This window comes from Amycolatopsis sp. NPDC104587 (genome assembly GCF_055583645.1).
The window spans coordinates 36,673-137,166 of record NZ_JBVJNO010000021.1 but is presented as its reverse complement, the minus strand read 5'-3'; the positions used below and the strand labels follow the sequence as shown (position 1 = coordinate 137,166).

General features: G+C 71.8%; 109 protein-coding genes and 2 pseudogenes. 58 read left to right on the top strand and 53 right to left on the bottom strand.

The window, feature by feature from the left end:
- Positions 1-91: 91 nt before the first annotated feature.
- Positions 92-580, bottom strand: coding sequence for a GNAT family N-acetyltransferase (locus ACZ61C_RS44225; RefSeq protein WP_465313958.1), 489 nt, complete (start codon positions 578-580; stop codon positions 92-94).
- An 18-nt stretch (positions 581-598) separates the two neighbouring features.
- Between ACZ61C_RS44225 and ACZ61C_RS44220 the strand changes: the two genes are divergently transcribed.
- The 3 genes from ACZ61C_RS44220 (at position 599) to ACZ61C_RS44210 (ending at position 3,208) form a co-directional block, all read left to right on the top strand.
- Positions 599-1,162, top strand: coding sequence for a helix-turn-helix domain-containing protein (locus ACZ61C_RS44220; protein ID WP_465313957.1), 564 nt, complete (start codon positions 599-601; stop codon positions 1,160-1,162).
- Positions 1,163-1,427: 265 nt separating this feature from the next.
- Complete coding sequence (locus tag ACZ61C_RS44215) at positions 1,428-2,333, top strand: EF-Tu C-terminal domain-related protein (protein ID WP_465313956.1); 906 nt, start codon at positions 1,428-1,430, stop codon at positions 2,331-2,333.
- A gap of 473 nt (positions 2,334-2,806) precedes the next feature.
- Positions 2,807-3,208: a hypothetical protein gene (locus tag ACZ61C_RS44210; RefSeq protein ID WP_465313955.1), complete on the top strand. Its 402-nt coding sequence runs from the start codon at positions 2,807-2,809 to the stop codon at positions 3,206-3,208.
- 3 nt (positions 3,209-3,211) lie between these two features.
- Here the strand turns inward: ACZ61C_RS44210 and ACZ61C_RS44205 are convergent, their stop codons facing one another.
- Positions 3,212-3,427, bottom strand: a complete 216-nt coding sequence (locus ACZ61C_RS44205; RefSeq protein ID WP_465313954.1) for a hypothetical protein — start codon at positions 3,425-3,427, stop codon at positions 3,212-3,214.
- A 140-nt stretch (positions 3,428-3,567) separates the two neighbouring features.
- Between ACZ61C_RS44205 and ACZ61C_RS44200 the strand changes: the two genes are divergently transcribed.
- The 3 genes from ACZ61C_RS44200 to ACZ61C_RS44190 are packed head-to-tail and all read left to right on the top strand — an operon-like array spanning position 3,568 to position 5,915.
- Positions 3,568-4,467: an acetaldehyde dehydrogenase (acetylating) gene (locus tag ACZ61C_RS44200; RefSeq protein WP_465313953.1), complete on the top strand. Its 900-nt coding sequence runs from the start codon at positions 3,568-3,570 to the stop codon at positions 4,465-4,467.
- Entirely contained in the window at positions 4,464-5,489 is a 1,026-nt protein-coding gene (gene dmpG / locus ACZ61C_RS44195; RefSeq protein ID WP_465313952.1) for a 4-hydroxy-2-oxovalerate aldolase, read from the top strand. The genes ACZ61C_RS44200 and dmpG overlap by 4 nt, the downstream gene beginning before the upstream one ends.
- Positions 5,490-5,522: 33 nt before the next feature.
- Complete coding sequence (locus tag ACZ61C_RS44190; protein ID WP_465313951.1) at positions 5,523-5,915, top strand: RDD family protein; 393 nt, start codon at positions 5,523-5,525, stop codon at positions 5,913-5,915.
- A gap of 62 nt (positions 5,916-5,977) precedes the next feature.
- On the opposite strand, the gene ACZ61C_RS44185 is transcribed toward ACZ61C_RS44190, so the two are convergent.
- Positions 5,978-7,498 carry an FAD-dependent monooxygenase gene (locus ACZ61C_RS44185; protein WP_465313950.1) on the bottom strand — a complete coding sequence of 507 codons (1,521 nt, stop codon included), beginning with the start codon at positions 7,496-7,498 and terminating at the stop codon, positions 5,978-5,980.
- Between the two features lie 65 nt (positions 7,499-7,563).
- Between ACZ61C_RS44185 and ACZ61C_RS44180 the strand changes: the two genes are divergently transcribed.
- The gene (locus ACZ61C_RS44180; protein WP_465313949.1) at positions 7,564-8,196 is read left to right on the top strand and encodes a TetR/AcrR family transcriptional regulator; all 633 of its coding nucleotides are present in this window, start codon (positions 7,564-7,566) and stop codon (positions 8,194-8,196) included.
- On the opposite strand, the gene ACZ61C_RS44175 is transcribed toward ACZ61C_RS44180, so the two are convergent.
- Genes ACZ61C_RS44175 through ACZ61C_RS44165 form a run of 3 tightly spaced genes read right to left on the bottom strand, consistent with a single transcriptional unit; the run spans position 8,188 to position 10,580 of the window.
- Positions 8,188-9,108 (bottom strand): NADP-dependent oxidoreductase, encoded by a 921-nt coding sequence (locus ACZ61C_RS44175; protein WP_465313948.1) that lies wholly within the window; start codon positions 9,106-9,108, stop codon positions 8,188-8,190. The genes ACZ61C_RS44180 and ACZ61C_RS44175 overlap by 9 nt on opposite strands.
- A gap of 39 nt (positions 9,109-9,147) precedes the next feature.
- The gene (locus ACZ61C_RS44170; protein ID WP_465313947.1) at positions 9,148-9,819 is read right to left on the bottom strand and encodes an HD domain-containing protein; all 672 of its coding nucleotides are present in this window, start codon (positions 9,817-9,819) and stop codon (positions 9,148-9,150) included.
- Positions 9,820-9,869: 50 nt separating this feature from the next.
- On the bottom strand, positions 9,870-10,580 hold the full coding sequence (locus tag ACZ61C_RS44165) for a methyltransferase domain-containing protein (protein ID WP_465313946.1): 711 nt from the start codon (positions 10,578-10,580) through the stop codon (positions 9,870-9,872).
- 127 nt (positions 10,581-10,707) lie between these two features.
- On the opposite strand from ACZ61C_RS44165, the gene ACZ61C_RS44160 reads away from it, so the two are divergent.
- The 3 genes from ACZ61C_RS44160 to ACZ61C_RS44150 are packed head-to-tail and all read left to right on the top strand — an operon-like array spanning position 10,708 to position 13,250.
- Entirely contained in the window at positions 10,708-11,697 is a 990-nt protein-coding gene (locus ACZ61C_RS44160) for an ABC transporter substrate-binding protein (RefSeq protein WP_465313945.1), read from the top strand.
- A gap of 33 nt (positions 11,698-11,730) precedes the next feature.
- Positions 11,731-12,462 carry an ABC transporter permease gene (locus ACZ61C_RS44155; protein WP_465313944.1) on the top strand — a complete coding sequence of 244 codons (732 nt, stop codon included), beginning with the start codon at positions 11,731-11,733 and terminating at the stop codon, positions 12,460-12,462.
- Positions 12,459-13,250: an ABC transporter permease gene (locus ACZ61C_RS44150; protein ID WP_465313943.1), complete on the top strand. Its 792-nt coding sequence runs from the start codon at positions 12,459-12,461 to the stop codon at positions 13,248-13,250. The genes ACZ61C_RS44155 and ACZ61C_RS44150 overlap by 4 nt, the downstream gene beginning before the upstream one ends.
- 62 nt (positions 13,251-13,312) lie before the next feature.
- On the opposite strand, the gene ACZ61C_RS44145 is transcribed toward ACZ61C_RS44150, so the two are convergent.
- Positions 13,313-14,200: a LysR family transcriptional regulator ArgP gene (locus ACZ61C_RS44145; RefSeq protein WP_465313942.1), complete on the bottom strand. Its 888-nt coding sequence runs from the start codon at positions 14,198-14,200 to the stop codon at positions 13,313-13,315.
- Positions 14,201-14,266: 66 nt separating this feature from the next.
- Here ACZ61C_RS44145 and ACZ61C_RS44140 point away from each other — a divergent pair, with 66 nt between their 5' ends.
- A complete protein-coding gene (locus ACZ61C_RS44140) occupies positions 14,267-14,869 on the top strand; it encodes a LysE/ArgO family amino acid transporter (protein WP_465313941.1) in 603 nt (200 codons plus the stop codon).
- Between the two features lies 1 nt (position 14,870).
- Here the strand turns inward: ACZ61C_RS44140 and ACZ61C_RS44135 are convergent, their stop codons facing one another.
- The 7 genes from ACZ61C_RS44135 to ACZ61C_RS44105 form a co-directional block, all read right to left on the bottom strand.
- The gene (locus tag ACZ61C_RS44135) at positions 14,871-15,359 is read right to left on the bottom strand and encodes a methylated-DNA--[protein]-cysteine S-methyltransferase (RefSeq protein WP_465313940.1); all 489 of its coding nucleotides are present in this window, start codon (positions 15,357-15,359) and stop codon (positions 14,871-14,873) included.
- A complete protein-coding gene (locus ACZ61C_RS44130) occupies positions 15,359-15,736 on the bottom strand; it encodes a hypothetical protein (protein ID WP_465313939.1) in 378 nt (125 codons plus the stop codon). Before ACZ61C_RS44130 ends, ACZ61C_RS44135 begins: the two co-directional genes overlap by 1 nt.
- Positions 15,733-16,446 carry a 2OG-Fe(II) oxygenase gene (locus tag ACZ61C_RS44125; RefSeq protein ID WP_465313938.1) on the bottom strand — a complete coding sequence of 238 codons (714 nt, stop codon included), beginning with the start codon at positions 16,444-16,446 and terminating at the stop codon, positions 15,733-15,735. The genes ACZ61C_RS44130 and ACZ61C_RS44125 overlap by 4 nt, the downstream gene beginning before the upstream one ends.
- A gap of 606 nt (positions 16,447-17,052) precedes the next feature.
- Positions 17,053-17,646: a methylated-DNA--[protein]-cysteine S-methyltransferase gene (locus ACZ61C_RS44120; RefSeq protein ID WP_465313937.1), complete on the bottom strand. Its 594-nt coding sequence runs from the start codon at positions 17,644-17,646 to the stop codon at positions 17,053-17,055.
- Entirely contained in the window at positions 17,643-18,125 is a 483-nt protein-coding gene (locus tag ACZ61C_RS44115) for an RNA polymerase sigma factor (RefSeq protein ID WP_465313936.1), read from the bottom strand. The genes ACZ61C_RS44120 and ACZ61C_RS44115 overlap by 4 nt, the downstream gene beginning before the upstream one ends.
- Before the next feature lie 13 nt (positions 18,126-18,138).
- Positions 18,139-18,936 (bottom strand): putative protein N(5)-glutamine methyltransferase, encoded by a 798-nt coding sequence (locus ACZ61C_RS44110; protein ID WP_465313935.1) that lies wholly within the window; start codon positions 18,934-18,936, stop codon positions 18,139-18,141.
- Between the two features lie 12 nt (positions 18,937-18,948).
- Positions 18,949-19,443 (bottom strand): L,D-transpeptidase, encoded by a 495-nt coding sequence (locus tag ACZ61C_RS44105; RefSeq protein ID WP_465313934.1) that lies wholly within the window; start codon positions 19,441-19,443, stop codon positions 18,949-18,951.
- Between the two features lie 140 nt (positions 19,444-19,583).
- Here ACZ61C_RS44105 and ACZ61C_RS44100 point away from each other — a divergent pair, with 140 nt between their 5' ends.
- Genes ACZ61C_RS44100 through ACZ61C_RS44085 form a run of 4 tightly spaced genes read left to right on the top strand, consistent with a single transcriptional unit; the run spans position 19,584 to position 22,102 of the window.
- The gene (locus ACZ61C_RS44100) at positions 19,584-20,306 is read left to right on the top strand and encodes a transglycosylase SLT domain-containing protein (protein WP_465313933.1); all 723 of its coding nucleotides are present in this window, start codon (positions 19,584-19,586) and stop codon (positions 20,304-20,306) included.
- A gap of 1 nt (position 20,307) precedes the next feature.
- A complete protein-coding gene (locus ACZ61C_RS44095) occupies positions 20,308-21,339 on the top strand; it encodes a CHAP domain-containing protein (RefSeq protein WP_465313932.1) in 1,032 nt (343 codons plus the stop codon).
- Positions 21,336-21,602, top strand: a complete 267-nt coding sequence (locus ACZ61C_RS44090; RefSeq protein WP_465313931.1) for a YbaB/EbfC family DNA-binding protein — start codon at positions 21,336-21,338, stop codon at positions 21,600-21,602. Before ACZ61C_RS44095 ends, ACZ61C_RS44090 begins: the two co-directional genes overlap by 4 nt.
- A complete protein-coding gene (locus ACZ61C_RS44085; RefSeq protein ID WP_465313930.1) occupies positions 21,599-22,102 on the top strand; it encodes a hypothetical protein in 504 nt (167 codons plus the stop codon). The genes ACZ61C_RS44090 and ACZ61C_RS44085 overlap by 4 nt, the downstream gene beginning before the upstream one ends.
- Before the next feature lie 9 nt (positions 22,103-22,111).
- Here the strand turns inward: ACZ61C_RS44085 and ACZ61C_RS44080 are convergent, their stop codons facing one another.
- The gene (locus ACZ61C_RS44080) at positions 22,112-22,885 is read right to left on the bottom strand and encodes an ESX secretion-associated protein EspG (protein ID WP_465313929.1); all 774 of its coding nucleotides are present in this window, start codon (positions 22,883-22,885) and stop codon (positions 22,112-22,114) included.
- A gap of 48 nt (positions 22,886-22,933) precedes the next feature.
- Here ACZ61C_RS44080 and ACZ61C_RS44075 point away from each other — a divergent pair, with 48 nt between their 5' ends.
- Positions 22,934-23,722 (top strand): helix-turn-helix transcriptional regulator, encoded by a 789-nt coding sequence (locus ACZ61C_RS44075; RefSeq protein WP_465313928.1) that lies wholly within the window; start codon positions 22,934-22,936, stop codon positions 23,720-23,722.
- Here ACZ61C_RS44075 and ACZ61C_RS44070 read toward each other — a convergent pair.
- Genes ACZ61C_RS44070 through ACZ61C_RS44050 form a run of 5 tightly spaced genes read right to left on the bottom strand, consistent with a single transcriptional unit; the run spans position 23,634 to position 26,837 of the window.
- Positions 23,634-24,236 (bottom strand): hypothetical protein, encoded by a 603-nt coding sequence (locus ACZ61C_RS44070; protein WP_465313927.1) that lies wholly within the window; start codon positions 24,234-24,236, stop codon positions 23,634-23,636. The genes ACZ61C_RS44075 and ACZ61C_RS44070 overlap by 89 nt on opposite strands.
- The gene (locus tag ACZ61C_RS44065) at positions 24,233-24,925 is read right to left on the bottom strand and encodes a hypothetical protein (protein ID WP_465313926.1); all 693 of its coding nucleotides are present in this window, start codon (positions 24,923-24,925) and stop codon (positions 24,233-24,235) included. The genes ACZ61C_RS44070 and ACZ61C_RS44065 overlap by 4 nt, the downstream gene beginning before the upstream one ends.
- Positions 24,918-25,205: a hypothetical protein gene (locus tag ACZ61C_RS44060; protein WP_465313925.1), complete on the bottom strand. Its 288-nt coding sequence runs from the start codon at positions 25,203-25,205 to the stop codon at positions 24,918-24,920. The genes ACZ61C_RS44065 and ACZ61C_RS44060 overlap by 8 nt, the downstream gene beginning before the upstream one ends.
- Positions 25,202-26,368: a PPE domain-containing protein gene (locus ACZ61C_RS44055; RefSeq protein ID WP_465313924.1), complete on the bottom strand. Its 1,167-nt coding sequence runs from the start codon at positions 26,366-26,368 to the stop codon at positions 25,202-25,204. The genes ACZ61C_RS44060 and ACZ61C_RS44055 overlap by 4 nt, the downstream gene beginning before the upstream one ends.
- Positions 26,361-26,837, bottom strand: coding sequence for a hypothetical protein (locus ACZ61C_RS44050; protein ID WP_465313923.1), 477 nt, complete (start codon positions 26,835-26,837; stop codon positions 26,361-26,363). Before ACZ61C_RS44050 ends, ACZ61C_RS44055 begins: the two co-directional genes overlap by 8 nt.
- A 125-nt stretch (positions 26,838-26,962) precedes the next feature.
- On the opposite strand from ACZ61C_RS44050, the gene ACZ61C_RS44045 reads away from it, so the two are divergent.
- Entirely contained in the window at positions 26,963-27,520 is a 558-nt protein-coding gene (locus tag ACZ61C_RS44045) for a copper resistance CopC family protein (RefSeq protein WP_465313922.1), read from the top strand.
- Between the two features lies 1 nt (position 27,521).
- On the opposite strand, the gene ACZ61C_RS44040 is transcribed toward ACZ61C_RS44045, so the two are convergent.
- A complete protein-coding gene (locus ACZ61C_RS44040; protein WP_465313921.1) occupies positions 27,522-28,898 on the bottom strand; it encodes an APC family permease in 1,377 nt (458 codons plus the stop codon).
- A gap of 172 nt (positions 28,899-29,070) precedes the next feature.
- Between ACZ61C_RS44040 and ACZ61C_RS44035 the strand changes: the two genes are divergently transcribed.
- From ACZ61C_RS44035 to ACZ61C_RS44015, 5 genes are all read left to right on the top strand, one after another.
- The gene (locus ACZ61C_RS44035; protein WP_465313920.1) at positions 29,071-29,565 is read left to right on the top strand and encodes an Lrp/AsnC family transcriptional regulator; all 495 of its coding nucleotides are present in this window, start codon (positions 29,071-29,073) and stop codon (positions 29,563-29,565) included.
- Between the two features lie 117 nt (positions 29,566-29,682).
- Positions 29,683-31,074: an aspartate aminotransferase family protein gene (locus ACZ61C_RS44030; RefSeq protein ID WP_465313919.1), complete on the top strand. Its 1,392-nt coding sequence runs from the start codon at positions 29,683-29,685 to the stop codon at positions 31,072-31,074.
- A 215-nt stretch (positions 31,075-31,289) separates the two neighbouring features.
- On the top strand, positions 31,290-32,498 hold the full coding sequence (locus ACZ61C_RS44025) for a cytochrome P450 (RefSeq protein WP_465313918.1): 1,209 nt from the start codon (positions 31,290-31,292) through the stop codon (positions 32,496-32,498).
- 33 nt (positions 32,499-32,531) lie between these two features.
- Entirely contained in the window at positions 32,532-32,921 is a 390-nt protein-coding gene (locus ACZ61C_RS44020; RefSeq protein ID WP_395922494.1) for a hypothetical protein, read from the top strand.
- Between the two features lie 3 nt (positions 32,922-32,924).
- On the top strand, positions 32,925-33,566 hold the full coding sequence (locus ACZ61C_RS44015; RefSeq protein ID WP_465313917.1) for a response regulator transcription factor: 642 nt from the start codon (positions 32,925-32,927) through the stop codon (positions 33,564-33,566).
- Positions 33,567-33,756: 190 nt separating this feature from the next.
- Here ACZ61C_RS44015 and ACZ61C_RS44010 read toward each other — a convergent pair whose 3' ends face one another.
- The 4 genes from ACZ61C_RS44010 to ACZ61C_RS43995 form a co-directional block, all read right to left on the bottom strand.
- Positions 33,757-34,218 carry a GNAT family N-acetyltransferase gene (locus tag ACZ61C_RS44010; RefSeq protein WP_465313916.1) on the bottom strand — a complete coding sequence of 154 codons (462 nt, stop codon included), beginning with the start codon at positions 34,216-34,218 and terminating at the stop codon, positions 33,757-33,759.
- A 67-nt stretch (positions 34,219-34,285) separates the two neighbouring features.
- The gene (locus ACZ61C_RS44005) at positions 34,286-35,434 is read right to left on the bottom strand and encodes a S53 family peptidase (protein ID WP_465313915.1); all 1,149 of its coding nucleotides are present in this window, start codon (positions 35,432-35,434) and stop codon (positions 34,286-34,288) included.
- Positions 35,435-35,448: 14 nt separating this feature from the next.
- A complete protein-coding gene (locus tag ACZ61C_RS44000) occupies positions 35,449-37,560 on the bottom strand; it encodes a hypothetical protein (protein WP_465313914.1) in 2,112 nt (703 codons plus the stop codon).
- 112 nt (positions 37,561-37,672) lie between these two features.
- On the bottom strand, positions 37,673-38,398 hold the full coding sequence (locus ACZ61C_RS43995) for a FadR/GntR family transcriptional regulator (RefSeq protein ID WP_465313913.1): 726 nt from the start codon (positions 38,396-38,398) through the stop codon (positions 37,673-37,675).
- 142 nt (positions 38,399-38,540) lie between these two features.
- Between ACZ61C_RS43995 and ACZ61C_RS43990 the strand changes: the two are divergent.
- Both ACZ61C_RS43990 and ACZ61C_RS43985 read left to right on the top strand, forming a co-directional pair.
- Positions 38,541-40,139, top strand: a pseudogene (locus ACZ61C_RS43990) (ABC transporter substrate-binding protein).
- Between the two features lie 12 nt (positions 40,140-40,151).
- On the top strand, positions 40,152-41,396 hold the full coding sequence (locus tag ACZ61C_RS43985) for a LamG-like jellyroll fold domain-containing protein (protein WP_465313912.1): 1,245 nt from the start codon (positions 40,152-40,154) through the stop codon (positions 41,394-41,396).
- Here ACZ61C_RS43985 and ACZ61C_RS43980 read toward each other — a convergent pair.
- A complete protein-coding gene (locus ACZ61C_RS43980) occupies positions 41,302-42,225 on the bottom strand; it encodes a DMT family transporter (RefSeq protein ID WP_465313911.1) in 924 nt (307 codons plus the stop codon). The genes ACZ61C_RS43985 and ACZ61C_RS43980 overlap by 95 nt on opposite strands.
- 72 nt (positions 42,226-42,297) lie before the next feature.
- Between ACZ61C_RS43980 and ACZ61C_RS43975 the strand changes: the two genes are divergently transcribed.
- A complete protein-coding gene (locus tag ACZ61C_RS43975; protein ID WP_465313910.1) occupies positions 42,298-43,197 on the top strand; it encodes a LysR family transcriptional regulator in 900 nt (299 codons plus the stop codon).
- Positions 43,198-43,201: 4 nt separating this feature from the next.
- On the opposite strand, the gene ACZ61C_RS43970 is transcribed toward ACZ61C_RS43975, so the two are convergent.
- The 4 genes from ACZ61C_RS43970 to ACZ61C_RS43955 form a co-directional block, all read right to left on the bottom strand.
- Complete coding sequence (locus tag ACZ61C_RS43970) at positions 43,202-43,534, bottom strand: hypothetical protein (RefSeq protein WP_465313909.1); 333 nt, start codon at positions 43,532-43,534, stop codon at positions 43,202-43,204.
- A 68-nt stretch (positions 43,535-43,602) separates the two neighbouring features.
- Entirely contained in the window at positions 43,603-44,967 is a 1,365-nt protein-coding gene (locus tag ACZ61C_RS43965; RefSeq protein ID WP_465313908.1) for a protein kinase domain-containing protein, read from the bottom strand.
- 97 nt (positions 44,968-45,064) lie between these two features.
- Entirely contained in the window at positions 45,065-45,526 is a 462-nt protein-coding gene (locus ACZ61C_RS43960) for an HNH endonuclease (protein WP_465313907.1), read from the bottom strand.
- Positions 45,527-45,643: 117 nt separating this feature from the next.
- The gene (locus tag ACZ61C_RS43955) at positions 45,644-46,582 is read right to left on the bottom strand and encodes a CE1 family esterase (protein ID WP_465313906.1); all 939 of its coding nucleotides are present in this window, start codon (positions 46,580-46,582) and stop codon (positions 45,644-45,646) included.
- 267 nt (positions 46,583-46,849) lie between these two features.
- Here ACZ61C_RS43955 and htpG point away from each other — a divergent pair, with 267 nt between their 5' ends.
- From htpG to ACZ61C_RS43940, 3 genes are all read left to right on the top strand, one after another.
- On the top strand, positions 46,850-48,745 hold the full coding sequence (htpG, locus tag ACZ61C_RS43950) for a molecular chaperone HtpG (RefSeq protein WP_465313905.1): 1,896 nt from the start codon (positions 46,850-46,852) through the stop codon (positions 48,743-48,745).
- A gap of 172 nt (positions 48,746-48,917) precedes the next feature.
- A complete protein-coding gene (locus ACZ61C_RS43945; RefSeq protein ID WP_465313904.1) occupies positions 48,918-49,562 on the top strand; it encodes a phosphoribosyltransferase in 645 nt (214 codons plus the stop codon).
- Positions 49,563-49,682: 120 nt separating this feature from the next.
- Positions 49,683-50,117 (top strand): DUF6292 family protein, encoded by a 435-nt coding sequence (locus ACZ61C_RS43940; RefSeq protein ID WP_465313903.1) that lies wholly within the window; start codon positions 49,683-49,685, stop codon positions 50,115-50,117.
- Positions 50,118-50,282: 165 nt separating this feature from the next.
- Here ACZ61C_RS43940 and ACZ61C_RS43935 read toward each other — a convergent pair whose 3' ends face one another.
- Positions 50,283-50,690: a hypothetical protein gene (locus tag ACZ61C_RS43935; RefSeq protein ID WP_465313902.1), complete on the bottom strand. Its 408-nt coding sequence runs from the start codon at positions 50,688-50,690 to the stop codon at positions 50,283-50,285.
- Positions 50,691-50,982: 292 nt separating this feature from the next.
- Between ACZ61C_RS43935 and ACZ61C_RS43930 the strand changes: the two genes are divergently transcribed.
- Positions 50,983-52,110, top strand: coding sequence for an FUSC family protein (locus tag ACZ61C_RS43930; RefSeq protein ID WP_465313901.1), 1,128 nt, complete (start codon positions 50,983-50,985; stop codon positions 52,108-52,110).
- Positions 52,111-52,128: 18 nt separating this feature from the next.
- On the opposite strand, the gene ACZ61C_RS43925 is transcribed toward ACZ61C_RS43930, so the two are convergent.
- Entirely contained in the window at positions 52,129-52,734 is a 606-nt protein-coding gene (locus tag ACZ61C_RS43925; protein WP_465313900.1) for a flavodoxin family protein, read from the bottom strand.
- A 131-nt stretch (positions 52,735-52,865) separates the two neighbouring features.
- Here ACZ61C_RS43925 and ACZ61C_RS43920 point away from each other — a divergent pair, with 131 nt between their 5' ends.
- Together ACZ61C_RS43920 and ACZ61C_RS43915 are read left to right on the top strand one after the other, a co-directional pair.
- Positions 52,866-54,056, top strand: coding sequence for a zinc-dependent alcohol dehydrogenase (locus tag ACZ61C_RS43920; RefSeq protein WP_465313899.1), 1,191 nt, complete (start codon positions 52,866-52,868; stop codon positions 54,054-54,056).
- Between the two features lie 36 nt (positions 54,057-54,092).
- Entirely contained in the window at positions 54,093-55,685 is a 1,593-nt protein-coding gene (locus tag ACZ61C_RS43915) for a phytoene desaturase family protein (protein ID WP_465313898.1), read from the top strand.
- Here the strand turns inward: ACZ61C_RS43915 and ACZ61C_RS43910 are convergent.
- A complete protein-coding gene (locus ACZ61C_RS43910; RefSeq protein WP_465313897.1) occupies positions 55,676-56,131 on the bottom strand; it encodes an SRPBCC family protein in 456 nt (151 codons plus the stop codon). The genes ACZ61C_RS43915 and ACZ61C_RS43910 overlap by 10 nt on opposite strands.
- A 136-nt stretch (positions 56,132-56,267) precedes the next feature.
- On the opposite strand from ACZ61C_RS43910, the gene ACZ61C_RS43905 reads away from it, so the two are divergent.
- On the top strand, positions 56,268-56,648 hold the full coding sequence (locus tag ACZ61C_RS43905) for a VOC family protein (protein ID WP_465313896.1): 381 nt from the start codon (positions 56,268-56,270) through the stop codon (positions 56,646-56,648).
- A gap of 4 nt (positions 56,649-56,652) precedes the next feature.
- On the opposite strand, the gene ACZ61C_RS43900 is transcribed toward ACZ61C_RS43905, so the two are convergent.
- Both ACZ61C_RS43900 and ACZ61C_RS43895 read right to left on the bottom strand, forming a co-directional pair.
- Positions 56,653-56,988 carry a hypothetical protein gene (locus tag ACZ61C_RS43900; protein WP_465313895.1) on the bottom strand — a complete coding sequence of 112 codons (336 nt, stop codon included), beginning with the start codon at positions 56,986-56,988 and terminating at the stop codon, positions 56,653-56,655.
- Positions 56,989-57,121: 133 nt separating this feature from the next.
- On the bottom strand, positions 57,122-58,135 hold the full coding sequence (locus ACZ61C_RS43895; RefSeq protein ID WP_465313894.1) for a DNA topoisomerase IB: 1,014 nt from the start codon (positions 58,133-58,135) through the stop codon (positions 57,122-57,124).
- A gap of 348 nt (positions 58,136-58,483) precedes the next feature.
- Between ACZ61C_RS43895 and ACZ61C_RS43890 the strand changes: the two genes are divergently transcribed.
- The 5 genes and pseudogenes from ACZ61C_RS43890 to ACZ61C_RS43870 all read left to right on the top strand — a co-directional run bounded on the left by ACZ61C_RS43890 (position 58,484) and on the right by ACZ61C_RS43870 (position 61,111).
- The gene (locus tag ACZ61C_RS43890) at positions 58,484-58,843 is read left to right on the top strand and encodes a chemotaxis protein CheB (protein WP_465313893.1); all 360 of its coding nucleotides are present in this window, start codon (positions 58,484-58,486) and stop codon (positions 58,841-58,843) included.
- Positions 58,844-58,896: 53 nt separating this feature from the next.
- Positions 58,897-59,610 carry an ATP-binding protein gene (locus ACZ61C_RS43885; RefSeq protein WP_465313892.1) on the top strand — a complete coding sequence of 238 codons (714 nt, stop codon included), beginning with the start codon at positions 58,897-58,899 and terminating at the stop codon, positions 59,608-59,610.
- A pseudogene (locus ACZ61C_RS43880) lies at positions 59,607-59,696 on the top strand (hypothetical protein); the annotation flags it as partial. The gene ACZ61C_RS43885 and the pseudogene ACZ61C_RS43880, both read left to right, overlap by 4 nt.
- Before the next feature lie 448 nt (positions 59,697-60,144).
- Positions 60,145-60,801, top strand: a complete 657-nt coding sequence (locus tag ACZ61C_RS43875; protein ID WP_465313891.1) for a PAS domain-containing protein — start codon at positions 60,145-60,147, stop codon at positions 60,799-60,801.
- Positions 60,725-61,111 carry an STAS domain-containing protein gene (locus ACZ61C_RS43870; RefSeq protein WP_465313890.1) on the top strand — a complete coding sequence of 129 codons (387 nt, stop codon included), beginning with the start codon at positions 60,725-60,727 and terminating at the stop codon, positions 61,109-61,111. The genes ACZ61C_RS43875 and ACZ61C_RS43870 overlap by 77 nt, the downstream gene beginning before the upstream one ends.
- Here ACZ61C_RS43870 and ACZ61C_RS43865 read toward each other — a convergent pair.
- On the bottom strand, positions 61,108-62,202 hold the full coding sequence (locus ACZ61C_RS43865; RefSeq protein ID WP_465313889.1) for a carboxylate-amine ligase: 1,095 nt from the start codon (positions 62,200-62,202) through the stop codon (positions 61,108-61,110). The genes ACZ61C_RS43870 and ACZ61C_RS43865 overlap by 4 nt on opposite strands.
- Before the next feature lie 125 nt (positions 62,203-62,327).
- Between ACZ61C_RS43865 and ACZ61C_RS43860 the strand changes: the two genes are divergently transcribed.
- Positions 62,328-63,515 carry a M20 family metallopeptidase gene (locus ACZ61C_RS43860; protein WP_465313888.1) on the top strand — a complete coding sequence of 396 codons (1,188 nt, stop codon included), beginning with the start codon at positions 62,328-62,330 and terminating at the stop codon, positions 63,513-63,515.
- 18 nt (positions 63,516-63,533) lie between these two features.
- On the opposite strand, the gene ACZ61C_RS43855 is transcribed toward ACZ61C_RS43860, so the two are convergent.
- From ACZ61C_RS43855 to ACZ61C_RS43830, 6 genes are all read right to left on the bottom strand, one after another.
- Positions 63,534-64,430 (bottom strand): TauD/TfdA dioxygenase family protein, encoded by an 897-nt coding sequence (locus ACZ61C_RS43855; protein ID WP_465313887.1) that lies wholly within the window; start codon positions 64,428-64,430, stop codon positions 63,534-63,536.
- Positions 64,427-65,740 (bottom strand): LLM class flavin-dependent oxidoreductase, encoded by a 1,314-nt coding sequence (locus ACZ61C_RS43850; RefSeq protein WP_465313886.1) that lies wholly within the window; start codon positions 65,738-65,740, stop codon positions 64,427-64,429. The genes ACZ61C_RS43855 and ACZ61C_RS43850 overlap by 4 nt, the downstream gene beginning before the upstream one ends.
- Positions 65,737-66,579, bottom strand: a complete 843-nt coding sequence (locus tag ACZ61C_RS43845; RefSeq protein WP_465313885.1) for an ABC transporter permease — start codon at positions 66,577-66,579, stop codon at positions 65,737-65,739. The genes ACZ61C_RS43850 and ACZ61C_RS43845 overlap by 4 nt, the downstream gene beginning before the upstream one ends.
- Positions 66,576-67,349, bottom strand: a complete 774-nt coding sequence (locus tag ACZ61C_RS43840; RefSeq protein WP_465313884.1) for an ABC transporter ATP-binding protein — start codon at positions 67,347-67,349, stop codon at positions 66,576-66,578. The genes ACZ61C_RS43845 and ACZ61C_RS43840 overlap by 4 nt, the downstream gene beginning before the upstream one ends.
- Entirely contained in the window at positions 67,346-68,365 is a 1,020-nt protein-coding gene (locus tag ACZ61C_RS43835; protein WP_465313883.1) for an ABC transporter substrate-binding protein, read from the bottom strand. The genes ACZ61C_RS43840 and ACZ61C_RS43835 overlap by 4 nt, the downstream gene beginning before the upstream one ends.
- A gap of 101 nt (positions 68,366-68,466) precedes the next feature.
- Positions 68,467-69,663, bottom strand: a complete 1,197-nt coding sequence (locus ACZ61C_RS43830) for an ROK family protein (RefSeq protein ID WP_465313882.1) — start codon at positions 69,661-69,663, stop codon at positions 68,467-68,469.
- An 89-nt stretch (positions 69,664-69,752) separates the two neighbouring features.
- Here ACZ61C_RS43830 and ACZ61C_RS43825 point away from each other — a divergent pair, with 89 nt between their 5' ends.
- The 5 genes from ACZ61C_RS43825 to ACZ61C_RS43805 all read left to right on the top strand — a co-directional run bounded on the left by ACZ61C_RS43825 (position 69,753) and on the right by ACZ61C_RS43805 (position 76,066).
- Entirely contained in the window at positions 69,753-70,088 is a 336-nt protein-coding gene (locus ACZ61C_RS43825) for an ArsR/SmtB family transcription factor (RefSeq protein WP_465313881.1), read from the top strand.
- A 1-nt stretch (position 70,089) separates the two neighbouring features.
- On the top strand, positions 70,090-70,569 hold the full coding sequence (locus tag ACZ61C_RS43820; RefSeq protein WP_465313880.1) for an SRPBCC family protein: 480 nt from the start codon (positions 70,090-70,092) through the stop codon (positions 70,567-70,569).
- Positions 70,570-70,652: 83 nt separating this feature from the next.
- Positions 70,653-73,658 (top strand): ATP-binding protein, encoded by a 3,006-nt coding sequence (locus ACZ61C_RS43815; protein ID WP_465313879.1) that lies wholly within the window; start codon positions 70,653-70,655, stop codon positions 73,656-73,658.
- 31 nt (positions 73,659-73,689) lie between these two features.
- Positions 73,690-74,922, top strand: coding sequence for an FAD-dependent monooxygenase (locus ACZ61C_RS43810; protein WP_465313878.1), 1,233 nt, complete (start codon positions 73,690-73,692; stop codon positions 74,920-74,922).
- A gap of 85 nt (positions 74,923-75,007) precedes the next feature.
- A complete protein-coding gene (locus ACZ61C_RS43805) occupies positions 75,008-76,066 on the top strand; it encodes a hypothetical protein (protein WP_465313877.1) in 1,059 nt (352 codons plus the stop codon).
- Between the two features lie 82 nt (positions 76,067-76,148).
- Here the strand turns inward: ACZ61C_RS43805 and ACZ61C_RS43800 are convergent, their stop codons facing one another.
- Positions 76,149-76,583: a DUF5655 domain-containing protein gene (locus ACZ61C_RS43800; protein WP_465313876.1), complete on the bottom strand. Its 435-nt coding sequence runs from the start codon at positions 76,581-76,583 to the stop codon at positions 76,149-76,151.
- Positions 76,580-77,056 (bottom strand): MarR family winged helix-turn-helix transcriptional regulator, encoded by a 477-nt coding sequence (locus ACZ61C_RS43795; protein ID WP_465313875.1) that lies wholly within the window; start codon positions 77,054-77,056, stop codon positions 76,580-76,582. Before ACZ61C_RS43795 ends, ACZ61C_RS43800 begins: the two co-directional genes overlap by 4 nt.
- 219 nt (positions 77,057-77,275) lie before the next feature.
- Between ACZ61C_RS43795 and ACZ61C_RS43790 the strand changes: the two genes are divergently transcribed.
- Positions 77,276-77,932: a DUF4142 domain-containing protein gene (locus tag ACZ61C_RS43790; protein ID WP_465313874.1), complete on the top strand. Its 657-nt coding sequence runs from the start codon at positions 77,276-77,278 to the stop codon at positions 77,930-77,932.
- Here the strand turns inward: ACZ61C_RS43790 and ACZ61C_RS43785 are convergent.
- On the bottom strand, positions 77,902-78,474 hold the full coding sequence (locus ACZ61C_RS43785; protein ID WP_465313873.1) for a TetR/AcrR family transcriptional regulator: 573 nt from the start codon (positions 78,472-78,474) through the stop codon (positions 77,902-77,904). The genes ACZ61C_RS43790 and ACZ61C_RS43785 overlap by 31 nt on opposite strands.
- Positions 78,475-78,566: 92 nt before the next feature.
- On the opposite strand from ACZ61C_RS43785, the gene ACZ61C_RS43780 reads away from it, so the two are divergent.
- Positions 78,567-79,721, top strand: coding sequence for an FAD-dependent oxidoreductase (locus tag ACZ61C_RS43780; protein ID WP_465313872.1), 1,155 nt, complete (start codon positions 78,567-78,569; stop codon positions 79,719-79,721).
- A 15-nt stretch (positions 79,722-79,736) separates the two neighbouring features.
- Here ACZ61C_RS43780 and ACZ61C_RS43775 read toward each other — a convergent pair whose 3' ends face one another.
- Positions 79,737-81,539 carry a sigma-54-dependent Fis family transcriptional regulator gene (locus tag ACZ61C_RS43775; RefSeq protein WP_465313871.1) on the bottom strand — a complete coding sequence of 601 codons (1,803 nt, stop codon included), beginning with the start codon at positions 81,537-81,539 and terminating at the stop codon, positions 79,737-79,739.
- Between the two features lie 169 nt (positions 81,540-81,708).
- On the opposite strand from ACZ61C_RS43775, the gene ACZ61C_RS43770 reads away from it, so the two are divergent.
- The 10 genes from ACZ61C_RS43770 to ACZ61C_RS43725 all read left to right on the top strand — a co-directional run bounded on the left by ACZ61C_RS43770 (position 81,709) and on the right by ACZ61C_RS43725 (position 91,193).
- Positions 81,709-81,957, top strand: coding sequence for a hypothetical protein (locus ACZ61C_RS43770; protein ID WP_465313870.1), 249 nt, complete (start codon positions 81,709-81,711; stop codon positions 81,955-81,957).
- A 105-nt stretch (positions 81,958-82,062) separates the two neighbouring features.
- Positions 82,063-83,715 carry a ferritin family protein gene (locus ACZ61C_RS43765; protein WP_465313869.1) on the top strand — a complete coding sequence of 551 codons (1,653 nt, stop codon included), beginning with the start codon at positions 82,063-82,065 and terminating at the stop codon, positions 83,713-83,715.
- An 85-nt stretch (positions 83,716-83,800) separates the two neighbouring features.
- A complete protein-coding gene (locus tag ACZ61C_RS43760) occupies positions 83,801-84,838 on the top strand; it encodes an FAD-binding oxidoreductase (RefSeq protein WP_465313868.1) in 1,038 nt (345 codons plus the stop codon).
- 6 nt (positions 84,839-84,844) lie between these two features.
- Positions 84,845-86,014 carry a ferritin family protein gene (locus tag ACZ61C_RS43755; protein WP_465313867.1) on the top strand — a complete coding sequence of 390 codons (1,170 nt, stop codon included), beginning with the start codon at positions 84,845-84,847 and terminating at the stop codon, positions 86,012-86,014.
- Positions 86,011-86,382: a propane 2-monooxygenase effector subunit MimD gene (mimD, locus tag ACZ61C_RS43750; RefSeq protein ID WP_465313866.1), complete on the top strand. Its 372-nt coding sequence runs from the start codon at positions 86,011-86,013 to the stop codon at positions 86,380-86,382. The genes ACZ61C_RS43755 and mimD overlap by 4 nt, the downstream gene beginning before the upstream one ends.
- 48 nt (positions 86,383-86,430) lie before the next feature.
- On the top strand, positions 86,431-87,468 hold the full coding sequence (locus ACZ61C_RS43745; protein ID WP_465313865.1) for an amidohydrolase family protein: 1,038 nt from the start codon (positions 86,431-86,433) through the stop codon (positions 87,466-87,468).
- Entirely contained in the window at positions 87,465-88,175 is a 711-nt protein-coding gene (locus tag ACZ61C_RS43740) for an iron-sulfur cluster assembly protein (protein WP_465313864.1), read from the top strand. Before ACZ61C_RS43745 ends, ACZ61C_RS43740 begins: the two co-directional genes overlap by 4 nt.
- Entirely contained in the window at positions 88,172-89,197 is a 1,026-nt protein-coding gene (locus ACZ61C_RS43735) for an NAD(P)-dependent alcohol dehydrogenase (RefSeq protein ID WP_465313863.1), read from the top strand. Before ACZ61C_RS43740 ends, ACZ61C_RS43735 begins: the two co-directional genes overlap by 4 nt.
- Positions 89,198-89,207: 10 nt before the next feature.
- Positions 89,208-90,899 carry a chaperonin GroEL gene (groL, locus tag ACZ61C_RS43730; protein ID WP_465313862.1) on the top strand — a complete coding sequence of 564 codons (1,692 nt, stop codon included), beginning with the start codon at positions 89,208-89,210 and terminating at the stop codon, positions 90,897-90,899.
- A gap of 66 nt (positions 90,900-90,965) precedes the next feature.
- On the top strand, positions 90,966-91,193 hold the full coding sequence (locus ACZ61C_RS43725; protein WP_465313861.1) for a hypothetical protein: 228 nt from the start codon (positions 90,966-90,968) through the stop codon (positions 91,191-91,193).
- A gap of 3 nt (positions 91,194-91,196) precedes the next feature.
- Here the strand turns inward: ACZ61C_RS43725 and ACZ61C_RS43720 are convergent, their stop codons facing one another.
- From ACZ61C_RS43720 to rox, 3 genes are all read right to left on the bottom strand, one after another.
- Complete coding sequence (locus ACZ61C_RS43720) at positions 91,197-91,796, bottom strand: hypothetical protein (RefSeq protein WP_465313860.1); 600 nt, start codon at positions 91,794-91,796, stop codon at positions 91,197-91,199.
- Positions 91,797-91,878: 82 nt separating this feature from the next.
- On the bottom strand, positions 91,879-94,038 hold the full coding sequence (gene helR, locus ACZ61C_RS43715) for an RNA polymerase recycling motor ATPase HelR (protein ID WP_465313963.1): 2,160 nt from the start codon (positions 94,036-94,038) through the stop codon (positions 91,879-91,881).
- Between the two features lie 28 nt (positions 94,039-94,066).
- The gene (gene rox / locus ACZ61C_RS43710) at positions 94,067-95,512 is read right to left on the bottom strand and encodes a rifampin monooxygenase (protein WP_465313859.1); all 1,446 of its coding nucleotides are present in this window, start codon (positions 95,510-95,512) and stop codon (positions 94,067-94,069) included.
- A 255-nt stretch (positions 95,513-95,767) separates the two neighbouring features.
- On the opposite strand from rox, the gene ACZ61C_RS43705 reads away from it, so the two are divergent.
- Together ACZ61C_RS43705 and ACZ61C_RS43700 are read left to right on the top strand one after the other, a co-directional pair.
- A complete protein-coding gene (locus ACZ61C_RS43705; RefSeq protein WP_465313858.1) occupies positions 95,768-96,421 on the top strand; it encodes a GNAT family N-acetyltransferase in 654 nt (217 codons plus the stop codon).
- Entirely contained in the window at positions 96,303-96,863 is a 561-nt protein-coding gene (locus ACZ61C_RS43700) for an LmrA/YxaF family transcription factor (protein WP_465313962.1), read from the top strand. The genes ACZ61C_RS43705 and ACZ61C_RS43700 overlap by 119 nt, the downstream gene beginning before the upstream one ends.
- 6 nt (positions 96,864-96,869) lie before the next feature.
- On the opposite strand, the gene ACZ61C_RS43695 is transcribed toward ACZ61C_RS43700, so the two are convergent.
- From ACZ61C_RS43695 to ACZ61C_RS43680, 4 genes are read right to left on the bottom strand one after another with little or no spacing between them, the layout of a single operon-like run.
- Positions 96,870-97,409, bottom strand: a complete 540-nt coding sequence (locus ACZ61C_RS43695) for an RNA polymerase sigma factor (protein WP_465313857.1) — start codon at positions 97,407-97,409, stop codon at positions 96,870-96,872.
- A 38-nt stretch (positions 97,410-97,447) separates the two neighbouring features.
- Positions 97,448-98,230 (bottom strand): SDR family NAD(P)-dependent oxidoreductase, encoded by a 783-nt coding sequence (locus ACZ61C_RS43690; protein ID WP_465313856.1) that lies wholly within the window; start codon positions 98,228-98,230, stop codon positions 97,448-97,450.
- Between the two features lie 18 nt (positions 98,231-98,248).
- On the bottom strand, positions 98,249-99,235 hold the full coding sequence (locus tag ACZ61C_RS43685) for a glutathione S-transferase family protein (RefSeq protein ID WP_465313855.1): 987 nt from the start codon (positions 99,233-99,235) through the stop codon (positions 98,249-98,251).
- Between the two features lie 8 nt (positions 99,236-99,243).
- Positions 99,244-99,711 (bottom strand): MarR family winged helix-turn-helix transcriptional regulator, encoded by a 468-nt coding sequence (locus ACZ61C_RS43680; protein WP_465313854.1) that lies wholly within the window; start codon positions 99,709-99,711, stop codon positions 99,244-99,246.
- 107 nt (positions 99,712-99,818) lie between these two features.
- On the opposite strand from ACZ61C_RS43680, the gene ACZ61C_RS43675 reads away from it, so the two are divergent.
- Positions 99,819-100,376 (top strand): YceI family protein, encoded by a 558-nt coding sequence (locus ACZ61C_RS43675; protein ID WP_465313853.1) that lies wholly within the window; start codon positions 99,819-99,821, stop codon positions 100,374-100,376.
- The last annotated feature ends 118 nt before the right edge of the window (positions 100,377-100,494 follow it).

Sequence of the window (100,494 nt, the reverse complement as noted above, 5' to 3'; positions counted from 1 at the left end):
GATCACCGCCCACGCCTTCTCCGTCAACTCACCCCGACCAACCACGCCGCAATTCAACCGGACCGCAGCTAGATCACTTACAGGACACTCCCTAGCCGAGCTCGCGCTGCATCAGGACGGTGTCGAGCCAGCGGCCGTGCTTGAACCCGACGCGGCGCAGCACACCGGCGTCGGTGAACCCGGCCGCGCGGTGCAGGTTCCGGGACGCGGGGCTGCCGGAGTCGACGACCACGGCGATCGCCTGCCGCGCCCCGGCTTCACCGCAGTGCTTCAGCAGCTCGTCGAGCAGGCGCCGGCCGTGTCCGCGGCCGGTGGCGCCGGGCGCGAGGTAGATCGTCGTCTCCACCGAGAACCGGTACGCCGGTTTCGGCCGCCACGGCGTGGCCAGCGCGTACCCCAGGACGTCGGTTCCGTTCGCCAGCACGAGGAACGGCAGCTCGCTCGCCCGGATCTTCGCGCGCCACTGCGCCGGGGTCGGCGGGGTGGTCTCGAAGGTGACGACCGAGTCGGTGACGTACGGCGCGAAGACCGCCGCGATGCCCTCGGCGTCGGCCTCGGTCACCGCCTCTATAGTGGACATGACCTGTATTATAGAGGAATGATCGATCCTGGTGCCCTCGGCCGCCGCCTGCGCGACCTGCGCGCCGACCGGGCGCTGGCGCTGAGCGCCCTGGCGAAGGCGGCCGGGGTCAGTGTCAGCATGTTGTCGGCCATCGAACGCGGTGAGAAGACGCCGACGGTCGTGGTGCTGTCGCGGATCGCGGACGGCCTCGGGCTGTCGCTTTCGCGGCTGCTGGCCGACCTCGAGACGGACCGGGTGATCCTCCGTCGCGCGGCCGCGCAGGAGCACGTCGCCGAGCCGGGCGGCTGGCACCGCACGGTGCTGACGCCGGTAGTCCCCGGCGTCAACTTCGAATGGATCCGCACGACGCTGCCGCCGCGCGTCGACGCGGGCACGTTTCCCGCGTACGCCCCGGGTTCCCACGAGTTCGTCGCGGTCGCGGCGGGCACGTTGCACCTCGGTGTGGGATCGGACGAGTACGTGCTGCACGCGGGCGATTCGGTCTACTTCCCCGCCGACGTAACGCATTCCTACGTCAACCGCGGTGACGACCCGTGCGAGTACCACGTCGCCGCGCTCGTGATGCGGCCGCGCTCCTAGCAAAACCCGGTGCCACGGCGGCCGCCGCCGTGGCACTCTTTCCGGCATGTTCCCCGTGTCCGATCGCGCGACGCTCGCAGGCCTGTCCCTGCCGAGCGCCCGTTCGGCACGGCTGTTCCCGGTTGTGTCCACCGGCGCTCGCAGCTGACCCTTCCCCGATTCCCCCTGTCCTGCCGCGGAACCGCCGGGGGAGGGTCGACGCGCTCGCCCGGTTTCCGCGCATCCACCTGTCAGCACAGGGAAAAGTCATGACCAGCAGCAGTACGTGCGGACCAAGCCGCACCTCAACATCGGCACGATGGGCCACGTCGACCACGGCAAGACCACGCTCACCGCGGCCATCACCAAGGTGCTCGCCGAGCAGGGCGGCGCCAACCACTACGTCGCCTTCGACCGCATCGACCGCGCGCCGGAGGAGATCGAGCGCGGTATCACGATCACCATCGCCCACGTCGACCTGGTCGAGCTCGAGGTCCGGGAGCTGCTGACCCGCTACGGGTTCGACGGTGACCGGGTCCCGGTGGTCCGCGTGTCCGGGCTGCGCGCGCTGGCGGGCGACCCGGTGTGGACCCAGCGGGTCCTCGACCTGCTCGCGGCCGTCGACGAGCACGTGCCGGTCCCGCCACGCCGGCTCGACCTGCCGTTCCTGATGCCGATCGAGAACGTCCTGACGATCACCGGCCGCGGCACGGTCGTGACCGGCGCGGTCGAGCAGGGCGTGCTGTCGGCCGGCGACGCGGTCGAGGTGGTCGGCCTCGGCCCGGCGGTGTCCACTGTGGCCACCGGGATGGAGACGTTCGGCAAGCCGATGGACCGAGCCGAGGCGGGCGACAACGCGGCGGTGCTGCTGCGCGGAGTGAAGCGCGGCGAGGTCCGGCGCTGCCAGGTGGTCTGCCTGCCGGGCACCATCCGGCCCCACACGCGTTTCCGCGCGGAGGTCCACGTGCTGTCGACGGCGGAAGGCGGCCGCCGCACGCCGTTCGCGGCGAACTACCGGCCGCAGTTCCACTTCCGCACCAGTGACGTGGTCGGCGTGGTGGGGCTGGCGCCCGCGGCGTCGCTGACGGTGGAGCTGGCGCTGCCGGTGCCGATGAGCCCGGGTCTGGGTTTCGCGATGCGCGAAGGCCGCCTGACGGTGGCGGCTGGGACCGTCACCGAGGTGCTGGACTGAAGAGCGGGCCCGTCCCCGGGTCGGGGCGGGCCCGCTCCGGTTTTGCCGTTCGCCGGTTTTGCGCGCCCGGCGCTGCTAGCGTCCCGAAGGTGCGAATGTGGTGGTGTGGTCCGGTTCTGGCGGTCGCCTTGGTGGCGACGGCCTGCACGGGCGCGCGGTCGGGCAGCGGCCAGGTGGTACCGCCGACCACAACCACGCCGATCACGACCACCGCACCGGCCACAACGGACTCAGCCACAACGGACTCCCCGGTGGCGACGACACCCGGGACGACCCAGACCCGCGCGCACACCCCCACGGCGACGACGAAGAAGCCGACCACTCCGCGCCGGAGCACCACGACCCGCCGTCGTCCCCGCTGAGCCGCGCTTCCGAGTTGCGATCCGAGGACGATGCGCGCGAACCGGTAATTCCCGGCGTACGCCCGGCGACTGAACCATGGTCGGACAGTGAGATGTCACCGAGGTGCGCTGATGAAAACGTCGTGGTTGGGAGTGCTGCTCGTCGCGGGTGTGGTGACGGCGGCGTGCGGTGCGACCCCGCCGGCTTCCCGTGCCCCGGTCGTTCCGGTCACCACCGAGTCGGTGCTGACGATCGAGCCGACGCCGGTCGTGACCGTCACCGAGACGCAGCCGCCTAGCACCCCGGCCACCACGGTGGCGCCCGCCCCGGCCGCCACGAAGAAGGCGCCGGTCCGCAAGACACCGAACCGGAAGCCGCCCCGGTACGGCTACCAGTGCCGGGACGGCGACGAGGTGAAGTACGAAGTCTGCGCCGAGCACAAGGCGTGGATCGACGGGCAGCTCGAGTTCACCGGCTGCCTCGACAGCGGCGGCACCTGGGACGAGGCGACCCAGCGCTGCCGGCGTCCCTGACGGTCAGCGGCCCCGCAGGTCCGGCCGCGCCAGCCCAACCCCGGCCAGCGCCATCAACACCACCGCCAGCACCGCCACGACCACGGCCAGCACCGGCACGTTCGCCGCCGTCGTCAACGTGATGATGCTCGACACCAGCAGGAGCACTCCCGCCGCCAGGCTGAGCCAGCACAGCGGGGCCGTCCTCGGGATGACGTGCCAGTGGTTTCGCTCGGCCATCGGACCTCCTCGGTCGGTACGCGTCCAAGCTGCCCCGATCCCGAGTCGATCAAACCGGCGGGAGGCATGCGGTCACCGACGTTCCGCTGGTCGGAACACCCCGCTGTCCCGACACCCGGCCGCGGTGCGACGGTCGGGGCATGGCTCCCGTGAAGGCGGCGATCGTCGGCCCCGGCAACATCGGCACCGATTTGCTGGCGAAGCTGCGACGCAGTGAGGTACTCGAAGTCGGTTACGTGGTCGGGGTGGTCGAGTCCGACGGGCTCGACCGCGCCCGTGCGCAGGGGATCGCGGCGTCCGCCGAGGGGGTCGACTGGCTGTTGCGCCAGGACCCCCTGCCGGAGCTGGTGTTCGAGGCGACGTCGGCGAAGGCCCACGCCGCGAACGCGCCGCGGTACGCCGAAGCCGGCATCCAGGCCATCGACCTGACCCCGGCGCACCTCGGCCCGATGGTGTGCCCGCCGGTGAACCTCGGCGCGCACCTCGACGCGCCCAACGTTTCGATGATCACCTGCGGCGGCCAGGCCACCATTCCCATGGTGCACGCGGTTTCCCGGGTGACGCCGGTGCCGTACGCGGAGATCGTCGCCTCGGTGGCTTCGCGCGGCGCGGGCCCCGGAACCCGCGCGAACATCGACGAGTTCACGCGCACGACGTCCGGTGCCGTCGCCGAGATCGGGGGTGCCGATCGCGGCAAGGCGATCATCATCCTCAACCCGGTGGAACCGCCGATGATCATGCGGGACACGGTGTTCTGCGCGATCGGGCTCGACGCCGACCGCGACGCGATCACCGCGTCGATCCACGAAATGGCGGACGAAGTCAGAAAGTACGTGCCCGGCTACTCGCTCCGCGCCGATCCGCAGTTCGACGACGCGCGCGAGGAATGGGACGGCCACGCGCGGGTCGGGATCTTCCTCGAGGTCCGCGGCAACGGCGACTACCTGCCCGAATACGCCGGGAACCTCGACATCATGACCGCCGCGGCCGCCCGTGTCGGCGAGCTGATGGCCCGCGCCAAGCAGGAGGTGCCGGCATGACCCGCCCGGAGCTGAAGCACGACGTCCGGATCGTCGACACGACCCTGCGCGACGGCAGCCACGCGATGGCGCACCGCTTCACCGAGCAGCAGGTGCGCGACACGGTGCGCGCGCTCGACCGCGCCGGCGTCGAGGTGATCGAGGTGACCCACGGCGACGGCCTCGGCGGTTCGTCGTTCACCTACGGGTTCTCCGCCGTCGACGAGCTGAAGCTGATCGCCGCGGCGCGCGAAGAAGCGAAGCAGGCGAAGATCGCCGTGCTGCTCGTGCCGGGAATCGGCACCGCCGAAGACCTCCGGCGCGCGTTCGACGCGGGCGCGGAGATGGTCCGCGTGGCGACCCACTGCACGGAGGCCGACGTCTCGCCGCAGCACTTCGGGCTCGCGCGGGAGCTGGGGATGGAGACGGCCGGGTTCCTCATGATGGCGCACCGGACGCCGCCGGAGGACCTCGCGAAACAGGCCCGGATCATGGTCGACGCGGGCTGCCAGGCAGCGTACGTGACGGACTCCGCCGGCGCGCTGCTGATGCACGAAGCCCGCGCGCGGTTCGAAGCGCTGGTCGCCGAAGTCGGTGACACGGCGTGGGTCGGCTACCACGGCCACCAGAACCTGAGCCTCGGCGTCGCGAACTCCGTGCTCGCCCACGAAGCCGGCGTCCGCTACATCGACGGGTCGCTCTGCGCGCTCGGCGCGGGGGCCGGGAACTCGCCGACCGAAGTCCTCGCGGCGGTGTTCGACCGGCTGGAGATCTCGACCGGCCTCGACGTCGGCACGTTGCTCGACGCGGCCGAGGAGGTCGTCCGCCCGTACCTGCAGCGCTGGCCGAAGATGGACCGCAACGCGATCGTGCAGGGCTGGGCCGGGGTCTACTCGAGCTTCCTGCTGCACGCCGAGCGCGCGGCCGAGCGCTACGGCGTCCCGGCGCAGGCGATCCTCCGCCGCTGCGGCGAGCTCGCGTTGGTCGGCGGCCAGGAGGACATGATCATCGACGTCGCCGTGCAGCTGGCCGCACAGGGATGACAACCGTTCGCGGGGTTCGCGCGTGAAGCAGGCATGGACACAAAACCGCGGGCCGACGAAGACCTCTCGCTGTCGGTCGTACGCCGCCGCGGCCACGGCGAGCCCGCCCGGTGGCAGCAGATGTGGGCGATCGTGCTCGACCTCGCGCTGCACCTCACGGCGGCCCTCGTGGTCGCCTCGCGGCTGGGCTTCCCGTTCCTGCTCACGGCGATCGCGACGTACGCGGTGGTGTCGTTCGCCCACCGGGTCCTGCTGCAGTGGTGGTGGGGCGCCACGCTCGGCCGGGCGCTCTTCGGCCTGCGCTGCGTGGTCGAGCCGATCGGCGAAAAGGCGACGTTCGAGCTGCTGGTCAAGGAGTGGCTGTTCACCTCCTACGTGCTGGTGGTCTTCGCCGTGCTCCCCGTGGTTGACGCGATCCCGCGCTGAATCACTGCGAGCACGGAGGCGCCGACGGTGTTGTCGGCGCCTCCGCGCCCCTCGGAGGGAAGTCAGGCGGGCTCGCCGAACCACCGGTGCAGCGCGTCCGCCAGTCCCGCGGTCGTGCCGTCCTCCCGAGCCCAGGCGATGTGCCCGTCCGGCCGGACCAGCACCCCGGTGAGGGACGGCTCGCTCTCGCACTTCACGCTCAGCACCCGGACGCGCCCGGCCCACGCGGAAGCCGTGTCACGGACGTCGGCGCTTTCGGCGAGGTCCAGCAGGAGCGCCTGGCCGTCCTGGAGGTGCTCGCCGAGCCGGGTGCCGTCGGCGAACGCGAAGTCGGGCGCCCCGCGGCCGGTGAGGTCGTGCTCGCCCTCGATCGGGTAGCGGTGCAGCACGCCGGAGAGCTTCTTCGCCAGGTACGTCGCGCCGTCGTCGGTGTGCAGGAGATCGGTGACGACCTGGCGCAGCGCCCGGGTCCGGGTGTCGGTGCGCATCAGCGCGACCTGCGCCCGGGTCCACTCCAGCACCCACTCGCCGATGGGGTGCCGCTCGGTGGTGTAGCTGTCGAGCAGGCCGTCGGGCACCCAGCCGCGGATCGTCGCGGCGAGCTTCCAGCCGAGGTTGACGGCGTCCCCGACACCGAGGTTGAGCCCTTGCCCGCCGAACGGCGAGTGGACGTGCGCCGCGTCGCCGGCCAGCAGGACGCGGCCCTGGCGGTAGGTCGCCGCCTGGCGGGCGTTGTCGGTGAAGCGGGTCGCGCTGTGCACCTTCGTCACCCGGACGTCCGCGCCGGACACCCGCCGGAAGCTTTCTTCCAGCTCCTGCGCGGTGATCGGCGCGTCGCGGTCGGCGGGCGGGCCGTCGAACTCGACGGTGAGGATCCGCCCCGGCATCGGCCCGTGGACGTAGAGGCCGCCGGTGCCGTGCTGCCAGCCGCCGGGCAGCCCGTCGGCGCCGGTGAGCTCGACCATCGCCTGCCGTCCGGTGATGGCGGGGTCGGTGCCCGGGAACGCGAAGCCGGCCTGCTTGCGGACGAAGCTGCGACCCCCGTCGCAGCCGACGAGCCAGCCCGCGCGTACCTCTTCGTCCCCGATCCGGACGGTCACACCCTCGTCGTCGGCGTCGAAGCCGGTCACCTCGGCGCCGCGCCGGACCTCGACCCCCAGCTCCTTCGCGCGTTCGCCGAGGATCGCCTCGACGGCCTGCTGCTGGATCACGACGACCCGGGCCGCGGGCCCGACGTCGCGGAAGTCGGGGTCGTCGAAGTGGACCCCGCCCGCGCCGACCATGATCCCGGCGAAGTGCCCGACGGGCATCGCGGGCTTCGGCCCGTCCCCGCCCCCGCCGCGCGACTTGAGGAACTCCTGGATCCGTTCGAAGTTCTGCCGCACGTTCTCGTCGAGCGCGGGCAGCATGCCGCGGCGGTAGAACGCCTCGGCCGTCGGCAGGTTGATCGACCCCGCCTTGATCGTCTGGTCCGGTTCGGGCAGCCGTTCGACCACGAGCACGTCGACGCCGTGGAGCCGCAGTTCGCAGGCGAGCATCAGCCCGACCGGTCCGCCCCCGGAGATCACCACATCCCTGTTCATGGCTCCGATGATGCCGACAAACTTTTACCGAGTCAAACTTTATGATCAGTCTATACTCTCGGCTCATGGCGGACGACGGACTGCGCGAACGGAAAAAACGGGCCACCCGCCAGCTGATCGCGGACGTGGCGACGGGTCTGTTCATCCACCGCGGCTTCGACGAGGTGACGGTCGCGGAGGTCGCCGAAGCGGCCGGCGTCTCGAAGATGACCGTGTTCAACTACTTCCCGCGCAAGGAAGACCTGTTCCTCGACCGCCACGCCGACCGCCTGGCCGACCTCGTGGCGGCCGTGACTTCCCGCCCTGCGGGCACCTCGGTCGTGGCCGCGCTGCGAAACCACCAGCAGGAGCTGCTGGCCGCCGGGCACCCGCTGTCGGGCGCCATCGCCGGCGGCCCCGGGTTCTGGTGGGTGCTCACCTCGAGCCCGGCCTTGACGGCGCGCTGGTACGAGCAGGAGCGCGAGATCGCCGACGCGCTGGCGGAGGTGTTCAAGAAGGAGACCGGGGACGCCTTCCGCTCCCGGATGGTCGCCGGCCTGGTGACCACGGCGATCACGACGATCTTCACGCACGCGATGAGCCGCATCATGGCCGGCGACGAGCCGGAGGTCGTCCGGAAGGAGCAGGTCGGGTTCATCAACCAGGCCTTCGACCTGGCCGAGAACGGGGTCGGCGGCTTCCCGGCGGAGTCAGTCTGACAACACCTGGATGATCGTCTTGCCGGGAGTGCGGCGGCGACGGGTGAACGCGTCGGCCGTTTCGGCGAGCGGGCGCACGTCGCCGACGAGGGGCCGCAGGCGACCGTCCCGCACCCGCTGGGCGAGGTCCGCCAGCCGCGCGCGGTCGGGCTCGACGACGAAGAAGACGGTGCGCCCGTCCTTGGGCCGCACGGAGGTCGGCTCCGCGATGGTCACGACGGTGCCGCCCGGGCGCACCAGCGCGGCGGAGCGCTCGAGCACGTCACCGCCGATGACGTCCAGGACCACGTCGACCTCGCCGATCCCGGACCAGGGATCGGCGGTCAGGTCGGCGAAGGAGTGGGCGCCGAGCTCCAGCACGACGTCGCGGTCGGCGGCCCGGCCGGTGCCGACGACCCGGGCGCCGAGCTCGCGCGCGAGCTGGACGGCGATCGAGCCGACCCCGCCGGCCGCGCCGTGGATCAGGACGGTCTGCCCGGTCGTGAGCCCGGCGTGGTCGACCAGGGCCTGCCACGCCGTCAGCCCCGAGACCGGCAGCGCCGCGGCGACGGCGTAGTCGATGTCGGCGGGCAGCGGCGCGAGGTTGCGGGCCTCCACGGCGGTGTACTCGGCGAGGGAGCCGTCGCGGGCCCAGTCGCCGAGGCCGAACACCCGCTGGCCGATGGTGAGACCGGTGGTGCCGTACCCGAGTTCGACGACCACTCCGGCCAGCTCGTGCCCGGGCACGCTCGGCGTCCGGTCGTGGCCCGCGCGGTCGGTCCAGGTGGCGGGCCAGCCGAGTTCGCCGGGCGTGAAGCCGGCGGCGTGGACCTGCACGACGACGTCGTTCTCGGCGGCGTGCGGGTGCGGCAGATCGGTCAGGGTGAGCCCGCCGACACCGGCGTCACGGTCTCGTGCGGTGATGGCTTGCATGGTGGTCCTTTCGGGATGGTCTTCACCGGGCCGGGCGCGTCAGCTCGGCCAGGCGGAGCCGAGGATGCGTTCGACGGTGGTGGTGCGGCGGAACCCGGGGACGAAGTGCTCGAGGACGTCGGCGTTGACGGTGCCGTTGGCCGTCTCCGGGCGGTTCTTCAGGCCGTCGAGGTAGGTGCCGAGGAACGCGTTCTTGAAGTCGCCGCGGGGGTGTGCGGCGACGATTTCGGCCACCTGTGCGGTGTCCATTCCGTCCAGTCCGAAGCCGAGGATGTCGGTCAGCACCCCGAAATGCGTGGTGGCGATCTCCGGCCCCATGCGGCCGGGAACGCCCGGGGTCGTGTGCAGCGCGATGGCCGTCCAGACGGTTTCGGCGGCCGCGGCGGAGAAGCCGTGGTCGAGCAGGAACTTGCGCCCGTGGTCGGCGCCGTCGACCTCGAACCGCTGTTCCGCCGCCGAAAACGGCGTCAGGAGACCGGAGTCGTGGAACATCGCGGCGAGGTACAGCAGCTCGGGATCGGGTGCCACCTCGAGCCGGCGCGCGTGGAGCCGGCTGAAGAAGTAGACCCGCCGGGAGTGGTGGTAGAGGAGAGGGCTGGTCGTGGCCTGGACGAGCCGGGTCGCCTCGGCGACGGCCGCGGTCTCGGGAACTTCCACTCCCGCGATGATCTCGGACATGACGTCAGCGCTTTCGTTGGTGGTCTCCGCCATCAGCCAAGTTAGTCGCGAGTTGGGTTACGGTCAATGCGTGTAACGGAACATCACTCGGGGGTGGCCCGGCTGATCGTCATCATGGCGTCGCCGCCGCGCTGGAACTCGTAGTCCACGGGCCGGACGGCCGTGTGCAGCCCGGCCGCCGCCAGCTCGGCGCGGACCGGCGCCAGCTCCGGGTTCTCGGCCAGGCCCATCGGCACCAGGGGGAACACACGGACCTCGCGGCCGATCCTCGCCAGCTCGCGCAGGCTGGCCACGTGGAACGCGCGGTCGAGCCGGTCGGCGTAGCTGAACAGCAGGTGGGAACTCAGGACCAGGTCGAACTCCCCGTCCGGGAACGGCAGTGCGGGCAGCGCGGCCCGGAGGTAGTTCTCCGGGTGCGCGGCGCGGTCGGCCTCGAACAGCTCCACCGAGCGGGTCCGCGACTCCAGATAATGGCCCGGGTCGCGGAAGTACGTCCACACGTACTCGTCCGGGTTGGCCTGGTGGTAGGCGTACCCGCGGCGCAGGCTCTCGAGCGCGGCCTCCCGGACCTGCTCGACCGGGCGCTCGTAAACCGGGTCGCACGCCAGCGTCGTCCCGCCGGCCGCGTTGACCTCCGCGGTCAGGCTGGCCGCGCCGCCGGGGCAGTCAAGGATCCGCCCGGCGAGGTCGGCGTCGGTGAGGGCGAACATCCGGCGGTATTCATCGAGCGAACGCGAGCTGACGAGCACCGCGCCGATCCGGTTCTCGGGGCGCAGTTCGTCCGGTTTGGTCATCGTTGTCTCCCCACGCAATCCGGTGAGAGGACTTCCCCCACCTGCCCGTCACTTATTTTCCCCTTGCCGCCCAGTTGGACGACAATGAACCGGTAGTCTCCCTTCCCGTCATCGAGGGAGGGGTCCCATGAACACATTCCGGCGGTGGATCACCGCCGCAGCCGTCGTTTCCGCGGTCGCCGCGCTGGGCGGATGCGGCCTGCTCGGCGGGTCGGACGACAACGCCGGCAGCAACAACAAGGTCGAGAAGGCCACCGTCAAGGTCGGCATCATCCCGCAGCTGATCGACATCGCCGGCTTCGAGCGGGCACGCAGCGCGGGTTACTTCGGCGCCGAAGGCCTGCAGGTCGAGCTGGTCACCATCAAGAGCGCCACTGAGGCGGTGCCCAAGCTCAAGACGGGGGAGCTGGACTTCGCCTTCGGCAACTGGACGTCGTTCATCGCGGCCCAGTCCGAGGGGACGGTCGACCTGCGGACGGTCGCGGACGGCCTGCAGGCCAAGCCGGGGATGACCGCGCTGGTCGCGATGCCGCAGTCGCCGATCAGCTCGCCGAAGGACCTGCCGGGCAAGTCGGTCGGCGTCAACGCGCTGGTCGGCAACGTGACGCTCACCAGCAAGGCGGTCATCAAGGCCGCCGGGGTCGACCCCGGCGGCGTCCAGTTCAAGGTCATCCCGACCGCGAACGCGCTCAACGCCCTGCAGACCGGGCAGATCGACGTCATGTCGCTGCAGGAGCCGAACCTGACCATGGCCAAGCAGCAGCTCGGCGCCAAGGTGGTGGTCGACCGGGCGACCGGGCCGGTCGCGGACTTCTCGATCAGCGGCTACGTCGCGCCGGCGGACTTCGTCAAGAACGACCCGAAGACGACCGCCGCGTTCGCCCGCGCGATGGCCAAGGGGCAGGGCGACCTGGCCGACGAGCCGACGGTCCGGAAGACCCTGCAGGACTACGCCAAGATCGAGCCGGGTGTCGCGAACGCGGCCGGCGTCGGTGTCTTCCCGGCCGCGGTCGACCAGGCCCGGCTGCAGAAGGTCGCCGACCTGATGCTGACCTACGGTGACCTCAAGCAGAAGTTCGACGTCGGTCCGATGATCTACCAGGCGCCGGCGTCGTAGGTCATGCGCCGGTTCCTCCGCCGTCTCGCCGGGGTGGCTGTGCTCCTCCTCGCGTGGGAGGGGTTCAGCCGCTCCGGCGTGATCGCGCGGGAGTACTTCCCGCCGCCGTCCGAAGTCGTCGTCGCGCTGGTCCGGATGCTCGGCGAGCGCGAGTTCCAGCTCGACCTGGTCGCGACGCTCCTCGCGTGGCTGATCGCGCTGGGCGTCGCGGTGCTGGTCGCGGTCCCCGGCGGCCTGCTGCTCGGCAGCATTCCGGTGGTGCGCACGGCGGCGGGCGCGGTGATCGAGTTCCTGCGCCCGATCCCGGCGATCATGTGGTGGCCGCTGTTTTACATCATCCTCGCGGACGGACCGGGAACGAAGATCACGCTCGCGGCGTACGCGGCGATATGGCCGATCGTGTTCAACATCGTCTACGCGCTCGGCGAGGTCGAGCAAGGCTACATCGAAACGGCGCGAACCTTCGGCCTCGGCCGGCTGTCGGTGCTCCTGTGGGTCAAGCTGCCTGACGTGGTGCCGTTCGCGATCACGAGCCTGCGCATCGCGTCGACGTTCGCGTTGCTGGTGGTGGTTTCGACAGAGCTGGTGTTCGGTGGCGACCGTGGTATCGGGGTCTACCTCATCCGGTACGGAGAGGAGAGCGGCCACTTGGACGTCGTGCTGGCGGGGGCGGTGCTCGCCGGACTCGTCGGATACCTGAGCAACAGCGCGTTCGCTGCGCTGCAACGGAAGTTCGTCGTGTGGGCGCCGGGGGAGCCGCGATGAGGGGTGTCCTCCAGCGGTGGGCGGTGTTCGTCATCGGTGTGGTCGTGTGGCAGGCCCTGACCGCGTACTTCGACGACGCGTACTTCCCGACCCCGGTCGAGATAGCCGGGAAGATGCACGAACTGTGGTTCGCCGGCCCGCCGAGCCACCTGTTCCTGACCAAGCCGGCGATCGAGAACATCATGCCCAGCCTGGGCCGCCTCCTGACCGGCTGGCTCATCGGCAGCGCGGCGGGCGTGGTTCTCGGTCTGGTGCTGGGCCGCTCCCGAGCGGGCCTCGACTACGCGGACGCGGTGATCAACTTCGGCCGAGCGCTCCCGGCGCCGGCGCTCCTGCCGGTGTTCCTCGTGCTGTTCAAGATCGGCACCCCGGTCCAGCTGGCCACGATAGTCTTCGGCGTGGTGTGGCCGGTGCTGCTGAACACAGTCCAGGGCGCGCAGTCGGTGGACCCGATCATGGTCGACACGGCCAGGGCGTTCGGAACCCGACGGCTACGGCTGCTGTTCGTGGTGATCCTCCCGGCGTCGCTCCCCAAGATCTTCTCGGGCATGCGGATCGCGCTCGGGCTGTCGCTGGTGCTGATGGTGATCTCGGAGCTGGTCGGCGCCACGAACGGGATCGGTTATCAGTTCCTGTTCGCCAGCCAGAGCTTCGATCTGTCGGCTGTGTGGGCTTGGATCGTGTTGGTGGGGGTTCTGGGGAACGTTCTGAACTGGCTGTTCCTGGTGGTCGAGAGACGAGCGCTGGGCCGCCATGTCGCAGCGAACTTGGTGGAGGTGCAGGCCTGACCGGCGTCGACATCGGCTTGATGTGGTCGCTCGGCCGGGCGGGGCGGCCGAGTTGCGGCTACTCAGCGGAGTGCGGTCTTCGCGCCTTGGGCTACTGCCTGTGCCACTGCTGCGAGGGCCGGGGAATCCAGCTTCCACTGCTGCCAGTGCAGGGGGACGTCCAAGGGACGGTCCGGCGCCAGGTCGACCAGGACGTCTCCGCGGGAGGCCGCCTGGATTTCTGGGACCATTCCCCAGCCCAGGCCGGCTGTTACCGCGTCGGTGAAGGACTCTGAGGCTGGGACGTAGTGGCGGACCAGGGTGAAGTTTCGGCGGCGGGTCAGGGCTCGGAGGAAGCGGTCCTGGAGGTCGTCCTTGCGGTCGAACACGATCACCGGTGCGGTGGGGAGGGCGGAGGGGAGCGGGGCTGAGGAGAGCCGGCGCTGGATGAAGGCTGGTGATGCCATTGCCCGGTAGCGCATGCGGCCGAGGCGGTGGGAGGTGCAGCCTTGGACTGGCTGGGGAGCCGCCGTTACTGCGGCCATCACCAGGCCTTCGCGCAGGAGCGCTGCTGTGTGGTCCTGGTCCTCGCGTTGCAAGTCGTAGCTGAGGGACAGGGACTCCGGGACTTGGGAGAGGGCCGGAAGGAACCATGTTGCCAAGGAGTCGGCGTTTACCGCGATGGTGAGCGTGCGGACGGCTGACGAGCCCAGGCCCAGCTCGGAGAGCGCGTCCTGTTCCAGCTGGGCCAGGGACCGCGCGTAGCGGACTACCACCTTGCCGGATTCGGTCAGGCGTACTGGCTTGGTCCGGAGCAGGAGGACCCGGCCGGTGCGCTGCTCCAGGGCCTTTACCCGCTGGCTGACCGCGGACGGCGTGACGTGCAGGACCGCCGCCGCCGCGTCGAAGCTTTGCTCGTCCACTACGGCCAGGAGCGTTCTGACCTGGTCCAGGGGGAGGTCCGACATCATGAGCGCTAATGTTACGTAAGAATCTTTAGCTGGAGTAACGCGGCCGGACGGTCATACCGTGGAGGCGTGCTCCCTCTGCTCGTCGCCGGGTTCGGAACCGGCCTCTCGCTCATCGTCGCCATCGGCTCTCAGAACGCCTTCCTGCTGCAGCAGGGTCTGCGTGGGGGAGCCGTGACGCCGCTCGTGGTGATCTGCGCCGTGTCCGATCTGGTGCTCATCGGGCTGGGGGTCAGTGGGATCGGGGCCGTCCTGGGCCGGTGGCCGACCGCCATCGGGGTCATCGCTGTCGGGGGTGGGCTGTTCCTCCTTGCCTATGGGGCCCTTGCCGCGCGGCGGGCGTTCCGGCCTTCGGTGATGACCGTGGGTGAGGAACGGACGCCGCTGCGGAAGGCGGTGCTTGCCTGTGTTGCCTTTACCTGGCTCAACCCGCACGTCTACCTCGACACCGTGCTGCTGCTCGGCTCGATCGCCGTTGCTCACGGCGATGGGCGGTGGGTCTTCGGTGTCGGGGCCGGCATTGCCAGTGCCGTGTGGTTCAGTGCGCTGGGCTTCGGCGCGAAGCGGTTGGCCGGCGTGTTTGCCAAGCCGGTGGCGTGGCGTGTGCTGGACGTCCTCATCGCCGTGACCATGACCGGCCTCGGTGCGACGATGCTGCTGAGCCACGTCTAGCTCACCAGAGCTGGCCGCGCTCCGACGCCGGTGGGCGTTCCAGTTCCAGGAGGAACTCCTTGCGCTTCAGGCCGCCTGCGTAGCCGGTCAGCTTGCCGTTCTTGCCGACGACGCGGTGGCAAGCCACGAGGATGCTCAGCGGGTTGCGGCCCACCGCCGCGCCGACTTCGTGCGGCAGACCGCCTACGGCTTGCGCGAGTTCGCCGTACGTGGCGGTGTGGCCGTAGGGGATCTTCGCGATCTCGGCCCACACCGCGCGGTCGAAGGCGGGGCCGTCGGCGCGCGTCGGGATGTCGAACTCGGTGCGCTGGCCGGCGAAGTACTCCTTCAGCTGGTGGACCGCTTCCGGGAAGGCCGTGTCGTCCTGCTCGCCGAACGTCGACCGGTCGGGGCGCGTCCAGTGGTGCGGGAAGTACAGGCCGGTGACGACCTCGCCGTCTCCGACGAGGGTCAGGGGGCCGATCGGTGAGTCGACGATCTTGTGTTTCATCAGTCCTCCCAAGTGCTGCCGTCGGCCCGTGCGCCGCGTACGCCGGGCATGCGAAAATCTGCCAAGGTTGCGGTGACGACCGTCCGATGTGGACTCCAGGACGTCGACATCCGCAACCGTTGTGCCATCCCGGCCCAGCCGGCCGGTGTTGCGCCGACCACCCAAATGTCCGGTTCCGGTGCTGCGAAGCGGCGGGCTTGGCGCAGCCAGGAAGCCGCCGTCTCCGGCCACGTCACTGTGGCCAGGACCAGGCCGCCCCAGGCCGTGGCGATGCGTGCCCCGTCGGCCCGCGACACTGGATCGGCCGCGGTGCCCAGGACGATGTGCCGGGCCCGGCCGATGAGGCGGACCATCGCCTCGAGCTCCGCGTCGGTCATGTCGCGTCGTGGAAGACGAGGCCGAGCGTGTGCCGTCGGCCTGAGCGGACTGCCGAGATGCCGTGGCGGACCGGGGACGCCGACCAGCCTCGGGCTGAGCGAACTGGGCGGTCGCGGGTGGTGAACACGAGGCCGTGTCCCTGGGGGATGAGTGTCGCGGTGCCGCGTGACTGAGCGCGTGGTCGTTGCTCGACCAGCAGGAACTCGCCTCCGGTGTGGTCGGTGCCCGGGTTGTTGAGGTTGATCACGACCTGGAGCGGGAACACCTTGTCGCCGTACAGGTCGCGGTGCAGTGCGTTCCAGCCGCCCGTTTCGTAGCGCAGCAGGATCGGTGTCGGCCGCCGCTGGCCGGCGGCGTGGCAGATGTCCAGCCATTCGTCCAAGGTGGACGGCCATTCCGCGTCGCGACCGAGGCGGGCGTGCCAATCCTGGGCGATCGGCAGCAGCCGGGGGTAGAGCGCCTGGCGGAGGCGCTGCACCGGCTCCGGGAACGGTGCGGCGAAGTAGTGGTAGTCGCCGTTGTCGCCGAAGCGGTGGCGCCGCAGGTTCACGGTGGCGCGGAAGTGCTCCGGCTCGTCCCACATCGCGACGAGCTCGGCGCACTCGGCCGGGGTCAGGAGCTGCGGCAGCAACGCGCAGCCGTAGTCGTCGACTTCGGCGGCCACGGCGTTCCAGTCGGCCGCCGCGACCCGCTTCTCGAATGTGCTCATACCTGGTAGACGCGCCGGGTGGGGAAAACGTGAGATCGGCGGGGAGGGCGATTTGGTTCTGGTGTGGACGCGGGTGAGAACGGGGGAGTGGCGGCTCGGCAGGGCGAGGCAGCCGGGGCGCGAGGGGGCCAGTGCCGGGCGTTGCTGGTGGATGGACGAGCGGTCCCGGTGCCAGGTGGGGCGGCTGGGCGAGTGGTCCGGTGCCGGTGGGCAAGGCGGGCGGACCTGCTGTCCTGGCCAGGCGGCTGTTGTAGCGGCGGCCGCGAGGATGAGTGCTGCGGAGGGTGGTGGTGCGGAGGGGGGCTGTTGGGGCGACGATGAGTGCGCTGCGGAGGGGCGGTGGTGAGGACGAGTGTGCTGTGGGCGCGGGGATGTGCGCGCTGCGGACGGCGGCGCCGAGGAGAGAGTGTGCTGTGGGGGTGAGGATGTGCGCGCTGCGGAGGGTGGTGCGTCGCTGGGGCCGGCGGGGCGTACTGGGCCCCGGCGACGCCCAGTCAGCCGCCGCTCCCCGCCGGAGGGGAAGAGAGACGGGACGGCTGCTCCACCTTCGACCCCGCTGACTCGGGCCGAAGGTGGAGTAGCCGAAGACCGGCGCCTAGCAGCGGCTCAGGCCGCCTCCAAGGTCAACAGCACTCGCTTGGCCTCTTCACCACCTGCGTACTGGCCGTACGAACCGTCGGAACGGACCACTCGGTGGCAGGGCACCACCACTGGCAATGGGTTGAGCGCGCACGCCGTGCCCACGGCGCGGACCGCCTTGGGGCTGCCTGCCGCCGCTGCTACCTGGGCGTAGCTCTCCGTGTGGCCGTACGCGATCTCCGGGAGGTGCTCCAGGACCGAGAGGCGGAACCCTCGGGCCAGGCGGAAGTCGAGCGGGACGTCGAACGACTGGCGGCCGCCCGTGAAGTACTCGTCCAGCTGTCTGGTCACCGTGTCGAGGCGGGCTGGGGCTCGGAGGATGCGGGGGCTGATGCTCTCGGCCAGCGCCGCCAGCACCGCCTCGTGGTCCTGGCGGTCGAAGGCCACCTTGACCAGGCCGCGCTCGGTTGCGGCCAGCAGCAGGGGGCCGACCGGGCTGTCCAGGGTGCGGTAGGCGAGGTCGAGCAGGCCTTCGCGCTCGGCGGCCGCGGTCAGGCGCTCGTGCATGCGGTTCGGGTTGAGCTCGTACTCCACCGGAAGCGAGGCGAAGATGTCGGTCATGAGTGCGCTCCTTCCAAGTTCACGGGATAGGTGGCCCGCAGGGCCTTGACGCCGTCGGCGGCCGCGCGGCGGGCGGCCTCCGTGGTGCCGCCGAGGATCTCGGCGATTTCGCGGTACGGCAGCCCGCCCAGGTAGTGGTAGGCGACGGCGGCGCGCTGCTTGTCCGGCAGCCGGGCCAGCGCCGCCCACAGGTCGCCGTCCCACGTCGGCTCGCGGCCCGGGCGGTCCGGGACCTCGCCGACCGGGACCGGGGCGCGCGCGTGCGCCCGCGTGACGTCGATGGCCTTGCGGTGCGCGATCGTGACGAGCCACGCCTGGACGTTCGCGTCGGCGGGCAGCTCGGGGTACGCCTTCAGCGCCGACAAGAAGGTCTCCGACCAGGCGTCTTCGGCGTCTGCGGGGCCCAGCACGGCCCGGCAGACCCGGAAGACCATCGGTCCGTGCTCGGCCACGATCTGCTCGAACGGTTTCACGATCACACCTGGTAGACGCTCACGGCGCCGAAACGTGAGATCTCGGCTGGGTGATGCGGGACCCGGTGACCACGGTGGCGCCCAGCTCCTCGGACTCGTGCACCCGCGGCGCCAGGCCGGCCTCGGCGAAGAGCGCCGCCAGCACCGGCGCCTGCCGCTCACTCGCCTCGACCAGCACGGTCCCGCCGGGAGCCAGCCAGTCCGGCGCCCCGGTGGCGACGCGGCGGGCGAGGTCGAGGCCGTCCGCGCCGCCGTCCAGCGCGACGCGGGGTTCGTGCAGCCGGGCCTCGGGCGGCATCGTCGCGACGGCCTCCGACGGGACATACGGGACGTTCGCCAGCAGCACGTCGACCCGGCCGCGCAGCGACGACGGCAGCGCGTCGTAGAGATCGCCCTGGTGGACGTGGAAATCCGGAAGGTTCACGCGGGCGCACTCGACGGCCGCGCGCTCGACGTCGGCGGCGTGCAGCTCAAGCGGCCGCAGCACCGCGGCGAACGCAGCGCCGAGCGCGCCCGAACCGCAGCACAGGTCCAGCACGACGGGGTCGGGCGGGGCGAGCGACACGGCGACGTCGACGAGGAACTCCGTCCGGTGCCGCGGCACGAACACGCCGGGCCGCACGGTGATCCGCAAGCCGTGGAACTCCGCCCAGCCGAGCAGCTGCTCCAGCGGCAGGCCGGCGACGCGGCGCTCGACCAGCGACTCGAGCTCGGCGGAGGACGCGGCCGCGGTGACGAGGAGCTCGGCCTCGTCCTCGGCGAACACACAACCGGCGGCACGCAGCCGCGCGACGACGTCGGAAAGGGAAGTGGTCAAGGTCCGCTGAGTTTATACGACCTGCACCGCGTCGCCGACGTTCAACCCGTCGAAGAACGCGGCCGCGTCGGCGTCGTCCAGGTGGACACAACCGTGCGACGGCGCGTCCAGCGGACCCTCGTGGAAGGCGATGCCGCCGGCCGCGAAGAACACCGAGTAGGGCATGTTCGTGCCGTAGATGCTGCTGGTGTGCTCGCGGTCCTTCCACGCGACGCGGAACGACCCCGCGGGGGTCGCCTGGTCGGGCGGCCCGAACCCGGCGGGGACCGGGCCGCGCACGACCTGGCCGTCCCGCAGCAGCCAGGCGAGCCGCTGGGTCAGGCTCACGCACGCGCCGGTGGTGACGGCGCAGGGTGGCACGGGTGGGGGAGCCGTCGTGGTCGGCGTGGTCGTCTTCGTCAGTGGCGCCGGCTCGGCGATCGGGCTCGGCGTGGTCGTCCGCGGCGGCGAACACGCCGCCGTGACCAGCATCAACCCCAGCAGGGTCGCTACCCCGGTGCTGCGCATCCGTCTTTCCCCTCGTCGCGGGTCCTCCCGGGATCAGTACGGCTGACCGGCCCCGAAGGTTGAGCCGCGTGTGCAGCGGGGTTGTCCCTGCGTGCAGCGCGGCTACCGCGGCGGGTACCCGGACGGTCAAGGTCGAACCCATGACCAAGCTGAGCGCCGAGCAGATCGCCCGGCACGCCTACGACGCCGGGTTCCGCGGCCAGGGCCTGACCACGGCGGTCGCGGTCGCGCTGGCCGAGTCCGGCGGCCGGACGACCGCGCACAACGCCACGCCGCCGGACAACTCCTACGGCCTGTGGCAGATCAACATGCTGGGTGCGCTCGGCCCGGACCGGCGCCACCAGTACCACCTCAAGTCGAACGACGCGCTGTTCAACGCGGACACGAACGCCCGGGTCGCGAAGGACATCTCGAGTGACGGCCACGACTTCACGCCCTGGTCGACGTACACGAACGGCGCCTACAAGGACCACCTCACCGCCGCGCGCAAGGCCGCCCAGGACGTCACGAAGCACCACGGCGAGCCCCACGCGCAGTCCGGCGCATCCCATGGCAAGCCGCTGCGCGTCGACGACACCGTCCTGCACTCCTACGTGAAGCGGACCCGGCACGTCGCCGACACGCTGGGCGCCACGACCGGGCAGCTGCGCGACGTGCGGGAGATCGGCCACGAGAGCTTCGGCAAGATCGGCAAGGAGTCCGGGTTCGCCGACGCGCTCGCCGGCTTCGGCCTGGCGCTGCAGAAGCAGGTCAAGGGCGTCGGCGCGCACGCCGACGGGCTCGCTTCGGCCGCGCAGAAGGCCGCGAAGTCCTATCGCGACCACGAGACGGCGACCGCCGCCGCGCTGAACGGACGGAACTGACATGGACACCGCCGCGCTCGCGCGCTCCTTCGCGAAGGACCTCATCGCGCACCGCAACAAGCTCGCCGGGAAGGCCGAGGACGCCGTCCGCGCCGAGTTCGCCCTGCACCAGGTGGCGGGCGCGCTGGACGCCCAGCACGACGCCTACCACAAGGAAAGCGCCACGGTGCTCGGCCAGTGGCACGGCCACGGCGCCGACGGCTTCGAACACACCAGCGCCAAGCTCACGAAGGAGCTGAAGGTCACCGGTGCCGCCGGGGCCGCGGCGGAGAAGCTCGTCGCGCACGTGGCGTCCACTGTGGACAGCGGGCACACGGCGGTGCAGCGGCTGGTCGACGAGTACACCGCCAAGGCGAAGCAGATCCTCGACGCCGGCGCGACGACCGGGACGCAGGCCGCGCTCATGCGGGCCGTCGGCCACGCCGCGGACCTCGCGCCGCAGTACACGCGCCAGTCCGCGTCGACACTGCGGCACGTCGACGCCGAGCTCAAGGCGGCGGCGAAGAAGCTGAACGAGCTCCGGAAGGACCTGACCCACGACGGCGTCGCTGACAAGACGGCGCCCGCGCACGCGACTCATCCCGGCAAGTCGACCCATTCCAGCAAGGCGTCCGGGCGTGGGAAGGACGTCGTCCACGCCGCGCGCACGCAGCTGGGCGTCCGCGAGAACCCGCCGGGCAGCAACCGGAACCCGTACGGCCCGACCGCCGCGTGGTGCTCGTCGTTCGCCACCGCGATGTGGCGCAAGGCCGGGGTGAAGATCCCGATCCTGCCGTTCAGCGGGGACGTCTACCACTGGGGCCAGGAGAACGGGCACGCATACGGCAAGAACTCGCTGCACCAGGCGCGCCCGGGTGACGTGCTGATCTTCGGCACCGGGCCGCAGAACACGTCGACGAGCACGCACATCGGCATCGTCGAGAAGGTCGAGGGGAACCAGGTCACGATGATCGAGGGCAACTCCGGGGACGCCGTCCGCCGGAACACGCACACGCTCTCGGCGTCGACGTTCTACGGAGGGGTCCACCCGTGATCACCGGAAAAGCCGCCGACCGGACGGTCGCCGTGGAGGTCGCGCCCGGTGGGGCGCTGCGGGAGCTGACGCTGGAGGCGTCGGCGCTGCGGCTGGAGCCGGACGAGCTCGCCCGCCGCATCCTGCTGCTGACGGCGGCCGCGTCGGCTCGCGCCACCGCGTCGCTGTGGCACACCGTCGACGACGGGCTCGAAGGCCTCGGCCTGCCCGCGCCGGGAGAAGCCGCGGAAGAGACGACGCCGGAAAGCTGGCGGGCGCAATGAACGGCGAGCGGACGGCGGTGGAGCTGGCCGACGACGCCTTCGCGGCGCCGGACCCGGGGTACGGGGCGCGGCTGGCGGCGATTCGCGCGAGTGCGGCCGGGGACGGCGTTTCGGTGCTGGTCGATCTGCACGGCGCGCTGGTCGACCTGCGGTTCGACCGGTGGGCGCTGAACCGGGCGCCCGGGGAGCTGGCCGGGGTGATCCGGCGGCTGGCGGAGCAGGCGGCGGGTGATGCGCTGCGGCAGGGGCGGGAGCTGCTCGGCGACTTGCTGCCGGAAGAGGAGTCCGGCGGGATGGCGGGGCCTGCGATCCGGCCGCGCGAGCAGGACGAGCCCGACCCGGCTCAAGCCTCGGGAACCGAGATTCGGCCGCGCGAGCAGGACCAGCCCGGTCCGGCTCAAGCCTCGGGACCGGAGATCCGGCCCCGACGACAGTCCGGGCCCACGATCCGGTCACGCGAGCCCGACGACTCCTTCACCCCCGTGACCTGGGCGACCTGACCGGTCCGCTCACCGCACGTCGTCGACCAGACGGCCGATCCGGTCGGCCAACCACGCGCCGTCGGCGGGGGTGAGCGTCACCCACGGCTCGCCGCCGACGTCCTCCGGGGTCACCGCGTACCGCCCCGCCGCCGTGTCGAACCAGGCCACGACCGGGGTGCGGCCCGCCGGGCCCGTCGCGGCGAGCTGGCCCGCCGCGTAGCGCTCGGCCGTGACCAGCGTGGCGAGCGGCCGCACGGCCCGGCCGGTGATCCCGGCCGCGCCCAAGGCCCGCTCGAACGCGTCGTAACCGCTGCGCGCGTACGCCTCCGTCGCCGCCGAGTAGGCCGCGCGGGGGAGGCGGAGCTGGTCGCCGGGGCCCGGGGGCTGGTCGCCGAGCATGCGGGTGACCGCCGGGACCAGGTCGGCCGGGCGCAACGGCTCCAGCACCAGGTCGCGTTCGTCCAGCACGGCCAGCACCCCGGCCGTGTCCCGCACCGCGGCGAGCAGCCGCCACGGCGCCTCGCCGAGCACCAGCGCGTCGACACTCAGCGCCGGTGACGCCAGCAGCCCGAACAGGTCCGCCAGCCCCGGGTCGACGTCGTCACCATCGGTCAGCCCGGCTTCGGACAGCCCCGCGAACACACGGACGCCCAGGTCGTCGCGCTCGGCGTGGGTGGCGCCGTGCGCCGGGACGTCGAACGGGTGCGGTGGCGGCCCGCCCGGTCCCAGGTCCTCCCAGAGGAGATCGAATTCCAGATGCGACAGGATCACTCCCGCCGTCGTCGCGGTGCGGCGCGCCATGGTCCCCCTTCCCGTGGTGGGCGGCCGCCGTCGGGCACGATGGTGCCGATGGCCGAGCCGCACCCTGTGGAGGTACCCGCGAGCGGGTACCTCGTCGTCCGCGCTTCGGGCGCGGCGGCGGCGCGCGCGGCGATCCTCGGCGGCGCCACCGGTGCTCCGGAGGCCATCCAGCTGCTGCTGCGCTGCCCGGTGCCGCGCGCGGTCGCCGAGTTTGGCGCGAAGCTGACGTTCGCCGACGCGACCCTGCACCTGCAGCCGTCCGGCGTGGTGATGCTGACCGTCGCCGCGGCGAAGCTGTCGATCTCCTTCAGCGAGCTGCGGCCGCTGATGTTCCGGCCGGTGGAGGTCGACGCGCCGCTGCGGTCGCTGTTCGCCGGCGCCGTGGCGCACGTCCTCGCGGCCGGGTCGCGCCTCGACCCGCACGGCCTGGCCCACCACCTGCTCGGGCTGGCCGAACTGGTGCTGCGCAGCGCGTTGCGCGTCGAGCTCGACCGCGTCGACGCACTCGCGGCCCGAAGGCGCGAAGCACTCGAGTACATGCGCGCGCACCTGTCCGAGCAGTCCCTCACAGCGGACAGGATCGCCGAAGCCCTGTACATCTCACGAAGGCGGCTGTACCAGCTGTTCGACGACGGCCAAGGCGTCTCGGAACGGCTCAAGGGCCTCCGGATCGAACGGGCGAAGGTGCTCCTGGCCGACCCCGCGAAGGCCGGACGCGGGATCGCGGAGATCGCGCGGGACTGCGGGTTCACGAGCGCCCCGCACTTCTCGCGGACGTTCCGCGCGGCGACCGGCCGGACCCCACGGGAGTTCCGGGAGCGGGCGCTGCGGCCGTGAGGTCGACGCCGGCGACGAGCGTGCCCGCCAGCCCGGCCACCTCCAGCCAGCCCCGGCCGCCGGGGGAGTGCAGGGTGAACACCGCCGCGCGCGGGCGGTCCGGGTCGAGCACCACGGCCTGCAGCTGCGCGCCGGACAGGCCGATGCGCTCGACGATCGTCACCGGGTAACCGCGGCCGGTGCGGGCGCTGCTCACCTCGCGGATGCCCGGGCTCCGGTCGGCGACGAACCGGCCGAGGTCCGCCGCGGCGGCTTCGTCGAGCGGCCGGTCCGCGGCGATCATTCCGGCGATCAGCAGCGCCGGGTCCGCGTCACGGTGTTCGACCAGCGCGAGCAGGCCGGCGCGCTGCTCGTGGGCGATCTCCGCGGACTGGACGGCGGCCGCCTCGAGCCCGAGGTCGCGGGCGGCGTCGGGTCCGCGCAGGCGTGCCATCAGCGTGTGCAGCTCGGCCGTGGTGCGCTCGACCGAGTCCAGGCTCACCGGGGTGATCCCCGGGACGGCGGGCAGTTTCACCGGCCACCCAGCGCGGCGGCGAACGCGCCCACGGCGCCCGGCGGCGGGGTCACCGGCGCGACGGGTGTCCGTGCGACGGTCACCCCCAGCTCACGCCCGGCGGCCGCGAACGACTCCAGATGGATGGTGAGGGAAGGGAAGTCCGGTGCGCTCGGCAGCGGTCCGCCGTCACCGAGGGCCCGCAGCCGGGCGGCGACGCGGGCCGCTTCGGTGGCGTGGGCGCGTTCGAGGTCCCGCGCTTCGGCGAGGACACGCCCGAGGTCGTCGCGCCGGGCGGCGAGGCGGGTGCGGGCGGCGGTGAGCTCTCCTTGGCCGGCCGGGGAAAACTGGGCTTCCGTCTCGGCACGCTCGACGTCGTCTTCGGCGTCGACGACGGTTCGGCGCGCTGCCGCGGCCCGGCGGTCCAGCTCTTCGGCCTGGCGGCGGTGGGCGAGCAGCGTCCCGGCCCAGTCGCCGAGAACCGTTGCCGCCGTGCGCATCGCGTCCGGCACGGCGGACAGGCCCGCCGCGGCTCGGCGGGCGCGGTCGGCCAGCGCCTGGGCGGACCGGCCCGCCCATTCCGGGATCTCACCGGGAGACGGGGCTTCGCCGAGCCGGGCCGCCGCTTCGGCGCACCGGCGGGCCGCCTCGGCGACGGCGTCGGGACTGCCGGGCGCCGGGTCGAAGCCGAGGCCGCGGAACTCAGCCATCGGACCGGCCCAGGTCGCCGGCGGCTTCCGCGTCCGTGGTCCGGTAAGCCCTCGCCGCGGCCCGGACGCTCGCCGCCGCCATGCCGAAGTCCGTCTCCACGGCACGCATCCTGCCGGACCATTCGCCGGTCAGCGCGGTGAGCGCGGCCGACACCGGGCCCGGGTCGTCCAGGCCCGCGGCGTCGACCTCGGCCGCCGCGGCGCGGTGCTCCTCCGCCGCGTCCTCCAGCCGCCGGGCGAGGACGTCGAGCGCGGCGGGGTCGGCGTGGAACCCGCTCATTCGCCGAACACCGGCGGGTACGCGGGCGGGAGGTCGTCGAGCAGGTCGTACCCGTCGGCGTACTTGTCGCGGTGCTCGGTGTCGTCCTCGCGCCGGGCGCCCTGGCCCGGCGGGTACATCCCGTACCCGCCCGCCGAGCCGCGGCCGCCGTTCGCACCCGGGCCGAAGCCGGACACGCCGGCGCCCGGTCCGCGGCCCAGGCCCGTCCGGCCGCCTTCGCCGACGCCTCCGCCGGAAGCCGGACCGGCCGGGACCCCGGGGAAGCCCGGGCCGAAGCCCGACCCGTACCCCGCGCCGCTGGTCTGGCCGCCGGTCGTCACCCCCGGCCCGATCACCCCGTCGAGCCCGCCGGGCAGGCCAGCGGCGCCGGTGAGCGTGCCCGGAAGAGCGGCCGCGGACGACGTCGAGTCGTCCGGGACGCGGCCGGGGTCGTGGCCCGGTCCGGGGGAGCCGACGGGCGGCGCCACCGTCACCGGTGTGGGCACCCGCGGGGTGTCGGAGCCCGCGCTGACCTGCGGCGCGGTGTCGAACGCCGGGGGCAGCCGGTGGCGGACGTCGTGGCTCGCGCCCTCGTACTGCTCCATCACGCGCACGGCTTCGGCCTTGGCCTGGTCGGCCTGCTTCTTGGTGGGGAGCTTGTCGTCGAGCAGGTCGTCCAGCATGTACGCGCCTTCGGGCCCGTCGAGCCGCTTGACGGCGTACCCCTCCTGGAACCACCGCTCGGCCCAGTAGTGCACCGGCTCCGGCATCTTCCGCCGGGCTTCGCCGATCGCCGAGGTGTAGCTGTCGAGGCCGTCGCCGATGTGGCGGGCGTTCTCGCTCGCGGTGCTCGCCCAGCCGGTCAGCCGCTGCACCGAGTCCGCCGCCTGCGCCGCGGACGGGCCGCGCCACGACAGCAGCAGCTTCTGCACCAGCGCGTGGACGTCGCCGGTGGCCGTGTCGACGCCCTTGCCGAGCTCGGCCCACCGGTGGGCCTGCTCGCCCAACCGGGGTGGGTCGGCCGACTGGACCATGTCCCACAGCTCGCGGTGGTCGTAGCTCTCCCAGTTGATCCGCCCGAACGTGTCTTCACGGTCGTTCGCGGCCTTCTCCCGACGGACGCGCCGCGCCTTCGCCTTCTCGCGCTTCGTGGGCTCGTGGTGCGTGGAGTGGTACTCAGGCATCGCGCTCACCCGCCCGGAGGGACGCGGCGGCCTCCTCGTCGTTGCGGCGGTGCGTCGCGGCGACGGTGTCGAGCGCCTGCCGGAGCGCGGCGAGCTCGCCGAGGTACGACGTCAGCGCGGCCTGCACGCCACCGGCCTCGGCGCCCCCGCGGACGCCGAACGAGCGGCGCATCCAGTGGGAGACCGGCCCCTTGCCGTCGGCCAGCGGAGTGCCGAGGTCACGGGCGCTTTCGAGGTAGGCGGACAGCTCCTGGTGACGCTCGTCGAGGGCCTTCTTCGCCGCGTCGACCTCGGCGTAGTCCAGCTCCAGGACGTCGGAGCCGTCGGCGACCAGCGCGGCCGTGCCCCCGCCCTGCGGCTGCGCGACGCCCGAGGCGTGTTCCCGCGGGTCGTGCCCGTCCTGCTTCTCTCGCTGGTGTTCCGCTCGCAGCTGCCGCCGTGCATCGGCTTCGTTGCGCACTGTCGCCATTGAGGTCCTTCCCTCGCCACCCAGGCGTCCATCCTGGCCAATGGGCGGCGCGAAGAGAAGGGAGACCCACCCGGGTGCACGGGTGGACACGAAGACTGCACGGGCGGATAGGGCAGGATGTCCGGATGATCCCGCGTCGCACGTTCGGTGCCGTCCTCCCCGCCCTTATGGGGCTTGTCGTCCTCGCCGGACCGGCGTCGGCCCACACCGAGCTCGAGTCCAGTTCACCCGCGGAAGGCGCCTCGATCGCGACCGCGCCGACGCAGCTCCAGCTGACCTTCGGCGAGCCGGTGACGCTGCCGCCGGACCCGGTCAAGGTGACCGGGCGCGACGGCACCGCCTGGAAGGTCGGCACGCCGGCGGTCGCGGGCAAGGTCGTGACGGTGCCCGTGACGCCGGCCGGGCCCGCCCAGGCCTACACGCTGACCTGGCAGGTGATCGCCGAGGACGGCGACAACCTCACCGGCACCGTGCACTTCACCCTCACCGCCGCGGCCTCGAGCCCGGCGGCTCCGACGTCCGCCGTCGCCCAGACCCAGCCGACGGCGCCCAGCTCTCCGGCCCCGGCCGGGGTCGACTCCGTCGGCATCCCGAGCTGGATCTGGGTCCTGGTCGGCGTCGTCGGCCTGCTCGCGGTGATCATCATCGGCGTGCGCCAGCTGAGGGGCCGGCCGAAGGACTGACCTACTCCTCCGGCGGGACGGTCACGACCCACCGCTCGGGCCGCCGCCGCAGGTACCCCCACCAGTACAGCGCCGACACGACCAGCACCCCGGCCGTGATGCCCAGGTCGAGCGCGCTCTGCTCGACCAGGACGTACGCCAGCGCGGCGACGGCGACCGCCGGCACCACCGGCCAGGCCGGCATCCGCCAGACGTGGGGCTTGCGGTGCGCGGCCCGGCGCGCGCCGAGCGCGGCGGCCGCGACGCTGAGGTACAGCGCGACGACGGCGACCCCGGTGACACCGCTGAGCGTGTCCACCGGCACGAAGCAGAGGACGGCTTCGGACAGCCCGACCACGAGCGTGGCGACCCACGGCGCGCCGAACCGTTCGCTGACCACGCTCATCACGCGGTTCACCGGCGCCGGCCAGGCCTGGTCGCGGGCGGAGGCGTAGAGCACCCGCGAGTTCTGGATGACCATCACGATGACGGCGTTCACGATCGCCGCGGCGATGCAGAGGCTGATCGCGACGCCGACGGCGGAGCCGCTCCAGGTGGTGACCAGCGCGGTGAGGTCGACCCCGGCGAGCGCGGCGGCGTCCGGCACGGCGAGGGTGATGGCGACGACCGGCACGAGGATGACCAGCGCGCTGATGCCGAGCGTCCAGAACACCGTCCTGGCCACGGTCTTGCGCGGCTCGCGCATCTCTTCGGCCAGGTAGACGGCGGTGCTGAAGCCCTGCACGACGAACAACGCGACGGCGAGCCCGGCGACCACGGCGATCAGCCCGATCCCGCCGGCGCCGAGGCTCGGCTTCAGCAGCACGGCCGGGCTCTGCGTGGTGTGCGTGAAGCCCAGCAGGGACACGACGAAGATCGCGACGATCTCGATGACGAGGAAGATCCCGGTGATCCACGCGTTGGACCGCAGGTTCAGCAGGCCCATCACGGTCGAGGCGAGCATCACGAGCGCCCCGGCGACCGAGGGGTTGATATCCGCGACCGCGGCGACGTAGTCGGCGACGCCGATCGCGATGATCGGCGGCACGACGAGGATCACGATGAACGACAGCATGAACGTCAGCCAGCCGGCGAACCGGTTCGCCACGGTCGTCACCATCGCGTATTCACCGCCGGCGCTCGGCACCAGCGTGCCGAGCTCGGAGTAGCAGAAGGCGATCCCGACGCAGAGCAGCACCGCGAGCGTGATGGCGAGGGCGGTGCCGGTGCCGAGCTCGGCGAACAGCGGGGGCACGAGGACGAACAGCGACGACGCCGGGGTCACGCAGCTGAGCGTGAGGAGCGTGCCGCCGCCGACCCCGATGGAGCGGGTGAGCTTGCGGGCGGTCTTCGGCGTCGCGGCGGTGGTGGTGTCGGGCGGGGCGGGAGTGCGGGACACGGGGCGTTCCCTCCGGCCGGGGGCAAGGTGCGACGGATGGAACAGCACCGTTTCGGTGTTGTCAACGGCCCGAAGGCGACTAAATCCGTTGTCATTCCGGGGATGCGCTTTCGCATCCGGTGACCTTCCGTGACGAATGTGCCGCGTTTGCCTGGGGCTGCCCGTGTCGGGGATGATCCGGGGGGTGAGCAGCCAGGACACGCCCAACCGGCCCGCCCCGCCGGTGCTCGACGACATCTCGCGGCAGATCATCGCGCAGCTGCAGGAAGACGGCCGCCGCGCGTACGCGACGATCGGCAAGGCGGTCGGCCTGTCGGAGGCGGCGGTCCGGCAGCGGGTGCAGCGGCTGTCGGACTCCGGGGTCATCCAGATCGTCGCCGTCTCGGATCCCTTGCAGGTCGGGCTGTTCCGGCAGGCGATGATCGCCATCACCGTCGAGGGGCCGCTCGAGCCGGTCGGTGACGCACTGGCCGAAATGGACGAAATCGCGTACGTCATCCTCTGCGCCGGGCGCTACGACCTGCTGTGCGAGGCGGTCTGCGCGAACGACGAGGCGCTGCTCGAACTGATCTCGACGCGGATCCGCGCGCTGCCGGGGGTCCGGCACGCGGAGGCGATGGTCTACCTCAAGCTGCGGAAGCAGACCTATCAGTGGGGCACTCGCTGAGCGTCACGACTAAATCCGAAGCTCGTGGCGCGATATTGACCATGGATTAGTTGTCGATGTTCGTCCGGGCGACTGAATCACTTGCGTGACAGCGACGGCGCGTGCGATAACCGAGGCATGACCACTACCGCCGACCGCGCTTCCGTCGACGCATCGAGGCTCGCCCAGTCCGCCCGCGACAACCTCTGGATGCACTTCACCCGCCACTCCGCCTACGACGAGACCGACGTCCCGGTGATCGTGCGGGGCGAAGGCGCCTACATCTGGGATGCCCGCGGGAAGCGCTATCTGGACGGGCTCGCTGGCCTGTTCGCGGTGCAGGTCGGGCACGGCCGCGAAGAGCTCGCCGAAGCCGCCGCGCGGCAGACGAAGCAGCTCGCGTACTTCCCGCTGTGGGGCCACGCGCACCCGACGGCGATCGAGCTGGCTTCGCGCCTGGCCGACGCGTCACCCGGCGACCTCAACCGCGTGTTCTTCACCGTGAGCGGCGGCGAGTCGGTCGAGACGGCGTGGAAGCTCGCCAAGCAGTACTTCAAGCTCGTCGGGAAACCGACCAAGCACAAGGTGATCAGCCGCGCGCTGGCCTACCACGGCACGTCGCAGGGCGCGCTGTCGATCACCGGCATCCCCGGCGCGAAAGCCGACTTCGAGCCGCTCGTGCCGAGCACGCTGCGGGTGCCGAACACGAACTTCTACCGCGCGCCCGAGCACGCCGACGACTACGCCGCCTACGGGCGCTGGGCCGCCGACCAGATCGAGCAGGCCATCGAGTTCGAGGGCGCGGACACCGTCGCGGCCGTGTTCCTCGAGCCGGTGCAGAACACCGGCGGCTGTTTTGTGCCGCCGCCCGGGTACTTCGAGCGGGTGCGCGAAATCTGCGACAAGCACGACGTGCTGCTCGTGTCGGACGAGGTGATCTGCGCGTTCGGCCGCGTCGGGTACGACTTCGCCGCCAAGCGCTACGGCTACCAGCCGGACATCATCACGACGGCGAAGGGCCTGACCTCCGGGTACGCGCCGCTGGGTGCGGTGCTGGCTTCGGAGCGGCTGATGGAGCCGTTCACGCGTGGTGCGACGACGTTCATGCACGGGTCGACCTACGGCGGGCACCCGGTGTCCTGCGCGGTGGCGCTGGCCAACCTGGATCTCATGGAGCGGGAGGACATCTACGGGCACGTGCTTTCGCGGGAGGCGGCGTTCCGGTCCACTTTGGACAAGCTGACCGACTTGCCGATCGTCGGCGACGTCCGGGGTGCGGGTTTCTTCTACGGCATCGAGCTGGTGAAGGACAAGGCGACCAAGGAGACCTTCGGCGCCGACGAGTCCGAGCGCGTGTTGCGCGGGTTCCTTTCGGATGCCCTGTTCGAGGCGGGGTTGTACTGCCGCGCCGACGACCGGGCCGAGCCGGTGGTGCAGCTGTCGCCGCCGCTGATCTGCGACCAGGCGCAGTTCGACGAGATGGAGCAGGTCCTGCGGGACACGCTGACCCGGGCGTGGAAACTGCTGTAGGACGGGCCGCAGCCCTGGGATCCAGTCTAGCGGTGGGCACCGACAGTTTCGGCCGCCTCTTCGGCCGCGGCTTTGGCCCGATCGGGCGGGGAACCCGGCTTTCCCGCCCGGGGGCCGGGTTCCTGGGTACCGTGGACGTCGGGGGGCCGGGGGAGCGGCCGGTGACCGGGCCGCCCGTGTTCGCGCCCTCCGGCCGCGCGCCCGGGAGGAGACCCATGACCGCGACCACGGACACCCCGCGCCTGCCCTTCGCGCGGCCGAACGTCCTGGAGATCGCCCCGCTGTTCGGGGTGCTGCGCCGGGAGGGCCCGGTGGTGCCGGTGACCACTCCGGCGGGCGACCCGGCCTGGCTGGTCACCGGGTTCGAGCAGGTGCGCGCCGTCTTCACCGACCCGCGGTTCGGCCGCTCGCACCCGGCGCCTGAGGAGGCGTCGGCGCTGTCGTCCGCGGCGATCCTCAGCCGGCCGCAGGGTGACCACGAGACCGAGCACGTCGAGCACGCGCGGATGCGGCGGATGCTCGTGCCCGCGTTCTCGGCCAACCGGATCCGCCGGCTCGCCGGGCACGTCCAGGAGCTCGCCGACGGCTGTTTCGACTCGATGGAGCGGGCCCGGGGTGACGGCGAGCCGGTCGACCTGCACGAGCACCTCTCGTTCCCGTTGCCGGTGCTGGTGATCTGCGAGCTGCTCGGCGTCCCGTACGAGGATCGGGACACGTTCCGCGTGCTGTCGGACAGGATGGGCCGGATGGACATCGGCGACGGCGCCGAGGCCGCGCTCCAGGAGTTCGCGGCCTACATGGGCCGGCTCGCCGCGGCCAAGCGGCGCGAGCCCGGGCAGGACGTCGTCTCCGACATGGTGCGGGCCCAGGCCGAGGACCCGGCGTTCACCGACGACGACCTCGCGAAGCTGGCCGCGGGCCTGCTGTTCGCCGGGCACGAAACGACGTCCAACCGCATCGACCTCGGCGTGCTGTACCTGCTGACCGACCTCGCCCGGCGCGACGCGCTCGCCGCCGACCCCGACGGCCGGGTGCACGGCGTCGTCGAAGAGATCCTGCGGATGTCCGCGCCCGGCGGTCTCGGGGTGCTGCGGTACGCACACGACGACGTCGAGCTCGGCGGGGTGACGGTCGCCCGCGGAGACGCTGTGGTCCTGTCGCTGGCCGCCGCCAACCGCGACTCGGCGGTGTTCGACGACCCCGAGTCGTTCGACCCGGACCGGAAGCCGAACGCGCACGTCGCCTTCGCTCACGGCGGCTGGTTCTGCATCGGCGCGAGCCTGGCGCGCACCGAGCTGCGGGTGGTGTTCGGGTCGCTGTTCCGTCGGTTCCCGGGGCTGCGGCTGGCCGCGTCGGTGGATGAACTGGAGGTGCGGGCGAACCGTGTCACCGGGGGAGTGGACCGCGTGCCGGTCCTCTGGTAGACCTGCGGCGGCGGCAGAGGAGAACGGGACAGCATGACCCTGTGGGACAAGCTCGGGATGGACGACAAGCTCGTCAAGGTGCTGCAGGAGATCCCGCCGGGTCCGGACGCGGGGGACTTCGGGCCCGCGTACGTCACGATCCACCAGCTGGCCGTCGAGCTGGACCAGCGGTTCCCGGAGGTGCGCAAGCAGCTGGACGTCCCGCTGGGCGGCGGCGCCACCCGGCACGCCGGGCTCGTGGAGCTGCTGGGCAAGGAGCTGGTCGACAAGATCAAGCGCTACGGCGACGTCTACCCGATCGAGGCCGCGCAGCTGTCTTCGGTGCGGTTCCGCGAGCTGCGCCTGCGGGGCCCGGGCGGCCGCGACCTGGTCGGGGCGTCGCGCGCCGACCTGCCGTTGATCCGCCTGCGGCCCAAGGACTGACCGGTGCTCCCACCGCCGCCGGTCCGGGTCCTGGTGGCCGAACGCGACGCCGGCGTGCGGGACCGCCTGAGCGCGATCCTCGCGGAAGCGGACGGCATCGAGGTGGTCGGCGCGGTGACCGACGCGACGGCGGCCCGGGTCACGCTCCGCCGGAGGTTGCCCGACGTGGTGCTGCTGGACCCGCGCCTCGGCCCGCTGGGCCCGGTCACCCGCCGCCCGGCGGTGGTGGTGCTGGCGACGTTCGATTCCGAGACGGGAATCCTGCGCGCGCTGCGTGACGGCGCGGCGGGTTTCCTGCTGCGGTCGGCTCGGCGGAACGAGGTGATCAAGGTGGTCCGCTTGGCGGCGGACGGGCACGTGGTGCTTTCCCCGGACGCCTCGCGGCGCCTGGTCTCGGCGGCAACCCGGTTGTCGGGGCCCCGGGACGAGCGGCTGGCTCAGGTGGACCGGCTGACGGAGCGCGAGAGGGAGGTGCTGGTCGGAATCGGGTCGGCGCTGACCAACGCGGAGATCGCCGAGCGGCTGGGGTTGGCGGAGCCGGTGGTGCGCGGGTGTGTGGCGCAGGTGGTGCGGAAGCTGGGGTGCGCGCATCGCACGGAGGCCGGGTTGCTGGCGTATGAGCGAGGTTTGTGTCGTCCAGGGTGAGGTGGTTTGGGGCTCCTGCGGGGACACGATTGGTCGGCGGGTGCGGGTTGGCGCGCGTTCGCTGGCGTGGTGCGCCTGCGCTGCTCGGGTGAGGGCGGCGGTCGTGTCGGCGCGTTCGGCTGGGTTCCGGGGTGCGCCGTCTTCACCGAGCAGGCGGCTCCGGTCGGCAGCACTTGCCGCGAAGGCTTGCTCAGCCGGGCTCTGTCTGCAGCAGCTTGGCCGATACCGCGAACCCGTGGCGCTCATACGCCGGCACCGCCCTCCCCGAGGAATGCACCGTCACGCGCTCCAGGCCCAGCTCCGCCGCCAACTGCAGCACCGCCTCGATCAGCCGGCCGCCGAAGCCGTTGGCGCGGGCTTCCGGTGCCACGTACATGCACTGCACATCGCCCGCGGCGCGGGTGAACTCGCGGGGCGTTGGCACCCTTGCCGTGATCGCGAGGAACGCCATTCCCGTCACCTCGCCGTCGCGAATCAGGACCAGGCACCGGTGCGTCGGCGTGTTCTCCCTGGCCCACGCCGCGAATTCGCGTACGAACTCCTCTCTGCCCGCGTCCGTCAGGCCGTCCTGCTCGGCCACCCAGCGCCAGCGCAGGCGCGCGACCGCTTCGAACTCGTCGGCGCCTGCCGGGCGGATCTCGATCTTCGGCACCCCTCGATTCTGGCAAAGCCGCTCCGCCGGGCGCATCCCCGGCGGAGCGGCTCCGGTCAGAAGCCGGTCAGAAGCCGGTCAGGCCGTTCGGCACGCCGACGCCCGTTGGCGCGTCATAACCCGGGCCGGCCACGCACAGATAATCGCCGCCGCATTTCTTGCCCGCTCCCGTCGGGTCGTTGTGGCCCGTGGTGATGTCCACGAACTGGGACGCGTGCGCGTACAGGTCCGCCGGGCCCGCCGCTCCCGCGCGGCCCGAGCGGCCGTACAGCCCGGCGACGAACGGCGCCGACGCGCTTGTGCCGTTCACCGGGAGCCAGCCGCCCGCGTCGGCGTTGAAGATCGCGATGCCGTCCGCGGCCGCCGCCACGTCCGCGACCGTCCGCTTGCCGCAGTGGGTGTCCTTCTGCCACTTCGGTTTGGCGATGTAGGCCGAGCAGCCGCTGCCGCCGTACTCCCACGCCGACTCCGCCCAGCCGCGCGCGGAGTCCGGGTCGCGGGCGAGCGTCGTCCCGCCGACCGCGACCGTCGACGCCAGCACCGCCGGGTAGCTCGCCGACGTGAACCCGAAGTCGCCGGAGGAGGCGACCACGGTGACCCCCGGGTGCCGGTAGTGGCTCGCGTACGCCAGCGGCGCACCGCTTTCCCGCGCACCATAGCTGTTCGACACCACCTTCGCGCCCAGCCGGACCGCGGTGTCCTCCGTCTCCGCCAGGTCGGCGAACCCGGGTGTGTTGCCCTCGACGACCACGATGCGGCACGACGGGCACGCCGCCGACACCATCGAGACGTCCAAAGTGGACTCGATGGCCCAGCCGAAGTCGGCCGGCGGCAGGGGAGCCGCGGCGCCCTGCTGGTTGACCTTCGTGAAGCAGCCGTTCGCCGTTGTGCACGGCGGCAGCCCGTACTGCGCCCGGTACGCGGTCAGGTCCGCTTCCAGGTTCGGCGCGTCGTAGGCGATCGAGATGCCGACGACGGCGCCCGGCCCCGGGTCGGACGGCAGCCGGTACGCCGACGCCAGGTCGTCGGCACCCCAGCCGGCCGGACCGTCGGCGAGGCCGCGCACCGAACCCGGTGTGTACGTGGTCAGGCAACGGAGCACCCCGGGCCGCTCGGGACACGCGGTGCGCGGCGCCGGAGCGGCCGACGCGACAGGCGCGAACACGCCGACGGCGACCACGGCGGCGCTCAGGGCGCCGATAATCGATCTGTGCACAGTGGACACTCCCCTCAGGACGTGTAGACGTGGTAGGCGGCGGTGATCGACTCGGCGATGGTCGCCCCCGCGGCGTCGGAAGCCGTGACGCGCAGGGAGACGTCCCCGCCGCGGAACGCCTCCGTGGTCGCGGTGAAGTCCGCGTGGAAGACGCCGCCACCGCGAGCGGTGACGGTCGCTTCCCGCCAGGTCGTGCCGTCGGTCGAGTACTGCACCGTCGCGGCGGTCACCGGGGAACCCGTGCTCTGCTGCAGGTGCCCGACCGTCAGGTCGAGGCCCTGCGGCCCGGAGACCGTCGAGCCGTCCGGCCGCAGCCCGGCGACGGCGTACCCCAGTGTCAGCAGGGGTTCGACCGTGCACGCCCGGTCCGAGCCGCGCGCGCAGGACAGGGCCGGCGGGAGCGTGCCCTCGGTGTGCTGCGACTTCCACGTCCACGCGGTGTGGGTGGCCGTGCTCTGGTGGTACATCGGGCCGGTGCGGCCCGCGTCGACCGTGAGCCCCAGTGTCGACGGCCCGGCCGCGACCTCCTGCGCCAGCGAAAGTTCGGGCGCGCCCACCGGGCTGCCCTCGGCGATCGTCTCGCCGTCCCGGGTCAGCGTGTAGTGCCCGGTCATCGTGTCCGTCGGCTCGCCGGAGAAGCCGAACCCGGTGTGCCCGGGCTGGTTGTCGCTGAACGGCGTGATCGACACCCGCAGCAGGTCGCCGGCGCGGGTCGCGGCCGGGATCACCGGCGCGCTGCCGTCGGACAGCGGCAGCAGCGCGACGTCACCCGCCGGGTGCAGCGGGAACCTGTTCCAGTCCTCGGTGACCGTGGTGCCGCCGGTGTAGGCGTGGAACGGCTCGTACTGCCCGCCGGCCCAGGCCGGGAACGGCGCGGGCACGATGTACTTCGAGAACCCGCCGAACCAGCGCAGGTCCGGCGCGGCGGAGACGTACTCGGTCTGCTTCCGGGGTGTCTCGATCAGGTGCGACCCCCGGCCGCTGCTGTCTTCGAAGGCGAACATCCCGCTGCGCTGGCGACGGCCGAGCGTGGCGAACTCGCTGAAGTACGTCGCGTTCACCGCGGCGACGTCCTGCGCCGTGATCACGTATCGCTGCTGCGGAATCGTGCCCACGCTCGCCTTCTGCAGCACGTATTCGTACGGCGTGCCCGGCCCCGGCGGGGACACGAGCCTGCTGTACGGGTACGTCTGCAACGCCCCGGTGCGCACCGGGACCGGCGACGGCGACACCGCGATCGGCACCCCCGGACCGGCGTCGAAGTCGACGGCCAGCGCCGGCCCCGTCTTCGCCGCCCGGCGGAAGAAGAACCCGGTGTCGTCCAGCAGTGCCGGTCGCGGGGTCACCCAGGTCAGCTTGCTGGTAGCACGGGAAGCGTCCACCCGGACCGTCTTGTCCGCCTTCACCGCGAACTCCGGCTGCGCGCTGAAGCGCACCTCGGTCGGGTTGCCGTCGGCGTCGGCGGTCCAGAAGAGCCCGAGCGCGCTGTAGTTCCCCTCCGGCGCGCTGAACTTCGCCGTGCCGCCCGAGAAGTAGTTGAGACTCTCGTTCGGGTCGAGCAGGTTCCCGTCGTCGGTGTTGTAGAGGAAGGCGACGCCGGTGTCGGCGGGCTTGCCCGCGATGTCCTTGGCGTCGACCGACACCGTGCGCATCACCGAGCGGGGCCGCACGGCCCGCCGCTGCGGTGCCCCCGAGAGCGCGAAGCTTTTACCCCCGGCGAAGAGCCCCTGGCCCCCGAAGCAGCCCTTCGCGTTGTCTTCCTTGAACTGCTTGGCCAGCGCCGCGCCGAACGTCGACGGGTCGACCGGCGCCGAAGCGCCGGCCAGCAGCGCCTGGACGTCGAACAGGCTCAGGTCCAGCCCGCGCCCCAGGTAGGGGAGCGCGGTGCCGGGTACCTCGTAGTCGCGCTCGCCCAGCCGCAGGTGCACGAGCGCCCGTGCCATGCCCTTCCCGGCGGCCGGCTCGACTTCGTAGTGGAACCGGTCGTCCGTGCTGGTCCGGACGGCAATCCGCTCCCCGGTGGGCAGAACGGCGCTGGTCGCGGCGACCGCGGCCGGCGGGGCGAGCCCGGTCAGCCCCGCCGCACCGGCGAGCAGGACCGCGAGCACCGAAAGTGTTCTTCGCACTGGCACCTCCGTGTGGTGGTAGATCACCACTACCGACGAGCCAGACGCCGAACCCGTTGAGCCCGGTTCTCGATCTTGCGGAAGTTACCTCGATCGGGTCAACGACCCAGAGTCAGGAATGCGCCGCGGGCACCGGCCGCGCGACGCCGAAACCGCTGTACGGACCGGCTTTCGCGCGCTTGCGCACCTCGTCGAAGTGCCGGTGCACGGCTTCGGCGGCCGCGTCGGCGTCACGCAGCACCAGGGCGTCGACGATCGCCTGGTGGCGTTTCGCGGTGGCCGTCGCCGACGACGCCGGGCCACCGAGCTCGCTTTCGGCGATCCGGTAGACGTCCCAGAACAGCCCGGTGAGCTCGCGGGCGAGGTCGAACCCGGCCTCGGCGCAGATGAGGTCGTGGAACTCGCGGTCGGCCTCCGCGGCGTCGGGGCCCTTGCGCTTCATCCGCGTGACGCAGGCCTGCAGGTCCTCGACGAGCCCGGGCCGGTGGTCGGTGGCCACGCGGCGGGTCAGCTCGGTCTCGAGCATCTCCCGCACCTCCAGGAGGTCACGCAGCCGCCCGACGTCGGTCGCGCCGCGCGCGCGGGTGCGGAACAGCAGCCACGTCTGCAGCGACTCCGAACCGGCCGAGCCGACGAACGTGCCGTAGCCGTGGCGGATCTCGACGATGCCGAGGGCCTGCAGGGCCTTGATCGCCTCGCGGATCGAGTTGCGGCTGACGCCGATGTCCTCCATCAGGCTCAGCTCGGTGGGCATGGGCGCGCCCGGCGGGAGCTCCCGCTCGACGATCAGGTCGATGATGCGCTTGGTGATCTCTTCGCTGCGCTGCGGACGGGCCACTGCTGTCCTCCCCGGATGCGTCGTGAGAGGACATCCTACGTCATACGTCCAGAAGGGTTGACCGGCACGCGAACCCATCCTAGGCTCACGCCGGTCATAGGACGTCCCATGTCCTACCGTTCGAGGCCAGCCGGAGACACCGATGTCCCAGAGCCCGTCGCTCAGCCGCCGCCAGTTGCTGCGCTACACCACCTTCGCCGGGGCGGCCTTGGCGTTCCCGACCGTGCTCGCCGCGTGCGGCGGGCCGGCGTCCACCAACAAGACCGGCAGCTCGACCGGCTCGCTGACGGCGGTGATCGGCTACGGCAACAACCAGACGTGGGACCCGCTGCAGACCGCGTCCGCGTTCTCGATGGCCGCGATCCTGCACTGCTACGAGTCCCTCGTGGAGGGTGACCCGATCACCCGCGCGCCGTTCCCGGGCCTGGCGAAGGCGCTGCCCGCCGACCCGGGCGGCACCAGCCTGAAGTTCGACCTCCGCGAGGGCGCCCAGTGGCACGACGGGCAGCCGGTGACCGCGGACGACGTCGTCTTCACCTACGCCCGGGCACTGGACGACAAGGAGAACGTGCTGATCCACAGCTTCTTCTCCACGTGGCTGAAGGAGGTCCGCAAGACCGGCGACCGGTCGGTCGAGTTCGTCCTCAAGTTCCCGTTCCCCTACGCGCTGCAGCGCATCCAGTGCTGCAAGATCGTCCCGAAGCACGTCTACGACGGCAAGTGGGACGACGCCAAGGGCGGCAAGGTCGTCGGCTCCGGCCCGTACAAGGTCGTCGAGCAAGCTCCGCTGTCCCACACCAGCTTCGAAAAGTTCGCGGCCTACAACGGCCCGCGCCCGGCCGCGTACGACAAGATGCTCTGAAAGTCCATCGTGGACTCGGCCCCGCGCGTCGCGGCCATCTCCGGGGCGACGCCGGACGCGCAGATCGCCGAGAACATCCCGGCCGCCAACGCCGAGCAGCTCCGCAAGGCGGGCCGGACGGTCGAGTTCGCCGACGGCGGCAACAACCTCTTCCTGCTCTTCAACACCGAGCACAAGCCGTTCGACAGCAACCTCGTCCGGCAGGCGCTGCACTACGCGATCGACAAGAACAAGATGATCGACATCGGCCTGAAGGGCGCCGGCTCGCCCGGCACGTCGTTCATCAACCCGAAGCTCCCGTCGTCCCAGCCCGCGTCGCAGGACTTCGTCTATAACCCCGACAAGGCGAGGCAGCTGCTGGCGCAGGCCGGCGCCACCGGGCTGAAGGTGACGCTGTCCACGACGAATACCTCGCTGGTCGCCGACTGCGTCAAGGTGATCAAGGAGGGCTGGGACGCGATCGGCGTCCAGACCACTTTGGACTCCCAGGACACGAAGGCGCTGTTCTCCAAGCTGGACGCGGGCACCGACTTCCAGGTCGTCGCGACGACCAACAATCCGATGCAGTTCGGCAACGACCCGGACCTGCTCATCCGCTACTACTACGACGCCAAGTCGATCCTGACCACCAAGTACGCCCGGTGGACCGGCGCCGACGCCCGGTCGCTGCTCGCCCTGCAGGACCAGGCCGCGGCGGAGACCGACGAAGCCGAGCGGACGTCGCTGAGCAAGCAGCTGCTCGACCGGATCTCCGAGCAGGCCGTGATCTACCCGGTGGTGTTCACCCAGCTCGGCACCGCGTGGGACCCGAAGGCGATCACCGGGGTGCACGCCCAGGGGTATCCCGGCATCTCCCTGAACCAGGCCAAGCCGGTCTAGGAGGAGAACCCCGTGGCCGTCGTCGTGCGGATGCTGCTCAGCCGCATCCTCGCCCTGATCCCGCTGCTGCTCGGCGTGATCCTGTTCGTGTTCATCGTGATGCGGTTCGCGCCGGTCGACCCGGCGCTGGCCGCCTTCGACGGCGCGAACGCCACCGCCGAGCAGCTGCAGCGGTTCCGGCTGGAGAACGGGCTGCTGGACCCGCTGCCGCTGCAGTACGTCCACTTCGTCTGGCACCTGGTCCAGGGCGACTTCGGCACCAGCGTGATCACGAAGCAGCCGGTCGGCGACACGATCACGACCGCGCTGCCGCTGACCGTCCAGCTCACCCTGCTCGGCCTGGTCATCGCCCTGGTGACGGCGCTGGTGCTCGGCGTGACGTCGGCGCTGTTCCGCGACCGCTGGCCGGACAGGTTGATCCGCGTGGTCACCCTGGCCGGGGTCGCCGCACCGGCGTTCTGGGTGGCGTTGCTGCTGGTCCAGTGGCTGGCCGTCGGCCAGGGCATGTTCCCGACCAGCGGTTACGTCAGCCCGGCCGACTCCCTCGGCGGCTGGCTGAACTCGCTGACGCTGCCCGCGGTCTCGCTGGCGCTGCCGGTGGCCGCGCAGCTGACCCGGGTGATCCGGACGTCGATGGTCGAAGAGCTGGACAAGGACTACGTCCGCACCGCTCGCGGCGGCGGCCTGCCACCGGTCGTCGTGGTCGGGCGCAACGTCGACGACTACGTCCGCGTGCCGTACGACCCGGCGCAGCCGCCCGGCGACGGTGACCTCACGTGGACCGGCTGGTTCCGGTACGGGGCGAGCAAAGGCAACCAGGTGCTCTTCTGGCTCGGCGGGATGGGCGCCACGGCGCCGCAGCTGTGGCTGCGCGGTGAACCCGCGAACCACCGGCTGATCACCACGATGACCACGGCGGCCGGGACCGCGTTGATCACGACGGCGCAGGCCTACGACGACCAGGCCTGGCACCACGTCGCGCTGGAGCGCACGGGCGGCAGGCTGCTGCTGTGGGTCGACGGTGTCCAGGCCGCGGCCGGCGCGGCGGTCGCCGGGTCGGTCAGCCAGACCGTGTCGTTCCAGCTGCAGCTGGGGCAGCGGCTCGACAACACGTTCCGGTGGAACGGCTCGTTCGACGAGGTCCGCTTCCACCGCCGGGCGCTCACGGCGCCGGAGCTCGACGCGATCCGCCTCCGGAACGCGCCGGTTCCCGCGGGGCAGGTGCTGCGGCTGCCGTTCGACCGGGTCCGCGGCTGAGGGAGATAAGGACGACGCCGGCGATGCTGAGCGCACCGCCGACGGCGTCCACCCAGGTCGGGACCTCGCCGAGCCAGCCGAACGCGACGGCGAGGGCGACCGCCGGGACGAGGTAGAGCGCGCCGGTCGCGACGGCGATCGAGTGCCGCGCCACCGCGTACCCCCAGGCGACGAACCCGGCAGCCGAGGGGAGCACCCCGAGGAACACGACCGACAGGGTCGCCGCGGCCGGGGCCGTCGCGACCGCGTCCAGCGCCTGCGGGGCGAGCGGGGCGAGGAAGAGCGTGCCGGCCCACATGGCGTAACACGCGACTTCGAGTCCGGTGTAGCGCTTGAGCAGCGGCTTGCTGCAGACGTGGTAGACGCCCTGGACGGCCGCTGCGGCCAGCACGACCCACGCCGCGCCCGAGTAGCCCAGGCCGCCGCCCACCGCGATGAGCGCGCTGCCGCCGAGCGCGACGGCGCTGCCGAGGACCTTGCGCACGGTCAGCCGTTCGCCCAGGAACGCCGCGGCGAGCAGGACGCTGAACACCGGCGCCACCGAGACGAGCAGGCTCGCGGTGCCCGCCGGGACGTGGACCTCGCCCCAGTTGAGCAGGACCTGGTAGGCGCTCATCCCGGCCAGCCCGCACACAGCGATCAGTGGCAGGTCGGCCTTGCGCGGCACGCGCACCTTGAGGATCGGCGCGGCGAGCAGCAGGACGGCCGACGCGACCGCGAGCCGGGCGAACGACAGGCCCGCGACGCCGTACCCGTCGATGCCGACCTTGATCGCGGGGAACGCCGAGGCCCACAGGACGACGGTGACGGCGAGAGCTGCGAGTTTCACGCTGTCCATCGTCGGCCGTGCGATACTGAAGTACCAGTTACGGTTTCTTCCCGAATCAGGAAGTCGGACTTCATGTTGGAGCTTCGCCGCCTGCGCATCCTGCACGGACTCGCCCAGCACCGGACCGTGGCCGCCACGGCCGCGGCGCTGCACCTGACCGGCCCCGCCGTCTCCCAGCACCTGGCCGCGCTCGAGCGTGAGGCCGGGACACCGCTGCTGGAGAAGCAAGGCCGCACGCTGGCGTTCACCCCGGCCGGGCGGTTGCTGGTGTCCCACGCGGAGGTCATCCTCGACGACCTGGCCGCGGCCGAGTCGGCGCTGGCGGCGGTCGCCGAGAACGGCGGCACGGGCACGGTCCGGGTCGCGGCGTTCGCCTCGGCGTCCCGGCAGCTGCTGCCGCGGGTGTGGGCCGAGCTGCCGGCGGCGGTGTCCCTGCGCCTGGCCGTGCAGGAGCCGGAGACCGCCTTCCGGTCGCTGCGCACCCAGGACGCGGACATCGCGGTGGTGCACGGGTATTCGCTGCTGCCGCGCGACGTCCCGCCGCGGTGCGAGGACCGGGTGCTGCTCTCGGAGCCCGTCCTGCTGGCGACTTCCGATCGGCCGGGCTCCGGCGAGCCGGTGCGGCTGGCCGACTTCGCCGACCGGCCGTGGCTCGTGCCCACGGCCGACCTCTCGTGCCACGAAATGATCCAGCGGGCCTGCGGGGCGGCGGGTTTTGTGCCGTCGGTCGCAGCGGAGTCGCCGGACTTCGCGGTGCTGATCGCCTTGGCCGCGGCCGGGGCGGGCGTGGCTCTCGTGCCGGCAATGGCGTTGCCCGCCGGACCGCTGGGGGTCGGCCTGCACCGGCTCGCGGAACCGTTGACCCGCAAGGTGTTCGCGGTGACCCGCAGCGGCACGGCCCGGCGGCCGGACATTCGCGCCGTGCTCGACCTGCTGGAGCGGTCGGCGGCCGAGTGGGTCGCGCAACGGTGAGCCGTTACTTGGCGGCCCGCGCCTTCTCGACGGCTTCCAGGAACTTCGCGACCTTCTTGCGGTCGCCGTAGTCGTACTGGAACGTGTTGCCGGCCAGCTTGTCGGCGAACAGCGGGACGTTCTCGACGACCGCGCCCGGCCCGTCCGGCGTCACGAACTCGATCTTCCCGGGCTTCCACGCCGTGGCGGGGGTGTGGCGGATGGCGGTGATCTTCGCGAGCGGGAATCGGTTCTTCTTGTCGTCCGGGACCACCGCCCAGATCTTGGTCGCGATGGTCAGGGTGATCGCGCTCCCGTCGAAGCGCAGGGACCGACGGCGGGACCTGATGGGCTTCACCGGACCTCCCGTCGTCACCACGACTATCCCAGCGGCCCAGTGCCGCCGGAAGACGCCGTCCGGACGGTTCAGAGCGTCCGGCAGGTGAGCTCCGGACGGCCGTCGGCGGCGCCGTTGCCGGTCAGCGCGATCAGCCCGAACGTCGTCGAGCCGTCCGCGTCGAGCTTCGCGTTCCACGCCGCGTTGTCGACCGTCACCGTCGAGCCGTCGACCGTGAACGTGCCGTTCCACAGGCCGCTGATGTGGTGCCCGTCCGGCAGGGTCCAGCGGACGCGCCAGCCGGACAGCGCGGCCGCGCGGTCGTTGCGGACGGTCACCTCGACCTGGTAGCCGCCGGGCCAGGAGTTCGTCACCTGGTAGCGGGCCGCGCAGCCCAGGTCGGCCGGGGTCGTCGAGGTGGTGGGCGGGGGCGTGGCCGGGACCGGCGCGGCGACCGGGGCCGCCGCCGGGGCCGGTCGGTCCGGCACCAGCGCCGTCCCGATCACCACGCCGAGGGCCAGCAGCACCGCACCGCCCGTGCTCGCCAGGACGAGCCGGCGGCGCGGGCGGTGGACGCGCAGCAGCCGGGTCCCCAGGTGCCCTCGCGGCCGAGGTCGCGGCGGAGGCAGCGGGCGGCCGCCGGTGACGGCTTCGAACAGGTCCTGCACCTCGGCCATCACCGGGCGCTCGGCCGGGTCGCGCCGCAGCAGCCGTCCGAGCACCTCCGCGAGCGGCCCGCTGTGCCGCGGCGGGGTGACCTCGTCCCGGGCGACGCGCAGCAGCAGCGTGATGGCGTTGTCGTCGTTCCCGAACGGCGGCACGCCCTCCAGCGCGCGGTAGAGCGTCGCGCCGAGGGAGAAGACGTCGGCCGGGAAGCCCGCGTCGGCGCCGTTCGCGACTTCGGGCGAGAGGTAGGCGGGGGTGCCCGCGATGAACCCGCCGCCGGTCACCGTGCCCTCGCCGGTGGCCCGCGAAATCCCGAAGTCGGCGATCTTCGCGACGCCGGACTCGCCGATGAGCACGTTGGCGGGGGTGACGTCCCGGTGCACGATGCCCTCGCCGTGCGCCGCGGCCAGCGCCGAAGCCACCTGCAGGCCGATGCGCGCCACCTCGTCGGCGGGCAGGCTCTCCCGGTCGAGCAGGATCTCCGCGAGGCTGCGCGACGGCAGGTACTCCATGACCAGGTACGGCTCGCCGCCGTGCTCGGCGACGTCGTGCACGGTGATGGCGTGGGGATGCCGCAGGCGCGCGGTGAGCCGGGCCTCGCGCATCGCGCGCGAAGCCGCCTGCTCACCGGCGGCCTGCCCGATCGCCGGGTCGTACCCCAGCTGCTTGACGGCGACCACCCGGTCGAGCCGCTCGTCGCGGGCCCGCCAGACGACGCCCATGGCGCCCTGGCCGATCCGCTCGTCCAGCCGGTAGCGCCCGGCGATCAGCTCTCCTGCGTCGGTCACGACGACCTCCCGGCCTTCCCCGGAACACACGGATGCCAGTGGCAATCGGTTCGAGCCTACGGCCTGCCCGCCGGGGGCGCCGACGGGCAGGCCGCGCTCACGCGCCGGGCCGGTGCAGCTGGTCCCACGTCGGGACGGCCGGGGTGAACCGGAGCTTCATCCCGGCCTCGGCCGGCAGCTTGTCCGCCTTGCGGGCGTTGCAGCTGCGAGGCGTGCCGCCGCACGCGGCGACCGTGTTGAGCCAGCTGGTCTTGGCGCCGCCGCGGGACAGCGGCGTCACGTGGTCGATCGTGGTCGCGCGCTGCCCGCAGTAGGCGCAGCGATGCCCGTCCCGGACCAGGACCCCGCGCCGGGACCAGCGCGGTGGCTGCGTATATCGCCACTTCATGACGACGTACCGCAGCAACCGGACGATCTTCGGGCGCGGGAACAGCCCGTACGCGAGACCGTCTTCGGCCTCGTGGATCTCGGCGACGTGGCGCACGAGCATCCGGATGGCGTGCGGGACGGACACGGTCTGCAGCGGCTCGTAGCCGGCGTTGAGGACGAGAACCTTCACGGCGCACCTCTTCCTTTGGTGGGGAGACGCAGAAAGCCGCCCGTCGGCGGTCCGACGGGCGGCTTCTGCCTGGTGCGGTTCATGGTCGCCGAGGGGCGCGAGCCGCGTCAATCGTGTTTACCGCAGGGAATGGCCCCGGAAGAACCGCCAGATCACCGGGGTCGCGTCGATGACCGTCGGGGTGGCCGAGTCGAGGTTCGGCTTCGTGCTCGGCCAGACGTGCCCGGCCCCTTCGACGCGGTAGTGCTCGAGGGCGCCGCGGTGGTCGCAGCCGAGCCACTTCTGCGCGACGACCCCCGGCACCGGCGTCCACGACACGGGCTTGGCGCGGCAACCGTCCCTTGTGGACCAGCCGGCCAGCCAGTCCGGGATCGACGGCAGGCCCTTGTCCGGGTTGCCGGTGTAGGGGATGGTCGTGTCGGCGGTGCCGTGGAAGTCGAGGATCGAGACGTCCCGGCTCGGGTGGCAGGCGCCGCCCTGCGGGTAGAACGCGCCGGAAACCGGGGCGAACGCCGCGATCCGGCCGGCCAGCCGGCACGCGAGCACCCCGACGAACCCGCCGCCGTTGGACTTGCCGGTGGCGAAGATCCGGTTGTCGTCGACGCACAGCGTGCGCTGCAGCGAGTTCAGCAGGTCACTGGTGAGCAGGACGTCGTCCGCGGCCGCGGAGTAGGGCGCGCCGGTCCACGCCGACTCGCCGTCGGTGCCGATCAGGCCCTGCGGGTACACCGAGATCGTGTCCAGCGCCGAGAACCCGGACAGCTCCTCCTGGTACTGGGAGGTGCGCTTGTGCCCGTGGAAGGAGAGGACCAGGGGGTACGCGCGGCGCGGGTTGTAGTGCGCGGGCAGGTGCACGGTGTAGGTGCGGTCGAGGCCGCCGGACACGACGTGCTGCGTGGTCGTCACCCCGGCCGGGACCGGGGCGGGGCGCCCGCAGCCGGTGGTGCGGACGGGGTGGTCGACGACGCCCGCCGCGGCGGCGGGCGCGGCGAAGGCGGTGGTCAGGGCGCAGGCCGCGGCGAACGCGGCCGCCCACTGGGGCAGGGGTCCGGGCACTCGATCCTCCTTGATCGGCAGCGGGGCGTGGCCAGCATCACCCTCGGAGTCCGACCCACCTAGATTGCGTTCATACTGTGCGCACTTTTCACTGATCCGACCGCAGTCACGGCCTGACGGCTCCGTGCCGACGGTCGCTTGCCGTGCGCGGGCCGGCCTGCTTCCGGCCGGATCAGTGAAGTGCGCGACCGGGTGACGACCAGCAGTGTCGGTGCCCCTCGGTAGGATCGGCCCACCTCGGCTTTTGTGCACCGGAAAGGACCGGAAGTGACCACCCCGATCGAGACGCTGGAGTTCCAGTCGGAAGCGCGTCAGCTGCTGCAGCTGATGATCCATTCGATCTATTCGAACAAGGACACCTTCCTGCGGGAGCTCGTCTCCAACGCCTCCGACGCCCTCGACAAGCTGCGGCTGGAGTCGTACCGCGACAAGGACCTGGACGCGGACACGGCCGACCTGCACGTGGCGATCGAGGCGGACCCGGCCGCGCGCACCCTCACGGTGCGCGACAACGGCATCGGCATGACGCGCGACGAGGTCGTCGCCCTCATCGGCACGATCGCCAAGTCCGGCACCGCCGACTTCCTGACCAAGCTGAAGGAGGCGAAGGACGCGGCGGCGTCGCAGGACCTCATCGGGCAGTTCGGCGTCGGGTTCTACGCGAGCTTCATGGTCGCGGACAAGGTCACGCTGGTGACGCGCAAGGCCGGCACGGCCGAGGGTGTGCGCTGGGAGTCGACCGGCGAAGGCACCTACACGATCGAGCCGGTCGAAGACGCGCCGCAGGGCACCGCGGTCACCCTGCACCTCAAGCCCGAGGACGCCGAGGACCACCTCTACGACTACACGTCCCCGGCGAAGATCCGGGAGATCGTCAAGAAGTACTCCGACTTCATCACCTGGCCGATCCGGATGGCCGGCGAGGGCGAGGACGCGGCGCCCGAGACGGTCAACTCGATGAAGGCGCTGTGGGCGCGGTCGTCGAGCGAGGTCACCGAGGCCGAGTACCACGAGTTCTACAAGCACGTCAGCCACGACTGGCAGGACCCGCTGGAGACCATCCGGCTGCAGGCCGAGGGCACGTTCGAGTACCAGGCGCTGCTGTTCCTGCCCTCGCACGCGCCGATGGACCTGTTCCTGCGGGAGCGCAAGCGCGGGGTCCAGCTGTACGTGAAGCGCGTCTTCATCATGGACGACTGCGAGTCGCTCGTCCCCGAGTACCTGCGGTTCGTCAAGGGCGTCGTCGACGCGCAGGACCTCTCGCTCAACGTCTCGCGGGAGATCCTGCAGCAGGACCGGCAGATCCAGCTGATCCGCCGTCGCCTGGTCAAGAAAGTCCTCTCGACGGTGAAGTCGATGATGACCGCCGACGCCGAGAAGTACGGGACGTTCTGGCGGGAATTCGGGCGCGCGGTCAAGGAAGGCCTGCTCGACGACTTCGAGAACCGCGAGGCCATCCTCGAGATCTCGTCGTTCGCCTCGACGCACGACGCGGAGAAGCCGACCTCGCTGCGCGACTACGTCGAGCGGATGAAGGACGGCCAGCAGCACATCTACTACATGACCGGCGAGTCCCGGTCGGCCATCGAGAACTCGCCGCACCTGGAGGCGTTCCGGGCCAAGGGGTACGAGGTGCTCGCGCTCACCGACCCGATCGACGAGATGTGGGTCGACGCGGTGCCGGGCTTCGACGGGAAGCAGTTCCAGTCGATCGCCAAGGGCCAGGTCGACCTGGAGTCGGACGAGGACAAGAAGGCCACCGAGGTGGCCCGCGAACAGCAGCAGAAGGACTTCGAAGGCCTGCTGTCGTGGATGGGGACGTCCCTGGGCGAGTCGGTCAAGGAGGTCCGGCTGTCGTCGCGGCTGACGACGTCGCCCGCGTGCATCGTCGGGGACACCCACGACCTGACCCCGACGCTGGAGAAGATGTACCGGGCGATGGGGCAGGAGCTGCCGCCGATCAAGCGGATCCTCGAGCTGAACCCCGAGCACGCGCTGGTGACCGGCCTGCGCGAGGCGCACACCGCGCGGCCGGAAGACGCGGGGCTGGCCGAGACGGCCGAGCTGCTCTACGGGATGGCGCTGCTGGCCGAAGGCGGCGAGCTGGGTGACCCGGGCCGGTTCATCAAGCTGCTGGCGAGCCGGCTCGAGAAGACGCTGTGAGACCGGGCCCGGGCGGGACCACACCGCCCGGGCTCTGTCCACTGTGGACGATTCATGCAGTCGCACGTGAGGTTTCGGGCGGCTCCCGAACGGGCATGCGCGACGTATGGCCGGAACCGTGCTCGAAGCCGCCAGGCGGCCGCGCTGTCCGCAGGTACCCGGCGGCTGACCCGTGGGCACCCGCGAGAGCGTTGCGCGCGTCTTCGCCGACCGAGAGGACGCCGGGCGCCGGCTCGCCTTGGTGCGGCGGACCTGGACCGACCCGCTTGTGCTCGGGCTCGCCCGGGGCGGGGTGCCGGTGGCCGCCGTGGTCGCGCGGCGGCTCGGCGCTCAGCTGGACGTCGCGGTCGCGCGCAAGATCGGCGCGCCGGGCCGGCGTGAGTACGGCGTCGGCGCGGTGACCCCGGACGGTCCCGCGATCTACGACGAAGCGATCCTGCGCGTCATGGAGCTGACGGCCGTCCGGATGGCCCGCGCGGAAGAGCGCGAACGGGCGGAGGCCCGGCGCCGCCTCGAGCGGTACCTCGGCGGCCGCGCGCCTACCGGGCCGGCGGGCCGCGAGGTCATCCTCGTCGACGACGGGCTGGCCACCGGCTTCACCGCGACGGCCGCCCTGCGTGACCTGCGGGCCGGGCACCCGCGGACCGTCGTCGTCGCCGTGCCGGTGGACGCGCCGGACGCAGTCGCGAGGCTGCGGGACGGGGCCGACGACGTCGTCTGCGTGGCCGAACCGGCGGGATTCCGCGTGGTCGGCGAGTGGTACGCCGATTTCCGCCAGACGAGCGACGAAGACGTGCTTTCGCTGCTCGGCCGGTGACCCTGGGACCTCCACTGAGGACGGGCCGTGACGTGCTGCTCCACCCGGGGAGACCCGGGTTGACCGGATGGGTGGCGGGGTACCACCCGGCGGGGGCCGCGAACCGGATGGGCGGGCGAGATGATCGAACGGGACGGGCTCGGCGCTCCGGCGCGCGGGCTGCGGCAGTACTTCCTGGCCGTGGCGACCAAGCTGGACGTGCCGGCGTGGTTCTGCGAGGTGGAAGTGCCCGCGTCCGCGTACTTCGCGCTGGAGCGCCGGCTCGCGCGGTTCCCGGACCACGAAGCGGCCCTGCTGTGGGACGAGCGTGACGGCTGGGCCGCGGCGGTCGAGTCCGCGGCCGGCGAGGACGTGGTGGTGCTCGCCTACCTCGGCGTCGACGTGCTGGCGGCGCCGGACACCGTCCTGGCCTTCGTGAAGGATCTCTACGGCGACGCGTACCCAGGCCGGCCCGACCCGCCGGACCTGCGGAGACCCGGGGCCCCGGACGGCTTCGACGAGCGTCTCGCCGGCTGCGCGAGCAACCCCGTCTGCCTGCCCGAGGGCCAGTCCTGAGCAGTCCACGCCCGCGTCAGCGCGGCGGCAGCACGCAGAGCTCGTTGTCCTCCCGGTCGTCGAGGACCTTCGCGCCGAGCAGCGCCGGCCGCCTTCGAGGTCGAGCTGGTGGCAGGTCGAGCAGGTCCGGCTGCCGGCAGTCGACCGCGAGGATCCGCGCCGCCGTCAGGTCGCCGCCACGATCCGGTTGACCGCCTCCGCGACCAGGTCCGGCTCGGCGACCGTCACCGTCAGGCCCGGGTGCCGCAGGAGTCCCCACGGCTCGATGCCGGGCACCGGCTCCCGGAACCGCACGCAGACACCGCCGACAGTGGTCGTGCCGAACGTCAGGCCGCGGTCGGCGAGCGAAAGCCGGACGCCGAGGCCGCGCAACGCGCTGTACGGGCCGCTGACCTCGGCTCCGGCGAGGTTGTGCAGCGGCGTGGTGACTACCCACGGCCCGAGGCGCACTCGCAGACCGCCCGCGTCGAGATCGAGGCCGCTGCGGGCGCCGAGCAGCCGCCGCACCCAGGGGTGGCCGACGGCGAAGTCCGCGTGCAGGCGGTACTGCACGACGACTGGTGCCGTGGTCATGCGTACTCGCCCGTCGGCAGGGTGGTGGTGCGGTGCATGGGAGCCCTCCTTCACGCCGTGTCTTTCCGGCTACCCGGTGGCGCCGGGCCGAAACCGCCCGGGACGGACGTGGAAGGCGCCGGTCCCTGCAACCAGGACGCGGGCCCCCGGTCCGGTGGGGAGCGAAGTCCGTGTCCCGGCCGGTTACCACGTCCACGCGGGACCAAACCGAGTCCGAAGTGGACACCCGCGGTTCGGCCCGCCGGGCCCGGGGTAACCGGTGCGCGGTGACCGATCCGCGGAGGGAGGACCGATGGCCGAAGCGCCGGGGGAGCGGCCGCGGTCGCGCTTCGGGACCGCGCTGACCGAACGGCACGACCGGACGCCGGTGGGCTGGTTCGCCCGCGCGCTGGGGGTCCCGGGAACCGAACGGCAAAGTCTCGTCCAAGCCGCGAAAGCCACGTTCGCCGCCACCGGCGCCTGGCTGCTGGCCACGCTGGTGCTGCGGCTGCCCCAGCCGTTCCTCGCGCCGTACGCGGCGGTGTTCCTGGTGGACGCGACGGTGTACCGGTCGCTGCGGGGCTGGCTGCAGCAGGTCGGCGCCGTGGCGGCGGGCGTGCTGCTCGCCGCGCTCGCCGGGCAGCTGATCCCGTCGCAGGCCGTGGCGCTCGCCGTGGTCGTGTTCGCCGGGCTGCTGGCCGGGAACTGGCGGCACTTCGGCTCGGCCGGGATCTGGGTCGGCGTCACCGGCATGCTGGTGATCTCCTACGGCACCGCGACCGAGACCGTGCTGCTGGGCGACCGGCTGCTGGAGACCGCGCTGGGCGCGACGATCGGCGCGGTGGTGAACGCCCTGATCTTCCCGCCGCTGCACGGGGAACGGTTGTCCTCGGCCGCCGGCCGGCTCGCGACCGCGCTGGCCGAACTGCTGGAGGCGACGGCCGACCTGGTCCGCCACGACGAGCCGCCGGAGGACGTCGAAGACCTGCTGGCCCGGGCCCGCGACGTGCGGAGCCTCGTGCAGCTGGCCGAGGACGCCGCCGGCCTGACCAAGGAGGGACGGCTGCTCAACCTGCGCCGCCGCCGGCCGGGGGCGGGCAGCCGCCACGAACGTCCACTCGCGACACTCATCGCGCTGTGGCCGCCGGTGTCCCAGCTGGTCACCGCCGTCCGGACGACGTCCGGGCAGCAGGAGCACCCGTTCGGCTACCCGTGGCCGGCCGCCCGGGACGCGCTGGCGGACCTGGTCGCCGGCTTGGCCGGCGCGGTCCGGTCGGTGGCGAAGGACGGCGAGGCGGTCGACCTGGACCGCTCCCGTGAGCTGCTGGCGCAGCTCGAGGAGCGGCTGGTCACCGCGGACGACGGGGTGTCCGCGCGGCTGGGGCTCGGCACCCTGACCCTGCCCGCGCGGCACCTGCTGGAGCGGCTGGAAAGCCGCTGACTCGGAGAGATGCAGCCCTCACGATGCCGGGTACTGCTGCTCCCGGAGCAGGTTCGCCAGGTGGACGGCGTTGCGGACGAGCGTCGCGTTCGCCGAGGCCACGGCCTTGGGCGTCTCGTCGAGGTCGTTGTAGTCGCCGCCCTGCATGGCCTCGCCGTTCCAGTACGTGCCGCCCTGCGCCGGCACCGTGAAGCCGGTGTCGTTGAGGGCCTGGAACAGGTCGGCGATGATCTTGTGGGCGCCGTCCTCGTTGCCGACCGCCGCGGCGACCGCGACCTTGCCGAACATCGCGGGCCGGCCTTCGCCGTCCTGTTCGGACAGTTCGGCGTCAAGGCGTTCGAGGACGCGCTGCGCGACGCTCGACATGTGGCCCACCCACGTCGGCGTGGCGACCAGCAGGACGTCGGCGGCCAAGATCTTGTGCCGGATCTCCGGCCACTCGTCACCCTCGCCCATGTCGCTTTCCACGCCCGGGCGGACGTCGTAGTCGACCACGCGGACGATCTCGCCGGTGGCGCCGCGCTCGGCGAACAGGTCCAGCAGCTGGCGCGCGATGAGGTCGCTGCTCGACTTCGACGGCGACGGCTTGAGCGTGCAGGTCAGCGCCAGGACGCGCAGGGGCATGGGTTCCTCCCGGTGGGTTCGGACCACTCCGGCTACCCGGTCCGCGAGGGCGCCAACCGCCGGCGGCCGCGCGTTTGCCGCCCGCCCACCCGGGAAACCGGGGGTGGACAACCCCGCGGAAGAGGAGAGCCATGAAGGCAGTGACCTGGCACGGCAAGCGTGACGTCCGCGTCGAAGAGGTGCCGGACCCGAAGATCGAGGAGGGCACCGACGCCGTCATCCGGGTCACCTCGACCGGGATCTGCGGCTCCGACCTGCACCTCTACGAGGTCCTCGGTGCGTTCATGACCGAGGGCGACATCCTCGGCCACGAGCCGATGGGGATCGTCGAAGAGGTCGGCCCCGAGGTGAAGCACATCAAGCCCGGCGACCGGGTCGTAGTGCCCTTCACCATTTCTTGCGGCTACTGCTGGATGTGCGAGCGCGGCCTGCAGTCGCAGTGCGAAACCACCCAGGTGACCGAACAGGGCAAGGGCGCGTCGCTGCTCGGCTACACGCGGCTCTACGGCCAGGTGCCCGGCGGCCAGGCCGAATACCTGCGGGTCCCGCAGGCGCACTACGGCCCGATCAAGGTGCCGGACGGCCCGCCGGACGACCGGTTCGTCTACCTCTCCGACGTGGTGCCGACCGCGTGGCAGGCCGTCGAGTACGCGAACATCCCGAAGGACGGCACGGTCGTCGTCTTCGGGCTCGGGCCGATCGGGCAGATGAGCTGCCGCATCGCCCGCCACCACGGCGCCGGTCAGGTGATCGGGGTCGACCTCGTGCCGGAGCGGCTCGCGCGCGCCCGTGAGTACGGCGCCACCGCGCTGGACACGCGGGACCACAAGGAGATCGGCGACACGATCCGCGGGCTGACCCACGGCCGCGGGGCCGACGCGGTGATCGACGCGGTCGGCATGGAGGCCCACGGCGCCCCGGTCGGCAAGCTCGCGCACAACCTGGTGAACCTGCTGCCGCCGCAGCTCGGCGCCAAGGTCACCGAGAAGGCCGGCATCGACCGGCTCAGCGTGCTGTACGCGGCCATCGACAGCGTCCGCCGCGGCGGCACGATCTCGCTGTCGGGCGTCTACGGCGGCATGGTCGACCCGATGCCGATGATGGAGCTGTTCGACAAGCAGATCCAGCTGCGGATGGGCCAGGCCAACGTCCGGCGCTGGATCGACGACATCATGCCGGTGCTCGCCGGCGACGGCGACCCGCTCGGCGTCGAAAGCTTCGCGACGCACAAGCTGCCGCTCGCCGAAGCGCCGCGCGCGTACGAGATCTTCCAGAAGAAGCTCGACGGTGCGCAGAAGATCCTGCTCCAGCCCAGCCAGTAGTCTCGACAGGGACGAGCCGGCCCCCGGGAGGTCCCAGTGAGTACCGAAGCCGTCGACGCAGTGGTCATCGGCGCCGGGCACAACGGCCTGGTGGCGGCGAACCTGCTGGCCGACGCGGGCTGGTCGGTGCTGGTGCTGGAGGCGACCGGGCATCCCGGCGGCGCGGTCCGGACGGCCGAGGTCACCGAACCGGGCTTCCGCAACGACCTGTTCAGCGCCTTCTACCCGATGAGCGCGGTGTCCCCGGCGATCCAGGGGCTGCGCCTGGCGGAGCACGGCCTGCGCTGGCGGCACGCCCCCGACGTCCTCGCGCACGTGCTGCCCGACGACCGCAGCGTGGTGCTGTCGCGGGACCTCGACCGCACGGCGGCGTCGGTCGAGGCGTTCGCCCCCGGCGACGGCGACGCGTGGCGGCGGCTGGTCGAGCAGTGGCGGGAGATCCGGGAACCGCTGCTGGACGCGTTGTTCACGCCGTTCCCGCCGGTCCGCCCGGGGCTGAAGCTGCTGTGGCGCACCGGGACGCCGGAAGCGCTGCGCCTGGCGCGGATGCTCACGTTGCCCGCGCGGCGGTTCGGCGACGAGCTGTTCGACGGCGAGGGCGCGAAGCTGCTGCTGGCCGGGAACGCCGCGCACAGCGACCTGTCGGTGGACAACGCGGGCAGCGCGGTGTTCGGCTGGCTGATGGCGATGATCGGCCAGGACGAAGGGTTCCCGGTGCCGGCGGGCGGCGCGGGGGAGCTGGTCACGGCGCTGGTGCGACGGCTGGAGTCCCGCGGTGGAATCGTCCACTGTGGACGTCCGGTGGCCGAGGTGCTCGTCCGCGATGGACGCGCGCTCGGGGTCCGCGACGCTTCCGGCGCTCCGGTGCGCGCCCGCAAGGCCGTGCTCGCGGACGTCCCGGCGCCGATCCTGTACGGCGACCTGGTCGGCGCGGAGTGGTTGCCGCGGCGGCTGGTCGAGGATCTCGGCCGGTTCGAATGGGACAGTGCGACCGTCAAGGTGGACTGGGCGTTGTCCGGCCCGATCCCGTGGACGGCCGAAGCCGCGCGCGGCGCCGGCACGATCCACTTGGGGACGGACCTCGACGGCCTGTCCGCCTACGGGAGTGAGCTCACCCGCGGCCGCACCCCGCGGCGGCCGTTCCTGCTGCTCGGCCAGATGACCACCACGGACCCGGACCGGTCCCCGCCGGGCACGGAGTCGGCGTGGGCGTACACGCACGTCCCGCGCGGCACGATGGAAAACCGCGCGGCGCTGGAGCGGCGCGCCAAGCGCATCGAGGAGACGGTGGAGGCGAACGCGCCGGGCTTCCGCGACCTGATCAAGGCCCGCTACGTCCAGGGGCCGGTGGAACTGGCGAACCACAACCCGGGCCTGGTGGGCGGCGCGGTCAACGGTGGCACCACGGCGATCCACCAGCAGCTGTTCTTCCGGCCGGTGCCGAGCGCGGGCCGCGCGGACACCCCGGTGGACCGCCTGTTCCTGGCGGGCGCGTCGGCGCACCCGGGCGGCGCGGTCCACGGCGGCCCGGGCGCGAACGCGGCCCGGGCGGCGCTGGCCCGGGCGGGAAAGCTGGGTCTCGGGTACGCGGCGGTGATCCGGGCGGCCCACCGTGCGATCTACGGCTGAGCCGGGTTCGCGTGCCTGCCGGTCGCGAGGTCGGCCAGGCGCGCCAGGGACTCGGTGTTGCGCGGCTTCACCAGCAGCGACTGCAGGGCCGCCGGCAGCAGCTTGCCGGGCCCGCGCACGACGTGCTCGGTCATCCGGACCAGGGTCTTTCCGTCGCCGTGCGGCACGAGCGTGAGCCCGACCGCCGCGGCGCCGACGGGCCAGGCCCGCGCCTCCAGCGCCAGCGAAAGCCCCGGCTCGACCGCGGTCACGACGGTCTCGTCCTGGATGTGCACCGGCCACGGGCCGACGCTGTGGTGGATCCGCGAGCCGGTCGCGGGCCAGCGCTCGTCGACGTCGCGGATGTGCGAGCTCCCGACCACCCAGCCGGCATAGAGCCAGCCGTCGGCGAGGACGTCGTACACGGCTTCGGGCGGCACGTCGATCACCCGGCTGACCTCGGTCACGGCTACCTCCTGCTCGTCGGGGCGAAGCAGGAGTACCCCGTCATCGACGGGGTATGCCCGCGCCGGCGAACCCGGGCCTGCGCCCGCGTGCCACGATGGTGGTCGACGACGAAGCCACCGAACGGAGCTGAGCGGGATGGCCTGCCGGATCACCGAGCTCGTCCTGGACTGTGCCGATCCCGGCCGGCTCGCCGAGTTCTGGTGCGCCGTGCTCGGTTACGAGGTCGTCGGCCACGAGCCCGACGGTCTCGAGCTGGGTCCGCCCGGGGGCCGGTTCGGCGCCGGGCCGCCGACGTTGGTCCTGGCGCAGACCGACAACCCGCGCCGCGGGAAGCTGCCGTTGCACCTGGATGTCAGCCCGGCCGGCACGGATCACGAGACGGAGCTGGCCCGGCTGCTGGCGCTCGGCGCGCGCCCGGCGGACGTCGGCCAGAACGGTACTGAATCCTGGGAAGTGCTGCAGGATCCGGAAGGCAACGAGTTCTGCCTGCTGCGCACGGACGTCGGCGCCGCCTGAGCGGTCAGTCGCTTTCGGCCGCGCAGCGGCGCCACTGCACCCGGTCGCCGGCCTGGTCCGCGTGCCACACGGGTGTTCCCTCGGACTCCCACGTCGGCAGCAGGCGTCCGGTCACCACGCGCCCGCGGTCGACCCGGCCGAACAGTTCGGCGCCGTCCACGCGGCGGGCCGCCGGGATCCACGCCGGGAACCTCGCCCGCGGCAGCTTCCGCTCGATCCACTCGCGGGCCGAGCCTTCGCTCCCGTGGTCGGATTCGACGATGCTCGACACCGGCCCGTCGCCGCCGACCACGAGGCCGATCGACGCGCGCCAGCGCACGGAGGAAACGTCGGGATTCATCGGTCCCAGGTTCCCGGACGAGCGGGTCCGCGGGCCAGTACACGTACGGGTGGATCGACGCTCACTCACCGTGCCCCCTGCTGTCTGCGGCCGTCCGGACATCCTCGGATTTCCCCGCCCGGGTGATGTTCAATCACGCGCTGCTCAGCAGCCGTGCGCACGCCTTCTCCAGCACCGCCCGCGCGTCGTCCCCGTCGACGCGTGCCGCCCGCTTCAGCGCCGCCGCGATCGTGCGCTCGTCGCGGTAGGCCTCGACCAGCCGCGGGTCCACATAGGACGATCGGCACACCGCGGGGGTGTTGCCCAGCGCCAGGGAAACCTCCTTCATCACGCCCGCCTCCGCGCGCTTGCGGGCGGCGTCCGACGAAGGCGGGTCCGCGGCGGCGAACGCGGTCGCCGCCAGCACCGTCGCGTTCCAGGTGCGCAGGTCCTTCGCGGTGCAGTCGTCGCCGGCGAGCTCCTTGAACCGCTCGTTGACGTCGGCCGCGTGCACCTCGTGCCAGGTGCGGCCCTCGCGACAGACGAGCAGCCGGTCGCTGCCCGGCCGGCTGCGCAGCAGGGACTTCAGGACTTTGGCCAGCGCCTCGTCCCGGATCGCCACTTCACGGTCGAGACCGCCTTTGGCGACGTAGCAGAACCGGCATTCGTCCCCGCGGACCGCGGCGTGCTCACGCAGCAGCGTCGCGACGCCGTGCGTGCCGTTCTCCTCCGCGTACTCCTCGCCGCCGGTGCGGAAGATCCCCCGGTCGAGCATCCGCAGCGCCGCCGCGAGAACCCGCTTCCGGGTGAGGCCGGATCCGGACAGATCGGTCTCGACGGAGTCCCGCCACGCCGGGAGCCGCCGGGCCATCGCCAGGACGCGGTCGTGCTTCTCCTCGTCGCGGTCCCGCCGCCACTGCTCGTGGTAAAGGTACTGGCGCCGCCCGGCGTCGTCGGTGCCGACGGCCTGGACGTGCCCGTTCGGGTGCGGGCAGATCCACACGTCCCGCCAGGCCGGCGGGATGACCAGGGCCTTGATCCGGTCGAGCGGCTCGGCGCCGGTGACGGGCTCGCCGTCGGTCGTCGTGTACGAGAAGCCGCGGCCGCGGCGGACCCGCCGGATGCCGGGGCCGCGCAGGTCACTGCGCCGGAGTCGGGTGCGTCCCACGCACGCTGGTACCCGCCCCGGCCGCCGCGAAACCCGGATCACCCCGGTCGGGGCCGGACCCCATTCCGTCCACAGTGGACTCGGCACGGGTCGGCGCGCCGCACTGGTCACCGTTCGGGCGCCTGGCTCGGTGCGGGCGGAACGGGCCTGCCGGCGTCGGGCGCGAGCAGCCCGGCCGCGGCGGCCGCCTCGGTGGGCCCACGGCGTGGCGGGAGCCGCGATCCGCGGTCCGGCCCGGCTCCCGGTGTGCGGGTACGACGGTGGGTGACAACCTCGTTTCGGTCCGCGTCCGATGGCGGCACGGGTGCCGGAGAGGGCTAGCGTGACCGTCGTGAGGAGGTGGTCGCCGTGCCCGTCCAGCGGGGTGTCGTGGTGGTCGGCGCCTCCGCCGGCGGGATCGAGGCACTGCGCGGGCTCGTCCGGGTGCTGCCCGCGGACTTCCCGGCGGCGATCGTCGTCGTCCTGCACTTGGCGCCCAGGGTGTCGAGCGCGCTGCCCGCGGTCCCGGCGGAACACGGCCGTCCGCTGACCGGGGGTGTCATCCACGTCGCGCCGCCCGACCACCATCTGCTCCTCGACGAGAAGGCGGCGCTGGCCGGCCGGATGCAGCGGAACGCCGTCGCGCGCGGTGGTGGCACGCTGGCCGGCGGGCGGTACCAGAACACCGTGCGCTTCCTGCTCGCGCAGCAGCCGGGACCGGTTTCGTGACTGCGACCGTGCACCTGGCCCCGGAGCCTCAGGCATGGGCCACGGTGGTCACCGTGACCGGCACACTGAGCCTGGACAGCTACCCCGACCTGCGGGAAGGCCTGCTCAAGATCGCCACCGACGCCACCGACGGCGTGGTCGCCGACATCGCCGGCCTCACCGTCGAAGAAGACCGGCTGGTCACCGTCTTCGGGACGGTCGCCCTGCGGGTCAGCGCCTGGCCAGGCGTCCCGTTTTCGCTCGTCACCCCGCGCCCGGACCACTTCCTGATGCTGACGATGCGGGCGGTCGCCCGGTTCGTCCCGGTTCACCCCGACCTGGGCATGGCCGAACGGGAGCTGCACCACCCGCCGCGGCGCCGCGCGGTGCAGCTGCTGGTTCCGGTGCCCGGCGCGTCGGCGCTCGCGCGGCGGTTCGTCACCCGGGTGTGCGCCGACTGGCAGGTGCCGGAATACACCGAGGACGCGCTGGTCATCGCGACGGAGCTGGTCGAGAACACGATCCGGCACACCGATTCCGCGGCCCGGCTGCGGCTCGAGCTGCGGCGGGACAGGCTGTCGGTGTCGGTCGCCGACGACGGCCCGCGCCCGGCCGTGCTGCACGAGCGGGTCGCCGCCACCGACCCCGGCCTCGGGCTGGCGATGGTCGCGCAGATCGCCCAGGCCTGGGGCTGCAACCCGTCCTGGACGGGCGGAAAGGTCGTCTGGGCGGTGCTGGCCCGGCGTGGCCGCCCGCGCACCCATCGCCGGACAGCCTCTCCCCGGTGACGGATCTGCGGCCGGAAGGCGACGACGAGTTCGAAGCGGTGCTCCGCTACATCAAGAAGTCCCGCGGGTTCGACTTCACCGGCTACCAGCGGACGAGCCTGATGCGGCGGGTCCAGCGGCGGATGAGCCGATCCGGGTGTGGTGCGCAGGGTGCGCGGCGGGCCGGGAGGCCTACAGCCCTCGCCATCGTCTTCGCGGAGGCGATCGGGGTCGAGGCCTTCCGCCAGCGGGTCAAGAGGGCTGCCCGAAGGCGCCCTCGAGACCCTACGTCGAGCAGCACGGCAGCCGGTACAGCTTCCGCAAGGACCTCCGCCGCTCGGTCATCTTCGGGCGCAACGACCTCGTGCAGGACGCTCCGATCTCCCGGATCGACCTGCTCGCGTGCCGCAACATCCTCGAGCGGTTCCACTTCGCGCCGGCGCCGCGGGATGATGTTCCTGGGCAAGGCCGAGATGCTGCTCAGCCACACACGTCAACGGCCTCGACCACCTGCGCGAGCGCGCCTTCTCCGCGAGCCCCGTCGCGCAGATCGTGGTGACGGCCGACGAGGTCACCGCGCTGATCAACCAGCAGGCCGAGATCTCGTTCGGGCTGGCCGACCGGGACCTCGGGCGCGAGCTGTGGGACCTCGACCTCTCCTACCGCCCGGTCGGGCTGCGGCCGTACGTCGAACAGGCCCGGCTGGAACGCCGCTCGCTGCGGATCAAGGACGTCGAGTGGCGCCGCGCCGGTGAGACCGTGTGGTTCGAGGTGCACGTGAACCCGTTGGTGGGCAAGGACAAGAGCCTGCTCGGGGTGTCGGTCGTGTTCCACGACGTCAGCCGGGCGCGGCTGCTGCTCACCGAGCTCGAGCACGCGAACCGCCGGCTCGAGTCGGCCTACGAAGAGCTGCAGACGATCAACGACGCGCTCCGCGACTGCGGCGTCGAGCTCGACGAGCTGAACGACTTCCTGGAGTCCGTGCTGACCTCGGTCCAGGCCGGGATGGTCGTCCTCGACACCGAGATGCGGATCAGGGCCTGGAACCGCGGCGCCGAAGACCTGTGGGGCACAGCAACGGCGAAGAGAGCCACGGCGTGTTTCGGGATGATCATGCCCGGGGTACTTCGTGGTCATGACGACCTACGAGCGGCCGCGCGTGGTCTCGCCGCGCACGGACCTGCCTTCCCCGCGCGCTCCCGCGGACGGTGACCTGCGGAGCCGGATCCGCTGGAAGACGGCCGACGCGGTGGTCGTCGAGGTGTCGGGGGAGGTCGACCTCCGCACGGCGCCCGAGCTGGAAGCCGCGCTGGCCGAGCACGTGCGGGCCTGCCCCGGGGTGCTCCGGGTCGACCTCGGCGAAGTGGGTTTCCTGGGTGCCGCGGGCATCGACGTGCTGCTCCGGGCGCAGCAGCGGGCCGAAGTCGCCGGGATCCGCTTCGTCCTCGATCCCGGCCGCTCCCGCGCCGCCGTGCGTGCGCTCGAACTGGCCGACCGGCTCGGCCGCCGAAGCCCGCGCTAGCCGCCCGTCAGCAGGTCGACGACGTCTTCCGGCCGGTTCCGTTCCGCGAACCGGCGCCGCTGCCGGTCCGCGCCGCCGCCTTCCGCGACGAGCCGCGTCAGCCCTTCCCGCGCGAACTCCAGGTCGTCCGCCGCCTCCAGCGCGGGCGCCGTCCGCTCGATCAGGTCGTCGAGCACCGCCTTGGCCGGCACCAGGTCTCCGCTGTCCGGGTGCGGGCAGCAGCCGGTCGGCCCTTCGCGAGACGCCCGCCACAGCTGCGCGCGCAGCACTTCGTTCGACAGCTCCGGTGCGGACGTGGCTTCGGCCAGCGCGGTCGCGACCAGGCCTCTCGCGAGCACGCCGAGCAGGACGGCCTCCTCCGGGGTCGCGGCGACGTCGGCGATGCGGAACTCGATCGTCGGCTGCTTCTCCGAAAGCCTGACGTCCCAGTAGATCATCCCGCGGTCGAGGATCGAACCGGCGCGCAGCCAGCCGTCGACGATGCTTTCGTACTCGTCGAGGGAGGCGAACCGCGGCGGCGGGCCCGCCGACGGCCACCGGCTCCACTGCTGGTACCGCCAGCTGCCGTAACCGGTGTCGTAGCCGTCCGCGATCGCCGAGTTCGCGGTGACCGTGAGCAGCACCGGCAACCACGGGCGGACGTGGTTGAGGACGCGGATGCCGCTGTCCTGGTCGGGGATCGCGACGTGCACGTGGCAGCCGCAGGTGAGCGAAGTCCGCGCGGTGGCGCCGAAGTGCTCGGCCATCCGCTCGTACCGCGGGCTGGGCGTGATGGTCGGCGGGCCCGCTTCGGCCAGCGGCGGCGCGGCCGCGGGCAGCACCCGCAGCCCGCGCCGGCGCGCGGCGCCCGACAGGCCGGCACGCATCCCGCGCAGCTGCCGCAGCGCTTCGCCGTGGGTCCGGCAGACGTCGGTCGCGGCCTCGGCCTGCGACCGGGTCAGTTCGTGCTGCAGCTCGCCCTGGTCGTTCGCCGTGGCTTCCGCGGCGTCGACGACGTTGTCGCCCGCCTGCGAGAGGTGGCCACGGCGGTCGACGACGAAGAACTCCTCTTCGATGCCGAACGTCAGCACTTCACCGGGGGCTTGGTTCACCGGGGTTCTCCTGGGGATCGGGGAGCCACCCGGATACCCGTGCGGTCCAGCGTGCAAACCGCGGCCGGCCCGTGTGGAACACTGCGGGTGGTGTGACCGTGCAGGGCGGGGGTATTCCGGTGGGCATGGAGTGGCACGAAGACCTGCACGAGCGGGCCGACGAGCGGATCGAGCACTGGGCCGAACGGCTCTGGGCCGTCGCCGTCGCGCTGCACGAACGGCCGGAACTGTCCTATGAGGAGCACGCCGCCGCGGAGCTGCTGACCGGTGAGCTGACCACGGCCGGCTTCGCGGTGGAGTCCGGTGTGGCCGGGCTGCCGACGGCGTTCGTCGCGCGGGCGGGCACCGGACGGCCGTGCGTCGCGCTCCTGCTCGAGTACGACGCGCTGCCCGGACTGGGCCACGCCTGCGGGCACAACCTCGTCGCCGCGTCCGGGCTCGGTGCCGCGCTGGCCGTGAAGGAGGTTCTCGCGGACAGCCCGGGAACGCTGCTCGCGATCGGCTGCCCCGCCGAGGAGCGCGGCGGCGGCAAGGTCGCGTTGGCCGAGGCGGGCGTCTTCGACGACGTCGACGCGGCCCTGATGGTCCACCCCGGCGTCCACTCGTGGTCCTCGGCGCCGCTGACCGCGCAGGTCGAGCTGAAGGTGACCTTCCACGGCCGTGCGGCCCACCCCACCGGCGACCCCGAACAGGGCGTGGACGCCCTCGCCGCGCTGGTCCAGGCGTTCGGCGCGGTGTCGGCGCTGCGCCAGCGGCTGCCCGCGAGCTCCCACGTCCAGGGCATCATCACCCACGGCGGCGAGGCGACGAACATCGTCCCCGACCGGGCCGAGGGCCGGTTCGGGCTCCGCGCGCTGACGACCGGGGCGCTGGACCGCCTGGCCGAGGACGTCGGCACGTGCGCGCAGGGCGCCGCGCTGGCGACCGGCGCGAAGGTCGACGTCGAACGGCTCGGGCGCGGGTTCGCGCACTTCCGCGACAACCCGGTGCTGTCCGAGCGGTTCACCGAACACCTGGCGGCGTGCGGGATCCACGCGACACCGCCGGAGCCGGGTGTCTACCCGGGGTCGTCCGACATCGGCGACGTCAGCGTCCGCGTCCCGGCGATCCACCCGTTCGTGGCGATCACGGCGGAGGAGTACGCGGTGCACACCGAAGAGTTCGCGGCCGCGTCGGCGGGCGCGCGCGGGCGGTCGGTGATGCTCGCGTCGGCGGCGGCGCTGGCCCGCACGGCGATCGACCTGCGGACGCACCCGTCGCTGGTCAGCCGGGCCTGGGACCACTTCCGGGAACAGGCGCGGAACGAGCACTGAGCCCGTTCCGCGCCCGGCTCACGCCACCGAGGTGTAGTGCGAGGCGTCGCCCTCCAGCGACTCGCTCGCCCGGCCGTCGATCCCCACCGGGATGTCACCGGCCACCGTCACCCGGTTGAGCCGCCGCGGCAGGCCGTCGTAGTTGTCGATCGCGTAGTGCTGGGTGATCCGGTTGTCGAACAGCACCAGCTGGTTCGGCTCCCACGCCACGCGCACGACGTTCTCCGGCCGCGTCACGTAGGACTGCAGCAGCCGCAGCAGGTCCCGCGACTCGCTCACCGACAGGCCTTCGATCCGCTGCGCGAAGCCGCCGATGTACAACCCGCGCTCGCCGGTCACCGGGTGCACCCGCACGACCGGGTGCACGGTCCGGTACTTGCGCGAGACGAACTGCGCGCGCCGGGCCTGTTCCTTGTCGTCCACCGTCTCCGGCGGCCGGACGTAGTCGTAGTCGTTGGTGTGCACCGCGCGCAGCGTGTCCGCGAAGACCCGCAGCGGCTCCGGCAGGTCGCGGTAGGCCGCCGCGGAGTTCGCGATCAGCGTCTCCCCGCCGTAGGGCGGCACCACGAGGCTGCGCAAGGTGCTGGCCTTCGGCGGGTTGAGCACGAAGGTGACGTCGGTGTGCCAATGGTTGGCGCGGCCCTGCTCGCTGTCCACCGGCAGGATCGTCGGCGCGCCGTCGACGGCGGGCACCGTCGGGTGCGCCTTGGTCAGCTCGCCGAAGCGCGCGGCGAACCGCTGCTGTCCTTCGTCGTCGAGCGTGACGTCGCGGAACACGAGCGCCTTGTGCTCGTGCAGGGCGTCGGCGAGGAACGCCACCTGGGCCGCGTCCAGGTCGCCGGCGGGGTCGACACCGACGATCTCGGCGCCGATCCTCCCGGTGAGCTTGCGGACGTCGGTGCTGAGGGTGGTCATGCGGGCTCCTTCACTCGGTTGCGGTTGACGGGACGCGCGAGGCCGTAGTGCTCGCGCAAGGTGGCGCCGGAGTACTCGGTGCGGAACAGCCCGCGCCGCTGCAGCTCCGGGACGACGAGGTCGACGAAGTCGTCGAGCCCGCCGGGCAGGGTCGGTGGCATGACGTTGAAGCCGTCCGCGGCGCCGCCGGTGAACCACGCCTCCAGCTCGTCGGCCACCTGGACCGGAGTGCCGGCGAAGACGCGGTGCCCGCGGCCGCCGGCCAGCCGTTCCAGCAGCTGCCGGATGGTCAGGTCCTCACGCCGGGCCAGGCCGACGACCAGCTCGAACCGGCTCTGCCCGCCTTCGGTGAAGCTGCCCACTTCAGGCAGCGGGCCGTCCAGCGGGTAACCGGTGACGTCGTGGTCGAGCATCTTCGACAGCTGCCGCAGCCCGTAGTCCGGCGTGATCAGCGCGTTGAGCTCGGCTTCCCGCTGACGCGCTTCGGCTTCGGTGCGGCCGAGGATCGGCGAAATGCCGGGAAGGATCTTGATCTCGTCCGGCGTCCGGCCGTACTTCGCCAGGCGGCTCTTGACGTCGTCGTAGAACGCCTTGCCCTCGGCGAACGTCTGCTGCGCGGTGAAGACGGCTTCGGCGTGCCGGGCCGCGTACTCCTTGCCGGTTTCGGACGAGCCCGCCTGCACCAGCAGCGGGTGGCCTTGCGGCGGGCGTTCGATGTTGAGCGGGCCGCGAACCTGGAAGTGCTCGCCGTTGTGCGCGACCGGCCGGATCCGCTCGGTGTCGGCGTAGACGCCGGTCTCGCGGTCGACGATCGCGGCGTCGTCGTCCCAGCTGTCCCAGAGCTTCTTGACGACGTCGACGAACTCCTCGGCCCGGTCGTACCGCGCGTCGTGGGACGGGCGCTTGGCCAGGTTGAAGTTCCGGGCCTCGTCGATGCCGGCCGAGGTGACGATGTTCCAGCCCGCACGGCCGCCGGAGAGGTGGTCGAGCGAGGCGAACTTCCGGGCCAGGTGGTACGGCTCGTTGTACGTCGTGGACGCCGTCGCGATCAGTCCGATGTGGACCGTGGACGCGGCGAGCGCCGAAAGCAGCGTCAGCGGCTCGAAGTGGCTGTGGGAGTTGTGCTTCACGTTGCCCCACAGCGCGACGCCGTCGGCGAGGAACAGCGAGTCGAGCTTGCCGCGCTCGGCAGTACGGGCGATGTCGGCGTAGTGCTGCAGCGTCCGCGCCCGGCGCGGGTCGGTCGACGGGTGCCGCCACGCGGCTTCGTGGTGGCCGTTCGGCATCACGAACGCGTTGAGGTGCATCATGGCTTCTCCTTGGGACGCCAGGTGGAAAACCGCCGTTCGAGGACGACAAAACCCTGGTTGACGAGCACTCCGAGCACCGAGACCGCGATGATCCCGGCGTACATCTGCTGGATCTGGAAGTTCACCTGGCTGGTGTTGATGAGGTAACCGAGCCCGGCCTTCGCGCCGACCATCTCGGCGGCCACCAGCACCAGGATCGAGTAGGACGCGGCCATCCGGATGCCGGTGAACACCGTCGGGACGGCCGAGGGCAGGATCACCTTCCGGAACAGCCGCGGGCTGGACAGCCCCAGCGAGCGGGCCGCCTTGACCAGCAGCGGGTCGACCGTGTTCACCCCGGCGATCGTGTTGAGCAGCACCGGCCAGACGCACGCGTAGACGACGAGAGTGACCTTCGACAGCTCACCGATGCCCAGCAGCAGCGTGAACACCGGGAGCAGTGCCAGTGCGGCGGTGTTGCGGGCGAGCTCCAGCAGCGGCTGCAGGAAGCGCGCGACGGGCCGGTACCAGCCGATCAGCAGCCCGAGCGGCACCGCGACGGCCACGGCCACGGCGAACCCGGCGGCCGACCGCCCGACGCTGGCCAGCAGGTGGTCGGCGAGCTGCCCGTCGAGCACGAGGTCCCAGAGGGCCCGCAGGTCTTCGGACAGCGGCGGCGGGAACGTCCGGGTGCCTTCGTCGAGCACGAACCGGGGGAGAAGCTCCCAAAGCGCGACGAAAAGCACAATCGCGGCCGAGCCGTGCACCGCGCGGGTCAGCTTCTTCGTGAACCGCCGTGGTTTCGGCGGCGGGGTCGCCGGTCCACTGTGGACGGGTGGCGCTTCGAGGGTGGTGGTCATCCGAGGACGCTCCGTTCGTGTTCGGCCGCCTTGCGGACCTCGTCGTGCAGCAGCTCCCACAGCCGGTGGCGCTGCCGCCCGAACGCCGGGTCGGACCGGACGTCCCCGGTGCGGTCGCCGAGGTCGATGTCGACGACGGCCTTGAGCCGCCCGGGCCGCGACGTCAGCACGGCGACCCGCTGCCCGAGGTAGACGGCTTCGTCGATGCCGTGGGTGATGAACACGATCGTCTTGCCGGTGCGGCGCCAGATCCGCAGCAGCTCGTCCTGCAGCTGCTCGCGGGTCTGGGCGTCGAGAGCGGCGAACGGCTCGTCCATCAGCAGCACCGCCGGGTCGTAGGCGAGGCTGCGGGCGATCGCGACCCGCTGCTTCATCCCGCCGGAGAGCTCGTGCGGGTAACGGTCCTCGAAGCCGGAAAGCCCGACCAGGGCGAGGAACTCGTGCGCCCGGTCCGCCCGCTGCCGCTTCCCGAGCGGGCCGCCCTCGAGGCCGAACTCGACGTTGGCGCGGGCCGTGCGCCACGGGAACAGCGCGTACTGCTGGAAGACGACCCCGCGGTCGAGGCCGGGGCCGCGCACCGGCTCGCCGTTGATCAGCACCTCACCGGACGTCGGCGTGGTGAGCCCGCCGAGGAGGTCGAGCAGGGTCGACTTGCCCGACCCGCTCGGCCCGACGAGGGACAGGAAGGTGCCTTCGGCGACGTCGAGCGTGACGTCGTCGAGTGCGGTCAGCTCGCCGAAAGTCTTGGTGACGGACCGGATCCCGATCACTTGGTCACCGCCGGGGCGCCGTCGCGGTAGGGGTTGAACTCGTTGGTGTAGAGCTTCGCGGTGTCGATCTTCTCGCCCTTGATGTAGCCCTGCTGCTTCAGCCACGGCTCCCACAGCGTGTAGTCCTGGTCGGAGATGAGACCGCCGTGGGTGATCCCGACGCTCTTCCAGTACTTGAGGGTGCCGGTGTTCTCGTTGCGGCCGCGGGCGTTGATGATCTTGGTGAACCGGGCGATCACCTCTTCGCGCGGGGTGGTGCGCTCCCATTCGATCGCCTTCGCCACCGCGGAGACGAAGATCTTCGTGGTCTCCGGGTACTTCTTGATGAAGTCGGTGCGCAGCACGTACGGGCCGCCGTTGTAGGGGCCGAACGCCTGGACGTCGCTGAACAGGGCTCGGACCCCGCCGGCGGCGAGGGCGTGGTCCTGCAGGATCCCCTGCAGAGCGACAACGTCGAGCTGGCCGTTGCGCAGCGCCTGCTCGGCGTTCACCGGCGGGATGACCACGAGCTGGACCTGCTTGATCTCCTCGTCCGAGAGGCCTTGCTTTTGCAGCCAGGTGTCGAGCGCGGCCTCCAGGTTGGCGCCGGCCGTGTTGACGCCGACCTTCTTGCCGACCAGGTCGCGGGCCGTCCGGATCGGACTGTCCTCTTTGGCGTAATAGCCGATGAACGCCTTGTCGTCGGAGCCGTAGTAGTTGACGACCGCCTTGACCGGCGCGCCGGCTTCGACCAGCTTGACCACGGCGCCGGTGAAGGCGCCGCCGAAGTCGGTCTGGTCGGTGGCCGCGGACTGGATGTCCTGCGGGCCGCTGATCGTGTTGCCGACCCACTTCAGCTTGACCGGGCCGAAGTAGCCCAGGTCCTCGGCGAGCTCGGGCAGGGTGACGGAGTTCGCGCTGCCCTGGTAGCGCAGTTCGAGTTTCTCGGGTTGCCCGGGCGCGCCGGTGGCCGTCGCCGACGCGCACCCGGCGAGCAGCACCGCGGCGGCGGCCAGGAGGGGCAAGGTCTTCTTCACGGTGGTTTCGTCCGTTCCGGGAGTCGGCGGGGATGCCTCGATTGTTCGGGGCGGCCGAGCGGACGGTCAATTTTGCGAGTTCGTGAAATAACTCCGCCGATTCACGAAGCGTGCGAGAGTCCGGTGAGGAGCGGCCCGAGCGGGTCGTCGTAGAGGAGGTCGAGCAGCACCGCGCCGCCGGCGGTGGCCAGCTCCGTGCCGGGGAAGCTCGTCGGCACAACGGTTTCCGCCGGATCGGTGCGTCCTCGCGACCGTTCGCGGACCGCGTCCCGGATGGCGGGAAGGCAACCGGGCACCTGGGCTGCACTCCGGTCGACCACGACGAGCACGGCCGGGTTCAGGACGTCGAGCAGCAAGGCTGCGGCCTGGCCGATGAGCCGCGCGCGGTCGTGGAACAGCCGCACCGCGGCGGAATCGCCCGCAGCGGCGAGCGCGAGCAGGTCCGGAAAGGGAATGCCCGCTTTGCGCGCGATCGTCGCTTCGGAAACGGTGGCTTCGAGGCAGCCGGTGCGCCCGCAGCGGCACGGCTCGGCGCTGTTGTCGACCGGCAGGTGCGCCACCGCGCCCGCGGCCGAGCGCGGTCCGTGGTGCACGGTGTCCCCGGTGGCGAACGCGGCGTCGACGACGTTGCCGGTGAACAACTGCACGACGCTGTCGCGGGCTCTCGGGTGGCCGAAGAGGCGTTCGGCGTGGACGAGCGCCCGCGCGTGGCCGTCGACCTCGACGGCCAGCCCGGTGCTTTCGGTCAGCAGGTCCCGCACCGGCACGTCTTTCCAGTCCAGCAGCGGGTGTTCGACGACGGTGCCGGACTCGCGGTCGACCCAGCCGCCGGTGGCCACCCCGAGCCCGAGCGGCTCGCGGTCCGGCGCGTGCCCGAGCAGCAGGTCGTCGAGGATCTCCGCGGCCCGGGCGAGCAGGTCTTCGGCGGCCAGGCCGTCGTGCGGTTCTTCGTGCTGCACCAGGACGTTCCCGCGCAGGTCGAGCAGCGCTACGGTCGCGTGGTGCACGGCCAGGTGCAGCGCCCCGGCGACGTGCCGCCCGGTGTCGAGGTCGACGGGCACGTGCGGCCGCCCGACGTTCCGCCGCGGTTCGGCTTCGGGCAGTTCGCGCAACAGCCCGCGCCGCAGGAGCTCGCCGGCGTGCCCGCTGACCGCGGCGGCGGACAATCCGGTCCGCCGCGCGACGGTGCTGCGCGCGATCGGCCCGCCGTCGAGCACCGCCCGTAGGACGGCGCTGGCACTGGCGCTGCGCCGGGCGCCGCGCGCGTCCGTCCTCTGTGGACCGCCGGCCCCCGTCATGGCCTGATGGTGGCAGACGCCGGGGTGTCCGCCCAGTGTGCCCAGGGTGTGGGTGTTGACGCATACCCATATCGGCATATGATGGCGGCGTGGCACGAGCAGCAACGACGACCGACACCTTCAACGCCGTCGCCGAACCGCGGCGGCGGCAGATCCTCGACGTCCTCATGGCCGGTGAGCGGTCGGTCGGCGACCTCGTCGACGCGCTCGGGCTCGCGCAGCCGCAGGTGTCGAAGCACCTGCGCGTCCTGCGGGAGGTGGGCGCCGTGGACGTGCGCGGGGCCGGCCGTCAGCGGCTCTACCGGCTCAACGGGCCCGCGCTCAAACCCATCCACGACTGGGTCAGCCGCTACGAGCGGACCTGGTCGGAACGCTTCGAGCTGCTGGACGACGTCCTCGAAGAACTCAAGGAACAGGAGCAGTGACGTGGAGATCACCACCCCCGGCGACGACCGGATCCTCATCACCCGGGAGTTCGCCGCGCCGAAGCACCTCGTCTACCGCGCGTGGACCACACCGGAGCTGGTGAGGCGCTGGTGGGCCGGGCACCGGGGCACGACCACCGAGGTCGAGCTGGACCTGCGGCCCGGCGGCCGCTGGCGGTACGTCCTCAAGACGAACGACGGCGCCGAGGTGGGCTTCCACGGGGAGTACCGCGAAGTCGTGCCGGAGGAGAAGATCGTCTACACCGAGGTGTTCGAGCTGCCCGGGGTCGACCTCGACTCCGTCGACGGGCCGCTCAACACCGCCACCTTCACTGCTCTCGACGGCGACCGGACGCGCCTGGAGCTGCTGACCGAGACCGGGAGCAAGGAGCTGCGCGACGTCATCCTCGGGTCCGGCATGGAGGTCGGCGTCCGGGAGCAGATGGTGCTCATCGAGGAGCTGGCGAACTCCCTGCGCTAGCCGGCAGGGACCGGGCATCCACCCGGGCCGGCGCGTCGAGCCCTCGAAGTCCATGCGCTTGGGGGGCGGGCCAGAATCAGCGGGTGCAGTTCGCCATCCTCGGGCCGGTCGAAGCCCGCCGTCCCGACGGGATCCCGGTCGCCCTCGGCGGGCCGCAGCTGCGTGGGCTGCTCGCGTTGCTCGCCCTCGACGCCGGGCGGGTCGTCAGCGCCGAGCGGCTGATCGACGGCCTGCACGGCGAGCACCCGCCCGAAGGCGCCGCCGACGCCCTGCAGTCCCAGGTTTCCCGGCTCCGGCGGCGGCTGCGGGACGGCGGCGCGCCCGACGGGCTCGTCGAGTTCACGCCCGCCGGGTACCGGCTGGCCGTCGAGCCGCGGGCCGTCGACGTCCACCGGTTCGAACGGCTCACCGCCGAAGCGCGGGAGACACCCGATCCGACCACCAAGCTCGAGCTGTTCGGCGAGGCGCTCGCGCTCTGGCGCGGCCCGGCGCTCGACGGGCTCGCGGACCCGCCGCGCGCGGCCCGGCTGGCCGAGCTGCGGCTGGCCGCGACCGAAGACCGCGTCGAAGCCGGGCTCGCGCTCGGCCACCACGAGCGGCTGGTCGCCGAACTGCGTGAGCTCACCGAGGAGCATCCGCTGCGGGAGCGGCTCGCGGCGCAGCTCGTCCGGGCGTTGCACGGCAGCGGACGCCCGGCCGAAGCCCTCGCCGTCTTCGCCGAAGTCCGGGAGCGCCTCGCCGACGAGCTCGGCGCGGACCCGTCTCCGGAGCTCGCGGACGCGCACGTCGCCGTCCTGCGGGCCGCCGCGCCCGCGCCGGCGCGGCGGGTCCCGGTGCCGCTCACCGCGTTTGTCGGCCGGACCGAGCTCGACCGGCTGACCGCGGCCCTGCGTGACGCCCGGCTCGTCACGCTCATCGGGCCCGGTGGCGCGGGCAAGACCCGGCTCGCCGTCGAGGCCGCGGCCGGCGAAACCGGCGAAGTGTGCTTCGTCGAGCTGGCCACGACGACCGACGTCCCGCGAGCCGTGCTCGCCGCGCTGGGCCTGCGGGAACAGGGTGTGCTCGCGCCGGGCGCGCCCGCGGATCCGGCCGACCGGCTGGTCGCCGGGCTCGCCGACCGGCCGCTGCTGCTGGTCCTCGACAACTGCGAACACGTCGTCGCCCGGGCCGCCACCCTGGTCCGGCGGCTGCTCGGCGAGTGCGCCGGGCTGCGGGTGCTCGCCACCAGCCGGGAGGCGCTCGGCCTGACCGGCGAAACGCTGGTGCCGGTCGGCGCGCTGCCCGCCGAAGCCGCCGAACGGCTGTTCAAGGACCGGGCCGCGGCGGTGGCCGGTGCTCAGGAGCCCGATCCCACGGCGGTCACGCGCATCTGCACCGCCCTCGACGGTCTTCCGCTGGCGATCGAGCTCGCCGCCGCGCGGCTGAAGTCGATGTCCGCGGCCGACGTCGCCGCCCGGCTCGGCGAGCCCTTCCGGCTGCTTTCCCGCGGGGAGCGGACCGCCGAGCCGCGGCACCGGACGCTGCGCGGGGTCGTCGAGTGGAGCTGGGACCTCCTGGAGCCGGACGAACAGTGGCTCGCCGGCCGGTTCGCGGTGTTCACCGGCGGCGCCCGGCTCGACGCGGTCGAGCGGGTCTGCGACGTCCCCGACACCGACTTCGTGCTCACCGGCCTGGTGGAGAAGTCCCTCGTCGAGTTCGCCGGCGGCCGTTACCGGATGCTCGAGACGATCCGCGCGTTCTGCGCCGAGCAGGGTGACGACCGGCACGAGGCGCACGCGAAGTACTTCCTCGACCTCGCCCGCGCCGCCGAACCGAAACTGCGCGGCGCGGACCAGCTGACCGCCTTGGCGGAACTGACCGCCGAGCACGCCGACCTCCACGCGGCGCTGCGCTGGAGCGTCGAGCACGCGCCGGACGTCGCGCTGCGGCTCCTCGCGGCGCTCACCTGGTACTGGTGGCTGCGCGGCCTGCGCGGCGAGGCGGCGCCGTTCGCGGACGCCGTGCTCGCCGCCGTCGGCCCCGAGCCGCCGCCCAGGCTCGTCGAGGAGTACGTCCTGTGCGTGATCCACGCGTCGGACACCGACGTCGAGATCGAGCCGATCCTGGCCGCCCACCCCGGCCCGCTGCGGTACCCGTACCTCTTCCTGCTGTGGGCGTTTTCCCCGCGTACCAAGGTGAAGGAGGGTGAACGGCTGGCCGCGCTCGTCGGCGACGACGCGTGGTCGCGCGCGTTCACCCGGGTCGGCGACGGCCTCGGCGCGCAGTACCGCGGCCGGGTCGCCGAAGCCGAAGGGCACTTCTCGGCGGCGCTGGACGGGTTCCGCGCCCTCGGCGACCGCTGGGGTGAGGCGAGCGCGCTGGAGAAGCTCGCGGAGTTCGCCGACTGGCGCGGTGAGCACGCGCGGTTCCGCGAGCTGATGGACGAGTCCGTCCGGCTGGCCGGTGAGCTCGGAGCCGGCGAAGACGCCGCCGACCTGCTCTGCCGCCGCGCCGACGGGGTGCTCCGGGCCGGGGACGCCGAGGCCGCCCGAGCCGACTACGAAGCCGCCGCCGAGCAGGCCCGCGCGGCCGGGACACCGGTGATGCTGGCCCGGGCGCGCGGCGGGCTGGGGGAGATCGCGCGGCGCGCGGGCGACCTGTCCGCGGCCCGGCGCTGGTACACCTCGGCGCTCGCGCTGCCCGCGGGCCCGGTGACCGGCGGTGAGACGCGGATCCGCCTCTACACCGGCTTCGGCTGGACCGCGGCCGCCGAGGGTGGGCTCGATGAGGCGACCGAGCTGCACCAGGAGGCGCTGGCGACGGCGCTCGACCACGTGAACCTGCCCGGCGCGGCGCAGGCGGTCGAAGGACTGGCCGGGGTGCTCGCCGCCCGGGCCGAGGACCACCGGGCCGCGTTCCTGCTCGGGGCCGCCGTCGGGCTGCGCGGCGCGCCGGTCACCGGGGACGCCGACGTCGCCGCGGTGACCGAGCGCGTGCGGGCCCGCATCGGCGCCGAGGCTTACGCCGAAGCCTTCGACCGCGGCCGCGAGATGCCCCCTGAGCAGGCACTTCAGGAGCTCGGTCAGCGGCGGTTCGCGCTCGGTTCGTGAGCGGTTGGCGACCGGGCCCAGAGTTCGTGGCATGACGAAGAACATCCTGATCTCCGGGGCCAGCGTCGCCGGCCCCGCCCTCGCCTTCTGGCTGCACCGCCACGGCTTCCGCGCCACCGTCGTCGAGCGGGCCCCGAGCCTGCGCGAAGGCGGTTACAAGGTCGACATCCGCGGGGTCGCCGTGGACGTCGTGCGCCGGATGGGCCTGCTGGAGCAGGTGCACGCGGCGAGCACCGACATGCAGGGCGCCGCGTTCGTGAACAAGCGCGGCAAGGAGCTCGCGACGCTCGACGCCGACACGTTCGGCTTCCGCCACGGCGACGACACCGAGATCCTGCGCGGCGACCTCGCGAAGATCCTCTACGCCGCGACCCGCGACGACACCGAGTACGTCTTCGGCGACTGGGTCACCGGCCTCGACGAGCGCGCGGACGGCGTCCACGTGACCTTCGCCCACGGCGCGCCGCGCCGGTTCGACCTGGTGGTCGGCGCGGACGGCCTGCACTCCGGCGTCCGCGCGCTGGCGTTCGGCCCGGAGGAGGACTTCCTGCGCCGGTTCGACGCCTACATCTCGATCTCGACCGTGCCCAACAGTTTTGCTCTCGACCGCTGGGAGCTGCTGCACTCGGCGGCGCCGGGCAAGATGGTCAACGTCTACAGCACCGCCCGCGCCGACGACGCGAAGGCCGCGTTCTGGTTCTCCGCGCCCCCGCTGTCCTACGACCGCCGTGACGTCGAGGGCCAGAAGGACCTCGTGGCCGGCCGGTTCGCCGGGCTGGGCTGGGCGATTCCGGAGCTGCTCGAAGCCATGCGCTCGGCGGGCGACTTCTACTTCGACCCGGTCTGCCAGATCGTCATGGACCACCTGTCGACCGGCCGCGTGACCCTGCTGGGCGACGCGGGCTACTGCGCGTCCCCGGCCTCGGGCCAGGGCACGAGCCTGGCGTTGGTGGGGGCGTACGTCTTGGCGGGGGAGCTGGCGGCGTCGGACGACTTCGCGACGGCGTTGTCCCGGTACGAGACGGAGATGCGGCCGTACATCGAGAAGAACCAGGCGCTGGCGAAGGCGGCGCTGCGCGGGATCATCCCGCAGTCCCGGGCGTTCGCGTGGTTCAACACCCGGATGATCAAGCTGATGCCCTACCTCCCGGGGCGCAACCGGGTGCTGGAGCAGATGTCCCGCCCGATTCGGGAAGCGGCGAATGCTGTGGTTTTGAAGGACTACGCACCGGTATTCCGGTGCACCGTGCACGATATTCGATGATCGTTGTAACGGCGCTCGAGGTAGTGGCGAGTAACAACTTTGCCATACCCTGTTCGCCGAACTTTCGAGAAAGCTGGATGATCCGATGGACGAGATCTTCCTCTCCGATCTTGCGCCCGTGGTCGAGGCCGCCAACGGCCGAACCCAACGATTGATAGATCTGATCGCGCCGAAAATTCACGTCGACTGGACTTCCGGGCGGACGGAGGTCGACCAGCGCGATTCGATCGCCGGATCGATCCGGGAGCTGACCGGTTCGCCGGCTTCCGACGAGATCGCGGACAGGTTCCTGGCCACCGTCGACGACGGCTTCGCCGTGCGGCCGTTCGGGCCGGGCCCCGACGACCCGGGCTTCCGCGCCATCCCGTGGCGGTCCCTCTCGCACGCCTACTCGGTGGAGACCATGGGGCTGCCCGACTGGGAGTGGCTCGGGATCCACGAGGGTGCTTCCGCGCGGGAGGTCCGGGCGGCGTTGGAAGCTTTTCCGGCTCGTCCCGACTACGTGCTGTCCGAAGAACACGTCGCGATGCTGACCGACTCGGCGGCGTTCTCGCTGCCGCTGCTGCGGATCCGGCCCGAGTTCCCGCCGCGTCCGTCCGGGTTCACCCCGCTCCTGCGGTTCGCCGAGGACGGTGTCCCCCTGGACCGCATCGTGCTCAGGCAGCGGCCGGAGAACGGCGGGGGTGGCGACGGCGGCGACAAGAAGCCGCCACCGCCGGCGCCGGGTCCGGACTACGCGAAGCTCGCCGAACAGATCTGGACCTTCGTCAAGGAAGTGGGGGAATGTCTCGCCCACGGTCAATGGTCGATCCAGTGGGCGTGGATCTATCCTCTCGGTGTCCGGGTCTGCCTGGATGCCGCTTGTGCGGAAAAGATCTCCGCGGCGCTCAAGGGGCTGCTCGGAACGGCCGCGGGAAATCTGCTTGCCGTGATCGGGACGCTGATCGCGAAAGGTCTTCTGACGTGGGCGGGCCTTCTTTCCGCATTGGGCTGGCTCGGGTTGGCGATTCTCCATTTCGCGGCGTACTGGACGGTGATGATCGCGTTGAACGCGACCCCGCGAGGGGTCTGCATCGTGCATCTTTTCCCGTGGAACTCGGCCCTCAGCGCGGGGCTGATCAACGGCTGGGCGGAAGGGCGGTGACCGCGGCCTGGAGCGCCGCGCGCACCCGCTGAGGGGGAAGCCGTCGCCGGGGCGCGCCGGCGTCCCGGCGGTAGCGGGTGGATCAGGCGATCTCGAACGCGACCGTCAGCCACTCGCGCACGTCGTCGTCCACATCGGACACCGTGCGCAGGATCAGCTTGTGTCCCACGCGGGGGCCGCTCGCCCAGCTCGCCGGGGCGATCCGCGCCGTCTCCAGCGGGTGGGGCAGCCACAGATACACCAGGACGTCGCGTGAGCGCGGGCGCAGCTCGGCCAGCTTCCGGTCGCGCTTGAGGAACACCCCCACCTTGACGGCGTCCTCGTGGACGTCGCCCAGGGTGCGCAGGTGCGTGACGACCGCGTCGTAGACCTCGCGCTGCCAGGGGGCGCGGCCGGCGAACGTCTCGTCGACCGTGCAGCCCGGGACGCACGTGTGGCCCTGGCCGGCGCGCGCGAACTCGCGGTCGCACTGCGGGCACGTCCAGCGGGTCGGCATGCCGTCCAGGATGGCACTCACAGCGGGACGGGGCCGAGCGCGGGGATCGTCGCCGCCGCCTGGACCAGGCGCCGGGCCGCCGTGGCCGCCGTCTTCCGCTGACCAGGGGGCAGGCGGTCCAGCAGCTCGCCCAGCGCCGCGTGCCGCCGGTCGAGGATCCGCGTCACCAGCTCACGCCCGGTCGTGGTGACCTCCAGGGTCACGACGCTCCGGTTGCGCGCGTCGCGGCCGCGGACCACGTACCCGAGCGCCTCCAGCCGGTCGGCCAGCCGGGTCACCGACGACGCGTTCACGCCCGTCGCCGCCGCCAGCCGCGAGCTCGGGACCCGGCCGAGGCGGTCGAGGATGAGCAGCAGCCGCGTCTGCGGGAACGACACCTCCGGCGGCGCCGCGTGCGCGCACTCCCACGCGATGCCGACCAGGACCAGGGTGAGGCCGTCCAGGGCTTCGACATCCGGGTCGGCGGCCGGGGACGCGGTTTCGAGGGTTTGCATGACGCAATACTTGCCAACCGCAAGAGTATCGGTCAAGATGGGCCGCCCCGGCGCTCACCGGGCCGTCCGGCCGGATCGGCTGCCCTTTCTTGTGCCTCCACTGTGGACTGCGGGAAACCGTTGGCACGCAACAGAAATAATCCAGATTTTGGTGAACTCCGTCGCGACGGGAGCCGTAGTACCCGGCACACGCCCAGGACCCGGACCGTGCTGGTCGTGGTGGCCACGCTCGCCGTGGTCGCCGCGGGCTCGGTCCTGGTGCTGAAGGCCAGTGCCCAAACCGCCCCCGGGTCGACGCAGGCGCAGGTCCCGGCCTACGGGCACACCATGGCGGGGATGCAGGCGGGCCCGGTCGCGGCAGCGAACGTCGCCGGCGCCGGGCCGGTCACCGAGCTGGACAAGACGTTCCTGGTCAAGGTCCGCCAGGCGGGCCTGTGGGAGATGCCCGCCGGCGACCTCGCGCAGTCCCACGCCGGCAGTGACGCGGTGAAACGCGCCGGGCTGCACCTGCTGGACGGGCACTTTCACCTCGACCAGCTCGTCCGCGAGGACGCGAAGATGCTCGGCGTCACGCCGCCCGACCTGGCCGGCGCCGAGCAGCAGGGCTGGGTCCGGCAGCTGACCGCCGCCCAGGGGCTCGAGTTCGACAAGCTGTTCGTGAAACCTGCTGCGCGCCTCGCACGGCAAGATCTTCGCGACCATCGCCGAGGTCCGCGCCGGCACGCAGAACGACGTCATCCGCCGGCACGCGACGCAGGCGAACCAGACGGTGCTCGACCACATGAACGTCACGGAGGACACCGGCCTGGTCGACCCGCAGACGATCGCCGACGTCGCCGCGGCGGTCAACCCGCCGAAGTGACCCCCGACAGGTAGCGCTGCACGGTCGGCGCGATCTCGGCGACGATCTCCGCCGGGGTCAGTGCCACCACCGGGGGCAGGCGCAGCACGTACCGCGTGAGCGCCAGGCCGAACAGCTGGCTCACGATCAGGCCCGCGCGGCGCGGTGCGTCGGCCGGGTTGCCGAACCGCAGGACCGCGGGGGTGACCTGGCCGGCGAACACGTCGCGGATCTTCTCGACGACGGCGTCGTCCGCGACGGCGGAGCGCAGCAGCGTCAGCAGGATCTCGTCGGTCGGCGGCTGCTCCCACAGCACGAGGAACTGCCGGGTCAGCAGCTCACCGACCGTGTCCGGGTCGGCCGCGGCCAGGTCCGGCAGGTCGAGCTCGACGTCGACGGCCGCGGCGAACAGGCCGTCCTTGCTGCCGTAGTAGCGCATCACCATCGACGGGTCGATGTCCGCGTCGGCGGCGATCGCGCGGATCGTCGCGCGGCGGAAGCCGTCGGCGGCGAACCGGCGGCGCGCGGCCTCCAGGATGGTCGCCCGGGTGGCGTCTGAACGGCGGGGGGAGCTCATGTCAACAAGTGTAGGCCAACACTTGTTGACAAGCCAGGCCGAGGGTGCTTACGTGGATGCCAACAGTTGTTGGCAACTTCGGAGGAGCCGTCATGTCCCTGCCCGCCCGCACCGATGTCCTGGTCGTCGGCGGTGGCCCCGCCGGGCTCACCGCCGCGATCGCCCTCGCCGACGCCGGCGTCGACTTCGTGCTGCTCGACCGCCAGGCCGAGGGCGCGAACACCTCACGGGCCTGCGTGATCCACGCCCGGACCCTGGAGGTGCTGGCAGAGCTCGGCGTCACCGAACGGCTGAAGGAGCTGGGTGTCGTCGTCCCGACGTTCACCGTCCGCGACGGCGCCACCGTGCTCGCCCGGATCGGGTTCGGCGACCTGCCCACCGAGCACCCGTACACGCTGATGGTGCCGCAGGACCGGACCGAAGCGGTGCTGCTCGAGCGGCTGCGCGAAGCCGGCGGCGACGTGCACCGCCCGTACGAGGTCACCGCGGTCGAGGGCGACGACACGGGCGTCACGGTCACGACGACCGGCGCCGCCGTGCGCGCGAAGTACGTCATCGGCGCCGACGGCATGCACAGCACCGTGCGCGAGCAGGCGGGCATCGGCTTCACCGGGGCGAGCTACGCCGAGTCGTTCGTGCTGGCCGACGTCCGGATGGGCTGGCCGCTTGAGCGCGACGAGGTCAGCCTGCACCTCTCGCCGGAAGGGGTCACGGTGGTCGCCCCGCTGCCCGGCGGCGACGACCACTACCGGGTGGTCGCGACGGTCGCCGAGGCCCCCGAACACCCCGGGACCGCCGACATCCAGTCCATTGTGGACAAGCGCGGGCCGGAGGGCGCTCGCAGCCGGGTCACCGAGGTCGTCTGGAGCTCGCGGTTCCGGGTGCACCACCGGGTGGCCGACCACTACCGCGCGGGCCGGGTCCTGCTGGCCGGCGACGCCGCTCACGTGCACAGCCCGGCGGGCGGGCAGGGCATGAACACCGGCATCCAGGACGCCGTGGTGCTCGGCCGGCTGCTGGCCAGGGTGGCCGCGGGCGAGCCGGACGCGCTCCTGGACACCTACGAGACGACCCGCCGCCCCGTCGCGACCGGCGTCGTGGCGTTCACCGACCGCATGACCCGGATGGCGACCCTGCGGCCCCGCCCGGCGCGCCTGCTGCGCAACACCGTGCTGAAGGCGGCGTTCTCGCTGCCGCCGGTGCGGGGGAAGCTCGCCCACCAGCTGGCGGAGCTGGACGCGCGCTGAAGCTCGGAGCCGGCGTCAGCGGGTCGGCGGCACGATCCCGTACTCGTGGATCTTGCGGTAGATCGTCGCCCGCGAGATGCCGAGCAGCTTGGCCGCCCGCACCTTGTTCCCGTCCGCGTCTTCGAGGCACCGGACGATGGCGTCCCGCTCGATCGACTCGAAGCGGTTCAGCGGCCGCCGCGTCACGGCGTGGAACTCCGCGGGGAGGTCGCCCGGGCGGATGGTGCCGGCCCGGCGGCGCTGGGCCACCTTGCGCAGCACCTGGTAGAGCTGCCCGGTGTTGCCCGGCCACTCCGCCCGCATCAGCAGGTGCAGCGCCGCGGCCGAACACGTCAGCCGGCCGCCGTAGCCCAGCTTGCTCAGCGCCAGCGGCACCAGCTCGGCCAGGTCCTCGATGTGGTGGCGCAGCGGTGGCACGAGCACCGTCCGCGGGAACGACTTCAGCAGCTCGGCCAGCCTCGGTTCGGTCTCGGCCTCCGGCACCAGCGTCGCGACGACCCAGGGCGCGTCGGGCCGCTCCCGCAGTTCGCGCAGCACCGTCGCCAGCCCGTTCGCCGCCGGCGCCGGCAGGCGGTCGGCGTGGCGCACCACCAGCGTGCGGATCGGGGTTTCGGCGTGTTCGCGCAGCAGCGAGCCCGCCCAGTCGGGGCCCGTCGCCGTCGCCGCGTCGACGGTGAGCAGCCGGTCCGCCGGGTGGTGGCGCTGGTGCAGGCCCTTCGCGAGGGTGAGCTTGCCGGTGCCCGGCTCACCCTCGAGCGCGACCCACTCGCCGCGCTGGTGGCCGGTGTCGAGGTCGTGCCCGCAGCGCAGCCACAGCGGCGCCGAGCCGACGACGCCCGGCAGGTACATCGGCAGCATCGGCGTCGACGCCGCGATCGTGTCCTCCGCCTCGATCAGCTTGACCGACAGCACACCACCCGCGGTGTCGGTCTCGCGCTGGCCGGGGACGCGGCGGCAGAACACCCGCACCCGCAGGCCGCTGGAGAGGGCGAGCGTGGCCGACGTCCGGCGGCCGTCGGCCAGCGCCTCGGTCGCGTGACTGAGCAGCACCGACTGGTCGGCCGGGTCGAGCAGCTGCCGGGCCCGGTCGTTCATCATCACGATGTCCTCGTTGAACGCGAGCACGATGCCGGTCCAGCGGCGGCAGGTCTGCAGGTAGGCCTGGAAGAGGATCATCTCCCGCAGGTCGCTGTGGCGCAGCAGGGCCTGCCGGATCTGCTCGGCGGTCGAGCGGGCCAGCGCGATGAGCAGGCCGCCCGCGTCCTTGTACCAGCAGGTGAGGTCGACGGCGCCGATCTTCTTGCCGGAGATCGGGTGGTGGATCGGGACGCCGGCGCAGGCGAGGTTCTCCAGGTGCTCGGCGTAGTGCTCGTGACCGAACACCGTCGTCGCGCGGCCGTCCTCCAGCGCGGTGCCGATGCCGTTGGTGCCGACGGACTGCTCGCCGTAGCTGAACCCGGGCACCAGCTCGACGCGCTCGAGGTGCCGGCGCAGGTCGGCGTCACCGGTCCGCTGGGTGAGCACCACGCCACTGGCGTCGGTGAGGATGAGGCTGATCGGCTGGCCGTCGAACTGCTCGCCCAGCTTGTGGAGCACCGGTTCGGCGCCGCGCATCAGCGGGATGTCGAGGTTCTGGTCACCGTGGAACAGCGGGTCGATCCGCTCGGCCTGCACCTGGAACTCCTGCGACCGCCGCCAGGAGGCGAGGATCGTCTGCCGGACTGTTCCGGGGGGCACCGGTTCGGCGGTCAGGAAACGCACCCGGGTGCGGGCGAGCTCGTCGTCGGCGAGCAGGGTTCCGGGCGCGATGTCGTCCACGCGTGACCTCCATTTTCCCGCGGCCCACGTGGGTGCGGGCACACCCGTTGTGCCGCCCGTCCAGCCTAGAGCGCGTTGCGCCGCGGCGGTGTCTCAAATTGAGACGGCCGGGGCGCGCCGTCGGCGGTCGGATGGACCCGGAAGAGACCGCTGACCAGGAGGAGGGCTCATGGCCGCCGATGCCGCGGAGACCTACAACCCGTGGACGATCGTCAACCTGGTTTTCACGCATCTGGCCGAACAGGGGCTGCACCCGGTGTTCGGCGGGGAGGGACATCCGGGTGAGCCGGCCGCGGCGCTGCTGCGCGCGCTCGGGATCACCCCGACCGTGGAAGGGGACGCGCGCGTGCGGAACGGCGTGCAAAACGAGCTGGCCGAATTGCGCGCCCGCATGCTCGGTGCGGACGAAACGCCCTGAGCAGCGGTTCTGTCTCAGATTGAGACCCGCGTCACTCGTGGCCGCCCCTTGAATGGTGAACGCAGGACGTCCGCCCCGACGGCGAGCGACGGACAAGGAGTCTCCATGAGTCGCCAGAGTGTGGCGAAAGCCCACCAGAAGATCCAAGAACTGTCGTGGGAGCCGGCGTACCACACCCCGGTTTCGCACTACGGGACCGACTACACCTTCCAGAAGGCCAAGAAGAAGGACCCGCTGAAGCAGGTCCTCCGGTCCTACTTCCCGATGCAGGAAGAAAAGGACCACCGGGTCTACGGCGCCGAAGACGGCGCGATCCGCGGCAACATGTTCCGGCAGGTGCAGGAACGCTGGCTGGAATGGCAGAAGCTGTTCCTGTCGATCATCCCGCTGCCGGAGATCTCGGCCGCGCGGGCGATGCCGCTGCTGTTCCGCACGGTGCCCAACCCGGAGCTGCACAACGGCCAGGCGATCCAGATGATCGACGAGGTCCGGCACTCGACGATCCAGCAGAACCTCAAGCGCCTGTACATGCAGAACTACATCGACCCGGCGGGCTTCAACTCGAGCCTGCGCAACTTCCAGAACGACTACTGCGGCACGATCGGCCGTCAGTTCGCCGAAGGGTTCATCACCGGTGACGCCATCACCGCGGCGAGCATCTACCTGACGATCGTGGCGGAGACGGCGTTCACCAACACGCTGTTCGTCGCCATGCCGGCCGAAGCCGCCGCGAACGGCGACTACCTGCTGCCGACGGTGTTCCACTCGGTGCAGTCCGACGAGTCCCGGCACATCAGCAACGGCTACGCGACGCTGCTGATGGCGTTGTCGGACGAGAGCAACCACCAGCTGCTCGAACGCGACCTGCGGTACGCGTGGTGGAACAACCACGCCGTCGTCGACGCCGCGATCGGCACGTTCATCGAGTACGGCACCAAGGACCGCCGCAAGGACCGCGAGTCCTACGCGGAGATGTGGCGCCGCTGGATCTACGACGACTACTACCGGTCCTACCTCGTCCCGCTCGAGAAGTACGGGCTCGTGATCCCGCACGACCTCATCGAAGAGGCGTGGAACCGGATCTGGAACAAGGGCTACGTGCACGAGGTCGCGCAGTTCTTCGCCACCGGGTGGCTCGCCAACTACTGGCGCATCGACCCGATGACGGACGAGGACTTCGAGTGGTTCGAGTACAAGTACCCCGGGTGGTACGACAAGTACGGCAAGTGGTGGGAGAACTACGCCCGCCTCGCGACGCCGAACGGGCACCACCCGATCGTCGCCGAAGACGTCGACTACGTGTACCCGCACCGGTGCTGGACCTGCATGGTCCCGTGCCTGATCCGCGAGGACATGGTGGTCGACGAGGTCGACGGCCAGCACCGCACGTACTGCTCGGAGACGTGCCGCTGGACCGACGCCGAGGCGTTCCGGCCCACCTACCAGGGCCGCAACACCCCGAACATGGGCAAGCTGGTCGGTGCCCGCGAGTGGGAGACGCTCTACCACGGCTGGAACTGGGCCGACGTCGTCACCGACATGGGCTTCGTGCGTGACGACGGCAAGACCATGGTCGCGCAGCCGCACCTGGACCTCGACCCCAAGAAGATGTGGACGCTCGACCACCTGCGCCGGATGCCGGAGGTGCAGTCGCCGAACGTGCTGCTGAACCAGATGTCCGCCGACGAGCGGGCCGCGTTCGTGGCCGACTACAACCGCCAGGGCCCGGCCGGGCGCCCGGCGCCGCAAAAGGCCTGACACGACCGACGAGGGCGGCACTTTCACGTGAAAGTGCCGCCCCCAGGTGGGCACTTTCACGTGAAAGTGCCGGAATGGGGCTGGGATGGCGGAAAAGCACCGCGTCCGGTTCGAACCGGTCGGGATCGAGATCGACGTCGCCGAGGACACCACGATCCTGCGCGCCGCCGCCGAGCAGGGCGTCATGCTCATGCACGGCTGCAAGGAAGGGCAGTGCGCGGCCTGCAAGTCGTTCATCCTCGACGGCGAAGACGTCGAACACGACCGCTATTCGACCTTCGCGCTTCCGGACTACGAAAAGGAGGAAGGCTTCACGCTGCTGTGCCGGGCCCACGCCTACGAAGACCTCACGATCGAGCTGCTCAACTACGACGAGGAGATGATCCAGTCCGGCCTGCCGATCCAGGAGGCCGAAGTGGAGGTCGTCGCGAACGACCACGTCACGCACGACCTGCGTCACCTCGTCGTCAAGCTCACCGACCCGGACCAGTCGCTGAAGTTCTTTCCCGGGCAGTACCTGGACTTCGCGATCCCGGACTCCGAGGAGACCCGGTCGTTTTCCATGGCCAACACCTCGGCGCGTGACGGGCTCCTGGAGTTCGTCATCAAGATCTACCCCGACGGGCTGTTCTCCCGGTTCCTGGACACCGATGTCGCGGTCGGCGACCGGCTCCGGGTGACCGGCCCGTTCGGGGTGTTCACCCTCCGGGACAACCCGGGCAAGGACCTGGTCTTCGTCGGCGGCGGGGCCGGGATGGCGCCGATCCTGTCGCTGCTGCGGTCCATGGCCGAGCGCGGCATCGACCGGAAGGCGACCTACTACTACGGCGCCCGCCGCGAGGCGGACCTCTGCTTCCACGCGGAACTGCGGGAGCTCGAGGAGAAACTGCCGAACTTCCGTTACGTCCCAGCGCTTTCCGAACCGGGTGACGACGCCTGGGACGGCGAGACCGGCCTGATCACCGACGTCCTGCGCCAGGCCGGCCTCGACCTGACCGGAGCCGACGCCTACGTCTGCGGTCCGCCGCCGATGGTGGAGGCCGCGCTGGAACTGCTGCCCGCGCTCGGCGTCGCCGAAAAGCGCGTCTTCTACGACAAGTTCACCACCACGGGCGAAGGGTAAAAACCCATGACAGCCACTTCCGAACGCAGTGTGCCGAAGCCGACGTTCACCGACGCCGAAGCGGGCGCCAAGGTCTTCCCGGACTCGGACGCCCGCCGGTACAACTACTTCACCCCGGCCAAGCGCAAGCAGAGCCACTACGAGGACGTCACGGTCGAGGTCCAGCCCGACCCGCGGCACTACCTGTCCCAGGGCTGGCTCTACGCCTTCGCCGACGGCAAGGGCGGCTACCCGCTGGAGTGGACCGCGCTGAAGGCGTGGGGCTCGGACCGGCCGGTGCCCGAGCGCAGCCCCGGCTCCGGTGGCAAGGGCTACGACTGGCCCGCCCACGGCTGGCACGAGTTCCGCGACCCCAACGAGGAGTGGGAGCTCACCCTCTACCGGTACAACGCGAACGTGGTGCGCCAGCTCAACCAGAACATCGACGCGGCGCGGCAGGCCAAGGCGTTCGAGCAATGGAACCCGAACTGGGTCGACTTCGTCGCCAAGCACGTCGGCGCCTGGATGCACGTCGACCACGGCCTCGGCCTCTACCTGTACGCCAACGCCAACCGGCGCGCCCCGACGAACATGCACAACAACGCGATCTCGGTGAACAGCATGCACCGGATCCGCGCGGCACAGGACCTGGCCCTGTACAACCTGACGCTCACCGAAGAGGTCGACGGCTTCGACGGCAGCGCCCACCTGACGACCTGGGCCGAGGACCCGGCCTGGCAGGGCGTGCGGGAGACCGCCGAGCAGCTGACCGGGATCTGGGACTGGTGCGAGGCGATCTTCGCCGCGAACATCGTCTTCGAGCCCCTCGTCGGCGAGCTGTTCCGCAGCAACCTGGTGCAGCAGGCCGCGCCGGCGAACGGCGACTTCGTCACCCCGACGCTGATCGGCGCCGAGGAGTTCGACTTCTCGGAACGCGACCTCCGCTACACGAAGGCGATGTTCCACCTCCTGATCAACGACAAGGAGTTCGCCGGGCACAACCAGGCGCTGCTGCAGAAGTGGCTGGAGGAGTGGGTGCCGAAGAGCATCGCCGCCGCCCGGGCCCTGCAGCCGCTGTGGTCGCAGCCCGACGCCAAGCCGATCCGGTTCGAGGACGGTCTCGACCGGGCGAAGAGCCGGTTCGCCGGAATCCTGTCCGAATTGGGCCTCAAAGCACCGGAGGAGCTGAGCCAGTGACTGTCTTCAAGACCGCGGAAAGCCCGTACAAGACGAACAACACCGCGTCCAACATGTGCGGCTTCACGCTGATGAACAACCAGGTCGGCGCGATCATCGCGGAAGTCATGGCGAGCAAGGACAACGTGACCGTGACGCCGTTGCCTTCGATGATCCGCGTCGACGCGCAGGGCCGGACGGACCTCGTCTACGCCGAGGTCGACGAGGCCGCCGGCGAGGAAGAGGGCTGGTTCAACGCGGCCGAGTTCGAGGAGAGCATGTCCACCCACTACGGGCGGATGATCCACGAAGACGACCGCACGATCATGTTCGCCAACCCCGAGGACGCGGCCGAGTACCTCGACTTCGACCTCAAGCCCATCAAGTAACCAGAGCAGCAAGCAAGGAAGCACTCGATCCGCTCAGGAGGGTCACCCGTGTACGAAAAAGACGGCGAAAAGTATTTCGTGGTTGACGCCCACACCCATTTCTGGGACGCCAGCCCGGACAACTGGGTGAAGGGGCAGGAGGAATACGCCAAGGGCTGGATCGAGTGCTTCCACGCCTACCAGGGCCTCGGCCCGAAGGAGACGCACTGGCCGATCGACCGGTTCCAGAAGTACTCCGAAGAGCTGATGATGCACGACCTGTTCGAGGTCGGGCACGTCGACACGGCCATCTTCCAGCCGACCAACCTGCGGCAGTGGTACACGAACGGGTTCAACACGACCGAGGCCGACGGGGCGCTGGCCGCGAAGCACCCCGGTAAGTTCCTGGTGAACACCACCTTCGACCCGCGTGAAGGCGACGAGGGCATGAAGGCGTTCGAGGACCGCGTCAAGAAGTACGGCTGCAAGGGTGTCAAGCTCTACACGGCCGAGTGGCGCGGGGACTCCCGCGGCTGGAGCCTCAAGGACCCGGAAGCGGCCAAATACCTCGAGAAGTGCGAGGAGCTGGGCGTCAAGAACGTCCACATCCACAAGGGCCCGACGATCTGGCCGCTGGACAAGGACGCCTTCGACGTGTCCGATGTGGACCACGTGGCGACCAACTTCCAGGGCCTCAACTTCATCGTCGAGCACGTCGGCCTGCCGCGCATCGAAGACTTCTGCTTCATGGCCACCCAGGAGCGGAACGTCTACGCGGGGCTGGCCGTGGTGGTCGGCGGCCTGATGCACGCCCGGCCGAAGTTCTTCGCGAAGGTCATGGGCGAGCTGATGTTCTGGCTCGGCGAGGACAAGCTGATCTTCGGCGCGGACTACGCCATCTGGGAGCCCAAGTGGCAGGTCGAGGGTTTCGTCGACTGGAACATGCCCGGTGACGACGACCTGTCGGACTTCCCGCCGCTGACGGTCGACCAGAAGAAGAAGATCCTCGGCCTGAACGCGGCCCGGCTCTACGACATCGACGTGCCGAAGGAGCTGCAGCTGGCGGCGCCGGAGAACGTCGAGCCCGTCGGCGTGCCGAACTCATGACGGCTCTCGACGAACGGGGTGTCCGGGCCGGCCACGCCGAGGTGTGGTCCGCCCTGGGCACCGTCCGGGACCCCGAACTGGACGAACCCCTCACCGATCTGGGTTTCGTGGCCCGCTGCGAGGTGAGCGCGGCGGGCCACGCCGTCATCCGGCTGCGGCTGCCGACCTACTTCTGCGCACCCAACTTCGCGTTCCTGATGGTCGCGGACGCCTACGACGCCGTCGCCGGCGTGCCGGGCCTGACCGGGCTCGACATCCGGCTCGACGACCACTTCGCCTCCGACGTCATCAACCGCGGGGTCGCGGCGCGGCAGGGGTTCGTCGCGTCGTTCGAGGGTGAGGCCGTCGACGAGCTCGACACGCTGCGCCACGACTTCGTGCGCAAGGCCGTGCTCGCCGGCACCGACCGCGTCTGCCGGACCCTCGGCGGGCGCGACCCGCGGTCGCTGACGCTCGGCGACGTCCCGCCCGGGCCGGACCTCGAGCGGCTGCGCGCCCGGCGCCGTGAGCTGGGCCTGCCCGCCGAGGACGGCGACCCGCTGCTGCTCGACCCCGCGACCGGGGCGGCGGTGGCCCCGGCCGACGCGAAGCGCCACCTGGCCTTCGCCCGGCTGACCCGCACGAGCATGGAGGCCAACTCCGGCGTGTGCCGCGGCATGCTGCGCGCGCGGTACTCGCTGACTTCGGATGAGGAGGGCACGGGATGAAGGCCGTGCGGCTGCAGAAGTACCACCAGCAACCGGTGATCGAAGAGGTGCCGGAGCCGCGCGCGACCGGGCCCTTCGACGTCGTCGTGAAGATCGGCGGCGCCGGCGTGTGCCGCACCGACCTGCACATCATCGAAGAGCAGTGGGCCGAGAAGTCCGGTGTCGCGCTGCCCTACACGATCGGGCACGAGAACGCGGGGTGGGTGCACGAGGTCGGGCCGGCGGTGACCAACGTCGCGGTCGGCGACACCGTCATCCTGCACCCGACGCCGACGTGCGGGCTGTGCCACGCCTGCCGCGCGGGCGACGACATGCACTGTCCGAACGGGAGCTTCCCGGGTATCGACAGCGACGGCGGCATGGCGGAGTACCTGCTGACGTCGGCGCGGGCGTGCATCAAGCTCGACCCGTCGACCCAGCCGGAAGACGTCGCCGCCCTGGCCGACGCGGGCATCACCGCCTACCACGCGGTGCGCAAGGCCGTGCCGCTGCTGTACCCGGGCACCACCTGCGTCGTCAACGGCGCCGGCGGCCTCGGGCACATCGGCATCCAGTCGCTCAAGGCGCTCACCTCGACCCGCGTGATCGTGGTGGACCGCAACGCGGACGCGCTGAAGCTGGCGGCCGAGCTGGGCGCCGACGAGACGGTGCTGGGCGACGGCAAGCAGGTCGACGCCGTGCTCGACCTGACCGGCGGCGACGGCGCCGAGGTCGTGCTCGACTTCGTCGCCGAGCAGGGCGCCCAGCAGGACGCCTTCGCGATGACCCGGCGGGCCGGCTCGCACTTCGTCATCGGCTACGGCAGCAACATCGACATCCCGACGATCGACATCATCTCGACCGAGCGGAACGTCATCGGCAACCTGGTCGGCACCTACAACGACCTCGTGGAGCTGATGGTGCTCGCCCAGGCCGGGAAGGTCACGCTCCACACGAAGAAGTACCCGCTGGACGCGGCTCTCGACGCACTCGCCGACCTCGATGCCGGACGCGTGCGCGGTCGGGCCATCCTCACACCCTAGGAGCAGGAACATGGCGAAGGAACTGCGGTTCGGCTCGGACGCCCGCGACCTGCTGCTGGCGGGCGTCGACAAGCTGGCCGAAGCGGTCAAGTCCACGTTGGGTCCCAAGGGCCGCAACGTGATCATCGAGAAGATCACCGGTTCGCCGGTGGTCACCAACGACGGGGTCACCATCGCCCGCGAGATCCACCTGAAGAACCAGTTCGAGAACATGGGCGCGCAGCTGGTCAAGGAAGCGGCGATCAAGACCAACGACGTCGTCGGCGACGGCACCACCACCGCCACCGTGCTCGCCCAGGCCATCGTCCACGAAGGCATGCGGGCGATCGCGGGCGGCGGCAACCCGGTGCTCGTCAAACGCGGCATCGACCACGCCGTCGGGCTGCTGGTGGCGCACCTGGAGAAGCAGGCGCACCCGGTGGTGTCCGAACAGGACTACGCGCGGGTCGCGGCGATCTCCGCCAACGACGACGACGTGGTCGGCGCCGTCATCGCGAAGGCGTTGCACACCGTCGGCGACGGCGGGGTGGTGACGGTCGAGGAGTCGCCCACGATCGGCATGAGCGTGGACTTCGTCGAGGGCTTCGAGTTCGACAACGGCTACCTCTCGCCGTACCTGGTCACCGACCCGGGCCGGCTGGAGGCGGTGCTCGACGACCCGTACATCCTCATGTGCGCGGAGAAGATCACCCGGGTGCAGCAGCTGATGCCGTTGCTGGACAAGGTGATGCGCGACCCGCGGCCGCTCGTCGTGATCGGCGAGACGGTCGAGGGCACGGCCCTGCAGATGCTGATCCACAACCACGTGAACGGCACCTTCCAGTCGGTGGCCGTGCGCGCGCCCGGGTTCGGCGACCGGCGGCTGCACAAGCTGGAGGACCTCGCGGCCATCGTCGGCGGCGCGGTGCTCTCGCGGCACTCCGGCTTCAGCATGGAGACGATGACGCTGGAGCACCTCGGCCGGGCCAAGCAGGTCCGGGTCACCGAGAACACCACGACCATCGTGGGCGGCGCGGGTTCGGCCGGCGCGGTGGAGTTCCGGGTCGGGCAGCTGCGGGCGGAGCTCGAGCGCGCGCAGTTCGGCGTCGACGAGGACGTGCTGACCGAGCGGATCGGCGCGCTGACCGGCAAGGTCGCGGTGGTGCGCGTCGGGGCGGCGACCCCGGCGGAGCTGAAGGAGCTGCAGCACCGCGTCGAGGACGCCCTGTCGGCGACGCGGGCGGCGATGGCGGAAGGCATCGTGGCGGGCGGGGGAGCGGCCCTGCTCCACGCCGAGAAGGCGCTCGAAGGTCTCGGGCTGGAAGGCGACCAGGCGATCGGGGTCGAGATCGTCCGGCGCGCGCTGGCGGAACCGGCCTACCTCATCGCCCACAACGCGGGCCACCCGGCGCACGAGATCGTCGCGCGCACCCGCGAGCTGGGCAACGACGAGGGCTTCGACGCCCTGCACGACCGCTACGGCGACATGATCGCGCTCGGCGTCGTCGACCCGCTGCGGGTCTGCCGTTCGGCGGTGCAGAACGGGGCTTCCGTGGCCGGGCTGCTGCTGACGACGAACTCCCTGATCGCCGAGGAGGCCACCCCGTGGGGCGGCAGCGCGGCGCTGATGACCGAGTTCGGCCCGCTGGACGAAGGCCTGCACCAGCCCTCGCCCGACGCGAGTACGCCGCAGTCCCTCGGGATGGGCCCCTCCGTCGGCTGAGGACCGCCTGCGGAGTGTGGGGTCTCCCCGCCGGTGTCCTGAGCGCCGGCGGGGGACCTTCACGTCGTGCGGGCCACGCCGTCCGATGCGACGCTGGTGATCATGACGCACTACACGATGGTCCAGGCCCTGGCGACGGTGACCGACCTCGAAGCCAAGGGCTTCCTCGGCACGGTCGGCAAGATCGCCGCGGCGACGGTGATCTTCTTCATCGCGATCGGCCTGGTGGCCGGCTTGCTCCTGGGCTACTTCATCGGCCGGTCGGTGGGCCGGAAGCAGGGCCCGCAAGCCTGAGCCTCAGGTCACCAGGCCGTGGCTCGCCAGCTCGCGGCCGGCCAGTTTCTCGATGACGGCGCGGTCCCGCTCTCGCCAGCCGGTCGCGACTTCGCCGTCCGAAGCCAGCTTGCGCAGCGGCTGGGTCACCAACGCCCGCAGCGCCAGCAGGTCCAGGCCCTCGTCCCCGAGCGCCCGCAACCGGGCCGCCGCCGTTGCGCGGCGGGTGAAGTGCCAGCGCAGCGGCAGCCACGTCGCCAGCAGCGTCAGCACCGGCAGCGCGATGATGACCGCCGCCATCCACCAGGCGAGGTTCTCCACCGCCTCGATCTGCCAGCGGCCCGAGTCGACGAGCTTGGTGCCGACGTCGGAGCCGCCGTGGAGCGCTTTGGCGAGGGCGTCGCCGACGAGCGGGAGGCCGCCGGCCGAGTTCGCCGCCGAGTCGAACGTGCCGCGCAGCCCCGTTCCGGCGTCAACGAGCCCGTCGCCCGGGGCGCGCAGCTTCATGACCTCGGCGTACACCGTGGTCCCGAGCCACACCGCGACCACCACGACCAGCAGGGCGAGCAGGTCGGCCAGGAGCTGGGCGGTGCGGCGGATCGGCCGTTCGGCGTAGAGCTGCATCGGGACGCCTTTCGCGGTGGGGGAGCGCGGGCGTCGGCAACGTACCCGCGCTCCCCGCCGGCGAACCGTGGGCCGGCCGTGGCTAGCTCCGGACCACCTCCGCGAGCCCGGCCAGCGCCGGGGGCAACGCGCCTTCGTGCAGCACGCCGAGCCGCTGGGTCGCCCGGGTGAGCGCCACGTACAGGTCGGCGGCGCCGGCGGCGAGGATCGTCGCCGGCTCCACCACCAGGACCGCGTCGAACTCCAGGCCCTTCGTCTCCGACGCGGGCACCGTGCCCGGCACCCCCGGCGGCCCGATCACGACGCTCGTGCCTTCCTTCCCGGCCTCCTCGCGGACGAACTCCTCGATCGCCGCCGCCCGCTCGTCCGCGGTCACCCGCCGGGACCACGGCGGGACGCCGCACGCCCGGACCGACTCCGGCGGCTCGACCTCCGGCGCGAAGTCCGCGAGCACCGAAGCGGCGACCGCCATGATCTCGGCCGGCGTGCGGTAGTTGACCGTCAGCGAGCGGTAGGCCCAGCGGCCCGGCACGTACGGCGCCAGCATGGCGTCCCACGACCGCGCCCCGGCCGCCGAGCGGCGCTGGGCGAGGTCGCCCACCACCGTGAACGACCGGCCCGGGCAGCGCCGCATCAGCACCCGCCAGTCCATTTCGGACAGTTCCTGGGCCTCGTCGACGACGACGTGCCGGTAGGTCCAGTCCCGGTCCGCCGACGCGCGTTCGACGAGGCTGCGCGTGTCGTGCTCGACGAACCGGTCGGCCAGGTCCTCGGCGTAGAGGAGGTTCTCGGCCGAGAGCAGCACGTCCTCGTCCATCTCCTCCCGGTCGAGCTTCATCGTCTGGAAGACGCCTTCGGCGTACTCGGCCTCGGCTTTCCGTTCCTGCGCGGCAGCGGCGTCCGCGGCCTTCTCGGCCGTCTTGTCGTGGCCCAGCAGGTCGGTCAGCTCGTCGAGCAGGGGCACGTCCGACACCGTCCAGGCGTCGCCGCGGGCGCGGTACAACGCCGAGTCCGCTGGGGCGGAGGAGTAGAACGAGGACAGCAGGCCCTCCGGTGTCAGGACCGGCCAGAGCTCGTCGAGCGCCGCCGCGAACTTCCGGTCTTCGGCGAGCTCGTCGAGCAGGCCCGCGCGGAACTGCTCCCACTCCTCCTTGTCGTCCCGGCTGAGCCAGCCGCGGCCGATCCGGCCGATCGCCCGTTCGGTGAGCACGTAGGTGATGATCTCGGTGAACGTCGCGCGGGCTTCGTTGTGCGCCAGCCCGCTGTCACGCGCCTCCTGCCGGGCCCACTCGGCGGTCTCGGCGTCGATCCGCACCGTGACGTCCTTCAGCTGGATCGGGATCGGCTCCGCCGGCAGCCGCTGCCGGTCGGCGACCGCCGCCTTCAGCACGTCGAGAATCTTCAGCGAACCCTTGAGCCGCGCGGCTTCCGGGGTGTCCTCGGCGGTGACGTGCAGGCCGGGGACGAGGCCGCCCGCGGTCGTGAACACCACGTCCGTCTCGCCCAGCGACGGCAGGACGCGGCCGATGTGGTCCAGGAACGCCGGGTTGGGTCCGACGACCAGCGCGCCGTGGCGTTCCATCCGTTCCCGCTGCGTGTAGAGCAGGTAGGCGACGCGGTGCAGGGCGACGACCGTCTTCCCGGTGCCCGGTCCGCCTTCGATCACGAGCACACCCGGGTGGTCGAGCCGGATGATCTCGTCCTGCTCGGCCTGGATCGTCGCGACGATGTCGCGCATGCCCTCGCCGCGCGGCGCGTTGACCGCGGCCAGCAGCGCCGCGTCCCCCTGCGCCTGCGCGTCCGGGCGGCCGAGGTCCTCGTCGGTGAACCCGAGCAGCCGCCGGCCGCGCGTGTGGAACTGCCGGCGCCGCCGCATGTCCTCCGGGTTCGCGCCGGTGGCGGTGTAGAACGGGCGCGCCGCGGGCGCCCGCCAGTCGAGCAGCACCGGCCGGTACTCGTCCTCCTCGTCGAAGAGGCCGATCCGCCCGATGTGGGAGACCTCGCCCGAGACGGCGTCCAGCCGCCCGAAGCACAGCCCGTTGTCCACGACGTCCAGCCGCTTCACCTGACGGCCGAGCGCGCGCACGCCGACGTCGCGTTCCATGGCGCCCGCGCCGTCGCCCCGCAACGCCGCCTCGTACTCGCCCTTCACCCGCGCGCGCTCGGCGTCGAGCCGCGCGTAGAGCCCCGCCACGTAGCCGCGTTCGGCCCGCAGCTCTTCTTCGTACCCCTGAGACAAGATTCCCTCTTCTTGTTCGGACAACAGCGTTTCAGGCAGTGGGCGCGCCGAACCACTTCCGCAGCGCACCGGACAGGTCCGCGCCGTCTTCCCCGGCCCAGACGACGTGCCCGTCCGGGCGCAGCAGCACCGCGGGCACGTCCAGGTCCTCGCCGACGGCGGTGACGTCGATGACGTCGACGACGCGGTCGACCCGGTCTTCCCAGCCGGCCGGCGAAAGCGAGCCGGTCTGGTCGAGCAGCAGGCCGCGTCCCGCGTGCAGCAGCCCGTAGAGGTGGCCCCGCTTCAGTTCGACGTCCCGCAGCCGGCGGCCCAGCAGCGGGTGGCCCTCGCCGAAGTCGTAGCGGATGCCGATCCCGATGATCTTCTCGGTGAGGTGCCGGTTGACCTCGTCGAAGTCCATCAGCTCCGCGAGCAGCCGGCGCGCGGCCTGCGGGCCCGGCTCGAGCTGCATCAGCTCCATCTGGGCGCGGGTGTTGTTGAGGACGTCCTCGCCGACCGGGTGCCGCTCGGCCTCGTAGCTGTCCAGCAGCCCGGCCGGCGCCCAGCCGTTCACCTCGGCCGCGAGCTTCCAGCCCAGGTTGAAGGCGTCCTGGACCCCGAGGTTGAGTCCCTGACCGCCGGTCGGCGGGTGGACGTGGGCGGCGTCGCCGGCCAGCAGCACCCGGCCCACCCGATAGTGCTCGGCCTGCCGGGTGGCGTCGCCGAAGCGGGACAGCCAGCGCGGCGAGTGCACGCCGTAGTCCGTGCCGGCGGTCTTCCGCAGCTGCTCCTTGAGCTCGGCCAGCGTCGGCGGGGTCCGGCGGTCTTCGGCGACCCCTTCGGCGGGGACGCCCACGCGGTAGGTGCCGCCCTCCACGGGCATGAAGCCGAAGCGCTTCTGGGTCTTGCGGACCTCGATGTTCGCGGTGTCGATCTCCTCCCGCGACACCGTCACCTCGACCTCGGCCAGCAGCGTCTCGATCCGGCTGGGCTCACCGGGGAAGCCGACGCCGAGCAGCTTGCGCACGGTGCTGCGCCCGCCGTCGCAGCCGACGAGCCACCGCGTCCGCAGCCGTTCGCCGTCGGCCAGCTCGACCGTGACGCCGTCGTCGTCCTGCTCCAGCCCGGTCACCTCGCGGCCCCGCCGGACCTCGGCGCCGGCCTCGACCGCGTGCTCGGCCAGGAGCCGGTCGATCACGGGCTGGTGGATCCCGAGCGTGTAGCCGTGCGCGGTGTCCAGCCGCTCCGGCGAGGGCTTCGGAATTCCCGCGAAGAAACCCCCGACCGGGTATTTTGTGCCCAGCTCCAGGAACCGCTCCAGCAGCCCCCGCTGGTCCATCACTTCGATGCTCCGCGCGTGCAGGCCGAGCGAGCGGACGACCTTGGTCGGCTCCGCGTCGCGCTCCAGCACGAGCACGTCGACGCCGTGCAGCCGCAGTTCGGCCGCCAGCATCATGCCGGTCGGCCCGCCTCCGGCGATGATCACGTCAGACAAGAGACCCCCTGGGAAATTCCCGCGTTTGTGCAGGTTGTGGCTTCGGTCGAGAATTGTGGGGGACAACCGGGGTCTTGCCGCAAGCCCGGGGGTGCGCTATATGTTAGTTACGGAAGGGAGTGGTCTTTCCTCTCTCCGCTTCGGGAGCGTCTTCCCAGGTCCAGCCTTCAGGCACGATCGCAGACTTTTCGCGCGCCGTCACACTATGACGGCGGTCATAGTGTGTTCCCGGCCGCATCGTGCTGTGATGGGACTATGACAGCCGTCATAGAAATCCGGGAGCTGGGCGACCGCCCGGCGGACCGGAAGTGCGTGGCCGCGCTGGTCGCGGCCTGTTCGCCGGACAGCCTCCGGCGGCGCTTCATCATGGGCGGCCCGGCCGAACCGGGTGACGTCTTCCGGTGCCACCAGCGGTTCCTGCTCGCCGGCTCACCGGCGCTGCTGGCCACCCGCGGCGGGGTTCCGGTGGGCCTGCTGAACTTCGTCGCGGAGACCCCGGGCGAAGCGGAGATCGGACTCTTGGTCGCCGACGCGTGGCAACGGCAGGGGATCGGCAGCGCGCTGAGCCGCTGGTTGTGGGCGTCCGGGCGGTTCCCGGGCTGGGTCGTGCGGGGCACCGTGCAGGCGGGCAACACCGGGGCCGAGGCGCTACTGCTGCGCCAAGGCTTCCTTCCGGTCCCCGCTTTCGAACGCGGAGAGCGTGACTTCGCCCTGGTCGTCCCCGGCTGGGCTACCATGACGGACGTCATGAAGGAGGCAGCCGATGACGAGGACACCGCGCGAGCGGATGGTGCTCAGCGCCGCGCAGCTGGTGCGGATCCACGGTGTCGGGGCGACCGGCATGCGGGACGTCGTGGCCCACGCCGAAGCCCCGCGGGGGTCGCTGCAGCACTACTTCCCGGGCGGTAAGGACCAGCTGATCGCCGAGGCGGTCACCTGGGCCGGCGACTACGCGGCCCGGCGCGTCGCGCGCGTCACCGCGAAGCTCGAGGACCCGACCCCCGGCAAGCTCTTCGCGGCGATGGCCGCCCAGTGGCGTGAGGAGTTCACGGCGCAGGGCTTCGACGCCGGCTGCCCGCTCGTCGCGACGGTCGCCGACACCGTGGCGACCAGCGACCGCCTGCGAGAGGCGGTCGGCAAGGCCTTCGACGGCTGGCAGCGTCCGCTGGCGGCCGCGCTCGAGGACATGGGCGTCCCGCCGGCCCGCAGCACCTCGCTGGCGGTGCTGATGCTCAGCACCCTCGAGGGCGCGATCGTCCTGGCCCGGGCGCACCAGGACGTCGCCCCGCTCGACACGGTGGTGGCGGAGCTGCGCCCGTTGCTCGACGGCGCTGTGTCCACTGTGGACTAGACGTGCCTACGTCGGCACGGGGAGGCTTGAGGCGCTGTCCGCACGGGACGGCGTCGCGTCTCGCGAGTCCGATGCCGCCAGCTGGCTCGTGACGAGCACGCAGATCGACACCACGAAGGCCGCGCCGGCCAACGCGGCGTGTCGCACGCGCGGGACCACCGCCGGCCGGGTTTCCAGCTGGTCCAGCCCCCGGCGGAGCAGCGCCTCGACCCGGCCCGGCGCACGGCCGAGGGTCTCCGCGATCTCGGCCGTGCCGAGGTCCAGCCCGTAGCGCAGCACGAGGACCTCGCGCTGCGGCCGGGGCAGCGCGTCCAGGTCCGTGACTGTCGCGCGAGCCCGCTGTCTCCGCGACAGGCGCACCACGGGCGCGCGAAGGCGGCAGGCCGCGCGGTCGCCCAGCGGGGCGCGGAGCCGGAGGAAGGCCTCCTGCGCCACGTCTTCCGGAGCATCGGCGCCGAGCAGGTGGGCGAGCCGGGTCAGCTCGCCGAAGTGCACCACGAACAGTTCCCGGAAGCGCACGTCGTGGTCTGGGACGGGAGCGGTCACGGGCTCTCCACGCGCGGGCGGGCCCGCCAGTTTAGTCCTCAGGTGTGCGTGCCGCCGTCGATCCGGATCTCCGTGCCCGTGATGAACTTGCCGTCGTCCGAGGCCAGCATCGCCACGACCCCCGCCACCGTCTCCGGGCCCGCCACCGGGTTGCCTACCTCGGTGGTGTGGTCGGCCGGGATGATCGGCAGCAGCCGGCCGAACAGGGAGAAGTCGGCGTCCCGGGGCAGCCAGCTCGCCGCCGAGTCCGTGATGCCGCTCTTCACGCTGCCCGGCGCGATGCTGACCGCGCGCAGGCCCTGCTTGCTGTACTCCAGGGCCAGCGAGTGCGTGAACGCCTGGATGCCGCCCTTGCTCGCGCAGTACGCCGCCATGTACGGGTGGGCGAACGACGCCGACGTCGAGCTGAAGTTGACCACGACGCCGTGCGCCGAGGTGAGCAGCGCCGGCAGGGCCGCGCGCGTCACCAGGAACGTGCCGGTCAGGTTCACCGCCAGCACCCGGTTCCACAGCTCCAGCGACGTCTCGTGCGTGTGCGACGCCAGGAGGATGCCCGCCGCGTTGACCAGCACGTCGAGCCCGCCCAGGGCCTCGGTCGCCGAGGTCACTCCCGAGGCCACCGACGCCTCGTCGGCCACGTCCATCACGAACGTCGTCAGGCCGGGCCGGTCGGCGGCCTGCCGGGTGCCCAGCAGGCCGTCCTCGGAGACGTCGGTGCCGATGACGCGGGCGCCCTCGGCCAGCAGGCGCAGGGTCGTGGCCCGGCCGATGCCGGAGCCGGCTCCGGTGACCAGGATGCGGCGGTCGCGCAGGCGTTCCATGGCGGTCACCGTAGCCAGTCAGGCCAGGGAGGGCACCTGCTCCGCTGCGGGCGGCGGGCCCGGCGGGGTGCCGTCGCCGAACGGGCGGCCGCCGAGCTGCTCGCGGTCGTGCGGGGTCAGCCAGCCGGACACGTCCGGTCCGAGCGGGACGATCCCGCTCGGGTTCACGTTCTTGTGCACCACGTAGTAGTGCTCCTTGGTCTGCGCGAAGTCGATCGTGTCGCCGAACCCGGGGGTCTGGAACAGGTCGCGCGTGTAGGCCCACAGCACCGGCAGCTCGGTGAGCTTCCGGCGGTTGCACTTGAAGTGGCCGTGGTAGACCGCGTCGAACCGGACGAGGGTGGTGAACAGCCGGACGTCGGCCTCGGTGATCGTGTCGCCGACCAGGTAGCGCTGGTCCGCGAGCCGCTCCGAAAGCCAGTCCAGGCGTGAGAACAGCTTGCGGTACGAGTGCTCGTAGGCCTCCTGCGACCGGGCGAACCCGCACTGGTACACGGCGTTGTTGACGTCGGTGAAGACCTTCTGCGCGACGTCGTCGATCTCGTCGCGCAGCTTCTCCGGGTACAGCTCCGGCGCGCCGTCGCGGTGGTACGCGGTCCACTCGGTGGACATGTCCAGTGTCATCTGGGCGAAGTCGTTGGTGACGACCCGGCCGCTCGGGACGTCGACGAACGCCGGCACGGTGATGCCGCGCGGGTACTCGGGGTCGCGCTTGAAGAACGCCTCCTGCAGCCGCTCGATGCCGAGCACCGGGTCCTTGCCGCCGGGGTCGAGGTCGAAGCTCCAGCTCCGCTCGTCGTGCACCGGCCCGGCGATGCCCATCGACAGCACCGGCTCGAGGCCCAGCAGCCGCCGGACGATCACCGCGCGGTTCGCCCACGGGCACGCCCGCGCGACGACCAGCCGGTAGCGGCCGGCTTCGACCGGCCAGCCGTCGCGGCCGTCGGCGGTGATGCGGTCCGGGAGGTAGTTCAGGTCGCGCTTGTACTCGCCCTGGTCGGTCATCGGCGTCCTCAGCAGTCGTCGGTCGGGGGAGTGGCCTCCATGGCCGCGGCCAGCCGGGCCAGCACCGGCCCGGCGGTGCGGATGTCCCCGGCGCTCAGGTGGTCGAACACCGAAGCCCGCACACGGGCGAGGTGGCCCGGGTAGGCCGCCTCCAGTTTGGCGAGTCCGGCGGCGGTCAGCACGGCGTTGGACGCGCGGCCGTCTTCGGCGCACCGGCGCTTCTCGACGAGCCCACGCCGGGTGAGGTCGTCGACCACCCGGCTGATCCGGCTCAGCGACAACGCGGTCGTCGCCGCCAGCGCCGAGATGCGGAGCAGGTGGCCGGGTGCCTCGGACAGTGCGACGAGCACGCCGTAGTCGCTGGTCGTCAGCCCGGTCTCGGGGAGGAACTGGTCGTCGAGGGCGCGCGGCAGCACCGTCGTGATGCGGATCAGCGACCGCCAGAAGGCGGCTTCCTCCTCGTCCAGATCACCCATACCGGCAGTCTAGTCAAAGCTTGCTTGCGCAACCAGTCATTCTGAGTACAGTGTTGTTGAGCCCTCAATCACCGGGGGGACGCCAGCACGAGGAGAGAAGACCAGCGATGACCACCGCGACCACGTACCCCCAGCTCACCGGCGAGTACACCCTGGACGCCGCCCACTCGCGGATCGGGTTCGTCGCCCGGCACGCGATGGTGACCAAGGTGCGCGGCAGCTTCAACGACTTCACCGGCACCGCGACGATCGACGGTGACGCCCCGGAGAAGTCCTCCGCCCAGGTGACCATCCAGGCGCACAGCATCGACACCCGCAACGCCGACCGCGACGGGCACCTGAAGAGCAACGACTTCCTGTCGATGGACGAGTACCCCACGATCACCTTCGCCACCACCGAGATCAAGCAGACCGGCGAGACCAGCTTCGAGGTCACCGGCGACCTGACCCTCAAGGACGTCACCCGTTCGGTGACGATCCCCTTCGAGTTCGAGGGCTCGGCCAAGGACCCGTTCGGCAACGACCGGATCGGCTTCGAGGGCTCGACCACGATCAGCCGCAAGGACTACGGCATCACCTGGAACGCCGCCCTCGAGACCGGCGGCGTCCTGGTCAGCGACAAGGTCACCCTCGAGTTCGAGATCTCCGCGATCAAGAACGCCTGACCCCGGGAGCGGGGGGGGGGGGGGGGGGGGGGGGGGGAGGGGGGGGTGGGGGGCGGGTGGGATGGGTGGAGAGCACTACAGCTAGGGCGGGTGGCTACTGCGGGGAACGGCCCAACCC

What these genes read in the sequence shown, in the direction of transcription:
- ACZ61C_RS44125 (WP_465313938.1), bottom strand. Translation starts at nt 16,446, where the DNA reads ATGAGCACATTCGAGAAGCGGGTCGCGGCGGCCGACTGGAACGCCGTG.
- ACZ61C_RS44065 (WP_465313926.1), bottom strand. Translation starts at nt 24,925, where the DNA reads ATGGCTGAGTTCCGCGGCCTCGGCTTCGACCCGGCGCCCGGCAGTCCC.
- ACZ61C_RS43900 (WP_465313895.1), bottom strand. Translation starts at nt 56,988, where the DNA reads ATGAATCCCGACGTTTCCTCCGTGCGCTGGCGCGCGTCGATCGGCCTC.
- ACZ61C_RS43735 (WP_465313863.1), top strand. Translation starts at nt 88,172, where the DNA reads ATGAAGGCCGTGCGGCTGCAGAAGTACCACCAGCAACCGGTGATCGAA.
- ACZ61C_RS44020 (WP_395922494.1), top strand. Translation starts at nt 32,532, where the DNA reads ATGACCCTGTGGGACAAGCTCGGGATGGACGACAAGCTCGTCAAGGTG.
- ACZ61C_RS43830 (WP_465313882.1), bottom strand. Translation starts at nt 69,663, where the DNA reads ATGACGGGGGCCGGCGGTCCACAGAGGACGGACGCGCGCGGCGCCCGG.
- ACZ61C_RS44200 (WP_465313953.1), top strand. Translation starts at nt 3,568, where the DNA reads ATGGCTCCCGTGAAGGCGGCGATCGTCGGCCCCGGCAACATCGGCACC.
- ACZ61C_RS43935 (WP_465313902.1), bottom strand. Translation starts at nt 50,690, where the DNA reads ATGACCACGGCACCAGTCGTCGTGCAGTACCGCCTGCACGCGGACTTC.
- ACZ61C_RS44170 (WP_465313947.1), bottom strand. Translation starts at nt 9,819, where the DNA reads ATGGCGGAGACCACCAACGAAAGCGCTGACGTCATGTCCGAGATCATC.
- ACZ61C_RS43785 (WP_465313873.1), bottom strand. Translation starts at nt 78,474, where the DNA reads ATGAGCTCCCCCCGCCGTTCAGACGCCACCCGGGCGACCATCCTGGAG.
- ACZ61C_RS43855 (WP_465313887.1), bottom strand. Translation starts at nt 64,430, where the DNA reads ATGACCACCCTCAGCACCGACGTCCGCAAGCTCACCGGGAGGATCGGC.
- ACZ61C_RS43870 (WP_465313890.1), top strand. Translation starts at nt 60,725, where the DNA reads ATGACGACCTACGAGCGGCCGCGCGTGGTCTCGCCGCGCACGGACCTG.
- ACZ61C_RS43760 (WP_465313868.1), top strand. Translation starts at nt 83,801, where the DNA reads ATGGCGGAAAAGCACCGCGTCCGGTTCGAACCGGTCGGGATCGAGATC.
- ACZ61C_RS43685 (WP_465313855.1), bottom strand. Translation starts at nt 99,235, where the DNA reads ATGACCGACCAGGGCGAGTACAAGCGCGACCTGAACTACCTCCCGGAC.
- ACZ61C_RS43905 (WP_465313896.1), top strand. Translation starts at nt 56,268, where the DNA reads ATGGCCTGCCGGATCACCGAGCTCGTCCTGGACTGTGCCGATCCCGGC.
- ACZ61C_RS43765 (WP_465313869.1), top strand. Translation starts at nt 82,063, where the DNA reads ATGAGTCGCCAGAGTGTGGCGAAAGCCCACCAGAAGATCCAAGAACTG.
- ACZ61C_RS43680 (WP_465313854.1), bottom strand. Translation starts at nt 99,711, where the DNA reads ATGGGTGATCTGGACGAGGAGGAAGCCGCCTTCTGGCGGTCGCTGATC.
- ACZ61C_RS43720 (WP_465313860.1), bottom strand. Translation starts at nt 91,796, where the DNA reads ATGCAGCTCTACGCCGAACGGCCGATCCGCCGCACCGCCCAGCTCCTG.
- ACZ61C_RS43810 (WP_465313878.1), top strand. Translation starts at nt 73,690, where the DNA reads ATGACGAAGAACATCCTGATCTCCGGGGCCAGCGTCGCCGGCCCCGCC.
- ACZ61C_RS44045 (WP_465313922.1), top strand. Translation starts at nt 26,963, where the DNA reads ATGATCCCGCGTCGCACGTTCGGTGCCGTCCTCCCCGCCCTTATGGGG.
- ACZ61C_RS43755 (WP_465313867.1), top strand. Translation starts at nt 84,845, where the DNA reads ATGACAGCCACTTCCGAACGCAGTGTGCCGAAGCCGACGTTCACCGAC.
- ACZ61C_RS44130 (WP_465313939.1), bottom strand. Translation starts at nt 15,736, where the DNA reads ATGACCGACGCGGAGCTCGAGGCGATGGTCCGCCTCATCGGCCGGGCC.
- ACZ61C_RS43930 (WP_465313901.1), top strand. Translation starts at nt 50,983, where the DNA reads ATGGCCGAAGCGCCGGGGGAGCGGCCGCGGTCGCGCTTCGGGACCGCG.
- ACZ61C_RS43845 (WP_465313885.1), bottom strand. Translation starts at nt 66,579, where the DNA reads ATGACCACCACCCTCGAAGCGCCACCCGTCCACAGTGGACCGGCGACC.
- ACZ61C_RS43675 (WP_465313853.1), top strand. Translation starts at nt 99,819, where the DNA reads ATGACCACCGCGACCACGTACCCCCAGCTCACCGGCGAGTACACCCTG.
- ACZ61C_RS43740 (WP_465313864.1), top strand. Translation starts at nt 87,465, where the DNA reads ATGACGGCTCTCGACGAACGGGGTGTCCGGGCCGGCCACGCCGAGGTG.
- ACZ61C_RS44180 (WP_465313949.1), top strand. Translation starts at nt 7,564, where the DNA reads ATGGCGGACGACGGACTGCGCGAACGGAAAAAACGGGCCACCCGCCAG.
- ACZ61C_RS43920 (WP_465313899.1), top strand. Translation starts at nt 52,866, where the DNA reads ATGAAGGCAGTGACCTGGCACGGCAAGCGTGACGTCCGCGTCGAAGAG.
- ACZ61C_RS44145 (WP_465313942.1), bottom strand. Translation starts at nt 14,200, where the DNA reads ATGATGTCGGACCTCCCCCTGGACCAGGTCAGAACGCTCCTGGCCGTA.
- ACZ61C_RS44160 (WP_465313945.1), top strand. Translation starts at nt 10,708, where the DNA reads ATGAACACATTCCGGCGGTGGATCACCGCCGCAGCCGTCGTTTCCGCG.
- ACZ61C_RS44185 (WP_465313950.1), bottom strand. Translation starts at nt 7,498, where the DNA reads ATGAACAGGGATGTGGTGATCTCCGGGGGCGGACCGGTCGGGCTGATG.
- ACZ61C_RS44150 (WP_465313943.1), top strand. Translation starts at nt 12,459, where the DNA reads ATGAGGGGTGTCCTCCAGCGGTGGGCGGTGTTCGTCATCGGTGTGGTC.
- ACZ61C_RS43690 (WP_465313856.1), bottom strand. Translation starts at nt 98,230, where the DNA reads ATGGAACGCCTGCGCGACCGCCGCATCCTGGTCACCGGAGCCGGCTCC.
- ACZ61C_RS44085 (WP_465313930.1), top strand. Translation starts at nt 21,599, where the DNA reads ATGAACGGCGAGCGGACGGCGGTGGAGCTGGCCGACGACGCCTTCGCG.
- ACZ61C_RS43770 (WP_465313870.1), top strand. Translation starts at nt 81,709, where the DNA reads ATGGCCGCCGATGCCGCGGAGACCTACAACCCGTGGACGATCGTCAAC.
- ACZ61C_RS43805 (WP_465313877.1), top strand. Translation starts at nt 75,008, where the DNA reads ATGGACGAGATCTTCCTCTCCGATCTTGCGCCCGTGGTCGAGGCCGCC.
- ACZ61C_RS44105 (WP_465313934.1), bottom strand. Translation starts at nt 19,443, where the DNA reads ATGCGCAGCACCGGGGTAGCGACCCTGCTGGGGTTGATGCTGGTCACG.
- ACZ61C_RS44190 (WP_465313951.1), top strand. Translation starts at nt 5,523, where the DNA reads ATGGACACAAAACCGCGGGCCGACGAAGACCTCTCGCTGTCGGTCGTA.
- ACZ61C_RS44120 (WP_465313937.1), bottom strand. Translation starts at nt 17,646, where the DNA reads ATGACCGACATCTTCGCCTCGCTTCCGGTGGAGTACGAGCTCAACCCG.
- ACZ61C_RS44030 (WP_465313919.1), top strand. Translation starts at nt 29,683, where the DNA reads ATGACCACTACCGCCGACCGCGCTTCCGTCGACGCATCGAGGCTCGCC.
- ACZ61C_RS44095 (WP_465313932.1), top strand. Translation starts at nt 20,308, where the DNA reads ATGGACACCGCCGCGCTCGCGCGCTCCTTCGCGAAGGACCTCATCGCG.
- ACZ61C_RS44210 (WP_465313955.1), top strand. Translation starts at nt 2,807, where the DNA reads ATGAAAACGTCGTGGTTGGGAGTGCTGCTCGTCGCGGGTGTGGTGACG.
- ACZ61C_RS44135 (WP_465313940.1), bottom strand. Translation starts at nt 15,359, where the DNA reads ATGAAACACAAGATCGTCGACTCACCGATCGGCCCCCTGACCCTCGTC.
- ACZ61C_RS44035 (WP_465313920.1), top strand. Translation starts at nt 29,071, where the DNA reads ATGATCCGGGGGGTGAGCAGCCAGGACACGCCCAACCGGCCCGCCCCG.
- ACZ61C_RS44055 (WP_465313924.1), bottom strand. Translation starts at nt 26,368, where the DNA reads ATGCCTGAGTACCACTCCACGCACCACGAGCCCACGAAGCGCGAGAAG.
- ACZ61C_RS44220 (WP_465313957.1), top strand. Translation starts at nt 599, where the DNA reads ATGATCGATCCTGGTGCCCTCGGCCGCCGCCTGCGCGACCTGCGCGCC.
- ACZ61C_RS43780 (WP_465313872.1), top strand. Translation starts at nt 78,567, where the DNA reads ATGTCCCTGCCCGCCCGCACCGATGTCCTGGTCGTCGGCGGTGGCCCC.
- ACZ61C_RS44100 (WP_465313933.1), top strand. Translation starts at nt 19,584, where the DNA reads ATGACCAAGCTGAGCGCCGAGCAGATCGCCCGGCACGCCTACGACGCC.
- ACZ61C_RS44225 (WP_465313958.1), bottom strand. Translation starts at nt 580, where the DNA reads ATGTCCACTATAGAGGCGGTGACCGAGGCCGACGCCGAGGGCATCGCG.
- ACZ61C_RS43925 (WP_465313900.1), bottom strand. Translation starts at nt 52,734, where the DNA reads ATGCCCCTGCGCGTCCTGGCGCTGACCTGCACGCTCAAGCCGTCGCCG.
- groL (WP_465313862.1), top strand. Translation starts at nt 89,208, where the DNA reads ATGGCGAAGGAACTGCGGTTCGGCTCGGACGCCCGCGACCTGCTGCTG.
- ACZ61C_RS44060 (WP_465313925.1), bottom strand. Translation starts at nt 25,205, where the DNA reads ATGAGCGGGTTCCACGCCGACCCCGCCGCGCTCGACGTCCTCGCCCGG.
- ACZ61C_RS43975 (WP_465313910.1), top strand. Translation starts at nt 42,298, where the DNA reads ATGTTGGAGCTTCGCCGCCTGCGCATCCTGCACGGACTCGCCCAGCAC.
- ACZ61C_RS44025 (WP_465313918.1), top strand. Translation starts at nt 31,290, where the DNA reads ATGACCGCGACCACGGACACCCCGCGCCTGCCCTTCGCGCGGCCGAAC.
- ACZ61C_RS43705 (WP_465313858.1), top strand. Translation starts at nt 95,768, where the DNA reads ATGACAGCCGTCATAGAAATCCGGGAGCTGGGCGACCGCCCGGCGGAC.
- ACZ61C_RS44075 (WP_465313928.1), top strand. Translation starts at nt 22,934, where the DNA reads ATGGCCGAGCCGCACCCTGTGGAGGTACCCGCGAGCGGGTACCTCGTC.
- ACZ61C_RS44165 (WP_465313946.1), bottom strand. Translation starts at nt 10,580, where the DNA reads ATGACCAAACCGGACGAACTGCGCCCCGAGAACCGGATCGGCGCGGTG.
- ACZ61C_RS44080 (WP_465313929.1), bottom strand. Translation starts at nt 22,885, where the DNA reads ATGGCGCGCCGCACCGCGACGACGGCGGGAGTGATCCTGTCGCATCTG.
- ACZ61C_RS44205 (WP_465313954.1), bottom strand. Translation starts at nt 3,427, where the DNA reads ATGGCCGAGCGAAACCACTGGCACGTCATCCCGAGGACGGCCCCGCTG.
- ACZ61C_RS43795 (WP_465313875.1), bottom strand. Translation starts at nt 77,056, where the DNA reads ATGCAAACCCTCGAAACCGCGTCCCCGGCCGCCGACCCGGATGTCGAA.
- ACZ61C_RS43860 (WP_465313888.1), top strand. Translation starts at nt 62,328, where the DNA reads ATGGAGTGGCACGAAGACCTGCACGAGCGGGCCGACGAGCGGATCGAG.
- ACZ61C_RS44175 (WP_465313948.1), bottom strand. Translation starts at nt 9,108, where the DNA reads ATGCAAGCCATCACCGCACGAGACCGTGACGCCGGTGTCGGCGGGCTC.
- ACZ61C_RS43850 (WP_465313886.1), bottom strand. Translation starts at nt 65,740, where the DNA reads ATGATGCACCTCAACGCGTTCGTGATGCCGAACGGCCACCACGAAGCC.
- dmpG (WP_465313952.1), top strand. Translation starts at nt 4,464, where the DNA reads ATGACCCGCCCGGAGCTGAAGCACGACGTCCGGATCGTCGACACGACC.
- ACZ61C_RS44050 (WP_465313923.1), bottom strand. Translation starts at nt 26,837, where the DNA reads ATGGCGACAGTGCGCAACGAAGCCGATGCACGGCGGCAGCTGCGAGCG.
- ACZ61C_RS43940 (WP_465313903.1), top strand. Translation starts at nt 49,683, where the DNA reads ATGATCGAACGGGACGGGCTCGGCGCTCCGGCGCGCGGGCTGCGGCAG.